We start from the raw sequence: 115,343 nt of genomic DNA, 5'->3' as shown, positions 1-115,343 counted from the left end.
ATCTTTCCAGTTTCTTTAAATTTTTTATTAATTGTATTTACAAATCTTTTAGCAATGGTTTCAGCAAGCTTATCAAAGCCATAATTTCTTAAACCTATAACAGCTTCAAAATGTAGTGACGCCCAGCCATTTAGAGAATCTCATTGTTGAGAAGAAGTATTTAAAGTTGTAGTATAAGTCCATGGTCTGTTAAAAATTGATTTTCTATAATCTTGGCTACCTTTTGAGCTTGTTCTTGAGTAGCTATATTTAAGAATAGTGGCGTCACCCCTGCTAAGCTTGTAATGTTAGTCATTATATTTGTCTTACTATTTAAATCATAAAAAAATCTTTTCCATTATCCCAAAAAGTATTTTGAATAAGTTTTTTCTTTTTTCAGCTAACTCTAAATATTTAGATGCTTTTTCTTGTTCTAAAACTTCAGCAAACCATTTACCTAATAAACTCTTTAATCCATATAGATAGCTATTTAAATCAATAGGTAGAGTATCTATTGTTTGAATAGTACTAAAATTATTTGTAATAGCGAACCAACGACTAGAAAAATCCCATCCAGACTCACAAGCTGCACGGATGTTACGATAGAAGTCTGGTTTGTTTGTTATATTTTGCGCGTGCTCAATATCTTCGCGATATGATTCTGATCTAGGGGTAGCAGGCTCATCCCAATATCTATTTAAACCATTTACATTTCTTTGTGTATTCATCCAAAATGAATATTCTTTTTCTAAGGTTGGTAAATATTTTTCAATAGTAGAAATACCTAGTTCTTGATATAAGATATCTACAGTTAAGTAAAATAGAGGTGGTTGAGAGCGAGTTAGATAGTATTTTCTATTTGCATTTGGTACAAAGCCAACAGTATCTATCAAATATGCAAAGTTATCTGCAATATCTTTAATCATCTGTATTTCACCATCAACTCGTAAACCTTCACAAGTAAAATAGTAGTCCCAATAATAAACTTCTCTAAACCTACCGCCTGGAATTATATAAGACTTTGGTAATGGTATAAGAGAACTTAGAGAATTTTGTTTGTTAGATGATTGATGTAAAAAATGCCACATTTGCTTAATATACAATGATAGAGATAATTCTTTACTGTTATCAAAAGTTTTTTCTGATACTGGAGGGTAAAAGTTACTTTCAACAAAAGCTTTAAGATTAAAATCATCAGAATTTTGAGCTTTTTGTAATCATTTAAAATATCTTGAGAAGATCTTTTAGGAGTCATATCAACAAAGTACTTTGAGTCATTAAAACATGGTTTTAATTGAACTGCTTCAAAAAGTTCACCAGATAGTTGTATTAGTTGTTCTTGATTATTAGACATAATTATTTATTCCGATGAAGTTTGGCATAAGGAGGTATTAATAGTACTAAAAGTGCTATAGGTATAAGTACGTAGTAAAATGCAGTTACACCGCCAAAGTGAGCAAATATTTCACTGATTATTCTAGAACCAATAGTACCCACCTAAAGCAGAGAATATGATTATCAAACCAGCCATAGCACTTTGTAAGTTTTCAGGTTGGCTACTAAGAATACTTGAACATAATGTTGGATATATTGGGGCCATGAAAAAACCAATCATAGGAAACAGTAATGCTATAATTATAGCCATAGAAGAATCTGTTTGATTAGGGTTTATTAGTTTAGATAATTGTAAAGTTGATACTATTAATATTCCACAGCATATAAGACCTATGATAATAATTTTTTCCAGTCAACTTTCTTCATAATAAAATCAAAAGTGATCCTTCCAGCAGCAATACTTAAGGCAAAAACACTGGCCATAAAAACACTAGTGGAAGCTGATAAGTTAAGAACTTTAGTATTAAAAGTAGGTAGCCAAGATTGTACACCTTGCTCTATAAATACATAAAAAATACACTAATTATAAATAACATCACAATAGGTAGTTTTATGAGCTTTAGCATACTTAGAGTATCTGTTAAAAAATTTGAACTTTTAGATGTTTGTACTGCTGATTCATCAAATTTAGTGAATAAAAGTAGTAAAAATGCAACCAAGCATAAGCCAGCTAATAACCAGTATGTGTCAAGCCAGTTACCAAAGTGAATAAATATGCTAAATACAAAAAAGCATAGTACAACACCTATCTGAAAGACCCCTTCTAATAAACTCATTAAACTAGCATGTGCTTTTGAGTCATCTGTGATTAGACCAACAGTTGAATATACAGAAACTTTTATTAGAGCGAAAGCGACACCTATTAGAATAAATAGTATTTTAGCTGTTAAAAAGCTATCTAAAGTAGCCATAGCAATATATCCTGTAGCAATAATTGCTAGTCCTAAAAGCATAGCATTCTTATAACTAAATCTTGGAATAAATGAGCAAATGGCAAATGAAACTATTGCTATAGTAAGATCTTTATATGCCTCAAGAATACTTGCTTGGACTTCTGTGACTTGATAGTGAGTAACTGATTGTAGAATCACAATACCAACACTATTAAGTAAAATAGCGCTAATAAAGAAAATGAGAAATAGCGAAAGTTTAAGTTGAAAATATCTCATACGATTAACAAAAAATTGTTTCTAACTTTAGGATAAACAAAGTTATATGTGTAAACAAGTCTAAGAAAGAGTAATTCTAAAAAGAACTAGGACTTCAAAAATTGAAATAATCAGTGTTTGTTAATTAGCTAGTGGGTTATAATAAAATTAATATTTTACTATTGGGCTAGCAGAGATGGATGAGTATAAATACTGTATTGGGATTATGTCTGGAACTTCGCTAGATGGAATTGATGTGGCTTTATGCAAGATTCGAGGATATGGATTAGCTACGGATATTAAATTAGTTAATTTTGAAACATATCCATATTCAGAAGGTTTATTAAATGATATTAAGCAGTCTTTAGATTTAACAAGAAGTAATGCTCAGTTATTATGTAATCTTAATTTTAAGCTTGGAATTGAATATGCTAATGCAGTAAAAAAATTAGTAACTGTAAGTAACCTAGAATTAGAAGATATCGCGTTCATAGCTAGTCATGGGCAGACTATATATCACCAAGCAAAAAATGAGGATGGTTTTATTAAATCATCATTACAGTTAGGAGATGCTGCGACGATAGCTTACGAATGTCGAACAACAGTTGTGTCAAATTTCAGAGCCGGAGATATCGCAGCTGGAGGAGATGGAGCACCTTTGGTACCTTATGTGGATTATATCCTTTATAGTGATAAAAATAAGTCGCGTGCTCTACATAATATTGGTGGAATAGCTAATACTACAATTATCCCTAAAAATCCAAATATTAATGATATATATGCATTTGATACTGGCCCAGGGAATATGATGATAAATAGAGCAATGGAAGTTTTGTTTAATCGAGATTATGATAAAGATGGTGAAATAGCAGCCTCTAGTATAGTTATTGTAGATATGTTGCAAGAGCTTTTACAAAATCCATATTTAGCTCTCAAGCCACCAAAGTCAACAGGTAGAGAGCTTTTTGGTATTGAATATACGGATTATATTCTTGATAAATATAAGCAAAGCAATCCTAAAGATATAGTTCATACGCTAACTATATTTACAGCAGAGAGTATAATAAAGGCTTATAGAGATTTTGTATTTGATAAAGTTAAGCTTGATCAAATAATTTTCACTGGGGGTGGTGCGTATAATAAGTTTCTGATAAAAACTATTAAAAAATTAGTCAAAACTGAAGTCTTAACATTTGAATATATTGGGCATAATAGTGACGCAAAAGAAGCCATAGCCTTTGCTGTACTAGGAAATGAAACTCTTAACCATAGCTATAATAATCTCCCATCGGCAACAGGTGCAAAAGATAGAGTGATATTGGGGCAGGTTAACATCTATTAGAAGTGCTGTAAAATAATTTGATTAGTATCAAGGTTCATGTAAGAATGACAAAAATAGATGTTTTGTTGTTTGGGGTTTACATGGCTGAAGATATTAACGATATATTATATGATACTGATGATCTAAAGAAGGAAAAGGTTGATGGAGGTTTTTTTGATTTTATAAAAGCATGGTTTTATAATGACATTGAAAGGCATATGTTTTTTGAGGATGAGATTATTGTTGCTCAAAAATTAAAAACAATAGATGTAATGGCTAACACTTATGCTGTAGAAAGAAAAAAATATTTTGAAAAATTTTTGAAGGACTCGCATAAACAAAAAGGAATTTTTGCAAGAATTAAAGATAGAGATTTTGCTTTTTATAAAGATCCTACTAGAGTTAAACTGTGGAGTAGTATTACTGATACGGAAGTTTACAATTTTTTTATAAAATCAAGTGTAAACCAGATGCTTGGTGGTGGAAATGTAGCGCAATTAACTTCTCTACCAAAATTTAAGTTTAATGCCAAATTAACAGCATCTATTAATAGTAAAAATGCTTCGGCTGCTGCGAGTCTTGTTGCTGCTGGTGAAAAAAGCTTTATGGGTAGTTCTTGTATAAATATCTGGTCTAATTTACCTATATTCGATAGTGAAAGAGGAAATGTTAAATCGTTTATACCTCTATATCTTAGAATGAGTGGTAAAGCATCATCAGCAATGTTTAGCTACAATGTTGATATTGATGCAAATACAAGTAAGTTGAACTTTACAGATTCGAAATCTCTGGAATTGCTAGACAATTTTAAAGGGAATGTAAATCTTAAACTAGTAACAGCAAAAGGCTCAAAAGAAGCTAAGAGCTTTGTTTATATACCTAAATTTAAAGAAGACTATAAACTTTTGAATGAATTGGGCTTTATTTTGAATACCCCTGATGGTTCATATAGATACTTAGTTCCTAAAATTAGAGATGGTCTTGATTTAATTAGAGAGTATACATATCCTGAGATTGAGCAGATTTATTTTGGTAGAAGTGCACTCTCTGGTTATTCAAAAAGTAATTATGAAAAGCAGAGCCTATGTATTGAGAAAAATGGTGAAGGGCTCATGACTCTTGCGGTAAGCTCTAAAGATTATGAAAATCCATTAATTCAAGTAAAGACTTCTACTAACACTGCGAGCTTTGATCTTTTATCTGGCGAAATAAAAGGTAAGATTTTAGCAGATAATTTAATAGGTTTTGCAAATGTTAAAGGTTCTGTAAATAAGTTTAGAAATCAGGTTGATTCAATTATCAAAAAGAATATAGGTGAAAGTTATGAGTCACCTTTTAAGATACCAAACTTGTCTGAGTTTAGTGATATGGAGATTAAGGTAAGATTTGGACTATATTCTAAACAGTCAGCATCTAAGCTTAGAACGCTAAGAATTTCTATACCTATGACTACCAAGATGTTGGATTTCAATCAAACATCTGAATCATATGATATGAAATCGGGGATGGGATATTCGATGGCTCAAAGAAATGATTTGAAAGGAGCTATTGCATATAAGCAAGGGTTATTAGAAAGCTCAGCACAGAGACTATTAACAGGTGAGAATTTAGATTTAAAGAATCAGTTGACATCAACAGCTAAAGATTTGACAAAAGACTACGTTGATTTTGGTAATTATGCAAAGAACAAGGTTGGCTCGATGATGGAGAGTGTTTCAACCGCGGCCCAACAAGACTTTAATCTTGCTAAAACAACAGGAGTAAGGTCATATGGAAGCGCTCAAAGTATATTGTCTAGCATATATGATAAAGGGGGTACTTTTGATTCGGTAATAGGGTCTCTAAGTGAAATATATAAGCTTAAAGGAAGTCAGTTAACTAATATTGATTTTAATGAAATTCTTGATGTATTGTCAAAAAATTCCTCTTTAGCTAATTTATCTGGGAAAGCTGGCGTAGATTTTAATGAACTTAAATCAAAATTTAAAGATATTACATCTTTAGATATAAAGAAAAAAGCTTCTGAGGCAATATTATCAACTAGTCAACAACAATATAATCCTAGTTTTAATAAAGCCAAAACATTTAGTAGCCCGGATTCATTTTATGTCCAAGATACTCTGATTAACTACTCGCAGACTCTAAAAAAAGAAGAGTTTAAAGATCAGATGTCTGTAATAAATGTAGTAGAGTTCGATGATAGTAGTGACTTACCTATATTATTCAATCTTTGTGAAATGATGACTAGTGAGTCAGGAAAGGAAGAAGCTAAAAATTTTCTTAGTAAAAAAGAAAATGCGGAAAAAACAAAACAATTTGTTGAATCTTTAGAAAATAGAGCAACCGTAATAAGTCGAGAATCAAATATTAGTTATGCTTCAATAAATGTGTTGTGTAATAAAGGAGCTGGCTCTGTTATTACGGAAAATAATAAAGCATCCTCAGTTTCTTTGGGTTCTACTGTGAGTTTGGCAGAATTTAATAGAATATACGCTCTTGATTCTAGAGTATCAAGGGTTGGTGCTTCTCCCCTTGAAGAATTATCAAGCTTCTCAACTAGAAAAAATAAGCATAAAGTAACATTTGAAGAGTACTTTGCAAAGCTTACAGTTCAGCGATATATTGAAGTTATGGGTGTGGATGATGAAGCTGATTTTATCAGGTCACTTGTATCACCAATGATGGAGTGTCAAAAGAAATTGCTAGATAATCTAGTGATTTTGAATAAAGAAGCTAAATGGAAGAGTAGCTCGTCTTTTAAAAATGTATTCTCAAGTAGTGATAACTTCAGTTTTACTGGATGGTTGAAAGATAGACTTCCTGGTTTTGATTTCGAATTATCTCAGGAGTATGCATATTTTACAGGTTTGGTAATCAATTTCTCTATTGAAGAAGATAGTTCATCATCTGAAACAGTAATTAAACTTTGTAGTATTACCAGATCTTTAGATAAGCTTACAAGAGGGTTCTATTTGCTATTGAGAAGAATGGCAAAAAACAGAAACTCAAGAGTTGGATCTCATGATGTTTCTGAAAGTCATCTTAATATGGTTAAGCAGATATTAACATCGTTATGTGAACCGTATAAAAACTTTACACAAAAGGTCGAAGATACAGAACTCTTGTCTGCATTAGTTAATATGTTGAATTTTATGGATAGTTTTGTTGAGGTACAAAGACTATGTGCTTCAATATGTGTACCTAGTGATTCTTTCTTTGCTTTAGTCAATGATAATAAAGACCTATTGAGAGATATTTGTTATACAGTTGAAAAAAGTGGAGTTACAGGAATTGTATTTGAATCAACTTTTAGCTATTCCTCAGAGCTTTTTGGCTCAAATAATCAAGATATGAAACTTAACATTAAGAGTTCTTCTATTAAATCTAGTGATGGTAAAGTAAATGAGTTTACTAGCATTGATAGAGATGCTAATACTGAAGCAGTATTACAGAATATTTACGATAACATCGCTAAGCTTGATGAACAAGATTTAGACAGATTATTTAGAGGTTTTAGGATATTAAAACAGGAAAATTCAACAAATACTGATAAAACTGGTTTTAATATAGGATTAACATATGACCCAATAACTAATGATGTATCTGTTGATGTTAATAAAGACAATGAAAACTTGTACTCGTATAGCAATATGAGTAAAGATGAATACGTTAAGAAAATTAAAAATATCGTAGAGGCAAAAGTGGCGCTTAATCTTGGCTTTGAACATGAAGAAGTGAGAAGTTCGCAAGGATTTAGTGTTTTAGCAACAATACCTGCTAAAGGATATTCTATTGATGATTTAAATAGAGTTTATAGACCAATGATTTGGGTTTAATTTTAGCTGTAGAAAGTATTGTTTTACAGCAGATCATAATGTAATTTTTAAATAGGAGATAGTGATAATGGCAAAAAATAAGATTCCAAATTCAAGATTGATGATAAATTATGAAACTAATGTGGATGGAGTTCTAAAGAAAAAAGAATTACCTTACAGAGCTTTAGTAGTTGGTGATTTGTCGAAAGGAAGATCGGTAGATGCTAAAAAAGAGTTTACTGATAGAGCTGTTAGACGAGTAAATAATGGTGTTGATAGAGCCTTAGAAGATATGAATATATCTTTTGATTTTGAAGCACCAAATTTCGTCTCTAAAGACCCTGGCAATTTAAAAGTTAATTATAGAATTCAAAGTGTAAAAGATTTTAGGCCTGATGCTGTTGCTAAGAAAGTTCCTGAGATTAGAGCCTTGCTTGAAATGAAAGAAATATTAGCATCTTTTGCTAAGGATATTGAAAATAATCGTAATCTTAAAAAGACTATAGATATGATTTTTTCAGATAATAATGAGCTAGAAGCTTTAAAGAGTAAGATTCCTGCTTTAACAAACTATACGATTAAAGATTCTGATAATGCAGAAGTTGCAGAGTCGCAAGAGTCAAATAATTAAAAGACAATAGAAGGTAAATAGGAGGATTTTAGAATGTTAGAAAATAGTTTAAGTCTTACAGATGAACTTTTAAATAATTTCGGTGGTTCAGCTGAGGTTGATAGCGTACTTAAAAATATAGATTTTGATGTTTCGGGCGATGCATCTAAAGTTCTTTCTTTATCTTCAGATTATAATGCTAGAAACCTTATGGCATTATCTCTTGTGTTAGCAAATAATGAAAGTATAAATAATTATAACCAAAAGTATATCCAGAAAGTTATTACTGTAATTGATAAACTTATTGATTTACAAGTTAACGCTATTATATCAAATGATGAGTTTAGATCTCTTGAGCAAGAATGGTTGAAGGTACAAGAGGTTTGTCAAGATGATTATGATAATGTAGAAGTAAGTATATTAGACGTTAAGAAAGAAGAGTTACAGTATGACTTTGAGAGAAATCTATATGACATATCTAGTAGCGATTTCTTTAAGAAAGTATATGTCTCAGAATTTGATCAATATGGTGGTGAACCATATGGTGCAATACTAGGACTCTATAGTTTTGAGAACACTACAAATGATATAATTTGGTTAACCGGGATGGGCATGGTGGCAAAAAACTCTCATGCATCTTTTATAGCATCAATTGACAAGTCATTTTTTGGTGTTAAAGATTTATCAGAAATAACTCATATAAAGAGTTTCGAGTCTTTATTAGAACACCCTAGATATAAAGAATGGAATGATTTTAGGAATCTTGATGTTGCCGCATATATCGGTTTGACTGTCGGAGATTTTATGTTACGTCAGCCATATAATCCTGAAAATAATCCAGTTCAGTATAAGCTCATGGAAGGCTTTAATGAATTTGTTGATTATGAGAGTAATGATAGTTATTTGTGGGGCCCTTCATCTATTCAGCTAGTTAAAAATATGATGAGATCGTATGATAAAACTAGATGGTTTCAATACATAAGAGGTGTTGAAAGTGGTGGTTATGTAAGAAACTTAGTGTCATGTGTTTATGATAATAAAGGTGTCTTAGAAACAAAGTCGCCACTGAATGTTTTATTTGCAGATTATATGGAGCTATCACTTGCAAATATTGGTTTAATACCATTTGTGAGTGAAAAAGGTACAAGTAATGCTTGTTTCTTTAGTGTGAACTCAGCTAAGAAAGTCGAAGAGTTTGTAGATAATTTTGATTCTGCTAACTCAATGCTAATTGCTAATCTTTCTTATACTATGTGTATATCCAGAATTTCACATTATATTAAGTGTGTTATCAGAGATAAAATAGGAAGTGTTGTTGGTGCTGAGCAAATTCAAAATATTCTTTCAGATTGGATATCAGAGTTTGTTACTACGGTATATCAACCAACACCCTTAGAGATGGCGAGATACCCTTTTAGGAATGTTTCTATTGATGTTAAAACTATACCAGGTAAACCAGGGTGGTATTCATGCAAAATAAATGTGATCCCTCACATTCAATTTGAAGGTATGGGTACTACAATGACTATTGATACTAGGTTAGAACCAAAATTATTCGGTGCGAATAATAACTAAAAACAAGGAGAATGATTATGAATGAAATGATAACAAGACAGCAAGTAACAAGTGGTGAAACTATTAATGTTAGGACTGATCCTACAGCATGTATAGGATCTCATCCAAACCGTAGATTATTTGTAGACTCGTTTACTATAGGAGGAGTTAATCTTGATAAGAATATTGTTGCTATAGAAGGAGGAGAGGATGTTACAAAAGCTGATTCTGCAACTGCTGCAGCCAGTGTTATACGTCTATCTATAACTCCAGGTTCTATAAATCCAACAATAAGTATTACACTTGGAGCTTTAATTAAATCAAGTGTTAGGACCTTGCTTGAAGGAGCTGTTTCTAATATATTACAAGCGGGTGCAACAGATATGAAAATTAAGCTTGGGAACTCTAATAAAAAGCAAGAGTATAAAACTGATGAAGCTTGGGGTATCATGATTGATATATCTAATCTAGAGTTATATCCTATCAGTTCTGACGCATTTAGTATAAAAATAGAACCAACAGAGCTTATGGGCGTATCTAAGGATGGTATGAGATATCATATAATATCTATTGATGGGCTCACAACTTCACAAGGTAGCTTGCCTGTATGCTGTGCTGCAAGTACTGATAAAGGAGTTGCTAAAATAGGGTACATAGCATCTGCATAGTAAATAGGAATTATATTATTAAAATGTTTCTCGAAAGGATATATTGGGAAGATGGTCTAAGATTAGACAGAGATATTTTAGATCAATCAAATTTGTCTATTTTAGAAAGGTCAAAGTCTGCAAGTTATTTGCCAGCAAATCTTAATAAAGGTATTCTTAGTTTCGATTTAGATATAGAGAGTTTGCAGACGGGACTTATTATAATAAAAGATCTTGTATTGTACTTAGATGAAAAAACATTTATTTTTTATGATAAATGCTATCCTCTATCTTTGCAGATAGTGACAGATGAGTTAACTAATGATATCCCTCTATTCTTGAATGTTAATGAGAAGATAGTTGAAAAAGAAGGTGTTAAGTACATACATAATCAACTATCACTTTCATTAGAGCATGATTATAGTGTTAAGTATAGTACGCAAATTGCATTATTTAAGTTAGATAGAGGTAAGTTAGTATCAGATACATATGATTTTCCTTTACTAACTCTTAATCACTATTCGATGCATGATATTTTTATAAAGCTCAATAGAATAGTTTCTGAATTAAAATCTTTCAATCGTTTTGTTTTCTCAACCTCAAGATCATATGCTGCAATTTTACTTGTATTCTTAATTAATAAATTAGAAAGAGAACTTAAATTTGCTGAATCTAATAAGTTAAATGGTTCTCCTAAACAAATATTTGATCTAGTTCATGATATTTATAGTTTAATCCAGCTTAACTTAGATAAGGTTGAGGATGTTGATAATATTGAGTTTGATTTTTATAAACCTATAAGGAAGATAAACTTATTGGCTCATAGATTATTGACTCTTTGTGAATATAGAAAAATTAATAACTTTATTAAATTTGAACTGCAAGGAAAAAAATATTTATGTGAAAACTTCCCCGAAGAATTTTTCGTTGCTACTAGATATTATATTTTCATTAAAAGAAAGGCAACAGTTCCAGCTAATGTAAAATTTGAAAATAAAAAAGCTATGAGAATAACAAGTATAAGTAGAAATAAAAACGTTGTAACTCTCTCTCTTTCTGGAGTGAAACTCGTTGAAGTTGAGCACTCTATGATGAATTTTACAACACGGGTTGATAATATTGATGCAATATATGAAATTCAAAAAGGCTCGGAATGGGACTTTATACTTGCAGATAGTAGTGCGGTTTTTACAGCTTTTGAAGGTAGTGAAAACTTTGGTTTCTTTATAGCATTTACCTAATAGGAGTTTTTGTTATAGGTATGTGTCACCAATATATTTGTTATTGGGCTTATTATTTTCTACAGTTATGTTTAGTTTTATTCTTATTGAGTTATTTCTAATATTTTTTTTAATTATCTTAATTCTAGTCTTTATTCGCTTTACATCCTTATGATTTTTATTTAAAAGAATTATATTTACTTTAATTAAATATATAAAAGAAGTTATATATCCACCAATATAGATATTGCCAATATTTTTTTGCCCAACAAGAGAAGGAGATCTTTTGATTTTAACTAGTTCCTTTTCATAGTTTATGATAGTACAGTAATCTTCACTTAAGACTTTATATAAAGCATTTATTGTATTATCAATAGTAAACTTAGGAGCTGCTTTAATATAAGAGTTGTTTTGAGTTAACCTATGTAATTCTTTAGTTCTTATAATATATCTATACAATAAGGATCTAATACTATACTCTAATACTTCAAGAGCTAAATCGTTATTATCATGGATGTACTCCTGATATCTTACCTCTAATCTCGCAAAAGGTTTGAGTTTGAAAACATTTATATCAATATATATATGTTCTTGTTTTCTCGAGATTCTAAGGATAGTAGCTGCTGCCGTGCTATCCATTAAGATTGGTTCAAATCTCATATTTTTGGTTTGAATATTGTAGACTAAAAAAATTCTAAGAAGATGATTAAGAGAAAGTTTATGACATATTCTATTTAAATTTTCTATATTCATAAATTATTTATATACTTTTAAAAGTCAAATAGCTTATTTAAATCATCATCACTAATATTATCATTATTAGTATTTTGAATATCATCCTCCGAATCCATAATATTTTGAGGATCATTCGTAGTTTTCTTAATCTTTGTTTTTATATTTATATTCGACTTATGGGCCTCACTATCTTCTAATATTTTATTATTTTCTCTATATTGCTTTTTTGCTTCAGAGTTTGTTTCATAAAAATGATCTTGAGCTAGTGATGATGCGCTATTGAGAAAATTATTTTCGGGCATTCTTTCAAGATTATCTAAAAACTGGTTATAGTCAATTTCATACATTTTTTTTGCTACGCTCCATTGGATACTAGATGAGTAATAGTCTATATTCTTATGTATATCGCCAATGATTGGAGCGATCTTTTTGTATAATGGGAAAAAAACTTCAGGGAAATATTCTTTAGGATCAAAGTTGGCTAATAAATTTTGGATATCATCATAAACTATGGATGTCTCAAATATTCTTTGACTATCTACTAGGCTTTTTAGTACTTCTATTTTCTCAACTAGAGACAGCCACTTCTCAGAACCTTGAGTATTTGCCATTGTAGCTGGTTCGGCTTGTTTACTATTCGTTGTTACCTTTTTAGTTGTTTGAATTGGTTCTTGTTCCTCATTCTGATTTTTTTGTTCCTCAAGAGTAAGTGTGTTTTTGAGCTTATTTAATGTTTTACTAAGTTGTATTTTTAAATCAGAATCATAACTTAGATTATTCTCATCAAAAAAGGCTATCAGCTTATTTATTAGGTCCATAATATTATCTGTATTGGCAGAAGATATAATTTCTAAATTTTTAATTTCACTAAGGTTAGCATCAATTATAATTAAGAACTTATTTATACCTTTTTCCGCAAGTTCATTTTTTTGTTTAGAGTCTGAGGGACTAATATTAGAAAATCTGCTTTCTAAAATTGAAAAATAACTCTCAATAATCTCAGAAATTTTGTCAATTTGATCTAAAGTTAAACATATTTCTGAATTTAAGCAAAGGAATAAACTGTATATATCTATGCTTTTTGTGTCATTAGTATTAGTAACTACTTTCTCTATAAATTGATCGTACTCTGCGTTTTCATATTTTGCATGAATTTGCATATTACTGATAAGATTTATTCTATCTTGAGTTTCTAGCTCTATGTTATTTAAAACTGATATTAACTTACTCACAATAGTCTCCTATATTACCAACTTAAAAAAATTAATAAACTTATAAGGAATAGGGCAATAGGAACACCAAATCTTAATAAGAATTTTGCAATTTTGTGATGTTTTTTGGGAGGAGTTGGGCTATTGGAAGTATCAATAAAACTAATTGAGTCAACTACAGATCTATCTATATGCTTAATAACTTCTTTTTTATATGCAAGGAAATTATGGTTATAAATATTTTCATAGTATTTACCATAAAAATCATTATTGAGAATCAGTGACACTGTTTGATAACATAATTGTGGATAAATATTATCTGATAATAGGTTATCAATTATTTTAAAAACATATTCGCCACCATCTTTTCTATCGTAGTATTCTAATTGTAATAATCCCCAAGAAATACCACTTCCTGATTCCTCTTTTAGAATCATTAATTTTTCATCGACATACGCAATTATTGGAAATGTTATGTATTTACATATTGTTTCACTATATTTTTCTAATAGCTCTTCTTGAAGAAAAAATATACTTTTTCTAATATTGTTACGATAGTATGCAATTTGTTCATTATCAACATACTTTTCTTTAGTGATCTCTCTTGTACTTTTTATAATGTCTAGAATAATTTCTATTTCTACAAAATCTGCCATTTTTATATCCTTTATCAAGAGTTATTCAAAACAATTTTTTTTATAAAGCTAAAGGTATTTTGGTTTATGAACTTACATATAATACCTATAAAAAAATCTAAGAAATATTTATATTTCTCATTATATCTATTGCTTGTGGTTAGAATTAGTTCGTTAATTACCGAGTCTAATTCCACTTTATCCAATAGACTTGATAGTAATGATATATTATTATCATCAGTCTTTAAAAGTTTTGCTATAGCTAGAAATGTTGTTTTTGAGTACATATTCTTAGATATAATCATATCTACCATATTAAACATATCTCTAGAGTTGCTGTTGTAGTTTTCTATAGCTTTATTTATAAATATTGGAGAGATACTTGAGTTTATAGATGTTATTGTATTTGAATTAATTTCAATAAGATCAGAAACCTCAGCTAATTGTGTCCATGTTGTATAAGTATGGATTTTTGTTTCTAGTATTTTATTATTAAGTTCAGGAAAAACTATGCTGTAATTTAGTGATTGAGTATTTCTATTGAGGTAATATTCATTTTGACCCGAAAAAAGAAAACCATCGAAGGAGCAGGGTTTATTATTTTCATATATAGATAATACTTCTATTGCTTGGGCATTGTCTGTTTGATGATGTTTAAGTTTACTATCTGATAAGTTCAATGTAGTAAATGTAGCACTTGAATAATCATCAAAACTATTAAATATGGGTACTAAGTTTGCTCTAAACAGTGAGGATAGTTTTTCTTCACTAAAATTATCGGTTTTAATATTGAAGCTAAGATCTATTTTTTTTAAGTTGTTGTGCTTATATTTAAACAGATCTTTAATTCTTATATTGAATCCATACATCAAACTAGGTGAGTGAATATTGAGCACTAACTTTTCTGTAGGTTTAAGTTGTAGGTTAATAGGCTCTGTTGTTATATCTTTAGTCGTATAGGAATAATCAGAAAATTTAATTTTGACGAAGCTATTACTTACTAATATTTGATTAAAAATATACGTTGCAAAAAAAGGATCTTCTTCACATAATCTAGGATCTAGCCAAATAGTAATATAGTCATATTCAAAATTATTCTCAAACTCTAAAGATACGTTTATTAAAGTATCGCTTTGTTTGATTGTAGTTATATTTTTTAATGGTAAGATAAGACTTTCTGATCTAGTTGTATATGTTAAAGATCTATTAGTTCTCTTATCTTCAATAAAAAAATATTCTTGAGGACGAATATAGTAACCATTATGACCTTTATCTTTTATTTCTAATAAACACGATTTGGGGAGAAAATAATATAAATTACTATAGTATTTGAATAAGAGGCTGTTGCTATAGTCAGAAATTCTTTTATCAAAGTCAGCTTTTATATCGATACTTAATTTATCAAAAGTTTTCTTTAAAATAGCAGCATCATTTCTACTTAGATTATTTTTTATTTCACTCATGTTTATACCTTTTAAGATGTTTTTACATTAATTTGTCCACTACTTATGAAGTTAACAATGCCTCCAGGGGCAAAAGTACACATTGCTTTGCTATTCATAGTAGTTATTGGTGCTCCTTCTAATAGAGTGGTTGGATTTGTTGGTATAAAAGGAGAAAGATTAGGTATGCAAACCCAAGGGAAAACAAAAGGGTTCATCGTTGGATTTGCTGGGTTGGTACATCCTGCAAAAGGAAGTATATTAGCACCAAGTTTAGAATCAGTAATATTTGAAGCTGGTAAATTACCTGCTAGTGTTTTTACTCTAGTACTTAAATAGACTCCAGGTGCGAGACTAAATGAGCATTTGATTTGCGCAGTCATCGAAGGTGTCAACGTAGAAGCACTACTGGACAGATTAAGTTCTGTTGGACTTAGTAATATTTTTATATTATTGAGTTCTGATACCAGATTAGATATTGAGCCTTTAATATTTTCATCATTGTTAGATATTGTTTCCAATCGTTTTAGTGAGTCATTTATAATATCTAGCATTACACACTCCAGTAAGCTTCTTGCTTATTTTTTAATTTATCTATAATTGGACTATCTGTAATCTCTTTGAGTGCTAAGAAGTAATTATTCGAAAAAGGGGGTAAATCATATACTCCGATGAGAGAAGGACATTTATAGTATGCTTGATTTAAAAGAAAGATAGTTAACTCCTTAGCTTTTTCTGTAGCAGTTGCATAATTTGAGTTAGAAATATTTTTATTTATTTTTACTAAGTGCTTATCTATGTTTACTCCTTTATTGTTGGGTATAGATGTTTTGATTTGCTTATATGTTAAAAAGTTTTTTTTATCAATAAAAAGACTAAGTTTTTCTATTCCATTTTTTTCTTTAATTATTTTTTGCTCTCTAGCCTCCAATAAGGAGTAATTAGATTTTAGTAGGTGATATGTTTTATGAACCTCTTTTATAGATTTCTCTATCTTTTGTCGATTAAAATTGGATTTGTTTGCTATTTCCATAGCAATTATTTTTAGATGTTTTTCAAATTCGACAAAAGGGTATATCAGTTCAAAATCTTTATCAAATAATGCAAGGTTTATCGATGTAGCTATTTCTAATAAAGCTTGGAAATATTTGTTAAATATTCTAGTCAGTAAATTTGCAGGTGATTCTTCTATGATTTTTTCTATGGGATTATTGTGATTGTCATTTACGAATAACTTTTTATAAAGCTCACTCTCTTGATTAATCATTTTGTACAAAGATTCTTCATCAAAAATAATGTTTGGGATATTTTTTAGATTTAATACTAGTTGTTCAAATGATTCTGGTTTGGGAGTCTTTTTTATAGTTTTGTAAAAAAAAATATCATCTAGGTCAAAATCATCAAAATATCGAGATATGCTAAAAATTTGTAAATCTATAAAATCGATAATTTTTTCTAAATTTTCTGAAGGTTGTTCTTCTTTTATAGATGCTAATGAAGTAATAAGGTTTATATTTGTTTTGTCATTAATGATATTTAATTTTGTAGTATCCTGTATTGTCGAATAAAAAGCTCTTAAAAGTATAAGATCACTAGCTAAGAGGGTATCTGTTTTGTAAATTCCATTTTTAATTACATAAGCTAAGTTTAATAAGCTTAGTAGAGGATTTTCTTTAAAAGGAAGAAGACAATTTATACCTTGATAATTTTTTATAAAATTCTTGAGTGAATAAAAATATTCTTTATATCTCTCTATAAGATTTTCAGATTGACGATTATTAATGGTTCTAGTATATAGTTGTATAAGCATGTCACTATAACTTTCCAAATCATCAGCTTCTAAAATATTAAAAAGTATAGACTCTAATTCATTAATTTTTTTAGTTTTTGTAAGCTCTGTTCTGTACAATATATCTTTATTAATTACGGATTTGTAGTCATTAAGTAATTTTTTTAAATCATTAAAGTGACTTATAAATAATTTAGTATCAGTACAATCTAAAATATTATCTGTAACCTTCAGTATTTGCTTGCAAAGTCTTTTTGATGTATCAGATAATATAAGATTTGTTGAATATTTAATATCTTCAATAAGATATTTAAGATTATACAAATCAAATTTTGTATAACTAGTTTTATCTTGAACTTTGATAATATTGTCGATACATTCGTCAATTTTGTTTATTCTAAAAGATCTTTCTTGATCATAGTATATACTGATATTTTCAAATAAATTTCTAAACTCTTTATCGACAGTATTATCCATAAGTATTATCCCACCATTGTTGCTGCTGATCCTTTTATGCTTGCTGTTGCACTTCCTTTGATGTTTACGTTTACACCTTCAGCATTCAGGCTCACATCGGCTTTTATACTATTGTTTAGACCTTTTATTCCAATATTTTGTGATGCTTGGATATTTGTATTAGCAGAGCTTTTTATATTAATAGTTCCAGACTCTATAGAAATACTTGAGTCATCAAGCACAATAGTCGAGTTACCTATTTTGATCACGATTTTACTATCGTTGAGCATAATACTTGATTTTTTAGTAGCCAATAATATTTCTTTTTCAGTTATAGAAATTTTTGAATCTTTGACATTTTCAGTTATTTGTTTTTCAGCTGTTGACTCTATAGATTCTGTCGCATTATGAGAAATTTTTCCTGAGGATTCTAATTTAGTAGTACAGCCTTTTGACTCATCTTTTATATCTATAAGTAAACCTTGTTCTTCTAGGTTAAAAATATGGTCTGCTTTTGACATAACGCTATCCTCTTAGTCTTTTTCTATGCTACTATCATTTTTTATAGTAAATTCATTTACAGAGTCTGAGCTTATTATATATTTCCAGTTCTCAATGCTCTTATTATCAGGTAATATGAAATACAAAGCGTAGTCTTTACTATCTTTATTAAGTGGGAACTCATTGTCTCCAGTTTTTAGATTTAATACTTTTACATTATCATCATATATTCTTTGAGAAATTGATTGATAATTATCAGAGTAGAAAGTATTTTTATTGGGCTTTGACTCTAGGACTATTTTTGTTTTAGGCACATTATTGTTGATATACAAACCATTACTTGCACAACTACTAAGCCCTAGAGCTATAACTAATATTAATGAAACTTTTTTAAATAAGTTATTGTACATCAGTATCTCCTTGTTTTTGCCAACCTAATACTTGTAAAAATTTTGATTTGACTTTAAAGCTTACGGGGTATGTTTTACCATTATGTTTAACCTCCCAAGTACAAATATTATTTCCATCACAATTTGCATCTTTAATTGCTTTTAATATAGACCATTTACCATGGTAGCTTATTCGATCAGTGCTGCCATCTTCAAATTTTATAGTTATAGTCGTTGATACAAGTGAGTTCCAATTGTAATTAATTTCCATACTATTTGAGTATGCTATATTCAGAGAATTTACATAATTTTGCTTATCGAGGATTATACTAAAGAAGGTATAATCATTATCCTTATTTGGTATAGGAGTTATCTCAAACTTGATAGATTGAGGATTTCTTTTTTCATCCCATAATAGTTTGTTTAATAAGTAAGCTTTATTAAATTTATTTAAGTAATTTATTTGCTCAGAAGTTGAAAAATCTTCACTATGCCACTTATCATCGGTCTTATCATAAGATAGTAGTGGAGATAATTGCTCTACAAATGCTGAATATATATAACCATTACTATCAAAATCTTTAGTTATCATTTCATTTGTGGCTATAGTATTACTATCTTTATTAAATGGGAATTGACTATTTATAAATTCATACTCAATATTGACAGTATTATCGAGTTTAGTTATCGCATCTTGTATAGCTATGGTTTTGATAGTGTCAATAGTAACATCAAGATGCTTTTTCAGTAATTTATACAAGTTATTATTGTTTGGATTATTTATTTCTGAAAGGTCAGAATAAACTTTTTGTAGAGGTTTATATCCTTGCTTAATTTCTTTATAAGTGGCTGAATAGCCTTGCTTTCTTATTAAATTGTTTAACTGTTTATAGACTTCTCTATAGTCAATATAATTTTTTGATTTAAGGTATTCGTCATTCTCTTTAAAATAATTATCTACAGGTGTCCAAAGTGAAACATCATTCTGTTCTTTATAATCATTTTGTTTACCTAATTTAACTATTTTTCCATAGAATTGTTGAAGCTTATTGATTTTTTTAGTTGGATTTGTTTCAGATTCATCGCTTACTAAATCTGTATTTGAGCTATAGAACTCCATTAAACTATTGAAAGAAGAGTCTTTCGATGACATAGCTAGCAAATAAAGATTTAGAGCATTTTTATTCGAGATGTTTTTACTAAATTCAGTATCATTGTTGAGTCGATCTATCATTCTATTATAAGAATTTATATATTTTGAATTGTAATTGTTTATAGAGCTCTTATAAATAGCAATTATAAAGTCAGGCTCTATGTTAAAGTTACTTTTAAGATTATTAAGAAGTCTATCGAATTTTTTGTTGATAGGCTCTATGTTATCTTTAATATATTCTTTTGAATAAATAGGCGATATTAATATTTTTTTACTGTAGAAATTAGGTGCAAATTCCATATACAGTTTCTTACTTACAGGATTTATTAATGGATGTCCATCTTTATTATATGTAGAATTGACGACACTATTTAGAACATAATTTACTAGAGAAACGGTTATCAATCCTGTTTGCTCTTTGCCTTCATCGGTAACGTCATTAGCATTTTTTTCTAAAGACTCTACTAAATAATAAATGCGATCTAGCATATCTCTAAAGCTTTCAAATTTTCTTTCACTTTCCTCTTGATTAAATATTAAAGAGACACTTTTTGTGACTGAGCTTATGTATGATGAATTACATAATTTTTTTGATGATATGTCAAATTGTTCTTGATACATTGAGAAAATGTTGTTTACTTCAATTGGTATTATGTAATTATTTTTTAAGTCTAGTATGGAGTTGTCGATGGTACATTTATACAGGTATTTTATATATATATCATTGATGAATTTAGCTCTTTTAGTATTTGATATTCCTAGATACTCAGCATTGAAGCCCTGTGTACTTAAATAACTCTCAGAATCTTCTCCTAAAACTAACAGGGGATTTGTATATAACTTATTAGCTCTACTAATAACAGTTTTAATTGTTCCAACTTTCAAATCGCGATTTGTATACTTGATTACAACCTCTAGCTGCTTTTCGGACAGGTTTGTGAAACGGCTTATTATTCTAAGCATACCGTCAGTTTCTTGATTTACATCCTTATTATTTAAATATTCAAAAAATATTAAGAATGATGTGATCATTGATAAGTCATATGAGTCATTATATTTTGGTAAAATTACATTTTTTAGTAGAGCATTAGCATATTGCTCGTAAATAAAATGATATTTTATTGATTTTGGATACAAAATATCAAGAAGCAAAGTATCTTCAATTTCTTTTCTAGCCTCTTTTAAAATTTGATGAGCATTAATTTTAGATGAAGGATCTAAGTTTTTTATAGAGATCTTATCTTTCAATCCAATCTGTTGAAAAATATTAATAATAAATATACAGCTAAATAGTAGAGATATTAAATTAATGATAATGCCTTTGGGAGAACTACTAAAAAAGATTGTATCTCTTTTAGCTATTATGTTATCTGGTATATTTAGACTAAAGTTAATAAATACATCCTTGTCAATTGATTTTAACTGAGGGTAGATGTTTTTTAACGTTTTTCTTATTTGATTTAATATTTTAATATTATGATATTTATCATCAACATCATCTTTATTGCTAAGGATTTTTAAGAGTATAGCCTCACCAACATTATTTGAATTTTCATTTGAAGTTAATTCGAATATTGACTTCTTACCAATAGCATTATTATAGCGTTGGTAATGTTCAGATGATGTATAGAAAGATATAATAAAATTTTTTAATCTTAGTTTTGATAGTTCTTTATAAATCTCGTTTATATTGTTATTTTCGTGAGTATTAGAGATATCAATACAAAAATTAAGCTTATAAAATTGCAAGTTTAATTTGTTTTTAAATTTGTATAGATTCGAAAGATCATCGTTTGCGAATACGAATGAAGGGTTGTTTTTATCAATAACTATTAGAGGTAATTCATCATTATCAATGATTTGAGCATTAGGCTTTATTTTCATTATATACTGTTTTGCTGCTAAATGGTCTCCATAGAATATATAGAGCTCACCCAAGTTGTTTTTTATCTTATTTGTTTTAATAACAGATTTTGCCCGTTTTACAATTTTTGAAATAGGTTTTCTATTAGAAGATTTTGATGCTTTTAGCCATCTTCTTATAAAGAAAATACCTATAACTGACAATATAATTACTATTATTGCTAGAGAAATTATTAATATTTGATGATTTTTTATAAAAGTCATATTTTAATTCCCTTTTGATTTGTATCTAAGAAAGATCCCTTTTTTATTGTTTATTAAAAAAGAATTCTCACAAGCTTCATTAAGTTGAGTTAGTGAGAATGTCTCGCCATCACTTGTTTGTGTATATGCCATTTCACAGTTTTCTTTAGCTCCAAGAAGCTGCCTTTGTAAAAGCTGTTGCTGTGCTTTTTCTGTTGAAATAGCTGAATTTGAGATTAGTTGGATTATCTCGGCACTTTCGAATGATTGAACCTCAATTAAGATAATATCATCATTTCTAAGAGGCATAAATTGGTTGTTAGCAGAATTTATGTTTACCTTCATAGGTAGGTATATAATTGGCTTTTCAGAGGATTTATCAGGCAATATCTCTTTAGCGATTTCTACTGCATAGAAAATACTGGTCTTACTGTTTTGTATAACAGATGTTCCTTTTTCTCCACTTTCTTGAAATTCTGAGAGTGAGCTTTCTTCAGGTTTATAGTTTTTAAAGAATTTATAAGCTTTTTTTGAATCATTATTAACGTTTTCTCCGATTGTTATTTTGCCGTTAATATAAAATCTATCAAATGTTTTATAGTTGGGATACTCTGGAGCTATATTGCTATAGCTTTTAATTCTATATGTCAAAGAGTTATCGTGAGTTCGATTAAGAATTTTTGTAAAAGCTATTTTCTCATATACATCTGATTCAGAATCAGTTTTGTAATGTAATCTATCTAGATTCTTATATAACTCTCTAGTGGTATATTTACTTCTTGAAAATGATAATTTTCTTTCATATATAAGTAGATTTTTTATAGCTATCGTTCCTAAAAGAAAACTATTATCATTTTCTAGCTTGGATAAACTAATCTCGCTATCCATAAATGGAAGGGTGTTTTTTGAAGTTAATAATATTTGAAACTCTGAAGAGCTAACTTCTTCATTTTTATTGTTACTATTTTGTAGGTATTGTACGGCTTGGAAATTATCTTTATATATTGATGAGAAGGGTTTTGCTGAGGCATTAGAAGTTTTTCGTTCTTCTTTTCTTTTGTTATTAATAGTTACATCAGGAGATATATCATTTTCTTTAATATAAAGATTTGGCTTATTAGCTATTAGAGATTGTTTCTTGATACAGCTTATATCATAAGGAGACAGCTTAGTTTTTAAATTCTCATCAGAGTTTGAAATGTTATTTTGTAAGGAGCTATCTACCTCATCAACAACATAGTACGTTACCTTGCCATTTTTTTTGTTACAGAAATATTTTAAGTAGGTTTTGTTTTGCTCAAGCTGATCAATAAAAAAATCATAAAAGCTTCTATTCACCGTTGAAATAAATACTTGTGGTATTCGGCTTCTCAATTTATCGCTTTTGTTTGCATCTAAAGAAAACAAACTATTAAAGAAAAAGTTGTCTTTAAAGATATCATCCAAACTTTTATTAATATCGATATAAGAAGGCTTATGTTTTGACCAAAACGCTTTCAAAGGATCGTGAAATTTTATTTTAAATTCTTTCACGCCCGAAGAAGTATTTTTAGAGTAAGAGTAAATACTGTACTCAAAATCTTCATTAACATCTATATTGTTTGAATTAAATCCTACGACAACAAAACGACTTGATCTAACGTGATGCTCTTTCTTAGAATCTTTTTTATAGAAATTGAAGCTATCATTAATTTGAATATCTATCAATATAGGTTGATTTGGAGTTAACAAAAAATCAAAATCTTTATGGTTATTTACATATGCTAAGTTAAAAGTTAAATCTCCGCTTATTCCATAGATATTTTCACATATTTTTAGATTTTTAATATGTGAGTTTTTGAGTGTAAGAGAATTTTGTTTAAAGTATTGTTTGTTATTTGTAGATATGAAGTTAATATTTTGAGCTTCAAAACTTTCATTAATAGGTTTTATATTTATTACAAATTCTTGTTTTTGTATTACTGAGCTGTAGGCAATATATTTTGAAAGAGTATTTTTTAGTTTATTAAAATGTTTTAGAAGAGTTTTATTCAAAGAGCTAGATCTTTGAATTGCATTGTCAATAATGTTTAGGAGGTTGTCTATTTTTTTGATGTAATCATAAGGTAATTTAAGAATCAAATCCGACTGACATGACTTCTTTAATTCTAAAATGGCTAACTCTAGGCTTTTGGAATCTTTATTGTTTGATGAAAAATATAATGTAAATTGATCTATGCTGTCTTTTAGTTGAGTAAGTTTACAGTATTGTTGATATTTCCTATATTCAAGTATGGATATGAATTTTTTTTTATAAAGTGTCTTAGTTGTTTTAAGTTGTAGATTAATAACATCAATGTTTTTTAACTCATGAGTAGTTATATAGTCATTAACTTCACAGGCAAGTTGAGCAGACGAAGGGGTGATACTATCACTTGTAACATCGGAAGCTAATTGACTGATTATATTGAGTATATTTAAGTTGGTTATATTACTAATAGTTATCATTGCCTAATTATGTAATTAAAATACTTAGTTGAAAACATTTTACATAAGCACATTGATAATACTATATGTTTTACAGCTCAAATTTTATTATGTTATAAAACAGGGTAAATATGTTATGAAGTGGCAAAAAGGCTATATGAAAAGGTGCTTTTGTGATTGAAATAGTGTGTAATATAAAAAAGTTGTAAAAAGTTTAATTTTTTTGAAAAAAGTAGTTGCATTTTGGATGAGTGATGCGTATTATATGTCTTCACCGGCTGACGGGTGATGTCAACGGTAGGAAGCTAAGGCTTCTAAGATATTTAAGAGATATATTATATACAAACACTTTGTTAAAGAATTTGAGTATCAGTAGTTAGAGTCAGAATTTGAGAATTAAACTGAAGAGTTTGATCCTGGCTCAGATTGAACGCTGGTGGCATGCTTAACACATGCAAGTCGAACGGTAACAGGTCTTCGGATGCTGACGAGTGGCGGACGGGTGAGTAACGCGTAGGAATCTGCCCATCTGTGGGGGATACCAGTTGGAAACGACTGTTAATACCGCATAATATCTGCGGATTAAAGGTGGCCTTTGCGCTGCCGCAGATGGATGAGCCTGCGTTGGATTAGCTAGTTGGTGGGGTAAGGGCCTACCAAGGCTACGATCCATAGCTGATTTGAGAGGATGATCAGCCACATTGGGACTGAGACACGGCCCAAACTCCTACGGGAGGCAGCAGTGGGGAATATTGGACAATGGGGGAAACCCTGATCCAGCAATGCCATGTGTGTGAAGAAGGCTCTAGGGTTGTAAAGCACTTTAGTTGGGGAGGAAAGCCTGTGAGTTAATAGCTTGCAGGAAGGACGTTGCCCAAAGAATAAGGACCGGCTAACTCCGTGCCAGCAGCCGCGGTAATACGGGGGGTCCGAGCGTTAATCGGAATTACTGGGCGTAAAGGGTCTGTAGGTGGTTTGTTAAGTCAGATGTGAAAGCCCAGGGCTCAACCTTGGAACTGCATTTGATACTGACAAACTAGAGTATGGTAGAGGAATAGGGAACTTCTGGTGTAGCGGTGAAATGCGTAGAGATCAGAAGGAACACCAATGGCGAAGGCAACATTCTGGACCAATACTGACACTGAGGGACGAAAGCGTGGGGATCAAACAGGATTAGATACCCTGGTAGTCCACGCTGTAAACGATGAGTACTAGCTGTTGGATTCGGTGTAAAGGATCTAGTGGCGCAGCTAACGCGTTAAGTACTCCGCCTGGGGACTACGGCCGCAAGGCTAAAACTCAAAGGAATTGACGGGGACCCGCACAAGCGGTGGAGCATGTGGTTTAATTCGATGCAACGCGAAGAACCTTACCTGGTCTTGACATCCTGCGAACTTTCTAGAGATAGATTGGTGCCTTCGGGAACGCAGTGACAGGTGCTGCACGGCTGTCGTCAGCTCGTGTTGTGAAATGTTGGGTTAAGTCCCGCAACGAGCGCAACCCCTATTGATAGTTACCATCATTAAGTTGGGTACTCTATTGAGACTGCCGCTGACAAGGCGGAGGAAGGTGGGGACGACGTCAAGTCATCATGGCCCTTACGACCAGGGCTACACACGTGCTACAATGGGTATTACAGAGGGCTGCGAAGGTGCGAGCTGGAGCGAAACTCAGAAAGGTACTCTTAGTCCGGATTGCAGTCTGCAACTCGACTGCATGAAGTCGGAATCGCTAGTAATCGCAGGTCAGAATACTGCGGTGAATACGTTCCCGGGTCTTGTACACACCGCCCGTCACACCATGGGAGTGGGTTGCTCCAGAAGTAGATAGCTTAACGAATGGGCGTTTACCACGGAGTGATTCATAACTGGGGTGAAGTCGTAACAAGGTAGCCGTAGGGGAACCTGCGGCTGGATCACCTCCTTAACGAAAATACGAAAAAATAGAAATAAGCTCTAATTACATATTCAAGTGATTTAGCATAGTGTTTGTAGGTAATATATTTTAGTGTAAATAGAATATGGGTCTGTAGCTCAGTTGGTTAGAGCGCACCCCTGATAAGGGTGAGGTCGGTAGTTCGAGTCTACTCAGACCCACCAGTAATTTTGGGGCCATAGCTCAGCTGGGAGAGCACCTGCTTTGCACGCAGGGGGTCAGCGGTTCGATCCCGCTTGGCTCCACCATACTTATTTACGCGAAGATAGAGATATTTAACAATTTAGTATAGAAATAGACTTAAGAAAATAAGTGCAAGCGGTGGATGCCTTGGCATTCAGAGGCGATGAAGGACGTGTTAATCTGCGATAAGCTTCGGGGAGCTGGTAAATAAGCTTTGATCCGGAGATTTCCGAATGGGGGAACCCACCTGGCATAAGCTGGGTACTCACTCGATATGGAGTGTAGAGCGAACGAGGGGAACTGAAACATCTAAGTACCCTTAGGAAGAGAAATCAATTGAGATTCCCATAGTAGTGGCGAGCGAAGTGGGAAGAGCCTGGTATGATTTAGCTGTAATTATAGTAGAACAAGTTGGGAAGCTTGACGATAGAGGGTGATAGTCCCGTATACGAAATAATCACAGTGGAACTAAGCATGCGAACAAGTAGGACGGGGCACGTGGAACCTTGTCTGAATATGGGGGGACCATCCTCCAAGGCTAAATACTCCTGAATGACCGATAGTGAACTAGTACCGTGAGGGAAAGGTGAAAAGAACCCTTATAAAGGGAGTGAAATAGAATCTGAAACCGCTTGCATACAAGCAGTAGGAGCATGATTTAGTCATGTGACTGCGTACCTTTTGTATAATGGGTCAGCGAGTTACTTTTAGTGGCGAGGATAACTGAATAAGGGATCCGTAGCGAAAGCGAGTTTTAATAGGGCGATAAGTCGCTAGGAGTAGACCCGAAACCGGCGCGATCTATCCATGGCCAGGTTGAAGGTTGGGTAATACCAACTGGAGGACCGAACCCAATACTGTTGCAAAAGTATGGGATGAGCTGTGGATCGGAGTGAAAGGCTAATCAAGCACGGAGATAGCTGGTTCTCCCCGAAAACTATTTAGGTAGTGCCTCGTGTATAACTCATTGGGGTAAAGCACTGTTTCGACAATGGGGGTTTTACGACCTTACTGACTCGATGCAAACTCAGAATACGATGAAGTTTAATCACGGGAGACACACTGCGGGTGCTAAGGTCCGCAGTGGAAAGGGAAACAGCCCAGACCGCCAACTAAGGTCCCTAAGTCATAACTAAGTGGGAAACGAAGTGGGAAGGCCCAGACAGCCAGGAGGTTGGCTTAGAAGCAGCCACCCTTTAAAGAAAGCGTAATAGCTCACTGGTCGAGTCGGCCTGCACGTAAGATTTAACGGGGCTAAGTTATGCACCGAAGTTGCGGAATATATTTAGTATATTGGTAGGGGAGCGTTCTGTAAGCTGATGAAGGTATGTTGAGAAGCATGCTGGAGGTATCAGAAGTGCGAATGCTGACATGAGTAACGTAAAATAAGTGAGATTCTTATTGGCCGAAAACCCAAGGATTCCTACGCAATGTTAATCAACGTAGGGTAAGCCGGCCCCTAAGGCGTAGCTGAAGAGTGAAGTCGATGGGAAACAGGTTAATATTCCTGTGCCGCTTATATGAACGAAGGAGGGACGGAGAAGGTTAGGTAGGCCTGGCGAATGGTTGTCCAGGTGAAAGTATGTAGGTAGGAATGCTAGGCAAATCCGGTGTTCTGTTGATCTGAGATACGAGACGAAGTCAAACTTGTTTGACGAAGCTATTGATACCATGCTTCCAGGAAAAGCTTCTAAGTATATTGTATAAGCGACCGTACTGTAAACCGACACTGGTGGGTAGGTAGAGAATACTAAGGCTATGAGATAACTCTGGTGAAGGAACTAGGCAAAATGACACCGTAACTTTGGAAGAAGGTGTGCCCTTGATGGTGATGAGACTTGCTCTCTAAGCTGTTGGGGGTTGCAAATACCAGGTGGCTGCGACTGTTTATCAAAAACACAGCACTCTGCTAAATCGTAAGATGAAGTATAGGGTGTGACGCCTGCCCGGTGCTGGAAGGTTAATTGAAGGGGTTAGCGCAAGCGAAGCTCTGGATCGAAGCCCCAGTAAACGGCGGCCGTAACTATAACGGTCCTAAGGTAGCGAAATTCCTTGTCGGGTAAGTTCCGACCTGCACGAATGGCGTAACGACGGCCACACTGTCTCCACCAGAGACTCAGTGAAATTGAAATCGCTGTGAAGATGCAGTGTACCCGCGGTTAGACGGAAAGACCCCGTGAACCTTTACTATAGCTTTGCACTGGACTTTGAATATTTATGTGTAGGATAGGTGGGAGACTTTGAAGCAGTTACGCTAGTAGCTGTGGAGTCATCCTTGAAATACCACCCTTGAGTATTTGAAGTTCTAACTCAGGAGAGATTCGAGGACAGTGTATGGTGGGTAGTTTGACTGGGGCGGTCTCCTCCTAAAGAGTAACGGAGGAGTACGAAGGTGCACTCGGTACGGTCGGAAATCGTACCAAGAGTATAAAGGCAAAAGTGCGCTTGACTGCGAGAGTGACGGCTCGAGCAGGTACGAAAGTAGGTCTTAGTGATCCGGTGGTCCCGTATGGAAGGGCCATCGCTCAACGGATAAAAGGTACTCCGGGGATAACAGGCTGATTCCTCCCAAGAGTTCATATCGACGGAGGAGTTTGGCACCTCGATGTCGGCTCATCACATCCTGGGGCTGAAGCAGGTCCCAAGGGTATGGCTGTTCGCCATTTAAAGTGGTACGCGAGCTGGGTTCAGAACGTCGTGAGACAGTTCGGTCCCTATCTGCCGTGGGCGTTAGAGATTTGAGAAGAGTTGCTCCTAGTACGAGAGGACCGGAGTGAACGAACCACTGGTGTTCCGGTTGTTTCGCCAGAAGCATTGCCGGGTAGCTATGTTCGGAAGGGATAACCGCTGAAAGCATCTAAGCGGGAAGCCTCCTTCAAGATTAGATCTCTCTGATGAAAATCAGTAAGGAACGTTGGAGACTACGACGTTGATAGGCTGGGTGTGGAAGTACAGCAATGTATGAAGCTTACCAGTACTAATGATCCGAGAGACTTAAGTCTATTTCTATGCTGAATTGTTAAATATCTTTATAAGATATATTATCCAAAACACAGTTTTGGCGATAATAGCTTGTAGGAACCACCTGATCCCATTCCGAACTCAGAAGTGAAACTACAAAACGCCGATGATAGTCTGGCAATGCCCAGGTGAAAGTAGGTAATCGCCATCTTATTACATTAAAGACTTATCGTGATAAGCATTTTAAAAGCCTCATAGAAATATGGGGCTTTTTGCATTTATAGACATCATGATTTTTAAAACTATTACTGCTATATTAAACAGCAACTTTCATCTATAATCTCCTGATATTTATATTTATCACTTATATAACTATGATTCTATCAAAAGTGTTTTAAGTAAATTCGTTAATTACCATGTCTAACAACTATATTATTATACATAACAAATGAATCTTGACTGTTTTGATTATCTTGCTTTTTTTGATTAATTAATCCTTGTGTTTCAGTTTCTACTGCTGTCAGCTCTTTTGTATAGACTGTAGAATACTTGCGTTTGTATTTTTATCTAAATTAATATCTGTTGTTACATATATAAATGTACAAGAGAATAATAAAAAAATAAAAGTAATAATCTTTTTTTAAGTCATTTCACTTCCTCAAATTGCTCTAGTAAATAAATTATAACTCAAAAGTGTATAAATAGTTCTTCTTAAAAAAATAAATCGAATACTGTATATGATTTTTTAATTTTGATTATTTAAAATATAATAATTTAAGAAAATCCATAATTAGTTAGTAATTTGATGTTATTAAATGTTTTACTAATTTTTAAAATCTAGATTTGCTTTTATTTTGTTAAGAGATATTATTGGTATTAAATACCATAAAAATGAGAGGATTCTTATAGTGTATTATTATTTTTGATAAAATATAAATTTAATTAGGAGTAATCTTAAGAAACGAAAAGCATGTTTCTATTCAGATAGTAATAAAATAAGTGCAGAAATTATTTTCCTAATAATATATCTAAAGAAGGTGCTCCAGCTATAGTCATGTGTCATGGTTTTACTGATATAAAGGAACATAAACTACCTCCTATTGCAGAATTTTTTTCCTCCAATGGCTATGTTGTAGCTACATTTGATCATGGTGGCTCTGGTAAGAGAGAAGGCATTATAAGTTATCTTGTTCCACAAGAACAGGTTAATGATATTAGAAATATGATCACATACTTACAAACCTTACCAGAAGTGAATTATGAAAGAATTGGACTTTTGGGCTCATCTTTTGGAGGTGCTAATTCTATTGTAACAACAGGAATAGATAAACGAGTTAAATGTTTATGTGCCCAAGTAACATTTGGAAATGGTGAGTGAGTTTTTTTAAAAAGTAAAAGATGAAAAAAATTACAGATGTTTAATGAAATGGTTTCTAAAGCTTCGAGACTTGCTGTATTGGAAAATAATCTATTGCGTATATCAGCAATAGTAGATAAGCAATCTATTAATTTTTATAATTCTGAAGTTTTTAATTTCCCCCATTTTGATGTTGATATCCCTTTGCTTTCTATTGAAATAATTACAGAATATTTTCCTGAAGACTATATATCAAAGATAAAAATTCCTATATTTATAGTATCTGCTAAAAATGATACAGTCGTTCCTGTACAAGAGTCAGAAATTTTATTTGAAAAGGCAAATGAGCCAAAACAGTATCATTGTGATGGTACTGGACATTATGATGTTTATGTTGGAGATCGTCTTAAAGAGATATCAAATAAACAATTAGAATGGTTTAACAAATATTTATAATTTAAAAAAAGAGAAATTAATTGTGAAATTACAAAAAGTTAGTGATAGTTGTTATGCAATATTAAATGAAAAAATAGGATGTGTGATGCAAATTCAGGTTTTATAAATCTAGGAGATGGAATATTAATAGATACTCAGTCTGATGTTAAGCATGCTCAGATGATGATAGATTTACTATCTACTATTTCAGAAGGACATCCTAAGTTCATTATAAATATACATGAAGACTGTGATCATGTTTTTGGTAATCAATTATTTAGAAACTCTGAAATTATTGCTCATAAATCGGTACCTGAAAGAATAAAATTAGTAGCAAACCTAGAACATATGAAAGAATCTTCAACAAATGATGATAATCATCTACGTTTGAAAGCAGTTGAGAAACAACTTGCTGAAGATTATAATTTGAGTGATGTAGAGCTTGTCTTACCGACAAAATTATTTGATGAAAAATATACTTTAAAAATTGAAGATTACAATATTGAGCTTATTTATGTAGGTCCATGTCATTAAGTTGGCGATACTATTGTTTATTTTTCATAAGAAAAAGTTGTTTTCGCTGGAGGTGTAGTTTTTCAAAATAGTATACCAGTTGGTTGGGTAGGTTCTTATAAAAATTGGTTTAAGGCTTTAGATTATATTATCTCTTTAAATCCAGATGTTGTAGTACCAGGCCATGGGCCTATTTGTGATAAAAAGGGTGTTTTACATTTTAAAAATTTATTAAAACATATTTTATCAGAATCAAAAAAATATTATGATTAAGGAATCTCATCAATTGAAGCAGCTAAGATTATAGATCTTAAAGAATATAAAGAATGGAAGGGTGTAAATAGAGTATATATGTGTATAGAAAGGGCTTATAGAGAGTTTAAAGAAATGCCAGAAGATACCCCCTTGGAGTGTTACAGATTTATTCGATATTTTTTATGATACGGCTAAATGTAGAAATATTGATATAGAGTTTTAATAAATATAATAGAATATTATTGCTTTAAATATCTTCACAGTAGTTTATAACTCGTTGATTTGTTTTAATATTTATATTATGATTATTTTATTAGAAGTAGATAACTAGTAGGATCATCTGGGCATTCATGTGCACCACACTCAATAAATGTTGAAGTGACGTTAGTGAAAATAGCTATTAAGAATATTACAAATACAATATGAGTTAATGCAAGAACCTTATTATTTTTAGCCTATTTTATTTCATTTGGATCTTTATTTATTTTGTATTGATCTGGATATGACATGGTAATGGCTACATAAACTATTGCAACCGTTGATATTACAAATACCCATTATACATGGGTAGTCCAAAGACAGTTGATCCAAAACCAACAGGATCTGAAACATGAAGAGCAATTTGTCTTAATGAAATGAATGATGTTAATACTGCAGCCAATAATGATAAAGCATAATGACTAGGCCTAACGTTATAGGCATATTTAATAGAAATCCAAATCCTATTGCTAGTAGTCCTAATCTTTGTAAAAGACATAGTGGACAAGGAATTTCTCCCATTATAAATTGAAAGTAAAATGCAGAAATAATGGTAATCGTTATACCTGTAAGTTCTATAGCACTTAGAAATTTAATTAAATCATCTTTAAAATATTTCTTCATATATAAAAACCTCTAAGTTATAAATATATTGTTAAGTGATCAGTTACATGATGGAGAAAAACAAGTCCAGCTACAATAAGGAATATGCTGAACATTATAATACCTAAGCGCTAACTAAACCAAGCAAAAGAAACAGAAATAAAAAGCAATATGAAACTTATTAATATACCGGGCATTTGAAATACTCCTATATATTGATACACAAATTTAATAATAACAGTAATTCAATATCATTTCATTTTATATTTTCCTAAGACTAGTCAAAATTATATTTCATACCGTTATCTAAAATCATAATTAAGATATTGTAGTTCTTATCTTTAGGTAGTTTTTCAATTAGCTTCTTCGCTATAAAATAATTTGCACCACTACTATGACCAGCGTAAATTCCTTGTTCTTTTGCCAACTCATGACATCCTAGTATAGCTTCATCATCAGTAAACTGAATTATTTTATCTATGTATGACATGTCCATAGATTTACATAATATGGGATTACCAGGACCTTCAACCTTATAGCTATAAATATTTTCTTGTATTGATCTACCATGATAAAAAATATCATAATAAATAGATCCTTTGGGATCTGGCATGACAACTTTGGTTTTCGGATATATTTCTTTTATTTTTTTTGCACAACCAGTAATAGTTCCACCAGATCCTCCGACTGTTATAAAATAATCAATATTTTGAGAGTGAGTTAAAAAATAATTAACTATTTCTTGCCCTGTGGTTTTGTAATGACACTCTGTATTTAGTAGATTATCATATTGATTAATTAATATGCCATTTAAATTTTTTGCTAATTCTTTAGCTTTATTGACATAAAAATCGACATCTGTGTGATCAGCAGTATTTTTACATATTGTTAGGTTAGCACCAAAACTCTTGATCATTTTTCTTTTTACTTTTCCAGTTTTTTCTGGGCATGTAATATATACAGGATGATCATATAATTTTCCAATTGCAGCGAGAGAAGTTCCCATATTACCAGAGCTTGCTTCAGTGATTACTTGTTTAGGATTTATTTTTTTGTTTTTAATTAAGTTATCTAACATATATTTTGCAACTCGATCTTTTATACTCCCTGTAGGATTAAGCCATTCGCATTTGGCATACAAGTTATGAGTGTTGTTGGTTTTTAGTTTAATAATAGGAGTTTTGCCTATTAGAGATATCATGATATTTTCGAGTATATTTTAAATTAGATAATTTTAACAAAATATTTGCTGTAGAACTGTTTTATTAGTTATGATGAGTATAGTCGGGAGTTGCCTTTTAGATATTATCTGATTGGGTTAGCAGTGTGTGATAGCGTTTAACTCCAATTGAATATGATCTTAATTTTGTTGGGTTTGCATTAACAATAGATGTAGTACCAGCTAAAATCAAAACTAATATGAGTATTTTCTCATTATTCATTCCTCATTTTTTACTATATATTTTATTTATTTCTAGTATATATCTGGTGAAATACTAAGTCTGTACCATAATTTACATACCAGCTATGCATAAACGAAATATAAAGGTAAATTAGATATTTAGATGAATTTTTTATTTACTTTTGAGGTTCTAGTTTGCTAGTTACATCACCAGTTAAAGTTTTATCCATAACTGATACGCTTCTAATTGGTTGTCCTTCTTTTAAATTAGCTTCATTTAAGTTTACATAAATTCTATTCCCTAAAGAGTATCCGATATGTAAAGTTTTTTATCTTTCATAGATATTACATTTTTCCATTGTGTTGGCCATTTGTCTTGAATATCAGAAGCTGTAAAATCAACTTCTTTATATCCTTTTACAAAAGGTACCGATACAGAATCAGCCGCGGCGAACATGTAATTAACAGCATCGTCAGCAGTATTTGCACTAGCTATATTTTTGCTGATAAAGTTTGCTCTTATAAATCTATTTTCTGATTTGGCACCTCCCGGAATCATATCTATGTTATATAAATCAGTTTTTTGATATCTTTTAGTTTTTTTACCTGTTCATCATAACTTGGCTCATTTGTCATAGCTTTAGTATGTCTATGAATTTTTAACTTACCATCCACATATTCAATCATTGCACTATCTCCACTAGCATCTTCTATTGAATAATTGTATAGGTAAATTTCCTTTTTTGCCTTTAAGTTCAATCTGAGGAGTATAAATTTGATAGTTATTTAAGTTGTCAATAACTTCCTGTACGGATGCGTAATTGCCAAGTACATATCTTACCCATACCAGTCCGTTGACTCCCTTTATGCTAGTGCCTCTTTCTGGTTGCTGCATTGTTCCAAAATATAATAAGTGTACGGCTAATCATTTTCATTAATACCTTCAGCAGTTAAATTCTCTAGATTAGTTTCATCAACAGAAACATAGCCGTATTTGTCAGTCCAATCAAGAGAATTTTTTTCAAGAGAGCCATACCTCTTGGGTATACTGTTAAATTTGGTTTTAGATCTATAAATACATCCATGGTTCTAGTAGAGTATTTACCTATATTTCCACTAAAATTATGATTAAGTTCAGAACACGCCATAGCAGGCACTGAAGTAGCTAATACTGTACTAGTTAGTAGAATGTTTGATAATATTTTTTTCATTTTTTACTCTCCTATTGATTATTTAAAAAAGCTAAAGTTAATTTGTTAACTTACACAGCTATTATATTTGTAGTAGTATTAATATGTCTGTAGCAAATAATGCATAAGAGCTATGCATAAATGAGGGTAATGATAAATTTTGATGATATTTTTATAAAGCTTATTGATATAGGTACTTTTACAGAGTTAGCAAAGCATTTAAATGTTTCGCAAAGTACTGTTTCTCGTAGAATTCAAAACTTAGAAGAGTCTGTGAATATGAAACTAATAAAGCGGAACTCAAGAGGCCTAATAGAAATGACTGAGGATGGAGAGTCATTTTATATGAGCTTTAAAGATATTGAGAGACAAGCTAATACGACACTCCAGCAGATAGTGAATAAATCAAAAGAAATTAGTGGTACTTTAAAGGTAGGTATACCAAAACTTTTTCTCGATAATATACTTGCTGATAAGCTAGGTATTTTTTATGCGCGTTATCCTAATGTTAAATTAGTATTTAGTTACACAGCAGGAATTATAGATTTGGTTAAAGATGATATTGATATCGCAATTACTATAAAAAAACCTATAACTAGCAGTTGTACTATAAAAACTCTCGTAAGAGCAAAAAATAAACTATACGCTAGTCAAGATTATATTCAAACATATGGACAGCCAAGTTTACTAGAAGATCTTGAAAGTTATGATGTAGTTGGATTTTTGCATAATGATAAATTTCAGACCACATTGATAGCTTTCTCTGAGAAAGATGATTCTAAAAAAGAGGTCAGTATTAATCCGAATATGTTTCTTAATAACACTATATGTGATATTAATATAGCGACTAAATGCAATAAGATTATTAACACCTTAGATATTTTTGCTAATAGTAAACTAAATGTGTTACCAGTACTTGATGATTATTATTTTGGTAGAACTGATTTTTATTTGGTAAGAGCAACACGAGTTAGAAATAATTTAGAACAAGAGTTTGTTAAATTTATTGATGTATGTTTACAGGAATATTAGATGAAGAAGATATTAACAACTTTTATTATGCTAGCTATTAATATTAATCTATATGCGATTGTAGCTGGTAATTCGCTCAATGTAACGAGTAGTAGGGTTAAAACAGTCACGACTAATAAACATATTGATGAACCTATTACTAGAGATCAGTTTGAAGATAGCATTACTATGGCTAAGAGTAATAGTATGCGATAAAAAAGTTTTTTATTTACCAATACAGAAACTTGAGAAGATTTCTCCTAATAAATCATCGGAACTAAATTCTCCTGTAATAGAGTTAAGATACTCTTGAACTATTAATAACTCTTCAGCTAAAAGCTCGCCATTACCAAGCTCTAATTGTTCCTTAGCAAGCTTGATATGATCAAATGCATTATCTATGGCTGTGACGTGCCTTTCACGAGCTGTATAAATACTCTCATTCTGAGTAGTATATCCAACTTTAGCAAGTATGTGATCTTTTAGTTTATCAATACCAATATTACTTTCAGCTGATATGTAGATATGATTATCATGATTTAGAGGTATTTCTTTAAGAAGATCTATTTTATTATGGACATAAGTAATATCTATATCTTTGGGTATTTGATGGTAAAATTCAGGAATTATATATTTTATATCACTAAATTTAATCTGACTATTTGTATAGTCATCAGTTACAAATAATATTTGATCTACCTCTTGAATTTTTTTGATAGCTCTTTTAATCCCTTCGCTTTCGATAATATCGTCGCTGCTACGTAATCCAGCAGTATCGATAATATGCATTGGAACACCATTTATTTGGATATGCTCTTTAACGATATCACGAGTTGTACCTGCTATGGATGTCACAATAGCAGACTCTTTACCAGCTAAGGCATTTAAAAGACTGGATTTACCAGCATTGGGTTTACCCACTAGTATTAGTGTTATACCTTCAACAAGAATTGCTCCTTGTTTGCAGCTATTTTTTACATCGAGAATTGTCTTATATATATCTTGTAAGCTATTGTGGATTTTTTGATCTTCTAAAAAGTTAATTTCTTCTTCTGGAAAATTAATAGATGCTTCTACGTACATTCGTAGATAAATAAGTTTTTCTAGAAGATTATTAATTTCTTTAGAAAAATCTCCTTGAAGAGATTTTGCTGCTGATTTTGCTGCTGTTTCTGAAGATGCATTAATAATATCTGCTACAGCTTCAGCCTGAGTCAAATCAAGTTTATTGTTTAGAAAGGCTCTTTCAGTAAATTCACCGGCATTAGCTATTCTAGCACCATATTCTAATGTAGCTTTAATTATTAAATTAAGTATAAAAGGATTGCCATGTGCTTGTATTTCAACGACATTTTCACCTGTATATGAGTTAGGGGAGTTAAAGAATATTACAATACCATGATCTATAATCTCATTAGTGCTATAAATATTACAAAATGTGGCATACCTAGGTTTGAGTCGCTTTTTTGTGAGCTTTTTGGCTATTGACAAAGCATCAACGCCAGAAATACGTATTATACCTATGCCACCATTACCTTGAGGAGTTGCAATTGCAACTATAGTATCTTTTGTGTACATTTTTATTTTAATTTGTGATTTGAGTTATTTTCGTTATCTTCTTCTTGATCTATTACTCGCCCTTTTTTGCTAGTGTATTGTCTAAAAAAATCAGGATTTTCTTTAATTATTTTTCTACGTACAAAAAATGAAAAAATCATCAGGAAAATAATCAGAAAAACAAATAAAGGCGCAAAAATAATAAACGATATAAACGCTATTACAATAAGACTTATAGAGGCTAAAATTTGTTTTACATTATTGTTCATTGCTTTGCTTTATAGTATTTAGCTTGTATAATATGAGTACAAGTATATCACTTAGGTGGTTATTAAAATAGGGCTCTACAAAATTCTGTGGGCGTGGTATTCAAAATCCGGAGGTTTATATGAATATTCAAATTACTGGTAGACATGTTGAAGTTACTGATGCAATCAAAAACTATGTAAATGAGAAAGTTGGAAAGGTAGGGCATTATTTTGACAATATTACTTCAACAAAAGTGATCTTAGATGTTGAAAAAGATCATCAAGTTGCAGAAGCTATAGTTACGGTTCCTGGTAGCGAATTTGTTGCAAAAGCTGAAGATAAGGATTTGTATGCAGCTATAGACATGCTTGAAGATAAATTAGCTCGTCAAATTAAGAAGCATAAAAACAAATTAAGAGATAACCACGCTACCAGCCATTCTGAATAACTATTCTACTTATAACCTTTCTATCTAGTTCATGAACTTAAAAGCTCTAATAAACAAAAAAGATATAATTTTAAATCTTAATATTGAATCAAAAAAACGTTTGATTGAATTTTTTGCAAATAGAATATCTGATTATCCTGATATAGATGAGGATCTTGTTCTAAAAAATATCTATAAACGTGAAAGAATGGGTAATACATATATAGGTAAGAATATTTATATTCCTCATTGTCGAGTTGAAAATCTTATGACTACTAGATTGATAATAGTCACATTAAAAAATAGTTATTATGATGACTCCATTGATGATGATATTAAAATAGCAGTTGGTGTTTTTTTTCCTGATAAAATATCTGCTATTCATATGGAGCTTTTAAAGCAATTAGCACTATACTTGAAAGAAGATCGTACCCAGCAATATTTCCAACAAGCTGAAAGTTCTGAGGATTTATATAATTTAATTATTAATACGAACAATGACTGATTTATTTGATAATATACGCATAGTTCTAGTTGAGCCATCTCATAGTGGCAATGTAGGTTCTACAGCTAGAGCAATGCTGAATATGGGATTAACAAATTTATGGCTAGTTAACCCTAAAAAAGGTATAGATGATGAAGCTATAGCGTTATCATGTCATGCTACAGAAGTAGTCAAAAGTGCTAGGATTGTGACTAATCTTCAAGAAGCGCTTGACGGTATAGATTATGTAGTAGGTACTAGTGCAAGAGTGCGTAGAGTATCTCTGCCTATAGAACCTATATCCAAAGTAGCTACAAACATACTTAATAAAATCCAAAAATCTGATGAAAAAATAGCAATATTATTTGGTAGAGAAAGAAAGGGACTTTTAAACGAAGAGCTTTTGATGAGTAATGTGCATGCGTATATTCCGTCAAATGAAGGATATACTTCACTTAATCTAGCTCAAGCAGTACAACTAGTAGCTTATGAGATTTATAAGCAAGCTGTTGAGATTAGTGATTTAAAAGAAGTGCCTGAATATAATCATCTGCATAAGAAAGCTTCTGTCAAAGAGTTACAAGGGTTATATCAACATTTTGAAAATAGTATGCTTCGATCTAGATTTTTGGATAAAGAGAAACCTGGCCATGTGATGGATAAAGTACGCAGACTTTTTCAAAGATCTAAATTAGAGAGTCAAGAGGTTAATATTTTGAGGGGGTTTTTGACATCATTGGATAATTTGGATAAGTTAAAATGATTATACTTGGTATAGATGAAGCAGGGTGTGGACCATTATCAGGACCTGTAGTTGCAGCTGGAGTAATATTAGATCCTGAAAAAATTATTGATGGTCTTACAGACTCTAAAAAATTAACAGAAAAAAAACGTCAATCACTATATAAACAAATAATTGCTCATGCAAAAGCATATACAATAGTTGAAGTTTCACCTCAGCAAATTGATGAATTAAATATTCTTCAAGCAACGCTCAAAGCTATGAATCAAGTTGCAGATAATTTAAAAAAACAATTTGATAAAGTGCTGGTTGATGGTAATAAATTACCAGACTGGGATTATAATTCAGAAGCTATTGTGAAAGGTGATTCAAAAATTCAAGAAATATCAGCAGCTTCGATATTAGCAAAAGTACATAGAGATAATATTTGTCTTGAGCATGATAGATTATATCCGCAATATGGTTTTGCCAAGCATAAAGGTTATCCAACAAAAGAGCATCTTAAAAATATAAGAAAATATGGTGTATTAGATATCCATAGAAAAAGCTATAAACCAATTCAACTATTGTTATAAATGAATAACTCTGAAAATTACTATACAGCAGGAAAGAGTTTAGGACTTTTTGCACTTACAGCTACTCTTGTAATGACGGAGCTAAATGTATCAACTCTGATAGGTTTCTCGAGCTTGGGATATGTATATGGATTCTCAGCACTATCTCTAGGAATTGTGTTTTTAGTTGGATTATTATTTTATTCTTTTAGTGTCGCTAAAAAGTGGAAAAACTTTGATGCAATCAGTGTTTCTGAATTTTTTTCTCAACGTTATAATCCAGTATTTGGATTGGTAGTAGCATTATGTTTATTAACTGCAATGACAGGATTTGGAGCTAATTTTATATATTCTACTACAATTTATCTACAAGAGGTTTTTCCTGCTTATAATCATTGGTTAATAAGTGGGGTAGCTTGTAGTGTAATGTTGTTATTTACCATAAGAGATGGACTACTAGTGATAGTGAAAATAGATAAATTGAGCTTTTTATTATCTATAGTTCTACTTATATATTTAGGGTATTCAGTATATAATGCTGATGCTTCTGCATTTGGATGTATTAATAATGCACAAATACTAACCTTACCATTTTCTTTTTCTATATCTCTAGCAATTCTTACAGCATTTACATACATACTTTCACCATGGTATGGACAAAAAATATTTGCTGCTAAATCTAAGAAAGTAGCATTTTATGCAGTGCTGATTACATCATTTATTGTGAGTTTGATTTATCTGATAGCTGTCTATACTACGGCTAAATATGCAGGTGTGATTAGTTCCACCAATCCTGACGAAGCCTTTTCATATATTGTACGAAATCTCTTTAGTAAACCTATGTTAGTGATATTTTATCTTATGATGTTTATGATAGCTTTAACAACTATAGCAGCATTATGGAATACTATGGCATCGATGTGTTCTGTACATTTTCAAGATAATAAAAGCGAGCAGAAAAATATCCTTACCGTAATTATTATTGCAATTTTTAGCTATATACTTGCCAATACTTTTATAGATCAGGTTCTTGATAAAATGTTACTTTTCAATATTCCTATAGCTGCCTTAGCATTTAGTTTACTATATGGCTTTTATGGTAGTAAGACTAATTTATTAGGAGCTATTCTAAGTACTGTTATAGGTGTAATAAGTGCTTTATGTTGTTATTTTGTTTTTAATCAAGATGATTTTGTTTTCTATTGGGCAACTGTGTGTATACCTTTGAGTTTTATGATTGGGTATTTACCTGTGGTATTAGGATATTTAAAAAAAATTATAGTTTATCGTTTCTGAGTTTCTTAAGTAGTATGAATTCAGCAAATATTCTAAGACCTATACCTATTAGAGTGTCAAAAATTTGTGCTATAGTAAACCTGATTACTGTCATATCTGATTTGAGAAAATAAAATACTGCAATTAACCAAATTGTTGCAAAAACAATGCCAACTCCATAATTATGATTAATCATAAAATATGTAAGAAAAATGAAAATGAAGCAAAAGTATATTGCTAACGGATACTTATCAAAAATAAAGTGTGATAATACAATGCCTATAGCAGCTCCAATGAGAGTGCCAATTAATCGATGCAGAGATGTTCTTATCGATATTATATAATTTCCTGTAGATACTATAACTATAGAATAGCAAATCCAAGCAGGATTGGTTATATGTATAAATCTAGCAGTTATATAAACAGAGACTATAAGGACAGTAATAATAGCTTGTTTAAAAACAAATGAGCCCTTATTAATAGTAGTAGTTTTGATATCAACACTTGGCATAATTATTGTAAATAATGAAGTTGATATGAAGCCTATTAGTAGTCCAGTTAGGCAGGAATTAAGAGAAGGTAATAGGGTATTCTCATATAGAATTGGATCAAGATAGAAAAAAAGTAGTATATATACTATCAAGAATATGATTAAAATACGTCCACCATTGAAATATCGTTGTGAACATAGACAACAAAAAACTAAAATTCCACGAGCTAGTTCTTGCAATATTGGTGAATTTATCAAACTAACAAAAGATGCTAGAAGCATCATTATTAGAGCTAGAATTGTATTTGTAGTTAGGCTTTTGATTTGTTCAAGCTTAGTATTTCCAAAGCGATAAAAAGGTAGAAATATTCCAAAAACAAAAGCCCAAATCATAAGTAGAGTTTTATGATTGTAAAGGTAAGATGCGCTTAAGCTAGAAAAAAATATAGAAGCTGTAATTGTCGAAGCAAAATATAGCTTCTTTTATCTGTGAAAATATTTTTTGTCATATAAGCTAAATTTTGATTGCTACAATCTTATCTATGAAGTTAGTTATGTCAGCTCTAATTCCAGATACTCCGATAACTTTATCCTTATTATAGATAGGTTGTCTTAATATGAAATATGCTCTTGTAACACCTTTTTTATCAGTGAAAATATTAATAGGATTAACATCTTTACCAGCAATAATATCTTGATCTTTTTTTCGATATATAGCCCCAATTTCAGCCCCAAAAATTTCTGAGTCATCAAAATCAATAAAATCTTCTAGAGTTAAGTCTGCTAATGCGGCTGCTTGATGATTTATATAAATATATTTGCCATCAATATTTTTTATAAAAAAGGTGATTTCTGTTGCATGATAGCTTTGTCAAGTAAGATTTGTTTTTGATTTAATGTGATCTTATTTTAAGACTAGTTAGATAATTACGAAAGACATATTATCATTGGTTGAAATATAACGCGATGCTCCATATAATTGTAAGTAAAAAATATATTCTTTTATGTCATTATATAAATTTACAAGTTTAAATTAGCAATGGAGAAGAATTAATGCCCTATGGTATAAAATATTCATGAACTATTTAGAAAAAACAAATTTTACTTACACTGAGGCTATTGTTTTATTAGCTGCTTTGGGACTAAATGGACCTTCGAAATCTGATATTTCTAATTATATGAGATGTGAGCCTCAGAGTATTACTAGAGCTATTAACAGTTTAGTATCTAAAAAATTATTGCAACGCTAAATTGACTCACAAGATAAGAGAGTTGTACGTTTTACTTTAACACGGTTAGGAAAGGAGTTTTCAGTTAGGACTCAAGATTTTATAAATATAAATTGGCAAAAATCTTTAGGACATATCGATAATAAAGATTTAGATATTTTCACTAAGCAACTTAGATGAGATAATTAGTAATCTAGAGCGTATAGTAGATAATGATAAAAGAAAAGATTAATCTAGAGAAAGAACATTGTCTGAGTTTGCTTCGCCTAATTTTTTAGGATTAACGGCTTCATCATCTTCACCTTCATTAATATTGATTCCGTAACCGAATTCACGAGCATACATTCCTTGTTCAGTTTCTTTAGAGAAAACTTCTAAAACAGATTCTATAGGAATATTAATGGATATTGGTTCACCATCAAAAGTAGCATCGAAGCTAATATAGTTATCATCAATATCTAAGTTCTGTATAGCTTGAGGAGACAAGTCTAGTAGTATTTTGTTATCTTCATCAATATAGTTGTTAGGTACGACTACACCTTCATACTCAGTATCAACCAAAATATATGGTGTAAATCCGTGATCAACTAGCCAGTTGTATGTAGCTTTGACTACATATGCTCTAAGCATAGCCATATCAAGCTCCTTGTGCTTTAATCGTTTTTATAAAATTAGCTTCACTCAAAAGTTCTTTGATTTCTTTGATAATGTTCTTATCTTTCGTAGGAATTGAAATCTTAAGCTTAATAAAGTAATAAAAAACAAAAGTTATAATAAGAGTTAAAACATTAATGTTTTGTGCATCTGGATTGCTTTCTGCATTTACCTCTCTTTCACTGACAATAGTCTTATAAGTGCTAATAATATCTTTTTGCATTTTCACTTTTATCTCAGATGCTTCTTCTTCTGTTAAATTTGAGTCTTGCAATTTTATGATATTTTGTAGAAATGTTTTATTAACATATTCTAATAATATTCTTGCATTAGCTCTTTGCTTTGGAAAAACTGGGAACATTGGAGGAAAAGGATACAAATCTTCTATAGCTTCTATAATAACACTTAGTCTATAAACAGCAAAATCATCAGTACTAAGCGTAGGAATATTGCCATTAGGTGTTATTATATTTAGTTCTTCTAAGTGTTTTGAGTTTTCTTCTTTAGAAACATCTATAATCTTCGCATTAGCTCCTTTGATAAGAAGAATCATACAAACTATGTCGCTATAGATATCATCCTTTTTTATATATAATAACAAGATTTTATCCTCCTGGTGATAAAAATAAAAAGAATAATAGAAAGGTAATAAAAACGTATTAACGCTTAGAGAACTGTCTTCTTCTACGAGCTTTTCTAAGACCAAACTTCTTACGCTCAACTTTACGTGAATCACGAGTCACGAAGCCTGCTTCACGAAGAGCAGGTTTTAAATCTTCATCAAACTCGATAAGAGCTCTAGTAACACCTAAACGTATCGCACCAGCTTGACCAGTAGTACCACCACCTTTTACTGTTACTTTGAAGTTAAAGTTTTCAGTGTTGTTAGTTAATTCTAAAGGCTGTTTTACAACCATACAATCTGTTTCACGACATAAATACTGCTCTAATGGAAGACCATTAACGATAAATTGACCAGTACCTTTTTTCATAAATACACGAGCTACAGAGCTTTTACGACGACCTGTACCATAATTATATTCTGACATTTTTACCATCCTTTATTAAATATTGTGAGCTTGAGGTTGTTGAGCTGTATGTGGGTGATTTTCACCAGCATAAACTTTTAACTTTTTGTACATAGCACGCCCTAGTGGAGTTCTAGGAAGCATACCTTTAACAGCTTTTTCAATAGCTCTTTCTGGATGAGTTGCAATTAGCTTCTCAAAAGAGATTGATTTGATACCGCCAATATATCCAGTGTGGTGGTGGTAAATTTTGTCTTTTCTTTTGTTACCAGTTACAGCTATTTTTTCAGCATTAATGATAACAACATAATCACCAGTGTCCATAGAAGGAGTATATTCTGGTTTGTTTTTACCTCTTAGGATCATTGCTACTTCAGTAGCTAGACGACCTAAAGTTTTATCTGTAGCATCAATCAAAAGCCATTGTCTTTTGATATCTGATGGTTTTGCAGTAAACGTTTTCATCTTTTTTCCTTTATTTATTGTTGTCAATTACTCAGTTTTTGCAAAAAATTCTTAATCATGCAAACCTATACAGCTCGCCGTACTTTAAAAATTTAAGCAGTCTACATAGTACACTGTCTATGTAAGATAAGCAAATAAAAATTAATGAAGAAAATTTATAGTATGAGCTATTTTGTATCTGGTCACCCCCAATTTTGAGTATTTAGAAGATTTTGACCAATAACTTTTGTTTGTCTTAGCTCTTTTTCTATCTCAATTAGGTTGTGGTTTGGTAGTTGTTGTAGACATTTTATCAGTTCTTTAGAGTGTGAGATAACCCAAATTTGAGTTTTAGTAGATGCTTTAGCAATCAATCTTGCAAGCGGTGTTATCAAGTCAGAATGTAGGCTTGTCTTAGGCTCGTTTAGAACCATAAGTTCAGGAGGTCTTGGGGTAAATAGAGCAGCTGCTAACAATAAGTATCGCAACGTTCCATCAGAGAATTCACGAGCTGATAATGGGCGTAATAGCCCATGTTGACTTAGTTCTGTGATGAATTGCCAATCAGAATGTTTTTTGATATTTAGACTACTACCTGGGAAAGCATCTTCAATAGCTTCATTTAAGGCTTGGCGGTCACCAATATCAATAATTGTCTGTAATGCTGAAGCAAGATCGTGGCCATCATGACTTAGTACTGTTGTAAGAGTACCTAATTGATTAGCTCGTGCTGGAGCGTCAATATCTGTGCGAAAATGATCATAAAAACGCCATTGTTTGATTTTCTCACGCAGGCCTACAATTTCGGATGTTTTATCTATATACGAAGCTTGAGTAAAAATACTTTCATAGTTAGGACAGTGTTGCTCGATGACCTGCCATTGTCTTTGCTCTCGGACTTTTATAATATGACTATCTCTATCAACTAGAGCGCTTGGATGTTTATAGGCTTCGCCCGCCCAAATTGTTTCACGCTTGATTTCAGCATCTAGAGAAAAAGAAGTTGTAGTTAGCGGGCCGGGATAGCCGAGAGAAATCGTATAGCCAAATGTTTCATCACTAAATCCTAGGCGTAGACGAGGCTCTTTTTGTTTAGATCCTCCTTGTATTGGAGCTTTACCCTCACGCATTTCTTTGGAAATTTTTTCAGGGCCTGCCCAGAATGTTGTGGTTAGCCCACTTTCTTTAGCAAGTGAGTTTACCCCACCACCTTGAGTTGTTTCTGCTAGTAGTCTCAAAGCTTTATAAAGATTTGACTTACCGCTTGCATTAGCACCTGTTATAATATTTAGTTGCGATAGAGGTATTACTAGATTTAGTAATGAGGGTAGTTATTAACTGCAATAGTTTTTATCATTGAATTATGCTCTTAGAATTAAGTATATTTGAGCCAGTTTATTTAGAGAGATTTGATTAGTCTACTGGCTTCTTTGCTTGATCTTCTAATACAGTTTTCAATTGCTAATCTATCAAAAAAATTACCAGTAATATATAAGTTAGGTATTTCTAAAAGCTCTTTTTCTAAATCTTGTAGGAAAATATGATGATTACGATGATAGCAGGGTAATGTGTTTTGTTTTATATAGGTATGAAGAATATCCTCCTCAGTTATACTCAAAAGCTTTGTTATTTTATGCATTAACTCTTTTTGAGAATAATTATCTTTACAATGAAATGCTATAGCTCTATAGCTTGGATTATCAACAACATCACGAGAGACAGCTGAGTAAAAGAACTGGTCTTTACCAATTAATCCAGCTAAGTTTTTAATATGTTTCAAGCTTTTTTTACTAGTAACAATTCCTATACTTATTAGATTTGACATCGCAGGTCTATATTGATGTTTTGCTATATTTGGTAGTATATCTTCTAGCAAAGACTCCGTTATATTCCATGGTGTTGCAATACATAAACTCTCACAGTGATAATTGGCATGGTCTGTTTCAATTATCCATTTGTCTTGCTTTGAAATATTGATAACTTTTTCTTTGATAACACTTTGTTTTCGATTGGTAAATAGTTTAGACAAACCATCTTTGAATGTAAAACTTCGAGGTAGAGAGGTATCTCTATCATATTTTTTAAATAAGTATTCCATGGGGAAGCTTTGGCTATTTTGAGATAGCACAGCATCAAAACAAAATTTTAATGTTCGGTCGTAATTTTTTTTGCCAAATAGCTTTGTTGCATATTCGCTAACTGTTTTATCTTTTTTTGAGATATTTCTATTCTTTAAGAAACTAAAAGCAGCTGTAAAAGGATTTATATTAGTAAAAATACTTTGAATTTTGTTGTTAGGTTGTACAAATAGGAATGGGGCTTTTCTTCTTGGTTGGATGTTTTGCTCGAGAGAGTTGTTGCGGATATAGTCTATAGTTTCGTTGTAAGAGTTATATATCGTATGCGCACCCATTTCAAACCAAAAATCTTTATATTTTGGGGAGTTTATACATCCTCCGATTTTATTTGGTTCAAATAGACAGTAGTCTATATTTGTTTGAGATAGTTTTTGTGCTAGGGATATGCCAGAGATTCCCGCACCAATAATAATAGTGTTAAAATGTTTATGGTTATTCATTTGGTAACAGAATCCATAGTTTACCTTGATTATTCATATGTCCAGCGTTGAATTCAGCTTGTTGGCCATGTCCCCAGAATACATCACCTCGAATAGGTCCTCGAATCGCACCTCCCGTATCTTGAGCTATCATTAATCGATCAAGTGGTTTAGTGTCATGATGATTATCTTCGTAGTAATCGGTTTCTAGCCAAAGAGGAACTCCATATAGATAGTATCTGTCATCAATAGCCAAGGAATAACTAGGGGTTAATTCAACATCTTGAGCGCCAACTGCATTTTTGCGATCTACATATCTAAAGAATACAAAAGAGGGATCATAATTCAGAACATCATCTATTTTGTCTTTATTTTTGTTTAACCAAGCTTTAATTGCTTGCATTGACATTTGATCTCTGCTCATATAGCCATTATCAAGTAGATATCTTCCTATGGGTTTATACTCATGTCCATTTTGACTATCGTAACCAACTAAAATATCACCACTATCAGTTTCGATCCTTCCTGAGCCTTGTATTTGCAAGAATGTTCTATCAACTTTTGATTTAACCCATACCAATACGTCTTTTTTTGTTAGCAGGTTACCATTTGATATTTCTGCACGCGTATAATATGGAACTAATCTACCATCTTTATATCTACCAAAAGAAAAATTATCATCGCCCTTAGGTTGTTTGACCAAGTCGTTGGGAGTTCTATAAATAGGCACAGTGTATTGTAGAGTTTTGACTAGATTGCCTTTTATAGTAGGTTCGTAGTATCCTGTGAATGTTCCTGTATCCTTATTCTTATATATTACCTGGTATGGAGTTAAATTTTGCTCAAAAAAAGTCTTTGCTTGATCTTTTGATTCTATTTTAGCTGCTATTACCTTATGGCAAATATTTATCCAATTTGCATATTCAGGTTTATTTTCATCAACTATTTTTATACACGATTTTTTAAAGGTATCAAAAGATGTAAGTTGATCACTAGTATCCCAATTATTTAGATCTTTGAAACTAGCTTTTTTATAATCAACTTTATCTGAATATTTTTTTGATAAATAGCGTTGAGCAGTTACATTTGTGCAGCTACTTATAAGAATAAAAAGTGCTATAAAGCTTATTTTTTTTAAATTCTCTTTTATTTCTCTAATATTCATATAAAAAAATGCCAATAATTTCTTGAAAATACAAAAACAATCACTATGTATAAAACATCTAATAAATTGTAGTATTAACAAGATTAAAATAAAAGGTTGTTTTATGGGTAAAGAAGAAAAAAATAATATTGAAGATCAAGCCTTAGATAATGAACAAGAGATAGGTCAAGAGTCTATTAGTAAAGCTATAGAAGAATTATCTATAAAAGAACAATTAGAAAGAGCAAAAGATGCAATCAAAGAATTAGAAGAAACTTGTGACTCTTTTAAAGATGAAGCTCTAAGAGCTAGGGCAGAGATGGAGAATATTCGTAAAAGAGCAGAAAGGGATGTTTCTAATGCGCGCAAGTTTGGTGTAGAAAAATTTGCCAAAGAGCTTTTGCCGATAATTGATAGTATTGAGCAAGCATTAAAGCATGAAGTAAAGCTTGAAGAAGCTATCGCTATGAAGGAAGGTATAGAATTAACTTCTAAAATGCTTGTAGATACACTTAAGAAAAATGGTCTAGAAGAGTTAGATCCAAAAGGTGAGAAGTTTGATCCAAATATTCATGAAGCAATGGCTATGATCCCTAACCCAGAACTTGAAGATAATATTATTTTTGATGTATTTCAGAAAGGTTATATGCTAAATGGTCGTGTGGTTAGAGCCGCTAAAGTAGTTATAGTAAAAAATTAAAAAAATACTTGAAAAGCTAATAGAGATACCCATCTATAAGTCGAGATTGAAAGGAAAAGTTTAAAATTAAAATAATACAGGAGAATTTCATGGGAAAAATTATAGGAATAGATTTAGGTACTACTAACTCTTGTCTTGCTATCATGGATGGTAAGAGTGCTAAAGTTATAGAAAATGCTGAAGGTCATAGAACTACACCTTCAGTTGTTGCATATACTGATAGTGGTGAAATATTAGTAGGTCAGGCAGCTAAAAGACAGGCGGTAACTAACTCTGATAATACATTCTTTGCTGTCAAGAGACTGATAGGTCGCAAGTATGATGATAAAGCTGTTCAAGATGACATTAAAAAGAAAGTGCCTTATGCGGTAGTTAAAGCTGATAATGGTGATGCTTGGGTTGCTACTAAGGATGGTAAGAAAATGGCTCCACCACAAGTATCTGCTGAAATCTTAAGAAAAATGAAAAAGACAGCAGAAGAGTTCTTGGGTGAACCAGTTACAGAAGCTGTAATTACAGTTCCTGCTTATTTTAATGATAGTCAAAGACAAGCAACAAAAGATGCCGGTAAGATTGCAGGTCTTGATGTTAAAAGAATCATCAACGAGCCTACAGCTGCAGCATTAGCTTACGGTGTTGACTCTAAAAAAGGTGAGCAAACAGTAGCAGTATATGACTTGGGTGGTGGTACTTTTGATATCTCCATTATTGAAATTGCTGATGTCGACGGTGATAGCCAAATCGAAGTGTTATCTACAAATGGTGATACATTCTTGGGAGGTGAAGATTTTGACTTAGCTTTAATGGACTACTTAATAGATGAGTTCAAAAAAGAGCAAGGCATAGATCTTCATAATGATAAGTTAGCTCTGCAAAGAGTTAGAGAAGCAGCTGAAAAAGCTAAAGTAGAGTTATCTTCAGCTCAGCAAACTGATGTGAACTTACCATATATTACGGCTGATGCTACAGGACCTAAGCATTTAAATATTAAAATCACTAGAGCTAAATTTGAATCTTTAGTTGGTGATTTAGTAGCTAGATCTTTAGAGCCTTGTAAAAAAGCTCTTGAAGATGCCGGTTTAAGCAAGTCTGATATTACGGAAGTACTGTTAGTAGGTGGACAAACGCGTATGCCTCTAGTACAAGAAAAAGTAAAAGAGTTCTTTGGTAAAGAGCCACGTAAAGATGTAAACCCTGATGAAGCCGTAGCAGTTGGAGCAGCTATTCAAGGTGGTGTATTAGCAGGTGATGTAAAAGATGTACTTTTACTAGATGTGACACCACTTTCTTTAGGTATTGAGACTATGGGTGGTGTTATGACTAAGCTTATCGAGAGAAATACTACGATTCCTACTAAAAAATCACAAGTATTCTCAACAGCGGAAGATAACCAACCAGCAGTTACTATTCATGTACTTCAAGGTGAACGTGAAATGGTTTCCGCAAATAAATCTTTAGGTAGATTTGATTTGGCGGATATTCCACCATCACCGCGTGGTATGCCACAAATTGAGGTTACATTTGATATAGATGCTAATGGTATCTTAAATGTATCTGCTAAAGATAAAGCTACTGGCAAAGAGCAAAATATTGTGATTAAGTCATCTAGCGGTATATCTGAAGAAGATATCGAAAAAATGGTACAAGATGCGGAAGCTAATGCTGAGTCAGATAAAAAGTTCCATGAGTTAGTATCTGCAAGAAATACAGCGGATAACTTAATACATAGCTCTAGAAAGGCTATAGCTGAGTTAGGCGATAAAGTAACCGCAGAAGAAAAAGAGAAAGTAGAAGAAGCTTGTAAAGATCTAGAATCTGTAGTGAAAGGTGATGATAAAGAAGCAATTGATGCTAAAACAAAAGCTCTAGAAGAAGTGTTCTCGCCAATTGCTCAAAAGGCATATGCTGAACAAGCTCAAGCTGCAGGTGCTCAAGGTGGTGCTCAAGCTGAAGAGCCAAAAAAAGATGATGACGTTGTCGATGCAGACTTTGAAGATGTTGAAGATGATAAAAAATAAATAAAATCTGAATAAGTCAACAAAGTGTGGTTTATCCACACTTTTCTTTTTGTTATAATAGTCAGTCCAAAATTTTTAGGTTAGGTAAAATGCAACAGAAATGCTATTATGAAATTTTAAATGTATCTAAAACAGCCTCAGGTGTTGAGATTAAAAGGGCTTATAGAAAGCTTGCGATGAAATACCATCCAGATCGTAATCCTGATGATAAAGAAGTAGAAATAAAATTCAAAGAGATCTCCGAAGCTTATGAAATACTAAGTGATGATACTAAAAGATCTAGGTATGATCAGTTTGGTCATGCAGGAGTTAATCAGCAAGGCGGGGCTGGTGGTGCAGGTGGCTTTGGAGGTTTTGAAGATATTTTTGATACATTCTTTGGAGGTGCTTCACGTGGATCTGGTAGGTCTAGAGCATCTAGAGGTAGTGATCTAGAATATACTATCGAGATTTCTTTAGAAGAGGCTTTTTTTGGTGTTGAAAAAGAGATAAATATACCAAGAATGGAATCTTGTGATAGTTGTGATGGTACAGGCTCTAAGTCAAAAACTAAAACAACATGTCATGCTTGTCATGGACAAGGAACAATTAGAAGACAGCAAGGTTTCTTCGCTTTTGAGCAAACTTGCCCTGTATGTAATGGTACAGGTTCAAGTATTGCTGATCCTTGCGATGATTGTTATGGCGGTGGTAAAGTTAAGAAACAAAAAACTATCAAGGTTAAGATACCTGAAGGTGTTGATAACGGTGATAGAATTAGGTTACAGGGTGAAGGTGATTCAGGATCTAACGGTTCAATGAATGGCGACTTGTATGTCCAAATTTTAGTCAAGGATCATAAAATCTTTGAAAGAAGAGATATAAACCTATATTGTGAAATGCCAATTAGTTTCACAAAAGCTTGTCTAGGTGGTGAAATAAAGGTTCCAACTCTTGATGGTGGGGTGGTACTTAAAGTTGTACCAGAAACTCAGACTGGTAAAGTATTTCGCTTAAGAGAAAGAGGAATGAAATCTCTCAGAGTTCAAAGAAGAGGGGATCTACTTTGTAAAGTAGTTGTTGAAACTCCTATTAATCTAAACTCTGAACAGAAGGAGCTATTAGAAAAGTTCGCAGATAGTTTAGGTGAGGATTATCAAAGTAAACATTCACCTAAGAGTAAAACTTGGTTTGATAATGTTAAAGATTATGCCAAGAAATTTTTTGAGTAAATATTTATAATTATTTAAATGAATCTATCTCTTTTATAGGTATGCAGTCTACTTCTAATGTTAGTTTGTTTCTAGCTATCCATAGATGACTAGGTAATTGATCATCATCTGAAATAATTTCCCCTATTGTAGTTATAATGGTAATGCTTTTTTTATTAAAATGATGTTCTGATGAAATCATCTGTATTGAGTCTGGAGAGATTTCTTTTTTAGAGGAGCTTGGAAAAGCATATTCATTTTGGCATTTAAATATAATTCCTTTTGAATTTGTTTCCCATGAGATATGTGTTAATTTGGCTGTTCCTGTACGAGCTATTTGCGAATAATTTTCTCCAAGAAATGTTATTGTTATTGTATAATCTTTTCGTTCTAACTGAGATTGATGTTCTAGGAAGCTAAAAGGAGTTACGCCTATTACTGATACAACTATAGTTATAATAAAAAGCCATTGTTTAAAGGATTTCATAAGAGAATTATTTAAGAATATTAGCCATGTACAACTTCTGTTGAAGCATAGTATGTAGTACCATCTGCAAACACTTTAATTTCTAGGTTATATTTCTCGCCAGTTTTACCTTCGCCATGATTTTTGCGACAATTAATTTTAACAATGTCCCAATCGCATGCATCACCTATAAATATTTGATTTTTTCCTGGTTCATCAATTTTTTTACTACCATAGTCAAAAACACTACAATTAGTTATTGCAGAGAGAAGTTATAATGTTGTGATAACTTTGATTTTCTACATTTGCTGGAAGAGTACCTGATTTATTGAAATTTATATCTTGAATATCAGGAGCTTTCTTATCAATATAGAGCTCTGTCATTTTGTCACTATTGCCTAAGTGAGCACAAGCAACAAGCAACAGTAAAAAAGGAGATATTATAAATAGCTTTTTCATTATGATTTCTAGTTGATTCTTTTTAGTTATGATATATTGGATTTTTAATTATAGTCAAATATAATTTTGAGAGTTTTATCAAAAGTCTGGGGTAAAAGCTATAGATCTTTTGTGATGACTACGATTATGCCAGAAGTTTATTCTTTCAAGTGCTTTCTCTGAGACTTCTTTACCATCTAGGAAATCATCAATTTCTTTGTATGAGACCCCCATTTCATCTTCATCAGTCTGGCCTTGCCATAGACCTGCAGATGGAGCTTTATCTATAATATTTTGTGGAACTTTGAGATATTTGCCTAACTCGAAGACTTGTGATTTTTTAAGATTAACAAGAGGTAGTATATCTGCTGCACCATCACCAAATTTTGTAAAGTAACCCATATACCATTCGCAGGCATTATCTGTGCCTATGACAATTCTGTTATTTTGTTGAGCATATGCATATAAATACATCATTCTAAGACGAGCTTGAGCATTACCTTTGATGACATGTTGGCGGTTATTTTGTGCGTTTGTGAAGTTAAAAGTGGACTCTATAAATGTATCATAAGCAGGTTGTATTGGAACAATATGATGTTCTATATCAAGATTTTTAATGAGCTCTAGTCCATCTTTCATATCTTGATCTTGATTATTTTTTGATGGTAGTATTAGTGCTGTTGTAGGTAATCCAGTTTTAACTGCTAAAGATGCTGCTACTGCTGAATCTATGCCACCACTAATGCCAATCACAAAACCTTCAGCAGGATAGTTTATACAAATTTTTTTTAACCATTCTATTAATTTTTTAGAATACTCTTTTGCAATGAAATTTTTTATTATTTTCATATTAGATTGCCTTTAACTAAGATTTTAATTTTGAGAGATTTTATCATAACAACAAATTATTTATTACTAAGATAATGTGTTTAGGTTATTGAAAGGTCACTACTTATCAAAAGCAGGGTTATCATAATGAGGATCTATGTAGTTATCAACATTGTAACCAGCACCTAGAGCTTGGTATAGATTGACAATACTTATCAAAGATTTTAGCTTTGCTTGATTTACCTGCATTTGTTGATAAAGTACATTAAGAGTAATATCTGTATACTGTGCTTTGCTAATAGCGCCAGAACTATACTTTTTAGAGAATATACTTTCTTGTCTTTCTGTTGATTTCAGAGAAACTGTTTGTTTCGTATAATTTTTTTCATTTGCAGATCTTTCAGATAGAGTATCATCAACATCTTGGAATGCTTTTTGTAGAGTACTAATATAGTCATAATATGCTTGGTAGAATTGTGCTTTAGCTTTATCACTATCTGCAAGAATGCTCAAATTAAATATTGGTACAGCTGTTACAGCTTCAGCTGCCCATGCCCAAGCATTCATGGTTGCAAGCTCTCCAAGAGCAAGGGTTGCGTTTCCAAAAGTTCCTGTTAGATCTATGCTCGGGAAGAATTGAGATCGAGCTAAACCTATATTTGCATTAGCTGTTTGTAACTTATATTCAGCAATAGCTACATCGGGTCTATTTTCTAATACTTGGGAAGGCATATTAACAGGCACCTTAACATCAGCATCTATATCATTTAGCATTCTTGATGTTACTATCTTACCGGGATTTCTTCCCATTAATATTTTGAGAGTGTTTTGGAAATGGACTATATTATTCTTGATCATATCCACTTTCCCTTTTTGAGCTTCAAGCTGTTGTCTGATAACCTCTTCTAACATTGGAGATGTTGCCCCAAGTTTATGTTGATTTTTAGCATAATAGAAAAGTAACTCAAGTTGATTAACCATTTGAGTTTGTAATTTTAATTGTTCTTGAGCTGCAATTAATGAGAAATATGCTGCACTAACCTGACTTATGATTGATAGTCTAGTAGTGTTTTTAAGGTTGACTTGCATCTTTTTGCTTAATCTAGAAATTTCTCCTAATTTAAACTGTCTAGCAATATTTATTGTATAACTAGGGATTATACCTACTAAAGAGCCATCAGCAGTTTGGGTGCCAACATTGTTAAGTTGAGGTATGCTTGAATTTGAATTAATATCAAAAGCTTGAGCTACAAATCCACCACCTCCAACACTTGTTGTAGGTAACCAACCATAGTTAGCTTTATTTATTTCTGCATTAGCTTGGAGGATATTTCCTATAGAAACTTGTAATTTATTGTTATCTTTTAGTGCTGTGGTTATAAGGTTATTTAATATTGGATCGTGAAACTCTCTCCACCATGCAATTTTTGTAAGATTCCAGTTTTTCGTTATTTCGACATTCTTATCTTGGCTATTCCATAGAGCTGGTGCTTTAACTTCAGGTCTTTCATATTTCGGATCGAAAAAGCTACAACTAGATATTAAGAATGTCGTTGTAATCAATACTGATGAAATAATTTTATTTTTAATCATAGTAGTCACCTATAAAGTATCTACTTTTACTATTGTACTGGCACCAACCCTCAAAGGATATTTAGTGTCATTTTTTAGTACTATTTTTACTGGAAAGCGTTGCGTAACTTTAACCCAGTTACCAGAGGCATTTTCAGGTGGCAGCAGTGAAAATACCGAACCAGTTGCGTAGCTAATACTATTCACCGTACCTGTATAAGTATGACTATACATATCTAGTTCAATTTTTACTGATTGTCCAGGTTTGATTCTATCAAGATCAGTTTCTTTAAAGTTGGCATCTATCCACCACGTTTTGTTATCAATGAAACCAAATAATGGTTGTCCAGTAGAAACAAGTTGCCCTTTATATATTTTTAGGTTTGAAACATAACCATCGTCTGGAGCAATAAGAGTTGTATAGCTTAGATTTAGACTAGCATTATCGTATCCAACTTTTGCAGCACCAACTTGAGCTTTTGCTATTTCTACTTGTACAAGAGCTTGTTTCAGAGATGAATATGCTTCATCCTTAGCTTTTTCTGCTTGTATTTTTTGATTTATGTATTTTTGAGCATCTTGTAGAGATCCTGCATCTTCTTTATAGAGTTTTATATATCTATCAGCCATACTTGTAGCTGTATCAAGCGATGATTGAGCTTTGGTGAGATTTGATTTTGCAACACTTACTTGCTCCTGGGCTACAGCTAATTGCCCTTTAGCTTGAATAATTTTTGCGTTTGCATTTGCAACTTGTAGTTGATAGTCTTTAGGATCTATTTGTACTAGCTTATCGCCTTCATGTACATACTGGTTGTTTTGTACATAAACTTTTTCAATATATCCACCAACCTTAGGTGATATGTTAATTACATCAGCATTTACATATGCATTATCAGTATTTGGAAAAACTTTATTATATTTATAGTATCCATAGATACTAAGTGTTGTTAAAGTAATTATACCAAGTCCAATAGCTATTTTCTTAGGTGAAAATTTTGATTCTTTTTTCACATTCTGTTCTTGCTTTTTTTCCGGTATCTGAGTATCAAGTATTTTTTCTTCTGTCATTTTAAATTATTCCTATAATAAAATTAATGCATTGCTTGAACAGCAGCGTCTTTAGGAGGTTCTTTTAATAAAAATGGTACTATAGCTAATAAGAGGCTAAGAATACCTACAACATAAAAAGAGTTAACGTAGCTTAATAAACTGCTTTGATGCAGTACTTGTTGTTTTGCTATAGCTATGGCCTCTGTATTATTTGCGATCGGTAATGTATTTGTCCAAGCTTGAAAGCTATTATTCATATATGAAATATTTTGTGATAATTCTTGATATGTAGTTTGTTGATTTCTTGATATAAAAGTCGCCACAAAAGCAGTACCCACGGAACTACCAAAATTCCTGAAAAAGTTAAAAGAACCAGACATATCTCCCATATCTTCATCAGCTACTCCAACTACAAGTACGCTCATAAATGGAACAAAAAACATCATTATTCCAGGTCCTTGAATAGCGGTAGTTAAGACTATGCCAAACTCACTTGCTGTCGGTGAGAAGCTTGCTTGCATTAGACAAGATGCTCCAAATGTAAGCATTCCTAAGCTGATAGTAGTTCTAATACCTAGTTTTTTTACTAAGAAGTTTTGAGTTATTACAGCGCCAAAAATTGCAGCAACTCCTCTAGGAGCAGTAATATAACCTGCTAAATCAACAGGATAACCATATACTTGTTGTAGCATTGTTGGTAAGTATGCCATAGCAGCAGAAAACAATAATACAAACATAAAACATAAAAAACATGCTAGGATAAAGTTGAAATTTTTAAATATTCTAAATTTTACTACGGAAGAATATATTAAACCTCTCCAAATAAAAAATCCTAGTGAAACAATAGATATACTCAAAAGTATAATCATTTCTATAGAAGAGAACCAATCATTAGTATTTCCATTATCAATAAAAAGTTCTAGACATCCAACACCAATAGCCATAAAGCCAAAACTGATATAGTCTATTTTGATTTTTTTAATTTTAGTTGCATCCATCATGAAGAAAATGATCACAAAAGCAACTATACAAAGAGGTACGTTTACATAGAAAATCCATTCCCATGACATGTTTTCACAAATAGCACCACCAAGTACAGGCCCAATAATCGGACCCATAACGATAACCATGCTATATACAGTCATCATTTTATTGTATTCTTCATTTCTAAAATTTGTAGAGATGTATGTTTGAGCTATTGATGGTAAAAATGCTCCTCCCATACCTTGAAAGGCTCTAAATACAATCATTTCTGCTAGAGATGTTGATAAACCACACATAATAGATGATATACCAAAAATTACAGATGAAACTAAAGCAACTCTTTTAATGCCATATTTTTCTATAATTAAACCCGATAATAGTATAAAAATTGCAGCGGTAACAATATATACCGTAGTTACATCGGCAATAGTTTCAACATTTGCTCCTATTGCCCCCATGATTTGAGGAATAGCAACTACCACGATTGTTAAGTCAACAATTTCAGCTAATGCTAGCAAGCTTATTGCTAACGCAACTATTGTTCTTTTTTGACTCCAAAAGCCAATTTTTGTTGTGTTATCAGTCTGCATAATTTATATATTTTATAATCAAAGCACAGCTAATATACTATAGTTTTTAGCTATGTTATTAAGAAAATTAATTTTACAGTTTATTTTATTGTAGAATTATTGCAGACTTCTACCAATGTATTATAGCATTATATGGACAATAAATAGTGAAAAACGGCCGAAATGTTATTGATGTTGAAATATCAAATTATGGCCAGTGGCTTGATGGGCCCTCAATAATAGCTATAAAAGGTGGAAATACTTCTGATAGTGAAAACAAAATAAGTAATCAAGAAACTGACTGGCACGACCACTCACTAGGTAAAATATTTTGTATTGAGTCCGGTGTACATGTAAGTACTCCTGATGGATCATGGGTACTTCCGTCTAATAGAGTAGGATAGATCCCTCCAAATACATCTCATAAAATTCGCATAAGTGGATTAGTAACTGGTTGGGTTATTTTTATATTGCCATGCTTATGTGATGAAATGCCTAAAAGTTCGAGAGTAATTCCGATGAGTGAGGTGCTTAGAGCTCTTGCTCTTAGAGCAACAGAATGGGATAAACAACAAATGCTAACATCAGATCAAGAGAATATTGCGAAAATTATATGTAATGAAATTAGCTCAGCTCCAGAAGAAGCTCTTCATTTACCTATGCCAAAAACTGATAGTGCTTTAAAAGTAGCTAATGCAATTATTGATAATCTATCAATAACAACAAGTCTAGAGCAATGGGCCTCATTTGGAGCGATGTCGGCTAGAACATTAAGAAGAATCTTTTTGTCTGAAACTGGTCTTAGTTTTTCTCATTGGCGTCAGCAGGCTCAGTTAGCACGTGGGCTTGATATGCTAGCAAAAGATATATCTGTTACTGAAGTCTCTGATTCGCTTGGGTACGCATCTCCAAGTAATTTTATAGTGATGTTTCGCAAAGCTTTTGGTAAAACACCAAAACAATATTTTTTCAGCAAGAATTAATGAGAATTTTATAAAAAATCTTTTTTTAACTTTTTAATATCTATTTTACCTGTATTATTTTTAGGTAAAGTTTCGACAAAAATACAAGATTTAGGAACTTTATAGCCAGCTAACTTTTCCTTACAGTGCTTTATAATATCATCTTCAGTTGCTTTGGAACCTTTTTCTAAGGATATAAAAGCAATAGCTCTCTCCCCAGAAGTTTTAGACTCAACTCCTGTAACCGCTACTTCTTTCACATAGTCTAGTTTAAGTATACATATTTCAACTTCACGAGGGTAAACATTAAATCCTGACACAATAATCATATTCTTGAGTCTATCAGATATAGTTAGGCGTCCTTTTTTATCGATGTATCCTATATCACCAGTTTTTAACCAACCATTATCAGTAAAGTATAGTTCATTATTTTGTTTATCATTCCAGAAACCACGACATTTTTGAGGGCCTTTAAGCCAAATTTCTCCCTCTTTATAACACTCATTAATTTCTTGTTGTGTTTCAATATCTCTAATACTAAGGCCTGTACCTGGAATAGGGTAGCCACAAGTGCCGAAGTAATCATCTTCTGACTCATTAAACTTGTTTAAAGTAATAGCTGGTGACATTTCCGTCATACCATATCCTTCTTTAAGTTCGACACCTGTTCTATCTAGCCAGTGTAAATATATTTTACGAGAAATAGGCATACCACCACTTAAAGAGTATTGATATCTAGTTTTATTTATCTTTTCAAAATCAGGATGCTCTAACATGATCATATAAAAAGTATTAAGACCATTGAATATAGTAAACTCATTTTTTGACATAGTTTTTATTAGATCTTTAATATCTCTAGCATTAGGAATCAAAACATTTTTTGCTCCAGCAAAGAAAAAACATAATAAGTTCGCACTCAAAGAGAATATGTGATAAAGAGGTAGAGCTGTTATTATGACCTGATTAGACATATCCATATCATGCTTTACCCATGCCCATATCTGCTGAATATTTGAGGCAAGATTATTATGCGTTAATATAGCTCCTTTGGGTTTGCCAGTAGTACCACTTGAATATTGTAAACATAATATATCTTCTCTATCTATTTCAGGTTTTTTATATAGTTTTTTATCAGCTTTAATAGCTTTACTAAAAGGTATAAAAATATTTTTATTGTATTTAGGTTTATCTTTTATTAAGTTTTTTGATACAAAGCCGATAATCTGCTTTTTGGGGAATGGATATAAATCAGCAATATTTGTAACAATAACATTTTCTAATGAGTTAATATTTACTTTAGCTTTTTGTATATGATGAGCGAACATATCCAATACAATTGCTGCTTTAATATCACAGTTGTTAAAGATTGATTCAAGTTCATCAGCCGTATATAAAGGATTGGTATTGACAAAAATAGCGCTAATCTTAATACAGGCAAATAAGCAGACAGTAAATTGTAAGCAGTTAGGCAGCACAATAGCTATTCTATCACCTTTTTGAATATTCAGATCATTCTGTAAGAAACTCGCGACACTAGTAGCTAAGTCATCAAGTTCACAGAATGTTAAATTTACATCATGACATGAAACAGCATCTCTATATGGAAATTGTATAATTGTATTTTCGTATAGATCTAAAATTGTATATTGATTTTCTTGAATATCTGCTGGAGCATATTCTGGATAGTTTGATATCCAAGTTTTATTAGAAAATGTACTCATAGTAAATAAGATTTTTCATCATTAGTAGTTATTCTAGCAAAAATACAACGTATTAAAATAATTTTAGGATATTAAATTCATTAAGGAGTAATAGGTTTCAGTATTTATGGCTACGTAACTTTAATTACCACGCTAGGAGCATCTGCTCTATGATCATCAGTAACTTCTATTCTTTTTATGTATCTATTAAGAATAGGTGTCATAATAATCATTATGATAGTAACTATTAGTATGGATATTGCAACATATCCAAATACAGATGTGTAAGTATCTAAACTTTGTTGACTAGTTATAGTATTGTCAAATAGAGGAAGTGCTATAAATGATCCTATATATGATGCTAGGTAAGAAGCAACCATTGTCGCAAGGAACCAGAATCCCATCACAAAGCCTGATATGGCAGCCGGACATAGTTCAGCAACCATTGCTAATCCTAATCCAGATATTAATAATTCTCCTAAAGATGAGCTAGCATAAGTTAGAATTAACCAGTATCCTGAAATAATTCCATCTGTAGCAAAATATTTTGTGCAATAAAGAATAGCATATGAGACAAACATAAGGGCAATACCTATACTAAACTTAGTCGCATGTGTCATCTTACTTTTTTTATACAAAATCGCAAGCACAGGAGATAGTATCATTAACCATAGAGGATTTAGAAGTTGGTATTGCGCAGCAGGGACATGCCATCCAAATATAGATAAATCAACATTATGTAGGGCAAAAAATGTTAGAGTTGTTGGCATCTGGAAATACAATGCATAGAAGAAGATTGCTTCAATAATTAGTACTAAAGCGACTAACATTCTATTTCTTTCATATGGCTTAAGTTTTAGAGCTATTTCTAAGAAATAGATTGTAGCTAATATAACTACAATAGCAGTAATTGAAATACATAGTCCGGTATTCGGAAGTATATTTGCTATCAGTAATATTAAGATAATACTCGCAACTATTACGTATGCCAAATTTGCAATATTTAAGGGCTTTTTACTTGCTTCTGAACCTAAGTTTTCTAGCTGTCGGTAAAACATTATAAAACCAACTATACCGATAAATAAACCGATACCACAAATCACAAAGGCTTCAACATATCCATAAGTTTGAGATATTACAGGAGTTAAAGCCATACATAATAACCCTCCCATATTAATAGCAAGGTAGTAAAGAGTCATTGCGCTATTTAGACGACCATCTCCTTTATCAAACATTTTAGATATTAAGGAAGAAGGATTTGCTTTGAATAGTGAATTACCGACTATGATACCTGCAAATATGTAATATATTGATTTTTCATTAGCAAAGATAAAACTTAGGTATGATAGACAAAGAATTATTGCGCCAATTAATATTGTGCGCTTGGTTCCGAGGACTTTGTCGCCAATAATTCCGCCTACCCATATAAATCCATAGGTAAAAGCAAAGAAAGAGCCCATTAGATAAATGGTTTCTAGTTCGCTAAGATGTAATTGCTGTGTGAAATACAAAGCAATAATTGCCTGGAAGCCATAAAATCCAAATCTTTCCCAGAATTCAATGGCCCAAACTATCCAAAAAGGACGAGATAGGGTGCGATAATTTTTGTCCATGAATATTCTTCCTGAAAATTAACAGTATTAAGATACTTAATTAAAGCATTACAATAGGCGTTTTGCAATAATTATATGTTGAGTAAATTTACTATTTAATAAAGTTAATTATTGAAAGAATATTTATAGGAGCAGTCTCTGCTTTGAGTATTCTTTTACCTAAATTAATAGTATTGAAACCGTTAATTTTAAATAGTTCCTTTTCTTTTTTGCTAAAACCACCTTCTGGACCTATGAAAATATTAAAATTATTGTGAGTTTTGATAAGATTTTCAAAATTATTAGGAGTATTAGAATATGGGCAAAGAGTTATATTCATATCACTATCTAATAGCTGTACAGTATTAGTTTCAACGGGATTATGAATTTTAGGTATAAATACTCTTTCGCATTGTTCTGCGGCAGAGATAGCTATTTTATTCCAGCGTTCTAATTTTTTATCAAATCCTTTTTTATCAAATTTGTGGTTTGTGTACTCGGTTATGGTAGGATAAATATTATTTACTCCAAGCTCTGTGGCTTTTTGTATGATAAGTTCAAAATTTTCATTTTTGATAATAGCTTGATAGATATTTACAATATAACTATTTTCATTATGTATTTCTTTTTTTTCTATTACGTCCAACAATATATTTTTATTGTTTATGTCGATAATTTGTGTCTTATATTGTAGGCCATCATCATTATTGAATAACTCTATGAAATCAGATTTTTTAAGTCTAAGCACATTTTTAAAGTAGTTATAATATTCACCAGTAATAGATAGTTTCGTTGTTTGTATCGAAATATCTGCAAAAAAACCTCGAATAGTTCTCATAAAATTAAAATTTGATAAAATATTGTTTCTTATTATAAATTCAGAATCATTTAAAAAGTAGGGTATATTTATGAGTATTTTTAATAAAAGTTTTTTGACTAATCTTGTTGCCGCAGTATTGGCGATATTAGGATGGTATTTTGCTGAGGAACACGTTAAGAATATTGGGTTTTACGCGCTATCAGGGGCTTTAACTAATTGGATAGCGATATATATGCTTTTTGAAAAAATTCCTTTTCTCTATGGCTCTGGAATAATTCCTAACAAGTTTGAAAGCTTTAAGAAAGCGATAAAAAAAATGATTATGGAACAATTTTTCTCTCAAGCTAACCTTAACAAATTTCTTAGTAATGATGAGATAAAAAGGTATATCGCAAATAATATAGCTACAAAAATAGATTATAACAAAATCTTTGATAGTTTTGTTGAGATATTAATGGATAGTAAATATGGCTCAATGATTGAAATGTTTTTAGGTGGTAAAAATGGGTTAGAAGGATTGCGTAAACCTTTTATTAGTAAGCTTGATGCAAAAGTTATTGAGCTTTTGGGTAATTTAAACATAGATACTAATAGTGTTTCCCAAAAAGCATTAGAAAAAATAGAAAGACTTATAGATGCAAGATTAGATGAGCTGACACCACAGATGGTTAAAGAGATTATTCAAAAAATAATTCGTGAGCACCTTGATTGGCTTGTTGTGTGGGGAGGTGTATTTGGAGGTATAATAGGATTGGTTGCCAGTTTTATTGCTTAACTGCCAATAATGATTGAATACTATTTGTGGGTATAGTTTTTTCTCTTTGCTCTATTTGTTTATTTTTATGTTTTTCCTTTTGGAGATTTTCTAATAACCATGGTTTTAATTGAGAAAATATATGCACTAAAGCATCATTTGTCATTTTAGCATACTCATCAGAAGTTACATTATCATTATCAAATTTATGGTGATACTTTATGGTTTTTATTTTTGTATATCCTGTTCTTTCATTCTTTAAGTAAAAAGTAATATAGAAAAAGAATTGTTTGTTATCTAAGTCTAATATAGGTCCGTAAGTAGTGGTTCCGGATAATGTAAACTCTTGTCTAATATTAATATCTTGGAACGCAAGATTATTAACAATATTATTATCAAGAATGTATTCAAATACTGCTACAGTCAGCATCTTTGATACAGGTAAAGCCCACTCACTATTTTTAAAAGTATATAGTCTATTACCTTTAACATAAAACATTTGTGTAGATTTAGAAGCTTGAGTTTGAATATTGTATATAAGTAAGGTTGTACTAATATCCGCATCTTTAGTATCAGGAAGCTTATTAGCTTCTATCTGTTGATTGTATATTACATACGGCTTTTTTGTAGGTACCTCTAGAGGATCTCCAAATATAGAAAAAGCTAATAATTGAAAAGGTATAAGTATTATAGTAAATAAAATTATATATTTTTTCATTATTCTAGTCCTCGTCGTTATGAGTCACGCCTCTAACAATTGTTGATGGATCATAATCAAGTATGCTTATCACTCTGTTAAGTCGACTAAATGTTTCCTGACCCTCTAACATAGTGTCATTAAAATTCATAAGAGTTCTGTTAAAGTATATTGATGAATTACTTAAATTATACAATAGAATATTTAAGCTATCAGCAAACTCATTAAATCTTTGAATGTTTTCTTGAGACATCATTTTATTAAATTTACTAGAAATTTCTTCGAGAGAGCCTGCAATCCCATTTACTTTATTCAAAATAGTTTCAAGTTGTGAAGGTTTTGATTTTATTTCTGGTATTTTGCCTTTTTTTAAATCTATTAAGTCTAAGCTAGTATTTTTTTCTGAAATATCTAAAGAGAGCTCAACTTTAGATTGACCTGTAATACCTACGCTTTGTAAAGTTGCTACTGTCTGTTTATATATTGGAATTTGACTGTTTATTTTCATATAAACACTAACAAGTTTGGGATTTTCCTTATTTATTGAAATATCGGATACTTTACCAATATTAAAACCTTTATATGAGACATCAGAGCCTACATTTAGACCAGAAATGCTCTTGAAATTCGTAACGAATGTTGTGGTGTCTTGGTTTTTAAATCCTCCTGATAGGAAGAAACCTATAAATACCATTACAAATACCATAAAAATTACGAATAGTCCTGCAATTAGGTTTTTTATACTATTTTCATTCATTTATAAGCGCCTAATACTTACTATCATTATGTGAGTCAAAAAACTTTCTAATACTTTCATACTGAGTTTGTTGTGATACAAATTCGACAGTATCATGTAGCATTATTTTCTTTTCATCCATGTATATAATATCATCAACAATATGCCAAATAGTGCTTAAATCATGAGTAATCATAACTACTGACATTTTAAGCTCTTCTTTTAGATATAAAATAAGATCATCCATAGCTCTAGCAGAGTAAGGGTCTAATCCTGCATTCGGTTCATCTAGAAATACAACTTTAGGATCTAAAACAATAGTTCTGGCTAGAGCAACTCTTTTGAGCATACCACCACTTATTTCTGAAGGATATTTGTTAAATGCTTCTTCTTTTAATCCAACTATCTTTAGTTTGATAATAGCTATATCCGTCAAAACATCTAAAGGAAGGTTTGTGTGTTGCTTTAGTGAGAATATTACATTTTGTAAGTTTGTTAAAGATGAAAAAAGAGCACAATGTTGAAACATCATACTCATTGTGCTAGATATCTCTTTACGTTTGATCGGATTATCTGCTAGTTTTGAGATTTCTTGACCTAATAAGAAAATTTTACCAGAATATATTGGTTGTAACATTAAAATTTCTCGCATCAAAGTCGTTTTACCACAACCACTAGCGCCGATAATACAGCTGATTTTTTCAAAAGGTATGTCTAAGTTCAGATCTTTATGAATCCACTCTTTACCAAATTTTGTACTTAAATCTCTTACTTGAATTAGGCTTTCACGCATCTTTTTCTCCTAAGATCCATTTAGACCTACTGCGAAGATAGCATCAACCAGTATTATCAAAAATATTGAGTAAACAACACTTGTAGTAGTTGCTTTACCAACACTTTGGGAGTCTCTTTTAACAGATAGTCCTTGATGACAACCTATTCCAGCAATTACTAATGCAAAAAAAGGTGTCTTTAGAAGACCTATATAGAAGTGATTTACATTTACATTGGAAAATAGTCTTCCTATAAACTGTAGAGGCGTGATTCCTGCGATTAGGTCCGCAATAATGATACCACCAGTAATATTTGCAATCATTGCTATAACTGTAAGTACAGGTAAGCTAATGACCAATGCCGTTATTCTTGGCAAAACAAGACGCTGCATGGGATCTTCACCTATTGTCTGTAGAGCATCAATTTCTTCATTGACCTTCATTATTCCTATTTCAGATGTAAATGCAGAACCACTTCTACCAGCAATGATTATGGCAGTGAATAACGGAGCAAATTCTCTAAATGATGAAATTCCAAGCATATCAACTACAAATATTTGAGTTCCATACTGCATTAGTAAATTAAGAGGAAGGTATGTCAATACTAAGCCTATAATTAATGACAATAGTATTACTATACTCAATGCTCTGATTATAGAGTCGTAGCAAATATTTAGAACAATTGAGAAAAAAGCTTTATAAGGTCTACGAATTAACGTTATGTAACATAAAAAGATAGCGCCAAGAAAGCTTATACTTGTTTTAACTTCTGATAATAAGTTATTTGTGTTTTTACCAAGAGTATAGATACTATTAAAAACAACGTTTGATTTATTTGATAACTCTTCCTCGGCCGTAGTTGGAAAATTTTTGAATACAATATCTACAAGATTTTTATCTTTCTCATTAGCAAAAATAATATCTTCTTTTGATAGGTTCAGATCATTTACTGTTTTGATAACTATATATGCGCCAGCAGTGTCTAATGATACAATCTTAGTCAAATCAATTTGTTTTATTTTATCTTTGTTCCGACTTATTTTTTTATCAATAAGCTTAGAGTCTATTTGTTTTAGAGTTAATATACCTTCAAAATAAATAGTATCTTGTTTTATTATTATTTCCATTTATTTTCTATATGGCGCTATCTTATTATTCAAATATACTAAAAAATAATAGTAATACCAACTAGAAGCATATTATTTACAATATTTAATAGAGTCATATTGAGTTAAATTGTTATACTCAATAACTGAAATAAGTCTGTTTTTATATTCATCACTATCGAGAGCAGAGTAATTTTCCAGAGTATTCAGCAGATCTTGTTCAGGGAGTTGATTATTATTTATTTTATCCCTAATTATTCTAAAATCTTTGAATTTTGAGCCTGTATTTAGCCTATGGTAATAGCCAAGAACGCTTTCCGCAGCACTATTGAATGTTTCAAGATAGACATTTGCTGATTTAGCCTTTACACCACAACCTTCATAAAAACAGTGTAGTCCAAAGTAATTGTTATAATCTTTGGAGAATCTGGATGTTCCCCAGCCACTTTCAAGAGCTGCTTGAGCCAATACAAAGCTCGTTGGAATTCTCTCAGCTTTAATATCGAGGTAGTCTAATTCATCAGCAGGATTATGTATAGAATCAATTTTATAATACTTTAAGTATAGATTTAGCTTGTTAAGCTGTCGGTTACTAAGTGTATCGTTCTTAGATAAATCTTTTTGCAAATTATGTATTTGCTCTCTTTGTAGGCATATTTCATTATTGGCTTTTTGGACAGCTGAAAGCATATACGCTATGAATATTTTTTTTCTTTCTTTAAAGTCTTTAATTTCAGAGAAATTAGGTTTTTTGACTATAAAAGGAGCTCGGGATTCCAAAAAATAGTTCATTTTCTCATGTTTAGAGTTACCGATAGGTGATAATATTGCCGCAGATATGAGTACAATAAATACACCAACAAAATACTTGAAGCTTAACTTCTTATCAACTTTATTCATAATCGTAATAATCTTCTTCATAATCGTCGTAGCTTTCGATAGTTTGTTGCAACTTTAGTTTTAAATTTAACATATCTTCAGGTAGTTTGCTTTTAAATCTAACAATCTTTTGAGAGGTAGGGTGTATAAAAGATAGCTTATATGCATGTAAAGCCTGTCTGTTTATATTTTCTATTCCAATTTTATCTAATTTAGTTGATGACTTATTATAAGTTTGATCGCCAACCAAAGGGTGTTTGATACTCTTCATATGAACTCTTATTTGGTGAGTCCTTCCTGTTTCTAGCTGACATTCAATTAGCGTGAAACCATCATATACCTCTATAGGCTTATAATGTGTAATGGCTTCTTTCCCTTTATAATTAATGGCCATTTTTGTACGATTATTAAGGTCTCTTCCTATCGGCTGATTAATGGTGCCTTCTTCATAAATTTCACCTTCTACAATTGCAAGATATTTACGAGATACTTTCCTTTCAGAAAGTTGCTGAACTAAATTATAGTAAGCAATGCTACTCTTAGCCGCAACCATCAAACCGGATGTATCTTTATCTAGACGGTGAACAATACCTGCTCTTGGTAATTTGTCTTGATTAGGATATTTGTGAAGTAAGGCATTTGATATAGTACCTGTCATGTTACCAGCACCGGGATGAACAACCATATCAATTGGTTTATCAATTACTATAATATCATCATCTTCAAAAATAACATTTAGATCAATATTTTCAGCTAACCATTCATTTGTAGGTAGAAGCTCTATATTAATTTCAATCTCTTCATCTCCTAACAGAATATGTTTTGGTTTAGTAGTCTTTCCATTGATTGTAATTAAACCGTCTTTTATCCATTTCTGTATTTGAGAGCGAGAGAACTGCTCAAATAATTCATTGATCGAGCTGTCAATTCTCTTTCCTGCATGATCAGGATGCATCATAATTTTTTGATGAAATTTATTAGATAGTGTATCATTTGCCATGTTGTATGCTTAATATAAGTATTTTTTACTAAAAAGTAATTTTTATATAGAATTATATAAGAAAATTCTAAGGATAGTTAAATTAAATGAAAAGGTTTTTATATTTAATAATTACTGCGCTTGTGGTAATGATGCTAGCGTCTTGTGGACCTAAGAAAGATAGTGAACTTCCTCAGGTTTATACTAGTTATACAGCAAGTTTTATTTATGCAAAAGCCCATGAACAAATGCAAAATGAAAAGTATTTTGATGCTATTAGATCTTATAAGTCATTAGTAGCACAGTATCCATTTACTCCATTAGCTGAGAAAGGTATGGTAGATTTGATCTATGTTTACTATATGGATGATGAGTCAACTATGGCTTTAGCACTAGGTCAACAATTTATTAAAATGTATCCATATAGTTCATATAAAGGGTATGTGTATTATATGATTGGTGTCGTTGGGTTTGAGGATGGTAGGGGAATGTTACAAACGTATGCCCCTTATGACATGAATTATCATGATCCCACTGGTTACCAAGAGGCTTATGTTAACTTTGAAAAGGCTATAAAGCTTGATCCTAATGACAGTTTTGTTCCTGATGCAAAACGTAGAATGATATATATAAACAATATTATTGCAGAACATTATTATGATATTGCAAAATTTTATTATAAGCGAGGAGCATATAATGCAGCTTTGGATAGGGCTTCTCAAATTATAAGAAATTATCCTCAGAGTACAGCAACTCAAGATGCTTTAGTATTGACAATTAGAGCATATAATAAGTTAGGTTTGTATGATCAGGCTAAAGATAATATAATAGTGCTTAAGAAGAACTATCCTAAAAATAAGTTTGTAAATAACTTACGTCCAGATGGTACGGAAAATCCTACTTGGTTTGATAGATGGTTTGGCTGGTTGTAGAAATTGCTATTTAAAAATATCTTTTGAAATACATAACAACTTTTCTTTAAAATATTAATACTTTAGTATATTTCTTATCAAAGAATAATTTCTTGGTAAAATGTACAAAAAAAATTATTACAAGCTGTATTTTAACCTCAATAGTTGGTTTAACATATAGTCAAACGCTTTCAAATACTTCAAATGAAACTTCAAAGTTTAGCTGTCGTTGCTTACCTTCAGAAATGTGCTAGCCTGATCATAAACAATGGGATGCATTGGCAAAATCACTTAAAGGCAAGCTTATAAAACCAATTTCTATTTTTTTTACATGTAAAAAGATTCAGAAAATAATAGTTGTAAATCAATTTTACAAAATATGAAAAATCCTTTTTATATGCGGTCAGATTCTAGTAGAAATGAATCTCAAGGATGGTATGGAGCATGGCATACTCAGCCAAGTAGCTATGCTGTTGAAGCAGAGGATAGACAAGATGTTGTGAATGCTATTAACTTTGCAAGGGAGCATAACTTACGTATTGTTATTAAAGGTGCAGGACATGACTATTTAGGGCGCTCTAGCTCTCCTAATGCATTGTTGATATGGACTCATAATATGAGAAATATTAACTATGATAAACACTTTCATCCTAAGAATTGTCCAAAAGATAAAGAGTATTCAGCTATTATCGTTGGAGCTGGAACAAGATGGCTTGAGGCTTATGATGTTGTTACTAATAAACATCATGAATATGTGCAAGGGGGAGGCTGTACAACGGTTGGTGCAGCTGGAGGTTTTCCTCAAGGTGGAGGTTTCGGTAGTTGGTCTAAGAAATATGGTACAGGCGCAGGTGGAATAGTGCAGGCTGAGGTTGTTACCACAGCTGGTAAGACACTTATTGCCAATGAGTTCCAAAATTAAGATTTGTTTTGGGCAATTAAAGGAGGTGCGGTGGAACCTATGGAGTTGTTACAAATTTAACATTAAGAACACATCAGCTTCCTATTCATTTTGGTCTGATTAGTGGTGGAATATTAGCGAACTTTGATGAGGCATATAAGGCTTTGATAAAAGAGTTTCTTTCATTTTACTACTTAAACTTAAATAATGAGCACTGGGGTGAGCAATTTGCTTTTTGTCCAAATAATAAGATAACTATAGCAATGGTAACTCAGGGGTTAAGTGAGAAAAAGGCTTTAAAAATTTGGCAACCATTTAAAAAATGGGTAGAAAATCAATCGGATCTTTATTATCAAGCTAAATATATAGATTATTCCACCAACTCAGATTTGGAACTATGATTATTGGCATAAAAATTATCCTGATATGGTTGTTAAAAATACTGGTCCAGATGCGCGTAATGGAGAGTTTTGGTGGGCTTCAAATACTGGAGAGGTTTCTGCATATTGGTATACTTATCAGTCATGGTATTTGCCGGAGAAGCTGTTTGATCCTAAAAATATTGACACAACAGCAGATACTTTCTATAAAGTATCTCGATTGGCCCCTGTATCTATACAGATCAACAAGGAGTTAGCAGGAGCATCTAAAAAAGCTTTACATTTAACTAAGAAAACATCAATGCACCCAAAAGTATATAATGCTGGAGCTTTGGCTATTATGAGTTATAGTACTGATGAACCTCAGATTGGCAAATCAAAAATAACTCCAGAAACACAACAAAAAATAGATAATATTTATAAAGCCATGAGGATAATTATGTCTTTAGCTCCTAATGCAGGAACCTATGCAAATGAAGCAGATTATTTCCAAAAAAATTGGCAACAAGTTTTTTGGGGAGATAACTATAGTAAACCTCTCAAAATTAAAAACAAATATGATCCAAATGGTCTGTTCTATTGTCATCACTGTGTAGGCAGTGAGTACTGGCAAGAAGGAGGCATGTGTAGAAAATAATTAATATCTAGTAAGTTCGCACCAAACATTTTACTATTGGAAAATTAGTTATGAAAATCTAAATAAGAATTTGTATAAGAGTATAGAGGATTATAATTAGTTAGGAATAACTTTGTTTAAGTTTTCGAACATAGTTGCTTGAAGAGCTACATAAACTTGTTCTTTGAAAGCGGCATCGATAGTTTGCCCTTTAGCTATTTGTCCTGCTATTTGCTTAGTAGCCGCGACCATTGCTTTAGCGACAGGATTTTCGCTATTTTGAGCAGCAGTGAAGTTACAAGCATTTTGGCCAAATAGTATGCTATCAGCATCACTTACTTGCTTATATATACTATTTTCAGCGATAGCATTAGCTACAGGAGCTGCTACTGCACTTGCAGGTCTTAACATTAAAGTATGATCTTTAACATATATAACACCTTCAGAACCTATAGCAACAGCGATAGCATTAACAGCCCAATTATTTCCAAGCTTATCTAAACCATATACTTTTAATATCACCAACATTAATGATATCTAAGAATTGAGTAAGAATAGATTCTACAGCTTTTTCATCAGATAAGTCACTTAAAATATTTCTTGCTGTAGCAATATTACTATTAGCTCTGATATCAAGTAAATCAGCTTCACATATTGATTGAGCAGTTCTAGGAGAAGCTATTTTCTCTTGAATTCCACTCTCTAAATCCCCTAGTGTAGTTACTGTATATGCAAGTGTATTTACATTTGCATATGTAGCGATAGCTTTATCACTGTTACCACCTTGAATAAGTTGGATAGCCTGAATAGTTAAATAGTTAGTTATATTATTGAACTCTATTGCAGTTTCAGCATCTTTACTATTGATGTTATATTGACCATTCCAAAGAGCAACTCTTGCACTCCAGAATTTATCTATATTATTTCTATAACCGATGTAATCAAGAGCACTAGCTGAATTCCATACGGTAGTCAACTCAGATGAAACAGGTTTAGCAATATCATTATAGTATGCTGTAGGACCATTTACAGTTATGTTTTTAACAATATTAAACTGAGCAATTTTTTCTTCAGCATAAGCTTTATCACCATTCTCAATACCTTTTAAGATATCAATTTTAGTGTTTATAGCTTTTAACACAGCTTTCTTTTGAGCTATTTTATGATCATAATTTAATTGTTTAACTTTTTTACCGACTCCTGAAACATTGTTTCTTTTTTCAGTTCATCTTTCGATAGTTTCGTTAATTTCATCTCTTTCAGCTCTATATTTTTCAAGACCTTGAGCAGCAGAAGCTTCGTCTTTCATATATATGTCTTTAGGTTTAACAGCATTAGGTATTTTAACTTTACCATTATTTGTTAAAACTAGACCTCTAGCTATTTTTCACCATTTGCTTGTATGTTAGCGGCGTCAGCAGCTATGCTTTTAACAGTATAAATTGGAGAATTAGGATCAGTATCAGCAGCTGTTTCAACTTTATTTGAATAATCAATGATAGAGTTGTTTACAATGTTAGCATTTAAATCATCTGCATAAACAGAAGTAGCTGCAATTGAACCTAAAAGAGCGATAGTGATAGTTTTTTTCATTCTAATCCTCATAATTAATAAAATATTAAATTAGTGTTACTAAAGTATTTAAAATGGCCAATAATTATATTTTATATTAATTTTATTTAAATATTAAAATTAAAATAAAATTCAAATAATTTATTTATAATTAAAAATACGGCCGAATATGTATGAATATTAGTACATAGGTGTAGTTAAATAGGCGATTTGGTAGTAAAATTAAAACTAATTTCAGAATTGTGAGAGTAATCAATAATATTTAAAATAAAATTAAGATATCTATTTGTAAACAGGGAATCTGTCACAAAGCTCTAAAACTTTTGTTGCAGTTTCATTTTCAACTTTCTCATCTCCGCAGTTGTATACAACATCTGCTAGCCAATTTGCGACTTGTTCACACTCAGCTTCTTTAAATCTTCTAGTTGTGATAGCAGGACTTCCTATTCTCAAGCCACTTGTGACAAATGGAGAGCGAGGGTCATTAGGTATAGAATTCTTATTTACAGTGATATTCGCTCTACCTAAAGCAGCTTCAGCTTCTTTGCCTGAAAACCCTGTATTTGTTATATCTAGTAGTAATAAGTGATTATTGGTACCGCCTGAAATAATATTAATGTCACGTTCTTTTAGAACTTTTTCCATAGCCTTAGCATTTTTCAATACCTGCTTTTGGTAGTCAATAAAGCTAGGTTCTAATGCTTCTTTAAAGGCAACTGCTTTAGCTGCAATTACATGCATCAAAGGTCCACCTTGAATACCTGGGAAAATAGCTGATTGAAATTTTTTAGCTAGTTCAGGGTTATCATTACAAAGTATTAACCCGCCTCTTGGACCTCTTAGAGTTTTGTGAGTAGTTGTAGTTGCAACATCAACATATGGGAATGGGTTAGGATATAGTCCAGCTGCAACAAGTCCTGCAACGTGAGCAATATCAGCCATAAGTACAGCATCTACTGAATCTGCAATTTCTCTGAACTTTTTCCAATTAATAATTCCAGAAAATGCCGAGAATCCAGCAATTATCATTTTTGGCTTATGTTCTTTAGCAAGTTCAGCTACCTGTTTGTAGTCTATATCACCATTTTCATCTAGACCATATTGGATAGAATTATAAATTTTACCCGAAAAATTTACTTTACTACCATGGGTTAAATGTCCACCAGCACCAAGATCCATGCCAAGCACTGTATCACCTGGTTTAAGTACCGCATTATATACAGCAGCATTTGCTTGTGATCCTGAATGAGGTTGAACATTTGCGTAATCAATACCAAATAGTTTTTGAGCTCTTTCGATAGCTAACTTCTCTGCTATATCAACAAATTCGCAGCCACCATAATATCTTTTTCCATGATAGCCTTCAGCATATTTATTAGTGAGTTGAGAACCCTGAGCCTCCATTACAGCAGGGCTTGCATAGTTTTCTGATGCAATAAGTTCAACATGTTCATGTTGTCTTTTAACCTCAAGTTCTATAGCGTCAAAAATTTCTTTATCAGTGTTTTTTAAGCTATTTTTTTCAAAGCTAAACATATTGGTAGTCTCCTGGTATCTTTTAGGTGGATAAAATAAATTAAACGTTTAGAATTATATTCTATTATATATATATATGTAAGCAAATTAAAATAAGCCATGAGCAAAGTAATTGATCTAGATGAAATAGAGCGTTTAGAACGCGAAGAGGAAAACTTTCACTACAAAACTGTAAAAAGTAAAACATCTGTAAAAAAAGATGCCCTAGAAATAACTGATTTTGGTAGATCTTTAACTGAGTTAAGTAAAGAACAGTTAGGTAAGCTACCAATAGATGAAAATCTCAAAAATAATATTATTAGTGCTAAAAGTTTGCAAAAGATAGCCTTGAAAAGACAAGCACAGTTTATAGGTAAATTGCTGCGCAAAACGCATAATTTAGAAGAGATTTATAAGGCTTATGACGTTCTGGTTAACGAAGATAAAGATGCAAATCTTATGATACAGCGCTTGGAGAATCTTAGAAGTAATCTTTTAGATCCTATAAAGGCTAATGAGACATTAGAAAAACTAATACAAGAGCATCCATATCTGGATGTGCAAAAATTGCGCCAACTAATTAGAAATCATCATAAAGAGGCTGAGAAAAAAAAGCCTAATAAGTCATTTAAGGAAATATTTAAACTTTTTAAAAGTTTAGTTTAATTGATTGAATCATTTTATTAATTAAAACAAGAGCTGCTATACTATAAGATGTAGTATGTAAGAATTTTATTTTATGTTAGGAGAAAAGTTTTGAGATCTGAAATATATACCAAGATAGTATTTGTACTTATGTTGGTAATGTTTGTAAGTATATTCTTTTTTGCTAGATTTTTTATTTCAATAGGCTTTATATTAATTATTCTTTTTTCTTTCTTAAATAAGGAAGTTTTTAAAGTCTTTAAAAATAATAAGTCGCTTCAGTTTTTACTGCTATCAGCAATAATGATAAATATTAGCATAATTTATGCATCTTTCGCTAGTGGTAATTTAAATATTAAATCAATACTTGGGTTCTCAAATCCTGTATTTATATTTCTATATATGTGTTCTGCTAGTTATTTTTTGTCTAAAAATATTAAATATGCTAATTATCTCTTAAATTTTTATTTATCCATTGTAGTTATATTCTCTCTGTATGTGCTAATTAGATACGTATTGCACATGGACTTTGTAGTTAGTCAAATATATTTTGGTATACACGGAGGTAGTGTTATCCAATCAATAGTTGCATTGACTTTTCCTTTTTCAGCTGTAGTAATTATCGGTAAAGCTATTAGAATACCAAATATGATGCCAAAGATTTTAATGTTTGCTGCTGGTTTGTTGGTCATTTTTATAGACCTTTTTGTAAACCGTAGTAAGGCTGGTTATGTTATTGAATTTGTGGTATTTATTTATTATTCATTTATAGCTTTGAAGTATTTTAGTTTTAAAAATAATAAACTATGTATAAAACGACTTATAACGATTGTAACTTGCTGTATTGTCATAATTAATATTATCTTTGGAGTTGTTTATAAATTCTCGGGTATTTTTCATTATAGATTACAAACATCTGTAGAAGAATCGCGAGTATTCTTTAATCAAGATTACAATAAAACTGATGCAAGAAAACAGTATGAGACATCGACAGGACTTAGATTGCTATACTATAGTTCTTCATTCAAAGTTTTAAGAGAATATCCTAAACTTTATATAATGGGATGTCCTTATCTTACCAATACAACAGATGTTATTGAATGTACTAAGATTTTAATAAACAAGAATCAAAGACTAAGAGATGATCCTCGCGTAGTTAATGATGGTATTATGGCTCATGATGAGTTTGTCAACTATATTTTTAGAGCAGGTATTATTGCTGGAGTTTCTCTTTTATTGTGTTTTGTAGCATTTTTTGTTGAGGCGCGGTGGTTAGATTATCGTAATCGTGTGTATTTTAGAGTATTGATATTAGCAATGTTTATTGGTTGTTTATTTGATTATTTTTTTACTACACAAATAATGATAATTTTATTTGCAAACTTAACGGCAATATTCTTGTCTCAAAGGAAATATGATAACAAAAAAGACCGTAATGCTATAAAAAACAGTTAGTTATTTCTACTTCATTATCATATTGGCAAGAGTTATATTTTAAGTTAGTATTTATTAAAGTTCTACTATGCAATAACCTAGCTTGTAAACATTAAACTATTAGGACTTTTATTTATGTCAACTTCTATTAAAAAAATTTCGGCTTTTATTCACTCCAGAGCTAAATCATCAAATTCTATAGAATATCAGTACATTCCTAAAAAGATTTTTAAAACTTGGAGAACAAGTGAAGTAAGTCAAGAGATGTATAATGCAGTTTATACATGGATTGATAAAAACCCTGATTGGGAGTTTCATTTTTTTGATGATGAAGCATGTCGCGAGTTTCTAAAAGAGAACTTTGAAAAAGATGTGCTTGATGCATATGATAATATAATACCGGGAGCATATAAATGTGACTTATGGCGCTATTGTGTGCTATACGTACATGGTGGCGTGTATAGTGATATTAAGCAAGAGTTATTAGTTAGTCTTGATGATACACTATGCTTTGATATTGAGTTTGCTTCAGTTAAAGATAAATATAAATCAGACTATGAGTTTGATGGCTACATTTATCAGGCATTTATATGCTCAAAGCCAAAGCATCTATTTCTAAAAAAAGCTATTGATATGATAGTGGAGAACTCAAAGAATGGCTTTTATGGTAATGATCCTTTGAGTATTACAGGACCTGGATTATTGGGTAAGGCCATTAATCTAACAGTTGGTCAACAAGAAAAGACTCCTTTAAATTCAGGTGTTAATAATATAGATAATTTTAGATTTGAACTCTTCCCATACATAAAAGATACAATTTATACGCATCAAAATACTATGTTTATAAAGCCTGAGTATAATCGTTCATATAAAAAAGACCTTCATGTAAATCTAAAGAAAAGTTTTGCCGGTAACTATTCGCTATGCTGGTTTACTGGCAAATGTTTTGCTTCTGGAAAAATTGATAGAATTAAGTCAAAATTCTTTAACAAGAGAAAAGGGCGCTATATTAGTGATTCACTATATCTTGAAGGCAAATTTAATAAGGCTAGATTGACAGGTATCAAGTATATCCTATTACAACCAACTCGTAGTTTATTTCTTATTAGAAAAATAATTAAGAACGAAAAGCAATTCAAGAATTAATGTCTATTTTTAATTTCGCATTGTAAATTTTTCAGTGATTGGCAATATAGTTGATCTGAGTATTCTTTGAGGTTTTCGCGCATTTGCAAATAATCGTGCTGAGATAACTCTATTGCTTTAGTCATAGCTTCTGCATAATTATCATCTTGTTTATAGAGTATAACATTATCATTATTAAAACCATTTATTGGAGCAAAACTTTCTCTGATAATAATTGGCTTTAGAAAACCATAGACAAGTTGAAATGTACCACTAGTCTTACAAGTAATATATTTGATATGGTCAGGATTATCTTCGTATGCTGATAGGATAAAGTCAGCTTTTTCAATTTCAGTATACATTTCTTTGAAATCAAGACGTCCTTTGATATCAAAATACTTTTGCAGGTGTGTAGGTAAATCTTTGATATTTCCTTTACCAATAACAACAACTTTGAAGTTAGTAACACCCGTATTTACTAGTTCTTCTACAGCATTTACAAGCAGTTTAGTGCTTTTTCTTTTTTCTGAAATTGCACCAATAGTAACAAAAGTTGTTAGAGAGTTTTTGTTATTTAGTTTGAATTGTCCAAAATAGTGGGGGTTAACAGCTATAGTAGTCGCATTTTTGTAGTCCATTGTTCTAAGTGTGATAATATCTTTACGTGTTTCAGGATTGTTATCAAAGTAGCTATCAATTTCATGCTCGACAAAGAAAAGTTTATTTCTATCCGCTTTTTTATTAAAAAAGTTATATGCTTGGTCTAGATCTTTACCATCATACAGTTTACCAATGGTAGTGATTAGTGCTCCTTGGACATTAGCTAGAGTACTTTTTTTGAAAAACTTGCGAATTTGTCTTTTAGACATTTTATTATACGAGATATTTTCATTATCAAATCTACAGAATAATCCTTCTTTGTATCTTTTAGGATTAATTAGGATAGAAACATGATAACCTAAATCAAGTAAATACTTTGCAAATCCAGGAACTATTTCAGCATGACTATGTGTACAAGGTTCCCATAGCAAAAATGTATTGTCTTTTATGATGGGTTTTTTGTAAGAAAAAATATTACAAATTTTTTTAAAAAAGAACATCTATTACTTTAAACAATTAATTAATATATGAAAACATTATAACACTTTAAGCCAGTAATTCTTACATTACAATTATTAGATATCAGTAAATATTAATAATTACATTTCTTGGATTTTATGACTCTTGTAAATAATCAGATATTGCTTTAGTATGTCTGATATAACCTATTATTATAATTAAATTAGTGGAAACTAAAGATATAAAAGATATTGAAGTTATTGCCTTGTCATTAGGTCGTAGATTTTCTGGGATTAATGCTAGTATGTTAGCTGTGATTCCAGAGCAGGCTAAGCTAGTAAATATTGTAGGTATGGGTTTTAATATTGATTCAAACGGTATTAAAACGATTAGATTTAGAGACTTTTTATTTAAGTGTTGGCGTGATAAATGGCGTATTTGGCATGCACGTAGAAACATCGATATGCTTGTGGGGATTATCTTAAAATACGTTTTTAGATATAAAATATTACTCGTTTTTACCTCTGTAGCACAAAGGCATCATAAAAAACTGACAAAATTTTATATAAACAGAATGGAAGCAGTTATATGTCCATCTGAAATATCTGCAAAATATCTTGAAAGACCACCCTATATAGTACCGCATGGAATTAATACTGAAATTTTTTATCCGGCTGGTAATAAGGCTCAAGAGTGGCAAAGTAGAAAATTACCAGGTAAATATGGTATAGGAATATTTGGCAGAATCAGAAAGTCTAAAGGAACTCATGAGTTTGTTGAAGCAGTAATAGCTATGCTAATAAAATATCCTGATTGGATAGCAGTAGTTATTGGTGAAGCAACACCCAAAGATTTAGAATTCAAAAAACAACTAGAACAGATAGTTAAGCAGGCAGATTTGTCAGATCGGATAATATTTACAGGGTTTATCAAAAATAGTAAAGAGATTCCAAGTTGGTATAGAGCATTAGATATAGTGGTTTGTGCTAGTCATAAAGAAGGTTTTGGCTTGCCAGCTCTTGAGGCTATGGTATCTAAATGTGCTGTGATTGCTACTAAAGCTGGTGCTTGGCCTGAGATTATTACTGACGCTCAAAATGCCTATTTGATTGAACCAAAATCAAGTCAACAAATTGCTGAGAAATTAGATATCTTAATGTCTGATGATAAATTAAGATATGAAATAGCTCAAAATGGTTATGATTTGGTATCATCAAAATATAAAATCCAAAATGAAGCTGAAGGAATTCAGAAGGTTTATGACAAACTTTTGAAAAGAAAGTAATTAGAATATACTGTTTAGTTTTTATTCATCGTAACTAATTTATTTGTAATATAATTATTTGGGAAAGGTAGTTTTTCTAAAATAATATCAAAGCTTTTTGTATTATCTTTATCTAAAGTATTTAAGTCTATCATAACAGGATTAATGGGTTTGTTATATGTTGTTATGTATAGTTTATTATTATTATTTAAATCTTTAATTACTACGTATGCTGTATGATCAAACATTTTTTTATTTTGAATTTCATCAGCTACAACACCTTTTGGAATATCAACATTATGTAATATATGGGTTACTTTTGATACAAGGCTGTCATCATCTTTAGGACTTTTATTGTTTGCATAATAAGCAATTACAGCTATTCTAACAAATCTTGATGGAGGAGAATAATCTCCAGGAATTCCAAGTAATCCACCACCTAAGAAACCACTGATATCTTGAATAGTTCTTTCATGTTTTTCAGTATTAATGATATCACTGATTTTAAGATTCGTAGGTGTTCTATTATCTAATGATAAATAATTTTTTAGATTAAGTAGCTACCAATCATAAGTTGGCGCATTAGTCATTACTTTAACATTTGAGTTTATATTGTAGAACTTAACTTTACCATCTATGTATTAACAACTAAACCAGCACCATTTTTATCTGTTATTAAAAAATGAACTTCTGGAGATACTCCATCAATTTCTATATTCGTATCAGACCAAACTTTATATTCTTTTAAAGCTTGCTTGACTTCATTAACATTAGTAAATTGACTCAAAATAAATGTTGTAGATTCAATTATTGATGCGTATTTAGTATCATCTTTATCTACAGTTTGATATTTTGTAAAACCTGGTAAATAATTTGCACTTAGACTTAATCCTTGACTATTTTGTCCGTCAATTACAAGAATTTGTTCATCTTTTGACAAACCAGTAGCTAGTACTGAATATTTAGATTTGTATTCCTGTTTCGGTAAATTAGTATTACTAGGAGCTGTTAAATAATGAGAAGTATTTTTAGGAATATAGAGAAGTTATCAGTTCCAATCAAGAGCCCATTCCATAGTTCTTCCCGATACTACGTCACCTTTTTTATCTACTAGGGTTACAGCTGTGCATGCTATAGATTACGAAAATAACAAAAGTAATAGAGAAATATAGGTAAAAGTTTTTCTGAGTAGAGATTCCATTGATAACTATTCTTTATTTATCTTTATTTATAATTAGCTGTTTTGATATTAGCATAACTTTAATAGATTGGTACCATTCATATTTTGATGTCAATGTATAATTTTTAATAGGTGAAATTAAACTTTCACTGACTAATTTGTTTATTTATAATCTATTTATATATAAATAAATTTTGTTAATTAATGGTAGAAATAACTCATCGGTCAGATAAACACCCTAAAGCATTATGGTATATTATAGCAATATATATGTGGGAATATTTTAGCTTCTATGGTATGAGAGCTCTTTTAATCTTATATTTAGTAGAGCACCTTAAATTTAATGATACAACCTCTTATGCAATTGCTGGGGCATATGTGACCTTAGTATATCTTTCACCGATTGTTGGTGGAGTAGTTGCAGATAGAGTATTGGGGTATAAGAAAGCTGTTATTTATGGAGCGGCACTTATATCTATTGGACATATTATTTTAGGTTTTGGTGGAGATGCTAAACTATATCTAGGAATGGCCTTTATAGTTTGTGGTTATGGTTTTTTCAAGAGTAACGTTTCATGCCTATTGGGGCAGCAGTATAGTTCTCATGATCCTAAAAAAGATTCAGCATTTACATTACTATACTTAGGAGGGAATTTCGGAGGTATATTCGCTCCTATGATATGTGGCTTGATAGTCCATTACTATGGTTGGCACTATGGTTTTGGAGTTGCTGGTATTGGTATGATATTTGGTTTAATTTTATTTATACTAGGTTCTAAATATATTCCAGATATTTTTCCTGAGAAACCTTTACCTAAATATTTTAATGGTTTTATAGTTGTTTTGAGTATAGTTGTTATGGTTGTGCTTGCTTATTTTGCTTTAGAGTATCTTTTTGATGGTTATCTTTTAGCCGTAGCTGCTTGCATAACAACATTATTTTTTATAATTATTTTCATCAAAACAGATTTTTCTACACGTAAATCATTAGTTACTTTATTGCCTTTTTATATTTTTGGCATAGTTTTTTGGGTTTTTGATGAGCAGTTATATACTTCTGTAGAAATATTTATACATAGAAATGTGGATACTTATTTATTCGGGATTGATATACCAGCTAGTACATTCACTTCTATGAACTCTCTGTCAATATTATTTGGAGGTTTAATTCTTGCTTGGATTTGGAAAAGAGTAAAGTCTTTAGATGATGATTTCGGTAGGATGATAAAATTTTCATTTGGATTTATTTTCCAACTGACATGTTTTGTTTTATTCTTTATAGCTGCTAAAAATGCTAGTTTGGATGGTACAACATCAGCATTATTAGTAATTATTGCTTTGGCATTCTTAGGAGTATCTGAATTATTTATAGATCCTATTGCACTTTCTGAGATTACCTCTATTGAAGATAAAAAATATTCAGGTTTTTTAGCAGCATCATATATGCTTTTTACAGGAAGTGTTGCAGGATTTATAGGGGCAAAAGTTGCTGACTTAGCTGCATTTAAAGGAGTAAGTGAAAATATTGATTTAGTTAAGCAGGCCCATTTGTTTGAAGGATTATTTACTCATATTATGATTATCTTAGGCGTGACTATTTTACTATGGTTTGTGGTCGCATTTTTTATAAAAAAACTAAGATAATAATTTTAGTTGCAGATAAAGAAAGGATAAACTGCGATTATTTTATCATTTAGTAATATAACTTTTGTTATGGAGCGTTCTGATGCTGGTATTTTTAGCTCTTGGAATAGTACTTTCAATTTATTTGCTTTGTTTCTGCCTTGATATCCGCATTTATCAGAAGCTTGTCTTTCTCGGACTATAATTTCTTCAGCATTAAAGTCCTTATTCCATTTCTTTTTGAGCCATTCAATTATATCTTTATTATCTGAGCTTAAATCTATTAGGTTATTATTTTTGATTATTAGCTGATTATATTCTACAGATATTTGATATTGTTGATTGATATCAAGCTGCCAGCCAGTATGGATATCACCATTAAGAGCTTTATGTATCTCTTTGATTTGCTTACTTTTTAGACTTTGATTTGTTGCTTCTTTAAACCAATGATGAATTAAACTTTTTTGTATATCATTATCTAAGGTAAGTAACTCAGAGACAACTAGATTATTATCTTTAGAAATTTTCTGTAATTTTTCCTTAAGTAGCTTTTGTAATATGTTACTACTTTCTGCACAGATCTTAGCACTTCGAGAAAGAGTTCTGCTAATATTTGGATTAATTTGCTCTAATATTGGCATTATTTTATTACGAATAAGATTTCGGAGATATTTTATATCCTCATTACTATCATCATAGATATAATTAATATTATGCTGTTTTGCAAATTGTTGGATATCTTTCTTTGTATAGTCTAAAAGAGGGCGTAGCACATCCCCATGATTTAATTCTTTATAGAATGGCATACTCGCTAGTCCAGCTAATCCCGATCCTCTTATTGCTTGAATTAGGAATGTTTCAGCTTGATCATCTAGATGATGACCTAGTAGAAGAATCGGACTAGAATACTGACGCATGATCTTAATAAAGAAATCCATCCTTTGTTTACTTGCCCAAGCTTCAAAACTTTCTCCTTTAGGTGCATGACTTAGAGAATGAGCAATGAATTTTATGTTTGCATTACGGCATGTTGTTTGACAGTGCAATTGCCATTCTAGTGCATCAGGATGGATATTATGGTTAACATAAATAGCAATAGTTGGGATGTCTAAATCTTTTGTTATGTCTAACAAAACACTAGAGTCTATACCACCACTATAACCGATAATTATGTGAGAAGGAGAGTGTTTTAAAATTTGGGAGATAATTCGGATTTTATCTAGAGACATTTATACAAGAAAACGAGCTTTTATTGTTGTTTTGATTTTTTTGAATTCATCAACAAGATCTTTTGCTTCATCAGAAGTTGATTTAATATCCATTACAACATAACCAATATTTTCTAGAGTTCTAAGATATTGACCTTCAACGTTAATATTTTTTGCAGCTAATATCTTGTTTAGCTCATTCATAGTGCCAGGTATATTTTGGTGTATGTGTAATATTCTATGTGTCTCTGTATGACTAGGTAGTGATAATTCTGCGAAGTTTACAGCATTTAGAGTAGAACCATTATCAGAATATTTAATAAGTTTAGCAGCGACTTCATTAGCAATATTCTCCTGCGCTTCAATAGTGCTACCACCAATATAAGGCGTTAAGAAAACATTATCAAAGCCTCTTAGAGGACTTTCAAATATTTCTCCTTTAGCAGATGGTTCTTTAGGGAAAACATCTATAGCAGCACCTTTTAGTTTGCCATTTTTCAAAACTTCAACTAAAGCATCAATATCAACAACATTTCCTCTAGAAGCATTAATTAGTACAGAGTTTTCTTTCATGAAGCTAAGCTCTTTAGCAGAAATCATATTTGCAGTTGTAGGTAGTTGAGGTACATGTAGTGAGACAACATCAGAATTTTTAAGTAGAGTCTCTAAACTTTCTACAGCACTAGCATTTCCTAAAGGAAGCTTTTCTTCTATATCGTAAAATATGACATTTAAGCCTATACTTTCTGCTAAAATACCAAGTTGCATACCAATATGGCCATAGCCAATAATTCCAAGATTTTTACCTCTCACTTCATTAGCATTATCAGCTGATTTATGCCATTCACCACGATGAGTTTTAGCATTTTTATCAATTACATTACGTATTAACAAAATTGCTTCAGCTAACACAAGTTCAGCAACACTACGAGTATTTGAAAATGGAGCGTTAAATACAGGTATTCCAAGATTTTGAGCTGTTTTAAGATCAACTTGGTTTGTGCCAATACAGAAGCAGCCTATAGCAGTCAAATGAGAAGACTGTTCTAGCACTTCTTTAGTAAGCTGTGTACGTGATCGCAAGCCAACGATTTTAAAATCTTTAAGCTTATCTACAAGCTCTTGACCTTCTAGTGCTGTATTCAATAGTTCAATATTTTCGTATCCAGCAGCTTTAAATGATTCAAGAGCATTTAAATGAATACCTTCTAAAAGTAGAATAGGGATTTTCTTTTTGTTAAGAGATAATTGATTCATTTTATATAATATCCTTATATAGAAATTTTTGCTTTTATAGCTGGGTGATATTTATGATTTTCAAATTCAAAGTCTTCATATTTGTAATCAAATATAGAACTTGGTTTTTTTAAAAATTTAAGTGTTGGTAAGTCTAAAGGCTCTCTACTAAGCTGTTCATTAACTTGCTCTATATGATTGTTATAAATATGACAATCACCACCAGACCAAATAAATTCACCAACATCAAGGTCACATTGCTGAGCAATCATGTGCGTTAGTAAAGAGTAGCTTGCAATGTTAAATGGAACACCTAGGAAAGCATCCGCACTTCGTTGATTAAGCATGCACGATAATTTGTTTTCAGCAACATAAAATTGGAACATGGCATGACATGGAGGTAGAGCAGAGTTACCTTGTAGAACATTTTCTTGTGGAGAGATTTTTTCTGATGGAACTACACAAGGGTTCCACGCTGATACCAATATTCTACGAGAATTTGGGTTGGTCTTTAGTAATTGAATTACTTCAGCAATTTGATCTACACCTTCGTCATTGAAGTTACGCCATTGCTTACCATATATAGGTCCAAGCTCACCATCTTCTGTAGCCCATTCGTTCCAAATTCTGACTTTGTTATCATTTAGATATTTTACATTTGTGCTCCCACTTAAAAACCATAATAGTTCGTGAATCACACTTGGGATATGAATTTTTTTTGTGGTAACTAGTGGAAAACCTTCCTGTAAATCAAAGCGCATTTGATAGCCAAAAATACTTCTTGTACCAGTGCCTGTTCTATCACCTTTTTCAGTCCCATTGTCTTTGATATATTTTAGAAAGTTTAGATATTCTCGCATTTATTCTTCCTTGTTTTTATAAACACCATGATAAGAATTATTGCCCCTAACACGATCATAGGAATAGATAGTATCTGTCCCATAGTCATCCAGTTAAAGAATATATAACCATATTGAGGGTCTGGCTGTCTGAAAAACTCGCAGATAAATCTAGCACTACCATATAAGAACATAAATAACCCTAATATTAAGTAACGTGGTCTTTTTTTGATACTAACTAGCCATAAGACTGTAAATAATACAACTCCCTCTAAAAAGAATTCAAACAGTTGAGAAGGGTATCTAGGTAATGGTCCTCCTGTAGGAAAAATCATCCCTATTGGAGAATTTGTGACCTTCCCCCATAGTTCGCCGTTTATGAAGTTACCAATTCTACCAGCACCTAAGCCTATGGGCACAACTGGAGCTACAAATTCACCAAGGTCAAAGAAGTTGACTCCAAGTTTGCGTGCATATAATGCAAATGCTACTAAAACGCCAATAAATCCTCCATGGAATGACATACCACCATCCCATAAGAAAAACATTTGTAGCGGATTATGAAAATAGTAAGGTAGATTGTAAAAGATTATATAGCCAATTCTACCGCCTAATATAACACCTAATGCAATATAAAAGGTTAAATCGCCAGCTTGTTCAGGTTTGATTGGAGCCCATGATTTAACTTTTGCTCGATATCTTAATAAATACCAGCCAGCAAAAATACCAAATAAATACATTAAGCCATACCAGTGGACTTTTATTGGCCCTAGATGTAGAGCAACTGGATCAATTTGAGGATAGTGTAACATTAGATAGCCTTGCTATTCAGATTATTGACTGAGATTCAAAATCAAGAGCAGCAGAATAGCTTATATATTCTAGTTCAGGTTGATTTTGTTTAGTTACCTTTTCTACTGTCTTTTCTTTCTTGTTATTTTTAACAGTTTTAGCCTTGTCTTTTTTAGCATTATTTTGTTTAGATGCTTTATCATCTTTATCTAATTTAGCTTTTTTAGGTTGTTGTTCTTTAACAACAGCTTCATCTACTATTTCAATGGTTTCTTTTATTTCTTCATGAGTACTATTGCTTTCTGCTTCTATATTTTCAAGTTTTGCAGTTTCTTCAGCTTGTCTAGCAGCTTCTTTAAGAATATTTATTTCTTTATCTACTGAAACAGTATCAAATTTTAAGTATTTATTAGTTTTTGCTTTCTCTTGGGTAGCAACTTTTGTAGCTCCATCATCTTTCAAGCTATCATAGTTTTCTAAAACATCTTTAACCATAAGAGAGACAAACTCTTCAGGGTTTTTAGATATTACCTTCTTAATGTTATCTGTTTTTTCTGCTATTTGATTCTGGTATTTAAGCTGAGTAATATCTACAACCTCTTCAGCATTATTAAGATTTAGATTATTACTTCTGCTGTTGTTACGATTGTTTGATTTTTTATCAAATTTATCATTACCTGATTTATTTTTGTTACGATCATTTCTGTTATCATTATTTCTACGATCGTTACGTTGGCCATTATCTCTTTCTTCTCTATTGTCTTGAGACTTTTGGACTGGAGGTTTTTGACCTTTATTATTATTTTTGTTATCGTTACGATCATTATTATTGTTATTGCCTTTACGATCGTCACGCTGATTATTTCCTTTTTGAGGTCCTTTATCTTGAGACTTTTGAGGTTTTTGAGCATTGTCTTTATTGTAGTTCTGCTTATTTTGAGGTTTCTCATTCTCAGCAGCGATATCTTCAGTACTACCTGTAAGCTTAGTTAATAATTTGCTAAAGAAGCCTTTCTTCTTTGATTCTTGTTTTGTATTACTTTCTCTTTTATTGTCTTGAGTAGTATTAGCATCAATGATCTTATTTTCTTGAGGCTTGTCTTCTTTAGCATCTAAGTTTTGATCGTTAGACGTTGGTTTGGTTAGCTCAACTGCAGCAATTTTCTTTTTTCCTGCTTTAGGGATTTCAACGTTAAATACATCTTCTATTAAGTCAGAGCTAGTACGATTTGATTTGTAGCCTGTACCCCAAATTCTTTGCATTTGAAACTTTGGAGATTCCATGTTGAAGTTAGGAATTAGCATAACTTTGACTTCAGAAATTCTTTCGATTTCAACGATACTATCTCTTTTCTCATTTAGTATATATGCAGCTATATCAACTGGTACTTGAACACGTATCTCATTTGTATCTTCTTTGATAGCTTCTGCTCTGATTTTGCGTAAAATAGTAAGCGCAGTAGCTTGAGTAGTTTTAATGAATCCATGACCATCACAACGAGGGCACTTTTGCATTACACTTTCATTAATTGATGAACTTAAACGTTGTCTAGATATTTCGACAAGTCCAAGTTTGGATATACGTGACATCTGGATGCGTGCTCTATCTTGTTGAAGCGCTTCCATTAGCTTTTCTTCAACCTGCTTTCTATTTGGATAGAATGCCATATCAATAAAATCAACAATAATAAGACCACCAAGATCTCTAATTCTAAGTTGACGAGCAACTTCTTCAGCAGCTTCTAAGTTTGTTTTAAAAGCTGTTGTTTCAACATCTTCAGCTTTGTTAGCGCGAGATGAGTTAACATCAATGGCAACTAAAGCTTCTGTTGTGTCAATTACTATAGATCCACCAGAAGGTAATCTAATTTTTCTTTTGTAAGCATTTTCTATCTGTTGGTCTATGCCAAATTGAGCAAATATTGGTAGTTCTTCGTTGTATAACTTTACTTTGTTTATATCAAAACTTTGTCTAAGTAGACCTAGTTGTCTTTTAACATCTTCAAAGCATTCTTTAGAGTCTACAATAATTTCTTTGACGTCTTCTTTTAGATGATCTCTAACTGTTCTGACAATTATGTCACTCTCTTTGTGAAGTAGGGCAGGCTTTTTAATTCTATGGTAAGCCTTGAATATTGAATCCCATAACTCAACTAGAGTGTCGAAATCATGTTTTAACTCTTCAAAAGAGCACTCAACACAAGCTGTTCTAGCAATTACGCTCATGTTTTTAGGAATATTTAGATCCTTTAAATACTTTTTCAGTCTTTCTCTATCTTCACCTTCTACACGACGTGAAATACCACCACCATCTGCATTGTTTGGTAGTAAAACCATATATGAGCCAGCAAGTGTAATAAATGTAGTTAAAGCAGCACCTTTATCACCACGCTCCTCTTTGTCGATTTGAACTATTAACTCTTGACCCTCAGAAAGAAGATGCGCAATATTCTCACCATTTGGTACGTCTTTTAGATAATATTCAGAAACTTCTTTGAACGGTAGAAAGCCGTTCTTTTCTTCACCATAATTGACAAATATCGCATTTAAACTAGGTTCGATTCTAGAAATGTAGCCTTTATAAATATTAGCTTTTTTTTGTTCTCTATCAACATTCTCGATATCTAAGTCAATAAGTTTTCCGTTATCTAAAGTAGCAATTCTTGTTTCTTCACTACTTTTACTATTTATTAGTATTTTTTTCATTTCTTAGTTAATTCCTTTAATAATATAATGTTCACAACTAACTGTTTAATGAGCTAGCTCGTTAAGTTCAGACCTTTTTGGTCTTTTTAATAAATCGCTTTCATAGACTATTTCATATATGAAACTGACTAAATTTACCATCTTTAATCATAAGCCTATTTTGTTAACGATTTTGTTAAAGTACTATGTACACAATTATTTGATATAATATCAATATTAGCTAATAATTAAAAGAATTATTGATTTTTAATGAGTCTTATTTATCTAGATTATGCAGCGACTACTCCACTTAGTCAAAATGTCAAAAAAACAATGCTAAAGTCGATTAGTGATGACTCTGATTTTTTTAATTCTGGATCATCAACTTATGAGCAGGGTTTATTAGTTCGAGATAAAATTGAGCAAGCAAGGGTATCTATAGCAGATAGTTTGTCTGTTTTGCCTAGAGAGATTATTTTTACGTCAGGGGCTACTGAGTCAAATAATCTTGCAATAAAAGGAGTTGCTCGCGCTTATCAAAATAAAGGTAAGCATATAGTTACATCAAAAGTTGAACATAAAGCGGTACTTGATGTTTGTAAGTTTTTAGAGGCCAAAGGATTTGAAGTTACATACTTAGATGTAGATGGATTTGGACAGATTGATTTAGAGCAACTTAAAAAAGCTATTAAACAAGAGACTATACTTGTAAGCTTAATGGCTGTGAATAATGAACTAGGAACCTTAAATAATCTCCGTGAGATCGGCAAGCTAACTAAGCAAAGAGGTATAGTTTTTCATGTTGATGCTGCTCAAGGATATGGCAAGATTGATATTGATACAAATGATATGAATATTGATTTGTTATCGGTATCTGGACATAAAATTTATGCTCCAAAAGGTGTGGGATTTTTATATGTGAGATCTAAAAGGCCGAAGATTAAACTAGAAAAACAGATACATGGTGGGGCGCAGGAATTTAATCTAAGAGCAGGAACATTAGCAAATTATCAGATATTTGCATTAGCTGAGGCTGTAAAAGAGATGTTTGCTAATAGACAGAATAATCTACAGTACATAAAGGATTTGCGAGATGCTTTTTTGAACGTTATTAGAGAAGTTAATAATATAAAGATAAATACAAAGCTAGATAATAGCTATCCTGGGATTTTGAGTATTACTTTTGTAGGTGTAAAAGGTGAAGCTTTGTTAGCAATGTTAGATGGCATTTGTACGTCTATGGGTTCTGCATGTAATTCTCAAGCTGTTGAACCATCTCATGTTTTAGTTGCTATCGGTCTGAGTGCTGATCAGGCAGAATCTACAATTAGAGTTTCATTTGGTTTGCATACTTCAAGAGAGCAGGTTGTATTAGCAGCTAAAAGACTAACAGGAAAAGTTAAGCTTTTGAGAGCTATATCTCCACAAGGAGAGGAAAATGTATAACGATTTAGTAAAGAAACTCCTTGCTGAGATTAATTTTGAAGACGCTGTTATTTTGCCTGAGCAAGTCAAATATTGTGTGATTGATAATTTTTCGGTTATAGAGATGTATATTTCTGAAGAAAAAATCTCATTTAGAGTTTATAGTGATGCTTATATGCTAGCAATGATAAAATGGTTGCAAAAAAAATTACAACATAAAACTGATATTAAAAAAATAACACTACAAGAGCTTGTCAAGGAGTTTGATCTGCCTGAGTTTAAATATAGAAATGCTTCGCAAATAATCGAACTTATTGAGAAAATAAATGCAGCAGTTGTATGACTTTTATATATTGCATCAGTGTAAATATAAAGAAAACTCTCTACTTGTAAGTATATTCACTCGAGAGTTTGGCAAGATTTCGGGGTTAATAAGGGTTAATAAAAAAACAATAAACCTATATCAACCTTTAGTTAAGTTAAGAGGGCAAATTAGTCTTGCCAAAAAATCAGATGGATTATCTAAAATCTATAATGTAGAGTTTGTTGAGTCATTTTATCAAAACACATATATCAATCTATTATCATTGCAGTACATGAATGAGTTGATATATCTGCTGTTGAATTACTCCCATGAAGAAGAATTTTTATTTGAGAAATATGCTTTTATTCTAAAAAATATAAATGAAATTAATTATAAATATTTGTTGAGAATGTTTGAGCTTGAGTTGCTAGATAGTCTTGGGCAGAGAGTTTATGTCGATTGTGATATTGATGGTATGCTTATTGATGAGAGTTTAAGTTATTCGATATTTGCCACGGGTTTTAAAAAAAATCTATCAACTATTCCAAATAGTATTGCTGGGAAAAATCTTTTGAAAATCAATCAATCAGTGAGCTCATGGACAACTAAAGATTTAAAAGCCATTTCTAAAGTTACTCGTGCCTATATTGATTATGCTTTAGCAGGTAAGCAGTTAAAAAGTCGTAAACTTTTAATAGATTATTTGAATTTGGGTAAAAAATAGTCTTTGTAATTATATTTTGTTAGATAACTTGTTCTTAAACGCTTTGATGAAAGATATTGTAGGCGGTATTAAAGATACAATAATAATTAAAATGACAAATAAACCGAAATATTTTTTGACAAAAGCATTATTACTAAAGAAAAATGCTAAGTAGACAATAGAATAAACCCATACAAAAGCACCGATAATACCCATTAATACAAATTTAAGATATCTCATACGTGCCATACCGGCTGTGAAAGGCATAAATGTTCTTGCAAGTGGTGTAAATCTTGCCAATATGATTGCAGCAGCACCATATTTATTAAAAAAATCTTGTGCCTTAAGTAGGAGAGCTGTTTTGAGGATTTTTGCATCATCTTTAAAAATCCGTTTACCGACCATTCTGCCAAGGAAATAGTTGCATGAGTCACCACATACAGCTGCAGCCACAAGTATTGGAGCTAATATATGAACATTTAAACTAGTCGCTACTCCAGTAAGTCCTAGTGCAAAAAGTAAAGAGTCTCCAGGTAAAAAGGGTGTTACCACAAGCCCAGTTTCACAAAAAATTACTAAAAAAAGTAATAGATAAGTCCAGTCACCAAGTATGTTTATATAGGTACTAATAAATTGATCTAGATGTAGGATAATATGAAATAATGCTGAAATCGTATCCATAAATTATTCATTTTGAATGTTTTGTCGTTAGATTATAAAAAAATAATATCTAAAGGTTAAGTTCTTTTTACTTTTATTTTATTTATAATCCCTTTTAGAATAATTTGAATCACTACTACAGCTACAATAATGGCAATAATTAAGCTTAGATACTGTTTTACAAAATAATTATCACTAAAGAAATATACTGTATATGTAATTGAAAAAGACCAAATAACAGCTGATATAGCTCCTAATGTAACGAATTTTGCATAGTTCATGTTGCTAACTCCAGCAACAAAAGGAGTAATTGTTCTAACAAAAGCGATGAAACGTGAAAAAATTATTGCTTTTGTGCCATATTTGTCCAAAAGCTCTTTGGTTTTGATCAAATATGCCTTTTTGAGAATTCTAGCATGTGTGCTAAATAACTTCTCACCAATAAATTTACCAGTAATGTAATTGCATGAGTCTCCGACAATAGCTCCTAAACAAATCGATAAAACTGCTAAATGAATGTTGATGCTTGTAGCTGCGGCTGTTATGCCGATTGTAAATAGTAAAGAGTCACCTGGAAAAAATATTCCAAGAACAATTCCTGTTTCACAAAAAATTATAAAAAATAGTAGTATATAAAACCAAATACCTAAAATATCTATGAAGTAATTTATATACTCATTGAAATGGATAATAAAATCAAACATTGCTTTACTCCGGTTTGATTTTTATTGATAAAGCATGGATTTGTGACATAAGTGATTGTGTACATCTGAATATTTCTTTATGTGCTTTAATTTTTGCCATATCACTTAATTTCTTAGATGAAATATTGATTACATAGTAGCATTTGCCTTCTATAAATCCTCTATGTTTTGCGTGTTTGTGTGTTTCATCTATTATTTCAATTGTTGCTAGGGGATCAAGTTCTGATAGTATTTTGTTTTTAATTTCATTAGCTACAGTAGTACTATCCATATTATACTAATATCCTCGTAGGTGTAATAATTAAATCAAGCTTAATATCATATATATCTATGATGATATCATCATTTTGCTGTTCATCAAAGGCTATACCTATAGTTAAAGGGGAATTACTGTTTTTTTTGAAGCTTAAAGTATAGTCGTAAAAACCTCCTCCCATACCCATTCTAAATTTATCTTTATTGAAACCAACAATTGGTATGATAATAATATCAAGCTCCCAAGCAGTGATAATATCAGGTGCTGAATATATAGGTTCTTTAATCTTATATTTATTTAGATAATACTCTTTTGAATCTTTTGCAAACCATAAACCATGTTTTATAAAAGGATGAACTATAGGTAAATAAATATTTTCGAAGTAGCTATTGATTGAAAAGGTATTAACTTCATTTTTAAGAGAAACAAAGCTAGCTATTTTTGGATTTGAGAAGTTGTTTTTAATATAATCTATGACTTTAAAGTTGATTTCAGATGACAGTTCATCTTTACCATTTAGATTGTTCCTAATATTTAAAAGTTCTCGGCGTATATGCTCTTTAATCATGACTAAAACAATAAAATAATTAGTTGTCCAGATTACCGTTTTAGTTCAATGTTCTTGATCTCTATGGCATCAAGTTTGGGTGCCATAGTCTCAACGTTGGGCTTCTTTGTGAATGCATTGCATCAAAGCTTGCTCTCTAGTTCAAACACCAAGCTCCCTATTCTAAGTATCGGTACAAGATTGCAACTAAATCACCAATAGTCCAGACAACTAAACTTTTGAATACGTATGTATTATAAATGACTATATGTTTTCTTTGAATAATTTATGGTAAAAAGTTTGTAGATATATTACTTGACTTTGTTTGATTTGACTTATCTACTTTTAGTGCGTGCCGAGAAGTTATTTTATTAAGCTAATACTTTTAAAAAAATACCTATAACTAATTATCTATATACAGTAAAATATCAGTTAATTAAATATATAAAATAAATTCTATCTATGAAAAATGAAAAACCTAATTTTGAAGATGTCGCGGAAGCTCTAAAAGTAATGCAAGCTTTAACTACAGCTTCAGAAGCACATGGGCTACTTTGTGCATTGTTTAGCTTCGGAGCAGAAGTCAAATTCACTGCGTGGTCAGATTCTTTGATGACAAAGCCAATCGAAGAAGGTGATTTGATAGCGGCTTCGGCTTTACAGACTATGAAAAAACTTTATGACTACACTCAGTCGCAGTTTGATGAAAAAGGGTTAAGTTTTGATCTATTCTTACCAGAAGATGATGAGCCTTTAAACTATAAAGCTGAAGCATTAACTTATTGGATTAGAGGTTTTTTGTCTGGTGTGGGTTTATTTGGTTTAGACTACGAAAATTCTAAAGATAGAGAGACTAAAGAAGCAATAAGTGATTTGATGAAAATATCTTATATGGATTATGAAGCTCTTGAAGATAATGATGACTGTGAACAAGACTTCATTGAATTGCTTGAGTATACAAAAGTTGCAGTATTACTAATTGATAGTGAAAAAGTTTAGGTATTTATATGAATACTAAATATGATATAGCGATTGTTGGTGGAGGTATTGTTGGCTTATTAACTTCATTAGCGCTTGCTAGAACGGGATGTTCAATTATTCATATTGAAAAAGATGAACTAGAAGTCAAAAATGATAATCGCAGTATCGCTGTGTCTTATTCATCTATAGCATTTTTGAATACTCTTGGCTTGTGGGATAAAGTCGCTAGTAAAACTCAATCCATAAAAAAGGTTCATGTCTCTGATAAAGGACGATATGGTAGAGCTGAGATTTTTGCTGAGGATGAGAATCTGCCATTTCTTGGGGCCATTGCTCCAATGCAGGAGTTATTGTCAGTTGCTTTACAAAGTGTTACAGAAAATCAAAACATTGAAAAAGCTTTTGAGACTAATGTGATTAGTTTGCAAAAAGATATTGATAGTTACTCATTAATTGTTGAGCAGGAGCAACAAAATAAAATAATACAAGCTTCTCTGATAATCGCTTGTGATGGTGCGAACTCAAGTATGCGTAAAATGCTAAATGTAGGTGCTAAAACTACTGATTATAAACAAGATGCGATGGTTTTTGATATTCAGACGGATCAAGACAATCAAAATACAGCATATGAAAGGTTTATGACTGATGGTGTGCTTGCAATGCTTCCTAAATCAAAAACTACAATGGGTTGTGTTTGGACTGTTGATAGAGATAATTCAAAAGAAAAACTAAATTTAGACAAAAATGAATTTCAAGAGATGATTCAAGATAGATTTGGTTACAGATTAGGTGAAATTAGGGTTGCAACAAAACCTGCTATTTTCCCTTTATATCTTGTTCAATCAAATGAAGTATATAAAAATAATGTACTATTTTTTGGTAATGCCTTACATTTTTTACATCCAGTATTTGGTCAAGGAATGAATTTGAGTATTCGAGATATCGGCTTTTTATATGATTTAATCGTTGAAAGTGATTTTTCACAAAATTCTATAGCAGAAGTTCTAGAAGAGTTTACTAAAGTTAGAAAGCCGGATCATGATAGAACAATTAATATTACACATGGATTTGTGAAATGGTTTGTTTCAAATGATTTTAAATTTGTTGTAAGTAGAAATATTGGATTACATTTGTTACAAAGAAGCAAACTGGCCAAAAAAGTTCTATCTCGAGTGATGATGGGTAAGCTAACAAGAGGTTCAACACTAATGAGAAAGGTGGTTGAAGATGAACATTAGAAATATCCAGAAAGATGTAGTGATTGTTGGTGGTGGTATGGTTGGGCTTAGTTTAGCTTTATCTTTGCATCAAAATGGTCTACAAGTCGCTGTAATAGAAGCAAGAGAAATAAATCATAAGCATCACAATTCAGATAGAGTAGAAACTAGGGTGAGTGCGGTTAATCATACATCAAAGAGACTGCTACAAGATTTGGGTGTTTGGAAAGCCATTAAAAGCAATCGTATATCACCATATTATCAAATGCGTGTTTGGGATGATGTTCATAGTGAAAGTATTACTATTTCAGCAGAAGAAATATCTGAGCATAGTTTGGGTAATATTGTAGAAAATGATGTTATAACACAAGCTCTTATTGCTGAAATTAGTAATACAGGTATTGAAATTTATGCGAATCAGATGATTGAAAAGATCCAAAAGAATGGTAACACGGAATTAGTTGTTTTAGCTGATAAAATTATCGAAACTAGCTTGATCGTCGGCGCAGATGGAGCTAACTCTTTTGTTAGAGATTATTTTAATTTTGAAACTAAAGTTAAACCATATAAACATACTGCGATAGTAGCAACTCTTGAGCTTGAAAAACAACATAATCAAACTGCATATCAAAGGTTTTATGATAAGGGAGTTTTAGCATTTTTACCGTTAGAAAATCCTAATAAAGCTTCGATCGTTTGGTCTGTAAAAACTGATTATGTTAATTTCTTGATGAGTTTAGCTGATGAGAAGTTTGAATTAGAGTTAGCAAAAGCAATTAATAATACTCTTGGGAGTGTAAAACTTTTATCAAAAAGATTTAGCTTTGAACTAGCTCAACGTCACGCTAAGAGCTATATTAAAAGTAATGTTGTACTAGTCGGTGACGCCGCTCATACAATCCATCCACTAGCTGGTCAGGGTGTAAATATTGGCTTTAAGGATGTTATAGCTTTGAGTAAGGTTGTAAGAGAAGCTTTTGCCAAAGGTAGATTGATTGGGCATATCTCAACGTTAGATAAATACCAACGCGAAAGAAAGCTTGATAATACTAAGATGATAGCTCTTATGAAAGCTTTCAAAGAAGTCTTTGGTAGTGAGAATGATTATATTAAAAAAGCTCGCAGAGCTGGATTTGAGTTTGTTGATAAGTATAGTATTGTTAAAAGTTTAGTAGTAAAACAGGCTTTGTAAACTTATTGATTAATTTCTTGTCGAGCTTTTTCTAAATCTTTTAGAAAATCTTGGTTTCCATTTAAAATTGTAAAGTTTGCTAAAGCTACAGTTCTAGCAGCTTGGATATCACTTTTCCAATGTACTCCGCAAATAACTCGACTTTGCGATTTTCTATCAGCTAACTCAAAAAGCTGCTTAGCTGTTTGTGGTTTCAGTTCTGCTAGAATCATAGCGTAATTCCAAGCTCTAGATGAGTGTCCAGAAGGGTATGAGTAGCTACTAGGATCTTCATCAGGGTCGCAAGGTCTTCTATCAAAAAACACAAAAGGTCTTACTCTCTTGTATTTTTCTTTTGCTGATTGTTTTATATTTGATACATCAGTTGTTGATCTATTTAATAAAGTGTATATTTCAGGAGTTTTGTTTTTAGTGATTTCTTGGCCAAAAGCTTTGCTAAAATCAGCGATATGAACATCTTGGTCATTGGATGCGTCATGAATTGCTATTTTATAGTCAGTAGTATTTTTATTTTGGCTAAATACTGCTTCTGATATAGCTTTGTCACTAGAAAATGCTTGTGAGTCTGTACTTGGAGGAGCCCCGATAATGTCATCTATATTTATGATTTTATTTTTGGGTATATATCCACTAGGCCAGTTGCTAGCGAAAGATGCTGATAATGTTACAAAAATAATAATTGTAGTGCATAGAAATTTTTTCATAGTTAGTTTTTGGGTATTAAATTAGTTTTGGAAAATTATATTAACATATTCAGATGTATAGGAAATATTAGTTAAGAGTAAATCTTCATAAATTTATCCTTTAGTTATCACTTCTAACAGAAACTCTATATTGCTATAAATATAAAAAACAGATGATTTTAATTATAAATTAGATTTCTAAATAGGTGAATTTACAAATATTAAAACTTCTTAATATCAATTCCTAACTTCTTTTGTAGTTTTTCAATATAGGAGAATTCAGATTCTTTAATTAGCAAAATGCTATTACCAGATTTACCCATACGACCTGTTCTACCTGCTCGATGTTGGTAATCTTCTGCTTTTGATGGGATATCATAATTTATTACAAAATCAACATCATTAATATCAAGTCCTCTAGCTGCAACATCAGAGGCAACTAAAACTTTGATTTGTCCAATTTTGAATTTTTTGATGGTATTAGCTCTATCAATTTTATTTTGTTCACCATGAATAGAGCCAACCCCACATTCTAGTTTATCTATTTTTTTTGTAACGAAATCAACGTCATTGTTTCTATGTAGAAATACTATAGATTTGGAAGGAGATATTTTGTTTAGTAACTTTCGTAATGAATCGGTTTTACGATTACCATCAGCTATGATATAGCTATGTTCTATAGTTTCTTTTTCTTTGGAGTCATCAATAAGCTCTAAATTTTCAATAAAACCACTCGCAATATCAAAGGCGTGGTTTTTGATAGTAGCAGAGCCTAATATATATTGTAGATTTGTGGTTTTAGAGATGATTTGTTTTAAAAGCTTTAAGCTGTCATCTTCAAGCATACGATCTGCCTCATCAATAATACAGTATTGTAGATGAGCAGCCTTTAGTTTTTTTTGATCGATAAGTTCTAGAATTCTGCCAACAGAGCCAACTACAATATTTGGTTTTTTCTTTAATTTTTCTTTTTGTCTGTCTATCGATGCTTTACCAATTAGTGCTAGTGATTTAATGCCTATGCTTGAGAATGTCTCATTTATAAAATTACTAATTTGAATGGCTAACTCATGAGTGGGTGTGAAAAAAACAACTTGAGTAAGAGGTTTTTTATCTATTAATAGTTTATTTATAATTGGCAAAATATAAGCAAGTGTTTTACCACTACCAGTTGGTGACTTTAGCCAGATATTTTCTCCATTTGAGATTTTTTCAAAGCTTAAAATTTGTGAATTTGTAGGTGTTTTGATGTTTTTATTTTCTAATATTTCTATAATGTCTTGGCTTATATGTAAGTCTGAAAATAGCATATATATTTATAATTAAATTATTATACCTATGGATAATAACACAATAGAGAGATAATGGCCTAAATTGTTATATCTATTAACTAAGATATGGTAATATTTTGCTCAAAAGCTTTTTTTAAAAAATAATTTTATTTAAATGAAAACTGATGATTTTGATTATAAATTGCCTGAAGAGCTAATTGCTTGCTACCCACTAGACAAGCGCGATGAAAGTAGGCTTTTAAAGTTAAATAAAGATACTGGAGAGATACGGGATTTTATATTTAAAGATTTTTTTGAATTTATAACACCAAAAGATTTATTGGTATTTAATAATAGTAAGGTTATGTTAGCACGACTTTATGGTGAAAAAACTACTGGAGGAAAGCTTGAGTTTTTGATCGAGAAAATAAAATCGCCTAAAGTTTTTGAAACTCATATCAAGGCAAATCGTTCTCCTGTGGCAGGCATGGAAATATATGTGCAAGACACTTTAGCTAAAGTGCTAGAAAAAGATGGTGGAATGTATCTTCTTGAATTACAGGGTGAAAAAGACATTTATCAGCTTATGGAAGAGTTCGGACATATTCCATTACCACCATATATGAAACGTGATGAAGAGGCTTTTGATGCAGAGAGATATCAAACAGTATATGCTAAAGACTTAGGCTCTGTTGCTGCTCCAACAGCTGGTTTGCACTTTTCAGAAGAACTAATGCAACAAATAAAAGCTAAAGGTGTTGATATAGCTTATATCACTTTGCATGTTGGATCAGGAACTTTCAAGCCTGTTCAAGTCGATGATGTTAATAATCATAAGATGCATGCCGAGGTAATATCTGTATCTGAAGATGTTTGTGAGAAAATTCGCCAAACTAAAGCTAATGGTGGTAGAGTAATAGCTATTGGTACAACTTCTGTACGCTCACTTGAAACAGCAGGTCAAAGTGGAGAAATTCAACCTTACCAAGGTCAGACTGATATTTTCTTATATCCAGGGAAAAAGTTTAATATCGTTGATGCAATGATTACTAATTTTCACTTGCCAAAGTCTACTCTAATTATGCTAGTTAGTGCATTTTCGGATAAAGAAAAAGTTATGAAAGCATACGAACATGCTATAGCTGAAAAATATAGATTTTTTAGTTATGGTGATGCGATGTTTATTTTTTAAAATAAATTTAAGGAGTGTTTCATGAAGTACTTAAAAATAATAGTTTGTATAATGTCAGTTGTTTTGCTAGGTGCGTGCTCAAATGAGCAAGATACTTCAAGTGCTAGCAGCAATGCATCAATTAAAAGTAACTTTAAAGATATGGGTGATTCTATTGGAGATTCAGCTAAAGATGTAACTAAAAGTATAGGACATGATTCGAGAAATATAGTTGATGGTAATTAATCATTTTTTTACACCTTTAAGATAATTAAAATCTTTTCTTGATGATAGCTATATCCTTTTAGCTTTTAGTAAGTTATCATTATCAATATTAATGAAAATCAAGTTAGTTAAATAATGAACAAAGCATTTTTTTTTTGATATTGATGGTACTTTAGTATACGAAAATAAGGGTGAACTTTTTGTTTCAGATAAAAATATCCAAGCAATCAAAAAATTAAGAAAGTAAGGTTATAAAACTTTTATAGCTACAGGTAGATCGCCGAGTTTCATTCCTTCAGCAGTTCTTGATTTGCCTATGGATGGTTATGTTACGGCAAATGGTTCTGTAGTCAGTGTTGGTGATAAACTTGTTTATGAGAAGCTATTTCCACAAAGTGCGATTGATAATGTTTTAGAGTTTTGTGAAAAACACAATCATGACTGGCTTTTCGAGGGTGAATTTGCGTATGTGAACAACCTTGAATCAGAAGATCTTAATTATTTTTATGATAACGTTATAGTAAGTAAGAATAAGATCATTACAACACATAACTTATATAATGTAACAATTTATAATGCTTTAGTTTTGGGTAGGAATGTTGATACTGTAGCTTTAGAACATACGTTAGGAGATGAGTGTGTGATAGCTCCGCATAATGAAAATGGTTATGTTGATTGTTATTTAGCAGGACATACCAAAGCAGATGGTATTGATAAGGTTGTAGAATATCTAGATCTTGAAGGATATGAGACCTATGCATTTGGTGATGGTAATAATGATCTAGAAATGTTTGATCGAATCGATGTTGCTGTTGCTATGGATAGTGCTTCACCTCAATTAAAAGAAAAAGCAAGTCTAATAACTAAGGCAAACTATAATGATGGTGTATATTATGGTTTATTAAAGTTAGGCTTGATTTAGACTTTATTCTTCTGTAGTTTGTTTAGTGGTGAGAGCTAAAATTAACAAACAAAGGAAGATAAATGAAGAAGCCTCTTATATTAACTTTAAGTTTTACCTCTACTGGCATTAGCTACAGATCAAAATCAAACATCTTTAAAAGGCTCTGATTTAATATCAACTAATGTAGGAGCTACTTATACTTATGTTTACAATCATTTAGATAAGCCTGCTAAACTTACTCCAGCATTTGATCTGACTGTTAAAAGCTGTAATGAAGACAAAACAAAATGCGTCTATGAGACAAAAACATCATTAGGTCGAGATAAATCATATATTTCAAATGAGTCTGTTTATGAAATTAAAGATGGTGCAGTATTCTTTGGCAGCAGTAAGGCAGCAGATAAAGATGGCAAGCTACGAAGTTTAGATCTCAAATTACAGCAACTTTTTCCTAGAAATATTGTTCTCAATAAAATCGATAAAATAGATAATACCGATGAAATGTCACATAGTACAGGAACTTCGATTATTACAGATATAATTCCAGAAATAGTAATAAATGGTAATGCATATAAAAACTGCATTCGTATGGATAATAATGTTAAGCAATGCAATAGCAAAAACTTAGGAGGAGAATGCTATCACTTTATAGACTATGAAATCTACTGCAAAGGAGTAGGTTTAGTTACAGAAAATGTTAATGGAGATACGATATTGCTTGAGAAAATTACGGAAAAGTAATTTGACCAGTCTAATTTTTTCTAAATAGTCTCTTGATATAGATCTTGTTTAATAGATCAGTTTTGGGTGTTGAATATGTTTGTTATAGTTTTGAGTTTTGTATTAATTGGTATTTTGGTAGGTGTGCTAGCAGGTGTGTTTGGCTTTGGAGGAGGCTTAATTGTTGTTCCTGCAATCGTAATATTTATCTCTATTTATGAACCATTATTTGTATCTAATTCTATGCACATTGCTGTTACAACATCTTTATTTGTTATGTTTTTTACATCTATAAAAACAACATATGCTCACTATAAAGCTAACAATATAATTTGGAGTATTGCCCTAAAGCTAAAGATGGGATTAATAGTAGGTACAGTTTTAGGAGCGGCTATCGCCTGTTATCTTAGAATCTTTGTTTATAATATTTTTGATATATACAGTTATTAAACTAGTCTTAAAAATGTTGAATAGTGCGAAATCCGAAGCTGATGAATATTGTAATAATATAGATAAACCTCTACCGATATTATTGTATATTTATGGGCTTTTTACAGGTTTTGTTTCCGTTGTATTAGGTATTGGAGGGAGTATAATTATCATTCTTTTTTTAAGAGGTTGTAATTATAGGCTTACAACAGCGGCAGCAATCGCATCATCAATAGTACCTTTTTTAGCACTTTTTGGAGCCATCTCATATATTATTGCTGGTTACGGATTATCAAACCTACCTGATTATTGCTTGGGATTTGTATATCTACCTGTAGCGATTAGTTTGATAATTGGATCATAGGGGTATCAATAGGAGTTAATTTATCAGGTAAAATCTCTCAGAAGTTACAAAATTGGGCGTATTTAGTAATTATGCTTATTATCCTTACAGTTATGATTCTCTAGGCTTTGTAAACGCTAAAATATAGAAAAGAGGAGCATTTATAAGCGCAATTATATATTTAATAACCAATGTTGAAATTATGACTTCAAAAACATATTCCATCGGGATAATCCCAGCAAATGCAAATCCATAAGTTATAAGTGTTGTATCAAGAATTTGTGATATCAAAGTTGAACCAGTATTTCTTAGCCATAACCATTTTATATCAGAACTAAAGCTTTTTATCTTAGAGTATATAAGTACATCAAATAGTTGAGATACAAGATAAACTAGGTTTCCAATAATTACTGCTTTTAAAGCACCACCATTTATTGAGAAAAATAGATTTAAAGAGTTATTTACATCATTATAGAAATCATCATTTAAGCTTGTAAATAGCGTTGAGATAAGCATCAAAAGCACGAATGATAGACCAAAAAATATTGATTTTAGAACTGCTTTGCGAGCCTCCTGTCTACCATACTTTTCATTTAGTATATCATTGGCAGTAAATATACCACCAAACATTACATTGCCAAGTGTTGCAATAATATGAAAACCAGCAATATCGTAAGCAACGCCTTTGTTAACTTGGATATTTGCGGCAATCACACTAACAACTATAAATACATGTAATCCTTTTTTGCCAAAAAGTTTATATGCTAAAAACAAGACAAAGAAGTCTACAAAAGTAAATAATATTAAAATATCGAAGTTTGTCATTATATTCCTTTAGTTTTGTTAACCCTGGATATTTACGAACAGGAGATTAAAAAATCTGCTATAATATAGCAAAATAGTTTATCAATAACAAATAAACTTTCTAAAGGAGAATTAAAATGCGTTTTGCTCATGTAATGTTGCGAGTTAAAGATTTAGATAAGTCCATAGATTTTTATACAAATATATTGGGTATGACCGTTCAAAAGAAAATGGATAATTCAGAGTATAAATATACTTTAGCATTTCTTGGTTATGGTGATATTTTAGATCATACTGTGTTGGAGTTGACATATAACTGGGGCGATCATGTGTATGATCATGGCAATGCTTTTGGTCATCTATGCATGCAGGTAGATGATGTCTATAAGGCATGTGAAGATGTCAAAGCAAAAGGCGGTATCATAACTCGTGAAGCTGGTCCTGTAAAAGGTGGTACTCAAGTTATAGCATTTATAAAAGATCCGGATGGTTATCAAATAGAGCTTATCGAATGAATAAAGACAAGTTAAATATACTAGTAATTAAGGGCTACTATAGTAAAGGTGATAGTGTTGAGCATATTGATATTGATGGTATCAAAGCTAAGATAACAACAGTGGCTCTAGGTCGACCAGTATTTGTAAAGCGTAAGCTTAAAAGAATTATCAATAAGTATAAAGTTGGTGCTGATAATTATGATCTTATCTATGCAATATCAATGTCTGCGGGTATTTCATCTTTAATTGATGAGGCCTTGTATCAAAGACTTCATTTGATTACGCCATTTTTTATTCATCATAAAACAATGAGAGTTCTTGGTAAGATTAGGATTAGAAAGATGTTGGGAGCGTACTTACTATTATTGTTTAATGGCAAGCTTGGGAAATTCCATGAAGCAATAAAGGTTACTTTAGCTGAGAACGATAACGTTGTTGATAATAAATTCTTTGAGAGTACTTGGGGAAATGTCAATTTAATTAAAGGAATAGATCATACCCTGACTAAAGAAGTAGTCGAATATATTATTAGAAAAGATATTGAGAATTTAAGAAAAGAAGTTTTTGGTGGAGAAGAAGTCTGTTAGCTATTGTGTCTTATAGGCAATAACTCTTAATCGGACATAATCTGCATACCACTTATTATTTTTATACAGATATGGTTTAGCAATTTTTTTAGCATATTTTAAGAATTCATCAGTATTAGTTACTTTATCTAATAAATTCTTTCTAAAAGTCATAACCCAGTTTCTAAAGCCATTAGAGTCTTCTAATAGCGTAGGTCTTTCAAATAAGATGGCATATTTGACTAAAAAGCCATTATTTTCAAGTAGAGAAGTTACTCCGAAATACTTGGGTAAAAATTCTCAAGGCTATAGTCTTGGATAGCATATTTTTGAGATGCTTTATCTAAACTTGCTAATAGATTTTTTATATTTCCTTTACCGCCCATCTCCAAAACAAATCTGCCATTTTTCTTCAAAACTTTATTTAAATTTTTTATGACAGCTGTTAGATTCAGCATCTAGTGTAAAGCAGCATTTGAAAAAACAGCATCAAAATTCTTTAAGTCGAATGGTAAGTCCTGTTGAGCATCTGCTTTTATAAATTCTATATCTGGATAGTTTTTCTTGGCTTGATTTAACATCTGATTTGATACATCAATACCGACTATGCTAGATCATTCTAGTTTTATTTTATTAGTGAGTTCACCCGCACCACATCCAATATCTAAAATTTTCTCATCTTTTAAAGGGCTTAGAAGCTCAACAATTTCATTGCCATATTCTGTGACAAACTTACCTATTGATTTATATGATTTTGGTTCCTATAAATTATTATTACTCATGGTTTGTTAACCTTTTGATATAGTTGAATGATGACATAACCAGTATATAAGTAATCCCCATATACCAAATACTAATCCAACAAGTATCCAAATATTTTTTGGTAGAATTATCGTAGTAAGTCTTCTGTCTAAGACTTTAGGAATGTCTTTTGCTATACCTAAACCACAAAAAATGTGAATTAGAACTGTAAAAGCTGTAATAATAGGAAGTGAATTATTAATCAAAGTTACTGAAATAGTATTTATATCCATGTACAAAAACCTTTAAAATACCATTTTTGAATGTGCTTTTGAACTGTAGGTATTCATATAATGTTCGGCTACTATTTCTAAGACCTCATCAATACTGTCAACAAGAGTTAGAAGATTCACGTCTTCTTTACTAACTACGCCTTTTTGTACTAAGGTAGTTTTTATCCACTCCATTAATCCCCCCCAGAAATCTTTACCATAGAGGATAATTGGCATTTTGACTTTTTTACCTGTTTGTATCAGAGTTGTAATATCAAAAAGCTCATCTAAAGTACCAAAGCCACCGGGCATGACTATATACGACATAGAATGTTTGATAAACATTGCTTTACGCGTAAAGAAGTATCTGTAAATCAAAAAGACATCTTGATAGCTATTAGGTTTTTGCTCGTGAGGTAGTGCTATATTCAAGCCTATACTTGAGCAAGATCCTTGTTGAGCGCCTTTGTTTCCCGCTTCCATAATACCAGGACCACCACCTGTGATAACAGCAAAGCCATGATTTGACAAAGATTTAGCTAGTTCAACAGTATCTTTGTAGTACTTATCATCTTCGGAAATCCTTGCTGAACCAAATATACTAATAGCTGGAGATATTTTATCTAATCTTTCATACCCTTCGACAAGTTCGGATGATATTTTCATAATATCCCAACTTGCCTTAGCTTTATCAAAACCTATTTCGCTAGATGGTGCAGAGACTATTTTTTTTTCTTTCCAATGCATAGGCAATCACCTTAAAATTAAGCTAGTGTTTTATATTACTATTAATTATAATTATATCTATTAGCTTGGGATATTGCTATACTAGTGTTTTATATTACTATTAATTATAATTATATCATTATTAGCTTGGGATATTGCTATACAGCTTATGTTGGTTGTAATTATTTAAGCAAAGTTTTAATTTAATCTACTAAAGGAGATATTAAATGGGTTTTTTAGCAGGAAAGAAGATACTAGTTACTGGTCTGTTAAGCAATAAATCAATCGCTTACGGTATTGCAAAAGCTCTTCATAGAGAAGGTGCAGAACTTGCGTTTACTTATGTTGGTCAATTCAAAGAAAGAGTAGAGAAGCTAAGTGAAGAGTTCAATCCAGCTGCAATTTTACCTTGTGATGTAACTTCTGATCAAGAGATGCAAGACTTGTTTGTTGAGCTAGGTAAAGTTTGGGATGGTCTAGATGGTCTTATTCACTCTATCGCTTTTGCTCCTCGTGATCAGTTAGGTGGTGATTTTATAGATACAGTTACTCGTGAAGGTTTCGCTATTGCTCATGATATCAGTGCTTACTCTTTTGCTGCTTTAGCTAGAGAATGTCGTGCGATGATGAAAGGAAGAAATGCTTCTATCGTAGGTCTTACATATATTGGTGCTGAAAAAGCTATGCCTAGTTATAATACTATGGGTGTTGCTAAGGCATCTTTAGAAGCTACTATGAGATATACAGCTCTTGCATTAGGTCCAGATGGAATCAATGTGAACTGTGTTTCAGCTGGTCCAATCAAAACTTTGGCAGCGTCAGGTATTGCTAATTTCAAAAAGATGTTGGACTATAATGCTACAGTATCACCACTTAAGAAAAACGTTGATATTATGGAGGTTGGTAATACAGTTGCATTCTTATGTTCTGATATGGCTTCTGGTATTACAGGCGAAAATATTCACGTTGATGCTGGTTATCATGGCGTTTTAATGGGTAATGTTCTTTAATTATTCTAAATTAGCCTAATCCAATTTTTCTGATTTAATTTCATATATCTTATATAATTAAAATTGATATTTTTTATAAAAAATTATTAGTTATAACTATTTGTCTTAACCATTGATAATGACCTTACAAAATTAAATTTATAAGGTTATTTATGAAAAAAAGGGCTTTTAACTTTGTGTTTACTTCAATGTGTGCTTTTGGAGTATCTCAAGGTGTTGCACAAACAAATCCACAGTGTTTAGATAAGTCTTTCACCTTACAGCTTCTTGGTTCTGGTGGACCAATTAGAGATGATGCTAGAGCATCTGCAGGTGAGTTGATATGGATTGATGGTAAATCTAAAGTTTTGATTGATGCTGGTGGTGGTACATATCTTAGATTTGGTCAATCAGGAGCTAGATTAGAAGATTTAGACTCAATCAATATGACTCATTTCCATGCTGATCATTCAGCAGATATTCTAGCGATATTAAAAGGAGCATATTTCTCCAAAAGAACAGAGAATCTTCCATTCTCAGGTCCTACACATTCAGGTCTTTTCCCAAGTGCGACGGATTTTCTTCAGAGAGTATTTGGAAAAGATCATGGTGCTTTTGCATATTTACATGGAATACTTACGGGTACAGATGGTTTCCCTTTTAAGCTTGATCCTGTAACAAATATTGATTATACAAAATTAGAACCAACGAAGGTCTTTTCAAATGATGAGTTTACTGTTTAGGCGTTAGGTATTTCTAAAGGTGATGTTCCAACTTTGGCATATAAGATTGTGTCTAAGAAAGGCACTATCATTGTAACTGGTGCTGGTGGTAGTAATGAACATGATAAATTTAGAGATACGTTTATTAAATTTGCAAAAAATGCAGATATTCTAATGATGCCTATGCCAATTGACGAAAGCGCTGATGCGGCAAGTAGTTTCTTACATGCTAAGCCGTCAGTCATTGGACAAGTTGCTACAACAGTTAATCCTAAAGCATTAGTTTTAAGTCATTTCTTAGGTAAAGGTTTGGTACTTAAAGACGAGTCAACAAAAATAGTTAAGAATATTATAAAGGGTCTGTTTATGAAGGTCGAGATTTAGCATGTTTCCCAGTTAATGGAGTTAAATAGGAGAATTTAATATGAAAGAAATACTTTTAACAATTGCTTTAACAGCTTCTATGTCATTTGGTATTGCTTTAGCAGAAGAAGCAAAAGCACCAGTTACACAGGTTCAGGATTCATCTGAGAGTAGTCCAATAGCTCAAGGCGAAGGTAAATATGGCTCACTTAAAAAATTTGGTGTGGTTGATGTTGATGCTGATGAGCAAGATAGAAAACTTGTCAGAGCAAGAGATGGTAATTGTGGTACTAAAGTCTGTAAAGCTTATGGTAAGCAAGATAAAAAAGAGATAGCACAGTTGGGTAAATGCTCTAATGGAGTTTGTGGACAATGATCGGTAAATGTCAAGGTATAGGTCTAAGGTCTGAACATCAGTCAATATTATCAGCACAAAAAGTTGATGGGATTGATTTTCTTGAACTTTCTCCTGAAAATGGGATGGGCTTAGGCGGATTTAAGCAAGATTATCTTGACAAGGTTGCAAATATTTATCCTATCATAGCTCATGGTTTGAGCCTATCAATAGGAGGATTTCAGCCACTTAATAAGAAATTTCTGAATGAAGTTAGAGCATTCTTAGATGATTATAATATTGATATATATAGTGATCATTTATGTTTTTCTAATGATGAGAAAGGGTACTTATATGATCTTTTACCAGTCCCTAGAGAGAAAGAAAATATTTCTTATATTTGCAATCGTATAGAGCAGGTTCAAGAGATTATAAAAAGACCACTTACATTAGAAAATATCTCATATTACTACCAATATGATAATGATATGAATGAGCTAGATTTTATCAATGATATTCTGCAGAGAAGTGGTGCGAAAATGCTTCTTGATATAAATAATGTTTATGTCAATGGACATAAACATAGCTATGATGCTTATGAATTTATAAAAGGTATAAATAAAGGTAGCGTCAATTATTACCATATAGCAGGACATTATAAAAAAGATGATTTCATTTTAGATACTCATGGCAAAGATGTAATACAGGAAGTAAAGGAGCTAGCTAAGTTTGTTGTAGAGCAACATGGTTTGCACTCAATGTTACTTGAACGCGATCATTTTGTACCAAAGCTTGATGATCTGGTAAATGAGCTAAATAGCATAATAAATGTTATAGAGGGAAAAATATGAATATATCAGAATCTATAAAAACTAAAATGCAAAACTTTACTCATACTATTCGTTATGATAATTCAAGTGATGAAAAGATACAGATGTATCGCGAATTTATCGTCGGGAATGTCTTAAGTGTCTTAGAAAATACTTTTCCTTACTTTAATAAACATGCTTCTCAAGAATTAAAAGATAAGGTTTTAAAAGTTTTTTTGAGGACAATATATCATCTGAGCCGGCATTTCATCAAATAGCCACAGAGATACTGAAATCTTCAAAGTTGGTAGAAATAGATGAAAAATTATTTAAGTTAATAGAGTTTGAGTGGCTACTTTTCTCTATAGAAATAGATGAATCTAAAGTTGTTGAAAATATAGAAATCACTAGAAATATAAGTTTTAAAGATATCCGAAATATAAAAGAAAATCCGACACTAACTTTTATACTACTTCCTTTTGATATAAATAATTTGGATGAAGAAATAAGTACAGAGCAAAATATTATGTATGCGCTTTATTGCAATATAAATCATAGAACCTCATACCAAAGAATATCTACAGTTGAGTGCGCTGTGTTAAGTTCAGCATTAGAAAAAGGAATAGATATTTTTGAATCAGAAGATTTTAAGCAAATAAAAAATGGGCAACAAGAGTACTTAATTAATCGTTTAGTCTCTTGGCATAACCAAAATATGATTACTTTATCAGCATAAGGAGCAAATTATGATAAATAGAATATATGATATATATTACAAGATTATTCAAAAGTTTTAGTCTATCGACTTTTTACTTTTGTTAGGTATAAGACTTTATTTAGTACCGACTATGTTTGTAGGAGCTAGATCAAAAATAGAAGGTTTTAGTACAACTGTGGCATGATTTGGTGCTCCAGCTTCTCAAGGTGGTTTAGGTATGCCTATGCCAGAAGTTATCGGCTGTGTTGGTATAGCATTAGGTTTGTTTACTAGACTTGTTTTTATTCCAATGATGTTTGTAATAGGTGTTGCTGGTGCCGCGGTTCACTGAGCTCATGGATGGCCTGCGATTGCAGACAAAACTGCAGAATCTACACAGAGACTAAATGATCTATTTGAATGGTTATCACAAAACTTCCCAGATAGATATAACTATGTTACTGCGTTAGGTAATCCTGTAATGCTTAATGGTGGTATGGAATTTTCTGTTACATACTTCATTATGTTATTTACATTATTCTTATACGGTGGCGGAAGATATGTAAGTGCTGACCACTGGCTGAAGAAAATTTTTATAAGAAACTAGTGTTTATCTAAGCCCTAACTTAACTAGGTCATGCATGGTTATTATACCTTCTACATTATTTTTACCATCAACTACAGCTAAACTGGTAATTTCAAATCTCTCCATTTCCTCGAGAGCTGATATAGCCATTTCATCACTTGATACAGTTTTAGGGTTTTTGCTCATGACTTCACTGATTGTTTTCTGAGAATTGAAGCTCTCGGCTTCAAACATTCTTCTTAAGTCACCATCAGTAAATATACCTAAGAGTTTGTTATCTTCAACAACTAATGTACTACCTATTCCTTTGTCACTTATTTCTAGAATTGCTTTGCGTAGATTATCTGTTGATTTGACTTCAGGTATTTCATTGCCTTTACGCATAATATTTTCTACTTTTAATATCAGCTTTCTACCAAGAGCGCCACTAGGATGAGAAAATGCAAAATCTCTAGCAGAGAAATTCTTAGCTTTAAGTAAAGCGATGGCTAAAGCATCTCCTAAGACTAGTGTAGCAGTTGTACTAGATGTTGGAGCAAGATTAAGAGGGCAGGCTTCTTTATTAACACCTAAATCAAGAGTTAGATCACTGTTTTTTGCCATTAATGAGTTTTTGTTACTTGTAATAGAGATTACTGGTATACCGAGGTATTTAATCATTGGCATGATTCCCATAATCTCACTTGAATTACCAGAATTAGATATAGCAACTACAACATCTTTATCTGTAATCATACCAAAATCACCATGACCAGCTTCACCAGGATGAACAAAGAAAGCAGGAGTTCCAGTACTAGCAAGAGTTGCTGCAATCTTTTTGCCAATTTGACCAGACTTACCCATACCAGTTATAATTACTCTACCTTGTTTGTTGTTTAGAATAATGTCGCAAGCCCTCTTAAAGTCATCACCTATAGAGTCTTTTAAGTTCTCTAAAGCTTGTATTTCAAGTTCAAATGTTAGTTTAGCATTTTGAATATGATCCATTTGATTCTCTTTCCTTATCTATTATAAAAAGCATTTATTAGCATTAGATATTATAGTTTTTGAGATTTATTAGCTCAAATATTTTTTATTGTTATGTTAAAATTATTTCTAATTTTTATATATTTAGACAAATAGCAATGAGAAAATTCCAGATTAATCCATCGATATTATCTGCAGATTTAGCAAGATTAGGAGATGATGTTCAAGCAGTTTTAGAAGCAGGAGCTGATAACGTTCACTTTGATGTGATGGATAATCACTATGTGCCTAATCTTACATTTGGTCCTATGGTTCTCAAGGCTTTGAGAGATTATGGTATTTCAGCTGGTACGGATGTTCATCTTATGGTTAAGCCTGTAGATGCATTGATCGAGAGTTTCGCCAAAGCTGGTGCTAGTAGTATAGTATTTCATCCCGAAGCTAGTAAGCATATTGATAGAAGCTTACAACTAATCAAATCTTTTGGTATAGATGCTGGTCTTGCTTTGAGTCCAGCGACAGGGATAGATTGTCTAAAGTATGTTGAAAGTCATATTGACAGAGTGCTTATTATGTCTGTAAATCCAGGCTTTGGTGGACAAAAATTCATACCAGCAATGCTAGATAAAGCTAAAGAAGTTTCGGAGTGGATTAAATCAACTGGTAGAGATATTTTACTAGAGATAGATGGCGGCGTTAACCCTAATAATATCGCAGAGATTGCAGCTTGCGGAGTTGATGCTTTTGTAGCTGGGTCGGCTATTTTAAACTCAAATAGCTACAAACAAACTATTGATAAGATGAGAGATGAACTCAAGAAAATCTAGTTTATTAGTATTTATGCTCAAAATGATAGAGCTGATATTGTCAGTAATAGTTGTTTTACTGAGTTATTTTATACCATGACATATTTTTGATTACAATATTACCAATTTTAGTAGCTTTAATTTTTTAGCCTCGTTTATAGCTATTACAGCATTATTAATTTTTCTTGTTGCAGAATATACCAATGGTGAGAAGACTTCAAAATCGAGAAATATACTAAAAGTATTATTATGCTCATTTATGCTAGCAATAGTAATTACTTCTTTAGCATTTTTTCTAAGAGGTTTTGCTTTTCCTCGTAGTGTAATTATTTTAGGTTTTGCCATACAGATTATAGTGTTGTCATGTTTGTGTATTTACTTTAGATCTCTTATGAGAAGAACTATCTATAATAAAGTGCT

At 31.6% G+C, this 115,343-nt stretch carries 105 protein-coding genes, 2 tRNA genes, 3 rRNA genes, 1 other RNA gene and 12 pseudogenes (2 of these 123 cut by a window edge); 54 read left to right on the top strand and 69 right to left on the bottom strand.

What is annotated here, in order from left to right; translation table 11 throughout:
- From FNO12_RS11600 to FNO12_RS10960, 3 genes and pseudogenes are all read right to left on the bottom strand, one after another.
- Positions 1-1,333: pseudogene (locus FNO12_RS11600) on the bottom strand (trehalase family glycosidase) (it extends 79 nt beyond the left edge of the window).
- A gap of 123 nt (positions 1,334-1,456) precedes the next feature.
- Positions 1,457-1,624: a hypothetical protein gene (locus FNO12_RS10965; protein ID WP_014714926.1), complete on the bottom strand. Its 168-nt coding sequence runs from the start codon at positions 1,622-1,624 to the stop codon at positions 1,457-1,459.
- A gap of 247 nt (positions 1,625-1,871) precedes the next feature.
- Positions 1,872-2,543 carry an MFS transporter gene (locus tag FNO12_RS10960; protein ID WP_014714927.1) on the bottom strand — a complete coding sequence of 224 codons (672 nt, stop codon included), beginning with the start codon at positions 2,541-2,543 and terminating at the stop codon, positions 1,872-1,874.
- Positions 2,544-2,718: 175 nt separating this feature from the next.
- Here FNO12_RS10960 and anmK point away from each other — a divergent pair, with 175 nt between their 5' ends.
- The 6 genes from anmK (at position 2,719) to tssK (ending at position 11,710) form a co-directional block, all read left to right on the top strand.
- A complete protein-coding gene (gene anmK / locus FNO12_RS06835; protein WP_014714928.1) occupies positions 2,719-3,864 on the top strand; it encodes an anhydro-N-acetylmuramic acid kinase AnmK in 1,146 nt (381 codons plus the stop codon).
- A gap of 80 nt (positions 3,865-3,944) precedes the next feature.
- Complete coding sequence (locus FNO12_RS06830) at positions 3,945-7,679, top strand: hypothetical protein (RefSeq protein WP_041257493.1); 3,735 nt, start codon at positions 3,945-3,947, stop codon at positions 7,677-7,679.
- Positions 7,680-7,746: 67 nt separating this feature from the next.
- Entirely contained in the window at positions 7,747-8,289 is a 543-nt protein-coding gene (gene tssB / locus FNO12_RS06825) for a type VI secretion system contractile sheath small subunit (protein ID WP_014714930.1), read from the top strand.
- Positions 8,290-8,322: 33 nt separating this feature from the next.
- On the top strand, positions 8,323-9,843 hold the full coding sequence (gene tssC / locus FNO12_RS06820) for a type VI secretion system contractile sheath large subunit (RefSeq protein WP_014714931.1): 1,521 nt from the start codon (positions 8,323-8,325) through the stop codon (positions 9,841-9,843).
- Positions 9,844-9,860: 17 nt separating this feature from the next.
- A complete protein-coding gene (gene iglC / locus FNO12_RS06815) occupies positions 9,861-10,490 on the top strand; it encodes a type VI secretion system tube protein IglC (protein ID WP_014714932.1) in 630 nt (209 codons plus the stop codon).
- Between the two features lie 23 nt (positions 10,491-10,513).
- Positions 10,514-11,710 (top strand): type VI secretion system baseplate subunit TssK, encoded by a 1,197-nt coding sequence (gene tssK / locus FNO12_RS06810; RefSeq protein WP_014714933.1) that lies wholly within the window; start codon positions 10,514-10,516, stop codon positions 11,708-11,710.
- Positions 11,711-11,722: 12 nt separating this feature from the next.
- Here tssK and iglJ read toward each other — a convergent pair whose 3' ends face one another.
- The 10 genes from iglJ to FNO12_RS06760 are packed head-to-tail and all read right to left on the bottom strand — an operon-like array spanning position 11,723 to position 24,593.
- Positions 11,723-12,442 (bottom strand): type VI secretion system baseplate protein IglJ, encoded by a 720-nt coding sequence (iglJ, locus tag FNO12_RS06805; RefSeq protein WP_048349217.1) that lies wholly within the window; start codon positions 12,440-12,442, stop codon positions 11,723-11,725.
- 17 nt (positions 12,443-12,459) lie between these two features.
- Positions 12,460-13,656 carry a type VI secretion system protein IglI family protein gene (locus tag FNO12_RS06800; RefSeq protein ID WP_014714935.1) on the bottom strand — a complete coding sequence of 399 codons (1,197 nt, stop codon included), beginning with the start codon at positions 13,654-13,656 and terminating at the stop codon, positions 12,460-12,462.
- A gap of 14 nt (positions 13,657-13,670) precedes the next feature.
- The gene (locus FNO12_RS06795; protein ID WP_014714936.1) at positions 13,671-14,291 is read right to left on the bottom strand and encodes a DotU family type IV/VI secretion system protein; all 621 of its coding nucleotides are present in this window, start codon (positions 14,289-14,291) and stop codon (positions 13,671-13,673) included.
- A gap of 14 nt (positions 14,292-14,305) precedes the next feature.
- Positions 14,306-15,733 (bottom strand): type VI secretion system baseplate subunit TssF/IglH, encoded by a 1,428-nt coding sequence (iglH, locus tag FNO12_RS06790; protein WP_014714937.1) that lies wholly within the window; start codon positions 15,731-15,733, stop codon positions 14,306-14,308.
- Positions 15,734-15,744: 11 nt separating this feature from the next.
- Complete coding sequence (gene iglG / locus FNO12_RS06785; RefSeq protein WP_030005703.1) at positions 15,745-16,266, bottom strand: type VI secretion system PAAR-like protein IglG; 522 nt, start codon at positions 16,264-16,266, stop codon at positions 15,745-15,747.
- Positions 16,266-17,978, bottom strand: a complete 1,713-nt coding sequence (locus FNO12_RS06780; protein WP_030005702.1) for a hypothetical protein — start codon at positions 17,976-17,978, stop codon at positions 16,266-16,268. The genes iglG and FNO12_RS06780 overlap by 1 nt, the downstream gene beginning before the upstream one ends.
- A 5-nt stretch (positions 17,979-17,983) precedes the next feature.
- A complete protein-coding gene (gene tssI, locus FNO12_RS06775) occupies positions 17,984-18,478 on the bottom strand; it encodes a type VI secretion system tip protein TssI/VgrG (RefSeq protein WP_012280729.1) in 495 nt (164 codons plus the stop codon).
- Positions 18,479-18,490: 12 nt separating this feature from the next.
- Positions 18,491-18,868, bottom strand: a complete 378-nt coding sequence (iglE, locus tag FNO12_RS06770; protein WP_014714940.1) for a type VI secretion system lipoprotein IglE — start codon at positions 18,866-18,868, stop codon at positions 18,491-18,493.
- On the bottom strand, positions 18,858-22,127 hold the full coding sequence (locus FNO12_RS06765) for a hypothetical protein (RefSeq protein WP_048349216.1): 3,270 nt from the start codon (positions 22,125-22,127) through the stop codon (positions 18,858-18,860). Before FNO12_RS06765 ends, iglE begins: the two co-directional genes overlap by 11 nt.
- Positions 22,128-22,130: 3 nt before the next feature.
- The gene (locus FNO12_RS06760) at positions 22,131-24,593 is read right to left on the bottom strand and encodes a hypothetical protein (protein ID WP_014714942.1); all 2,463 of its coding nucleotides are present in this window, start codon (positions 24,591-24,593) and stop codon (positions 22,131-22,133) included.
- Positions 24,594-24,970: 377 nt separating this feature from the next.
- On the opposite strand from FNO12_RS06760, the gene FNO12_RS06755 reads away from it, so the two are divergent.
- The 8 genes from FNO12_RS06755 (at position 24,971) to FNO12_RS06720 (ending at position 31,977) form a co-directional block, all read left to right on the top strand.
- Positions 24,971-26,498: ribosomal RNA gene (locus FNO12_RS06755) — 16S ribosomal RNA — on the top strand.
- Positions 26,499-26,594: 96 nt separating this feature from the next.
- Positions 26,595-26,671, top strand: a tRNA-Ile gene (locus FNO12_RS06750).
- An 8-nt stretch (positions 26,672-26,679) separates the two neighbouring features.
- A tRNA-Ala gene (locus tag FNO12_RS06745) sits at positions 26,680-26,755 on the top strand.
- A gap of 50 nt (positions 26,756-26,805) precedes the next feature.
- Positions 26,806-29,692, top strand: a 23S ribosomal RNA gene (locus tag FNO12_RS06740).
- A gap of 55 nt (positions 29,693-29,747) precedes the next feature.
- Positions 29,748-29,862, top strand: a 5S ribosomal RNA gene (gene rrf, locus FNO12_RS06735).
- The 16S, 23S and 5S rRNA genes sit together here with 2 tRNA genes alongside, the layout of an rRNA operon.
- A gap of 843 nt (positions 29,863-30,705) precedes the next feature.
- Positions 30,706-31,029 carry an alpha/beta hydrolase gene (locus FNO12_RS06730; RefSeq protein WP_014714528.1) on the top strand — a complete coding sequence of 108 codons (324 nt, stop codon included), beginning with the start codon at positions 30,706-30,708 and terminating at the stop codon, positions 31,027-31,029.
- Positions 31,030-31,065: 36 nt separating this feature from the next.
- Positions 31,066-31,464: an alpha/beta hydrolase family protein gene (locus tag FNO12_RS06725; RefSeq protein ID WP_050346498.1), complete on the top strand. Its 399-nt coding sequence runs from the start codon at positions 31,066-31,068 to the stop codon at positions 31,462-31,464.
- A 78-nt stretch (positions 31,465-31,542) separates the two neighbouring features.
- Positions 31,543-31,977 carry an MBL fold metallo-hydrolase gene (locus FNO12_RS06720; protein ID WP_014714530.1) on the top strand — a complete coding sequence of 145 codons (435 nt, stop codon included), beginning with the start codon at positions 31,543-31,545 and terminating at the stop codon, positions 31,975-31,977.
- A 539-nt stretch (positions 31,978-32,516) separates the two neighbouring features.
- On the opposite strand, the pseudogene FNO12_RS06715 reads toward FNO12_RS06720, so the two are convergent.
- The 7 genes and pseudogenes from FNO12_RS06715 to FNO12_RS10940 all read right to left on the bottom strand — a co-directional run bounded on the left by FNO12_RS06715 (position 32,517) and on the right by FNO12_RS10940 (position 35,685).
- Positions 32,517-33,093, bottom strand: a pseudogene (locus FNO12_RS06715) (disulfide bond formation protein B).
- 17 nt (positions 33,094-33,110) lie between these two features.
- The gene (locus FNO12_RS11860) at positions 33,111-33,188 is read right to left on the bottom strand and encodes a hypothetical protein (protein ID WP_472335588.1); all 78 of its coding nucleotides are present in this window, start codon (positions 33,186-33,188) and stop codon (positions 33,111-33,113) included.
- Positions 33,189-33,349: 161 nt separating this feature from the next.
- Entirely contained in the window at positions 33,350-34,273 is a 924-nt protein-coding gene (locus tag FNO12_RS06710) for a PLP-dependent cysteine synthase family protein (protein WP_014714532.1), read from the bottom strand.
- 502 nt (positions 34,274-34,775) lie between these two features.
- Positions 34,776-35,033, bottom strand: a complete 258-nt coding sequence (locus tag FNO12_RS10955; RefSeq protein WP_030005699.1) for a linear amide C-N hydrolase — start codon at positions 35,031-35,033, stop codon at positions 34,776-34,778.
- 2 nt (positions 35,034-35,035) lie between these two features.
- Positions 35,036-35,161 carry a hypothetical protein gene (locus tag FNO12_RS10950; RefSeq protein ID WP_030005698.1) on the bottom strand — a complete coding sequence of 42 codons (126 nt, stop codon included), beginning with the start codon at positions 35,159-35,161 and terminating at the stop codon, positions 35,036-35,038.
- Between the two features lie 13 nt (positions 35,162-35,174).
- A complete protein-coding gene (locus FNO12_RS10945; RefSeq protein ID WP_030005697.1) occupies positions 35,175-35,369 on the bottom strand; it encodes a linear amide C-N hydrolase in 195 nt (64 codons plus the stop codon).
- A 64-nt stretch (positions 35,370-35,433) separates the two neighbouring features.
- Positions 35,434-35,685, bottom strand: coding sequence for a hypothetical protein (locus tag FNO12_RS10940; RefSeq protein ID WP_030005696.1), 252 nt, complete (start codon positions 35,683-35,685; stop codon positions 35,434-35,436).
- 132 nt (positions 35,686-35,817) lie between these two features.
- Between FNO12_RS10940 and FNO12_RS06700 the strand changes: the two genes are divergently transcribed.
- Positions 35,818-36,696, top strand: a complete 879-nt coding sequence (locus tag FNO12_RS06700; protein ID WP_041257451.1) for a LysR family transcriptional regulator — start codon at positions 35,818-35,820, stop codon at positions 36,694-36,696.
- Entirely contained in the window at positions 36,697-36,891 is a 195-nt protein-coding gene (locus tag FNO12_RS06695; RefSeq protein ID WP_014714535.1) for a hypothetical protein, read from the top strand.
- Positions 36,892-36,900: 9 nt separating this feature from the next.
- On the opposite strand, the gene mnmE is transcribed toward FNO12_RS06695, so the two are convergent.
- Positions 36,901-38,253 (bottom strand): tRNA uridine-5-carboxymethylaminomethyl(34) synthesis GTPase MnmE, encoded by a 1,353-nt coding sequence (gene mnmE, locus FNO12_RS06690; RefSeq protein WP_014714536.1) that lies wholly within the window; start codon positions 38,251-38,253, stop codon positions 36,901-36,903.
- Positions 38,254-38,255: 2 nt separating this feature from the next.
- The gene (locus FNO12_RS06685; RefSeq protein ID WP_030005695.1) at positions 38,256-38,501 is read right to left on the bottom strand and encodes a VirB3 family type IV secretion system protein; all 246 of its coding nucleotides are present in this window, start codon (positions 38,499-38,501) and stop codon (positions 38,256-38,258) included.
- A 119-nt stretch (positions 38,502-38,620) separates the two neighbouring features.
- Between FNO12_RS06685 and hpf the strand changes: the two genes are divergently transcribed.
- The 5 genes from hpf to FNO12_RS06660 are packed head-to-tail and all read left to right on the top strand — an operon-like array spanning position 38,621 to position 41,984.
- Positions 38,621-38,929 carry a ribosome hibernation-promoting factor, HPF/YfiA family gene (gene hpf / locus FNO12_RS06680; RefSeq protein WP_014714538.1) on the top strand — a complete coding sequence of 103 codons (309 nt, stop codon included), beginning with the start codon at positions 38,621-38,623 and terminating at the stop codon, positions 38,927-38,929.
- 31 nt (positions 38,930-38,960) lie between these two features.
- Positions 38,961-39,413: a PTS sugar transporter subunit IIA gene (locus FNO12_RS06675; protein WP_014714539.1), complete on the top strand. Its 453-nt coding sequence runs from the start codon at positions 38,961-38,963 to the stop codon at positions 39,411-39,413.
- Positions 39,406-40,155 carry an RNA methyltransferase gene (locus tag FNO12_RS06670; RefSeq protein WP_014714540.1) on the top strand — a complete coding sequence of 250 codons (750 nt, stop codon included), beginning with the start codon at positions 39,406-39,408 and terminating at the stop codon, positions 40,153-40,155. The genes FNO12_RS06675 and FNO12_RS06670 overlap by 8 nt, the downstream gene beginning before the upstream one ends.
- A complete protein-coding gene (gene rnhB, locus FNO12_RS06665; RefSeq protein ID WP_030005694.1) occupies positions 40,152-40,709 on the top strand; it encodes a ribonuclease HII in 558 nt (185 codons plus the stop codon). The genes FNO12_RS06670 and rnhB overlap by 4 nt, the downstream gene beginning before the upstream one ends.
- A complete protein-coding gene (locus FNO12_RS06660; protein ID WP_030005693.1) occupies positions 40,710-41,984 on the top strand; it encodes a sodium:solute symporter family protein in 1,275 nt (424 codons plus the stop codon). It abuts the gene before it with no gap.
- Here the strand turns inward: FNO12_RS06660 and FNO12_RS06655 are convergent.
- From FNO12_RS06655 to mltA, 9 genes are all read right to left on the bottom strand, one after another.
- Complete coding sequence (locus FNO12_RS06655) at positions 41,965-42,846, bottom strand: FUSC family protein (RefSeq protein ID WP_014714542.1); 882 nt, start codon at positions 42,844-42,846, stop codon at positions 41,965-41,967. The two genes, FNO12_RS06660 and FNO12_RS06655, sit on opposite strands and share 20 nt — an antisense overlap.
- Positions 42,847-42,967: 121 nt before the next feature.
- Positions 42,968-43,261, bottom strand: coding sequence for a diguanylate cyclase (locus tag FNO12_RS06650; RefSeq protein ID WP_231138634.1), 294 nt, complete (start codon positions 43,259-43,261; stop codon positions 42,968-42,970).
- Between the two features lie 649 nt (positions 43,262-43,910).
- The gene (mglB, locus tag FNO12_RS06640) at positions 43,911-44,318 is read right to left on the bottom strand and encodes a transcriptional regulator MglB (RefSeq protein ID WP_014714544.1); all 408 of its coding nucleotides are present in this window, start codon (positions 44,316-44,318) and stop codon (positions 43,911-43,913) included.
- Position 44,319: 1 nt separating this feature from the next.
- Complete coding sequence (gene mglA / locus FNO12_RS06635; protein WP_030005692.1) at positions 44,320-44,937, bottom strand: transcriptional regulator MglA; 618 nt, start codon at positions 44,935-44,937, stop codon at positions 44,320-44,322.
- A 58-nt stretch (positions 44,938-44,995) separates the two neighbouring features.
- A complete protein-coding gene (gene rpsI, locus FNO12_RS06630; RefSeq protein WP_041257283.1) occupies positions 44,996-45,385 on the bottom strand; it encodes a 30S ribosomal protein S9 in 390 nt (129 codons plus the stop codon).
- Between the two features lie 15 nt (positions 45,386-45,400).
- Positions 45,401-45,829, bottom strand: coding sequence for a 50S ribosomal protein L13 (gene rplM, locus FNO12_RS06625; RefSeq protein ID WP_014714547.1), 429 nt, complete (start codon positions 45,827-45,829; stop codon positions 45,401-45,403).
- A gap of 182 nt (positions 45,830-46,011) precedes the next feature.
- Positions 46,012-47,046, bottom strand: a complete 1,035-nt coding sequence (locus FNO12_RS06620) for an AAA family ATPase (protein ID WP_014714548.1) — start codon at positions 47,044-47,046, stop codon at positions 46,012-46,014.
- 161 nt (positions 47,047-47,207) lie between these two features.
- Positions 47,208-48,386 (bottom strand): NAD(P)-binding protein, encoded by a 1,179-nt coding sequence (locus FNO12_RS06615; RefSeq protein WP_030005691.1) that lies wholly within the window; start codon positions 48,384-48,386, stop codon positions 47,208-47,210.
- Positions 48,379-49,530, bottom strand: coding sequence for a murein transglycosylase A (gene mltA, locus FNO12_RS06610; RefSeq protein ID WP_014714550.1), 1,152 nt, complete (start codon positions 49,528-49,530; stop codon positions 48,379-48,381). Before mltA ends, FNO12_RS06615 begins: the two co-directional genes overlap by 8 nt.
- 103 nt (positions 49,531-49,633) lie before the next feature.
- Here mltA and grpE point away from each other — a divergent pair, with 103 nt between their 5' ends.
- From grpE to dnaJ, 3 genes are all read left to right on the top strand, one after another.
- Positions 49,634-50,209, top strand: a complete 576-nt coding sequence (grpE, locus tag FNO12_RS06605) for a nucleotide exchange factor GrpE (protein ID WP_014714551.1) — start codon at positions 49,634-49,636, stop codon at positions 50,207-50,209.
- A gap of 89 nt (positions 50,210-50,298) precedes the next feature.
- Entirely contained in the window at positions 50,299-52,227 is a 1,929-nt protein-coding gene (gene dnaK, locus FNO12_RS06600) for a molecular chaperone DnaK (protein ID WP_014714552.1), read from the top strand.
- An 89-nt stretch (positions 52,228-52,316) separates the two neighbouring features.
- On the top strand, positions 52,317-53,438 hold the full coding sequence (gene dnaJ / locus FNO12_RS06595; protein ID WP_014714553.1) for a molecular chaperone DnaJ: 1,122 nt from the start codon (positions 52,317-52,319) through the stop codon (positions 53,436-53,438).
- A gap of 10 nt (positions 53,439-53,448) precedes the next feature.
- On the opposite strand, the gene FNO12_RS06590 is transcribed toward dnaJ, so the two are convergent.
- The 6 genes from FNO12_RS06590 to FNO12_RS06565 form a co-directional block, all read right to left on the bottom strand.
- Positions 53,449-53,904, bottom strand: coding sequence for a hypothetical protein (locus FNO12_RS06590; RefSeq protein WP_030005690.1), 456 nt, complete (start codon positions 53,902-53,904; stop codon positions 53,449-53,451).
- Positions 53,905-54,135: 231 nt separating this feature from the next.
- Positions 54,136-54,342 carry a hypothetical protein gene (locus tag FNO12_RS10935; RefSeq protein WP_014714555.1) on the bottom strand — a complete coding sequence of 69 codons (207 nt, stop codon included), beginning with the start codon at positions 54,340-54,342 and terminating at the stop codon, positions 54,136-54,138.
- A gap of 78 nt (positions 54,343-54,420) precedes the next feature.
- Positions 54,421-55,170: an NAD(+) synthase gene (gene nadE / locus FNO12_RS06580; protein ID WP_014714556.1), complete on the bottom strand. Its 750-nt coding sequence runs from the start codon at positions 55,168-55,170 to the stop codon at positions 54,421-54,423.
- A 99-nt stretch (positions 55,171-55,269) separates the two neighbouring features.
- Positions 55,270-56,742 (bottom strand): efflux transporter outer membrane subunit, encoded by a 1,473-nt coding sequence (locus FNO12_RS06575; protein ID WP_030005689.1) that lies wholly within the window; start codon positions 56,740-56,742, stop codon positions 55,270-55,272.
- A gap of 9 nt (positions 56,743-56,751) precedes the next feature.
- On the bottom strand, positions 56,752-57,792 hold the full coding sequence (locus tag FNO12_RS06570) for an HlyD family secretion protein (RefSeq protein ID WP_014714557.1): 1,041 nt from the start codon (positions 57,790-57,792) through the stop codon (positions 56,752-56,754).
- Between the two features lie 23 nt (positions 57,793-57,815).
- Positions 57,816-59,348 carry an MDR family MFS transporter gene (locus tag FNO12_RS06565; RefSeq protein ID WP_014714558.1) on the bottom strand — a complete coding sequence of 511 codons (1,533 nt, stop codon included), beginning with the start codon at positions 59,346-59,348 and terminating at the stop codon, positions 57,816-57,818.
- Between the two features lie 146 nt (positions 59,349-59,494).
- Between FNO12_RS06565 and FNO12_RS06560 the strand changes: the two are divergent.
- Positions 59,495-60,310 (top strand): annotated as a pseudogene (locus tag FNO12_RS06560) (AraC family transcriptional regulator).
- 8 nt (positions 60,311-60,318) lie between these two features.
- Here FNO12_RS06560 and FNO12_RS06555 read toward each other — a convergent pair.
- From FNO12_RS06555 to FNO12_RS06545, 3 genes are all read right to left on the bottom strand, one after another.
- Positions 60,319-62,010, bottom strand: a complete 1,692-nt coding sequence (locus FNO12_RS06555) for a long-chain-fatty-acid--CoA ligase (RefSeq protein WP_014714559.1) — start codon at positions 62,008-62,010, stop codon at positions 60,319-60,321.
- 110 nt (positions 62,011-62,120) lie between these two features.
- Positions 62,121-63,602: an oligopeptide:H+ symporter gene (locus FNO12_RS06550; RefSeq protein WP_014714560.1), complete on the bottom strand. Its 1,482-nt coding sequence runs from the start codon at positions 63,600-63,602 to the stop codon at positions 62,121-62,123.
- Between the two features lie 91 nt (positions 63,603-63,693).
- The gene (locus FNO12_RS06545) at positions 63,694-64,419 is read right to left on the bottom strand and encodes a 16S rRNA (uracil(1498)-N(3))-methyltransferase (RefSeq protein WP_014714561.1); all 726 of its coding nucleotides are present in this window, start codon (positions 64,417-64,419) and stop codon (positions 63,694-63,696) included.
- 70 nt (positions 64,420-64,489) lie between these two features.
- On the opposite strand from FNO12_RS06545, the gene FNO12_RS06540 reads away from it, so the two are divergent.
- Positions 64,490-65,176: a DUF445 domain-containing protein gene (locus FNO12_RS06540; RefSeq protein ID WP_014714562.1), complete on the top strand. Its 687-nt coding sequence runs from the start codon at positions 64,490-64,492 to the stop codon at positions 65,174-65,176.
- Here FNO12_RS06540 and FNO12_RS06535 read toward each other — a convergent pair.
- From FNO12_RS06535 to FNO12_RS06510, 6 genes are all read right to left on the bottom strand, one after another.
- Positions 65,166-65,873 (bottom strand): hypothetical protein, encoded by a 708-nt coding sequence (locus FNO12_RS06535; RefSeq protein ID WP_014714563.1) that lies wholly within the window; start codon positions 65,871-65,873, stop codon positions 65,166-65,168. The two genes, FNO12_RS06540 and FNO12_RS06535, sit on opposite strands and share 11 nt — an antisense overlap.
- 4 nt (positions 65,874-65,877) lie before the next feature.
- Positions 65,878-66,609 (bottom strand): MlaD family protein, encoded by a 732-nt coding sequence (locus tag FNO12_RS06530; RefSeq protein ID WP_014714564.1) that lies wholly within the window; start codon positions 66,607-66,609, stop codon positions 65,878-65,880.
- 10 nt (positions 66,610-66,619) lie between these two features.
- Complete coding sequence (locus tag FNO12_RS06525; protein ID WP_014714565.1) at positions 66,620-67,381, bottom strand: ABC transporter ATP-binding protein; 762 nt, start codon at positions 67,379-67,381, stop codon at positions 66,620-66,622.
- A gap of 9 nt (positions 67,382-67,390) precedes the next feature.
- Positions 67,391-68,488: an MlaE family ABC transporter permease gene (locus FNO12_RS06520; protein WP_014714566.1), complete on the bottom strand. Its 1,098-nt coding sequence runs from the start codon at positions 68,486-68,488 to the stop codon at positions 67,391-67,393.
- Between the two features lie 72 nt (positions 68,489-68,560).
- Entirely contained in the window at positions 68,561-69,388 is an 828-nt protein-coding gene (locus tag FNO12_RS06515) for a glucosaminidase domain-containing protein (RefSeq protein ID WP_030005688.1), read from the bottom strand.
- Entirely contained in the window at positions 69,360-70,346 is a 987-nt protein-coding gene (locus FNO12_RS06510; protein ID WP_014714568.1) for an RluA family pseudouridine synthase, read from the bottom strand. The genes FNO12_RS06515 and FNO12_RS06510 overlap by 29 nt, the downstream gene beginning before the upstream one ends.
- Positions 70,347-70,432: 86 nt before the next feature.
- Here FNO12_RS06510 and FNO12_RS06505 point away from each other — a divergent pair, with 86 nt between their 5' ends.
- On the top strand, positions 70,433-71,257 hold the full coding sequence (locus FNO12_RS06505) for an outer membrane protein assembly factor BamD (protein WP_030005687.1): 825 nt from the start codon (positions 70,433-70,435) through the stop codon (positions 71,255-71,257).
- A gap of 92 nt (positions 71,258-71,349) precedes the next feature.
- Positions 71,350-73,154: pseudogene (locus FNO12_RS06500) on the top strand (FAD-binding protein).
- A 96-nt stretch (positions 73,155-73,250) separates the two neighbouring features.
- On the opposite strand, the pseudogene FNO12_RS06495 reads toward FNO12_RS06500, so the two are convergent.
- Together FNO12_RS06495 and glyA are read right to left on the bottom strand one after the other, a co-directional pair.
- Positions 73,251-74,726 (bottom strand): annotated as a pseudogene (locus FNO12_RS06495) (hypothetical protein).
- Positions 74,727-74,987: 261 nt separating this feature from the next.
- Complete coding sequence (gene glyA / locus FNO12_RS06490) at positions 74,988-76,241, bottom strand: serine hydroxymethyltransferase (RefSeq protein ID WP_048349215.1); 1,254 nt, start codon at positions 76,239-76,241, stop codon at positions 74,988-74,990.
- A 99-nt stretch (positions 76,242-76,340) separates the two neighbouring features.
- Between glyA and yjgA the strand changes: the two genes are divergently transcribed.
- From yjgA to FNO12_RS06475, 3 genes are all read left to right on the top strand, one after another.
- Positions 76,341-76,886, top strand: coding sequence for a ribosome biogenesis factor YjgA (gene yjgA / locus FNO12_RS06485; protein ID WP_014715474.1), 546 nt, complete (start codon positions 76,341-76,343; stop codon positions 76,884-76,886).
- Between the two features lie 90 nt (positions 76,887-76,976).
- Entirely contained in the window at positions 76,977-78,320 is a 1,344-nt protein-coding gene (locus FNO12_RS06480; protein ID WP_014715475.1) for an O-antigen ligase family protein, read from the top strand.
- Between the two features lie 114 nt (positions 78,321-78,434).
- The gene (locus FNO12_RS06475; protein ID WP_014715476.1) at positions 78,435-79,445 is read left to right on the top strand and encodes a glycosyltransferase family 32 protein; all 1,011 of its coding nucleotides are present in this window, start codon (positions 78,435-78,437) and stop codon (positions 79,443-79,445) included.
- Here FNO12_RS06475 and FNO12_RS06470 read toward each other — a convergent pair.
- The gene (locus FNO12_RS06470) at positions 79,442-80,524 is read right to left on the bottom strand and encodes a hypothetical protein (RefSeq protein ID WP_014715477.1); all 1,083 of its coding nucleotides are present in this window, start codon (positions 80,522-80,524) and stop codon (positions 79,442-79,444) included. The genes FNO12_RS06475 and FNO12_RS06470 overlap by 4 nt on opposite strands.
- 185 nt (positions 80,525-80,709) lie before the next feature.
- On the opposite strand from FNO12_RS06470, the gene FNO12_RS06465 reads away from it, so the two are divergent.
- Positions 80,710-81,768, top strand: a complete 1,059-nt coding sequence (locus FNO12_RS06465) for a glycosyltransferase family 4 protein (protein WP_014715478.1) — start codon at positions 80,710-80,712, stop codon at positions 81,766-81,768.
- Positions 81,769-81,782: 14 nt separating this feature from the next.
- On the opposite strand, the pseudogene FNO12_RS06460 reads toward FNO12_RS06465, so the two are convergent.
- A pseudogene (locus FNO12_RS06460) lies at positions 81,783-82,882 on the bottom strand (linear amide C-N hydrolase).
- A 249-nt stretch (positions 82,883-83,131) separates the two neighbouring features.
- Between FNO12_RS06460 and FNO12_RS06455 the strand changes: the two are divergent.
- Positions 83,132-84,571: a peptide MFS transporter gene (locus FNO12_RS06455; RefSeq protein ID WP_030005682.1), complete on the top strand. Its 1,440-nt coding sequence runs from the start codon at positions 83,132-83,134 to the stop codon at positions 84,569-84,571.
- Between the two features lie 5 nt (positions 84,572-84,576).
- Here the strand turns inward: FNO12_RS06455 and tilS are convergent, their stop codons facing one another.
- The 5 genes from tilS to FNO12_RS06430 are packed head-to-tail and all read right to left on the bottom strand — an operon-like array spanning position 84,577 to position 91,331.
- A complete protein-coding gene (gene tilS / locus FNO12_RS06450; RefSeq protein WP_014715480.1) occupies positions 84,577-85,779 on the bottom strand; it encodes a tRNA lysidine(34) synthetase TilS in 1,203 nt (400 codons plus the stop codon).
- A complete protein-coding gene (serA, locus tag FNO12_RS06445) occupies positions 85,780-87,015 on the bottom strand; it encodes a phosphoglycerate dehydrogenase (protein ID WP_014715481.1) in 1,236 nt (411 codons plus the stop codon).
- A gap of 14 nt (positions 87,016-87,029) precedes the next feature.
- Positions 87,030-87,854: a thymidylate synthase gene (locus FNO12_RS06440; protein ID WP_014715482.1), complete on the bottom strand. Its 825-nt coding sequence runs from the start codon at positions 87,852-87,854 to the stop codon at positions 87,030-87,032.
- Entirely contained in the window at positions 87,839-88,645 is an 807-nt protein-coding gene (lgt, locus tag FNO12_RS06435) for a prolipoprotein diacylglyceryl transferase (RefSeq protein WP_014715483.1), read from the bottom strand. Before lgt ends, FNO12_RS06440 begins: the two co-directional genes overlap by 16 nt.
- Positions 88,646-88,661: 16 nt before the next feature.
- Positions 88,662-91,331, bottom strand: a complete 2,670-nt coding sequence (locus FNO12_RS06430) for an Rne/Rng family ribonuclease (protein ID WP_014715484.1) — start codon at positions 91,329-91,331, stop codon at positions 88,662-88,664.
- Between the two features lie 249 nt (positions 91,332-91,580).
- On the opposite strand from FNO12_RS06430, the gene FNO12_RS06425 reads away from it, so the two are divergent.
- From FNO12_RS06425 to recO, 3 genes are read left to right on the top strand one after another with little or no spacing between them, the layout of a single operon-like run.
- Positions 91,581-92,756 (top strand): cysteine desulfurase family protein, encoded by a 1,176-nt coding sequence (locus FNO12_RS06425; RefSeq protein ID WP_014715485.1) that lies wholly within the window; start codon positions 91,581-91,583, stop codon positions 92,754-92,756.
- Positions 92,749-93,078 (top strand): hypothetical protein, encoded by a 330-nt coding sequence (locus tag FNO12_RS06420; RefSeq protein WP_014715486.1) that lies wholly within the window; start codon positions 92,749-92,751, stop codon positions 93,076-93,078. The genes FNO12_RS06425 and FNO12_RS06420 overlap by 8 nt, the downstream gene beginning before the upstream one ends.
- On the top strand, positions 93,062-93,763 hold the full coding sequence (gene recO / locus FNO12_RS06415; RefSeq protein WP_014715487.1) for a DNA repair protein RecO: 702 nt from the start codon (positions 93,062-93,064) through the stop codon (positions 93,761-93,763). Before FNO12_RS06420 ends, recO begins: the two co-directional genes overlap by 17 nt.
- A gap of 9 nt (positions 93,764-93,772) precedes the next feature.
- Here recO and FNO12_RS06410 read toward each other — a convergent pair whose 3' ends face one another.
- From FNO12_RS06410 to ssrS, 5 genes are all read right to left on the bottom strand, one after another.
- The gene (locus tag FNO12_RS06410) at positions 93,773-94,423 is read right to left on the bottom strand and encodes a VTT domain-containing protein (protein ID WP_014715488.1); all 651 of its coding nucleotides are present in this window, start codon (positions 94,421-94,423) and stop codon (positions 93,773-93,775) included.
- Between the two features lie 56 nt (positions 94,424-94,479).
- Entirely contained in the window at positions 94,480-95,106 is a 627-nt protein-coding gene (locus FNO12_RS06405; protein ID WP_014715489.1) for a VTT domain-containing protein, read from the bottom strand.
- Positions 95,107-95,110: 4 nt separating this feature from the next.
- On the bottom strand, positions 95,111-95,377 hold the full coding sequence (locus FNO12_RS06400; RefSeq protein WP_014715490.1) for a BolA/IbaG family iron-sulfur metabolism protein: 267 nt from the start codon (positions 95,375-95,377) through the stop codon (positions 95,111-95,113).
- A 1-nt stretch (position 95,378) separates the two neighbouring features.
- Complete coding sequence (locus tag FNO12_RS06395) at positions 95,379-95,930, bottom strand: 5-formyltetrahydrofolate cyclo-ligase (protein WP_014715491.1); 552 nt, start codon at positions 95,928-95,930, stop codon at positions 95,379-95,381.
- A gap of 20 nt (positions 95,931-95,950) precedes the next feature.
- Positions 95,951-96,142, bottom strand: a non-coding RNA gene (ssrS, locus tag FNO12_RS06390) — 6S RNA.
- A 229-nt stretch (positions 96,143-96,371) separates the two neighbouring features.
- Between ssrS and FNO12_RS06385 the strand changes: the two genes are divergently transcribed.
- Genes FNO12_RS06385 through FNO12_RS06375 form a run of 3 tightly spaced genes read left to right on the top strand, consistent with a single transcriptional unit; the run spans position 96,372 to position 99,299 of the window.
- Complete coding sequence (locus tag FNO12_RS06385) at positions 96,372-96,908, top strand: UPF0149 family protein (protein ID WP_014715492.1); 537 nt, start codon at positions 96,372-96,374, stop codon at positions 96,906-96,908.
- Between the two features lie 8 nt (positions 96,909-96,916).
- Complete coding sequence (locus FNO12_RS06380) at positions 96,917-98,128, top strand: FAD-dependent monooxygenase (protein WP_014715493.1); 1,212 nt, start codon at positions 96,917-96,919, stop codon at positions 98,126-98,128.
- Positions 98,118-99,299, top strand: coding sequence for a UbiH/UbiF/VisC/COQ6 family ubiquinone biosynthesis hydroxylase (locus tag FNO12_RS06375; RefSeq protein ID WP_014715494.1), 1,182 nt, complete (start codon positions 98,118-98,120; stop codon positions 99,297-99,299). The genes FNO12_RS06380 and FNO12_RS06375 overlap by 11 nt, the downstream gene beginning before the upstream one ends.
- A 2-nt stretch (positions 99,300-99,301) precedes the next feature.
- On the opposite strand, the gene FNO12_RS06370 is transcribed toward FNO12_RS06375, so the two are convergent.
- Positions 99,302-100,003: an acid phosphatase gene (locus tag FNO12_RS06370; protein ID WP_014715495.1), complete on the bottom strand. Its 702-nt coding sequence runs from the start codon at positions 100,001-100,003 to the stop codon at positions 99,302-99,304.
- A 200-nt stretch (positions 100,004-100,203) separates the two neighbouring features.
- The gene (locus tag FNO12_RS06365) at positions 100,204-101,292 is read right to left on the bottom strand and encodes a DEAD/DEAH box helicase (protein ID WP_014715496.1); all 1,089 of its coding nucleotides are present in this window, start codon (positions 101,290-101,292) and stop codon (positions 100,204-100,206) included.
- Between the two features lie 136 nt (positions 101,293-101,428).
- Here FNO12_RS06365 and queA point away from each other — a divergent pair, with 136 nt between their 5' ends.
- From queA to FNO12_RS11780, 5 genes and pseudogenes are all read left to right on the top strand, one after another.
- Entirely contained in the window at positions 101,429-102,445 is a 1,017-nt protein-coding gene (gene queA / locus FNO12_RS06360; protein WP_014715497.1) for a tRNA preQ1(34) S-adenosylmethionine ribosyltransferase-isomerase QueA, read from the top strand.
- 21 nt (positions 102,446-102,466) lie between these two features.
- Positions 102,467-102,670, top strand: a complete 204-nt coding sequence (locus FNO12_RS06355) for a hypothetical protein (RefSeq protein ID WP_014715498.1) — start codon at positions 102,467-102,469, stop codon at positions 102,668-102,670.
- Between the two features lie 139 nt (positions 102,671-102,809).
- Positions 102,810-103,571, top strand: a pseudogene (locus tag FNO12_RS06350) (Cof-type HAD-IIB family hydrolase).
- Positions 103,572-104,054: 483 nt separating this feature from the next.
- Positions 104,055-104,294 carry a hypothetical protein gene (locus FNO12_RS10930; protein WP_014715500.1) on the top strand — a complete coding sequence of 80 codons (240 nt, stop codon included), beginning with the start codon at positions 104,055-104,057 and terminating at the stop codon, positions 104,292-104,294.
- A gap of 75 nt (positions 104,295-104,369) precedes the next feature.
- Positions 104,370-105,066 (top strand): annotated as a pseudogene (locus tag FNO12_RS11780) (sulfite exporter TauE/SafE family protein).
- A 90-nt stretch (positions 105,067-105,156) separates the two neighbouring features.
- On the opposite strand, the gene FNO12_RS06335 reads toward FNO12_RS11780, so the two are convergent.
- Positions 105,157-105,870 (bottom strand): queuosine precursor transporter, encoded by a 714-nt coding sequence (locus FNO12_RS06335; protein ID WP_014715501.1) that lies wholly within the window; start codon positions 105,868-105,870, stop codon positions 105,157-105,159.
- Between the two features lie 116 nt (positions 105,871-105,986).
- Between FNO12_RS06335 and gloA the strand changes: the two genes are divergently transcribed.
- Together gloA and FNO12_RS06325 are read left to right on the top strand one after the other, a co-directional pair.
- Entirely contained in the window at positions 105,987-106,364 is a 378-nt protein-coding gene (gene gloA, locus FNO12_RS06330; protein ID WP_014715502.1) for a lactoylglutathione lyase, read from the top strand.
- A complete protein-coding gene (locus FNO12_RS06325; protein WP_014715503.1) occupies positions 106,361-106,933 on the top strand; it encodes a hypothetical protein in 573 nt (190 codons plus the stop codon). The genes gloA and FNO12_RS06325 overlap by 4 nt, the downstream gene beginning before the upstream one ends.
- Here the strand turns inward: FNO12_RS06325 and FNO12_RS10925 are convergent, their stop codons facing one another.
- The 5 genes from FNO12_RS10925 to FNO12_RS06310 all read right to left on the bottom strand — a co-directional run bounded on the left by FNO12_RS10925 (position 106,934) and on the right by FNO12_RS06310 (position 108,672).
- Positions 106,934-107,086: a hypothetical protein gene (locus FNO12_RS10925; RefSeq protein WP_030005680.1), complete on the bottom strand. Its 153-nt coding sequence runs from the start codon at positions 107,084-107,086 to the stop codon at positions 106,934-106,936.
- 98 nt (positions 107,087-107,184) lie between these two features.
- A complete protein-coding gene (locus tag FNO12_RS10920) occupies positions 107,185-107,370 on the bottom strand; it encodes a hypothetical protein (RefSeq protein WP_030005679.1) in 186 nt (61 codons plus the stop codon).
- Positions 107,371-107,493 carry a class I SAM-dependent methyltransferase gene (locus FNO12_RS10915; RefSeq protein WP_030005678.1) on the bottom strand — a complete coding sequence of 41 codons (123 nt, stop codon included), beginning with the start codon at positions 107,491-107,493 and terminating at the stop codon, positions 107,371-107,373. It abuts the gene before it with no gap.
- Positions 107,494-107,700: 207 nt separating this feature from the next.
- Complete coding sequence (locus tag FNO12_RS06315; protein ID WP_014715504.1) at positions 107,701-107,946, bottom strand: hypothetical protein; 246 nt, start codon at positions 107,944-107,946, stop codon at positions 107,701-107,703.
- Positions 107,947-107,958: 12 nt separating this feature from the next.
- Complete coding sequence (locus FNO12_RS06310) at positions 107,959-108,672, bottom strand: LOG family protein (RefSeq protein WP_014715505.1); 714 nt, start codon at positions 108,670-108,672, stop codon at positions 107,959-107,961.
- A 206-nt stretch (positions 108,673-108,878) separates the two neighbouring features.
- Here FNO12_RS06310 and FNO12_RS06305 point away from each other — a divergent pair, with 206 nt between their 5' ends.
- The 6 genes and pseudogenes from FNO12_RS06305 to FNO12_RS06280 all read left to right on the top strand — a co-directional run bounded on the left by FNO12_RS06305 (position 108,879) and on the right by FNO12_RS06280 (position 113,172).
- A complete protein-coding gene (locus FNO12_RS06305) occupies positions 108,879-109,661 on the top strand; it encodes an enoyl-ACP reductase FabI (RefSeq protein ID WP_014715506.1) in 783 nt (260 codons plus the stop codon).
- Between the two features lie 152 nt (positions 109,662-109,813).
- Positions 109,814-110,775 (top strand): annotated as a pseudogene (locus tag FNO12_RS06300) (MBL fold metallo-hydrolase).
- An 11-nt stretch (positions 110,776-110,786) separates the two neighbouring features.
- A complete protein-coding gene (locus FNO12_RS06295; RefSeq protein ID WP_014715507.1) occupies positions 110,787-111,101 on the top strand; it encodes a hypothetical protein in 315 nt (104 codons plus the stop codon).
- The gene (locus tag FNO12_RS06290) at positions 111,098-111,910 is read left to right on the top strand and encodes an MbnB/TglH/ChrH family RiPP precursor modification enzyme (RefSeq protein WP_014715508.1); all 813 of its coding nucleotides are present in this window, start codon (positions 111,098-111,100) and stop codon (positions 111,908-111,910) included. The genes FNO12_RS06295 and FNO12_RS06290 overlap by 4 nt, the downstream gene beginning before the upstream one ends.
- A pseudogene (locus FNO12_RS06285) lies at positions 111,907-112,604 on the top strand (HvfC/BufC family peptide modification chaperone). Before FNO12_RS06290 ends, FNO12_RS06285 begins: the two are co-directional and overlap by 4 nt.
- 64 nt (positions 112,605-112,668) lie before the next feature.
- Positions 112,669-113,172: pseudogene (locus tag FNO12_RS06280) on the top strand (HvfX family Cu-binding RiPP maturation protein).
- A gap of 3 nt (positions 113,173-113,175) precedes the next feature.
- Here FNO12_RS06280 and FNO12_RS06275 read toward each other — a convergent pair.
- On the bottom strand, positions 113,176-114,138 hold the full coding sequence (locus FNO12_RS06275) for a KpsF/GutQ family sugar-phosphate isomerase (protein ID WP_014715510.1): 963 nt from the start codon (positions 114,136-114,138) through the stop codon (positions 113,176-113,178).
- A gap of 137 nt (positions 114,139-114,275) precedes the next feature.
- Between FNO12_RS06275 and rpe the strand changes: the two genes are divergently transcribed.
- Together rpe and FNO12_RS06265 are read left to right on the top strand one after the other, a co-directional pair.
- A complete protein-coding gene (gene rpe / locus FNO12_RS06270) occupies positions 114,276-114,944 on the top strand; it encodes a ribulose-phosphate 3-epimerase (RefSeq protein WP_041257519.1) in 669 nt (222 codons plus the stop codon).
- A 97-nt stretch (positions 114,945-115,041) separates the two neighbouring features.
- Positions 115,042-115,343: pseudogene (locus tag FNO12_RS06265) on the top strand (sugar transferase); it runs 980 nt beyond the window's last position.

This window comes from Francisella orientalis FNO12, from assembly GCF_001042525.2.
Taxonomy (GTDB): Bacteria; Pseudomonadota; Gammaproteobacteria; order Francisellales; family Francisellaceae; genus Francisella; species Francisella orientalis.
The sequence above is the reverse complement of the archived record's forward strand: the minus strand, read 5'-3'. Positions and strand labels throughout refer to the sequence as shown.

Bases quoted from the DNA above. Each gene is read 5' to 3' on its own strand.
- FNO12_RS06830 (WP_041257493.1), top strand. From the start codon at position 3,945: ATGGCTGAAGATATTAACGATATATTATATGATACTGATGATCTAAAG.
- FNO12_RS06720 (WP_014714530.1), top strand. From the start codon at position 31,543: ATGTGTGATGCAAATTCAGGTTTTATAAATCTAGGAGATGGAATATTA.
- FNO12_RS06795 (WP_014714936.1), bottom strand. From the start codon at position 14,291: ATGGCAGATTTTGTAGAAATAGAAATTATTCTAGACATTATAAAAAGT.
- tssB (WP_014714930.1), top strand. From the start codon at position 7,747: ATGGCAAAAAATAAGATTCCAAATTCAAGATTGATGATAAATTATGAA.
- FNO12_RS06380 (WP_014715493.1), top strand. From the start codon at position 96,917: ATGAATACTAAATATGATATAGCGATTGTTGGTGGAGGTATTGTTGGC.
- rpe (WP_041257519.1), top strand. From the start codon at position 114,276: ATGAGAAAATTCCAGATTAATCCATCGATATTATCTGCAGATTTAGCA.
- FNO12_RS06385 (WP_014715492.1), top strand. From the start codon at position 96,372: ATGAAAAATGAAAAACCTAATTTTGAAGATGTCGCGGAAGCTCTAAAA.
- FNO12_RS06565 (WP_014714558.1), bottom strand. From the start codon at position 59,348: ATGCAGACTGATAACACAACAAAAATTGGCTTTTGGAGTCAAAAAAGA.
- FNO12_RS06325 (WP_014715503.1), top strand. From the start codon at position 106,361: ATGAATAAAGACAAGTTAAATATACTAGTAATTAAGGGCTACTATAGT.
- FNO12_RS10920 (WP_030005679.1), bottom strand. From the start codon at position 107,370: ATGCTGAATCTAACAGCTGTCATAAAAAATTTAAATAAAGTTTTGAAG.
- FNO12_RS06725 (WP_050346498.1), top strand. From the start codon at position 31,066: ATGTTTAATGAAATGGTTTCTAAAGCTTCGAGACTTGCTGTATTGGAA.
- glyA (WP_048349215.1), bottom strand. From the start codon at position 76,241: ATGTTTAGCTTTGAAAAAAATAGCTTAAAAAACACTGATAAAGAAATT.
- FNO12_RS06395 (WP_014715491.1), bottom strand. From the start codon at position 95,930: ATGATTAAAGAGCATATACGCCGAGAACTTTTAAATATTAGGAACAAT.
- FNO12_RS10935 (WP_014714555.1), bottom strand. From the start codon at position 54,342: ATGAAAAAGCTATTTATAATATCTCCTTTTTTACTGTTGCTTGTTGCT.
- FNO12_RS06570 (WP_014714557.1), bottom strand. From the start codon at position 57,792: ATGACAGAAGAAAAAATACTTGATACTCAGATACCGGAAAAAAAGCAA.
- FNO12_RS06535 (WP_014714563.1), bottom strand. From the start codon at position 65,873: ATGAAAAAATATATAATTTTATTTACTATAATACTTATACCTTTTCAA.
- recO (WP_014715487.1), top strand. From the start codon at position 93,062: ATGCAGCAGTTGTATGACTTTTATATATTGCATCAGTGTAAATATAAA.
- FNO12_RS06410 (WP_014715488.1), bottom strand. From the start codon at position 94,423: ATGGATACGATTTCAGCATTATTTCATATTATCCTACATCTAGATCAA.
- FNO12_RS06550 (WP_014714560.1), bottom strand. From the start codon at position 63,602: ATGGACAAAAATTATCGCACCCTATCTCGTCCTTTTTGGATAGTTTGG.
- FNO12_RS06400 (WP_014715490.1), bottom strand. From the start codon at position 95,377: ATGGATAGTACTACTGTAGCTAATGAAATTAAAAACAAAATACTATCA.
- rpsI (WP_041257283.1), bottom strand. From the start codon at position 45,385: ATGTCAGAATATAATTATGGTACAGGTCGTCGTAAAAGCTCTGTAGCT.
- FNO12_RS10950 (WP_030005698.1), bottom strand. From the start codon at position 35,161: ATGATTGAATATGTGGATGGTAAGTTAAAAATTCATAGACATACTAAA.
- FNO12_RS11860 (WP_472335588.1), bottom strand. From the start codon at position 33,188: ATGTTCAGCATATTCCTTATTGTAGCTGGACTTGTTTTTCTCCATCAT.
- FNO12_RS06765 (WP_048349216.1), bottom strand. From the start codon at position 22,127: ATGACTTTTATAAAAAATCATCAAATATTAATAATTTCTCTAGCAATA.
- FNO12_RS06710 (WP_014714532.1), bottom strand. From the start codon at position 34,273: ATGATATCTCTAATAGGCAAAACTCCTATTATTAAACTAAAAACCAAC.
- FNO12_RS06520 (WP_014714566.1), bottom strand. From the start codon at position 68,488: ATGGAAATAATAATAAAACAAGATACTATTTATTTTGAAGGTATATTA.
- FNO12_RS06590 (WP_030005690.1), bottom strand. From the start codon at position 53,904: ATGAAATCCTTTAAACAATGGCTTTTTATTATAACTATAGTTGTATCA.
- FNO12_RS06575 (WP_030005689.1), bottom strand. From the start codon at position 56,742: ATGATTAAAAATAAAATTATTTCATCAGTATTGATTACAACGACATTC.
- queA (WP_014715497.1), top strand. From the start codon at position 101,429: ATGAAAACTGATGATTTTGATTATAAATTGCCTGAAGAGCTAATTGCT.
- dnaJ (WP_014714553.1), top strand. From the start codon at position 52,317: ATGCAACAGAAATGCTATTATGAAATTTTAAATGTATCTAAAACAGCC.
- iglH (WP_014714937.1), bottom strand. From the start codon at position 15,733: ATGAGTGAAATAAAAAATAATCTAAGTAGAAATGATGCTGCTATTTTA.
- FNO12_RS06375 (WP_014715494.1), top strand. From the start codon at position 98,118: ATGAACATTAGAAATATCCAGAAAGATGTAGTGATTGTTGGTGGTGGT.
- iglE (WP_014714940.1), bottom strand. From the start codon at position 18,868: ATGTACAATAACTTATTTAAAAAAGTTTCATTAATATTAGTTATAGCT.
- tssC (WP_014714931.1), top strand. From the start codon at position 8,323: ATGTTAGAAAATAGTTTAAGTCTTACAGATGAACTTTTAAATAATTTC.
- FNO12_RS06730 (WP_014714528.1), top strand. From the start codon at position 30,706: ATGTGTCATGGTTTTACTGATATAAAGGAACATAAACTACCTCCTATT.
- FNO12_RS10930 (WP_014715500.1), top strand. From the start codon at position 104,055: ATGTCACATAGTACAGGAACTTCGATTATTACAGATATAATTCCAGAA.
- iglG (WP_030005703.1), bottom strand. From the start codon at position 16,266: ATGCTAGATATTATAAATGACTCACTAAAACGATTGGAAACAATATCT.
- gloA (WP_014715502.1), top strand. From the start codon at position 105,987: ATGCGTTTTGCTCATGTAATGTTGCGAGTTAAAGATTTAGATAAGTCC.
- dnaK (WP_014714552.1), top strand. From the start codon at position 50,299: ATGGGAAAAATTATAGGAATAGATTTAGGTACTACTAACTCTTGTCTT.
- FNO12_RS06780 (WP_030005702.1), bottom strand. From the start codon at position 17,978: ATGGATAATACTGTCGATAAAGAGTTTAGAAATTTATTTGAAAATATC.
- FNO12_RS06515 (WP_030005688.1), bottom strand. From the start codon at position 69,388: ATGAAGAAGATTATTACGATTATGAATAAAGTTGATAAGAAGTTAAGC.
- FNO12_RS06295 (WP_014715507.1), top strand. From the start codon at position 110,787: ATGAAAGAAATACTTTTAACAATTGCTTTAACAGCTTCTATGTCATTT.
- FNO12_RS06305 (WP_014715506.1), top strand. From the start codon at position 108,879: ATGGGTTTTTTAGCAGGAAAGAAGATACTAGTTACTGGTCTGTTAAGC.
- FNO12_RS06290 (WP_014715508.1), top strand. From the start codon at position 111,098: ATGATCGGTAAATGTCAAGGTATAGGTCTAAGGTCTGAACATCAGTCA.
- FNO12_RS06470 (WP_014715477.1), bottom strand. From the start codon at position 80,524: ATGTTCTTTTTTAAAAAAATTTGTAATATTTTTTCTTACAAAAAACCC.
- FNO12_RS06275 (WP_014715510.1), bottom strand. From the start codon at position 114,138: ATGGATCATATTCAAAATGCTAAACTAACATTTGAACTTGAAATACAA.
- rplM (WP_014714547.1), bottom strand. From the start codon at position 45,829: ATGAAAACGTTTACTGCAAAACCATCAGATATCAAAAGACAATGGCTT.
- nadE (WP_014714556.1), bottom strand. From the start codon at position 55,170: ATGAAAATAATAAAAAATTTCATTGCAAAAGAGTATTCTAAAAAATTA.
- FNO12_RS06685 (WP_030005695.1), bottom strand. From the start codon at position 38,501: ATGAACAATAATGTAAAACAAATTTTAGCCTCTATAAGTCTTATTGTA.
- FNO12_RS06555 (WP_014714559.1), bottom strand. From the start codon at position 62,010: ATGAGTACATTTTCTAATAAAACTTGGATATCAAACTATCCAGAATAT.
- FNO12_RS10955 (WP_030005699.1), bottom strand. From the start codon at position 35,033: ATGATTCCGGGAGGTGCCAAATCAGAAAATAGATTTATAAGAGCAAAC.
- FNO12_RS06655 (WP_014714542.1), bottom strand. From the start codon at position 42,846: ATGATTTGGGCTTTTGTTTTTGGAATATTTCTACCTTTTTATCGCTTT.
- FNO12_RS06670 (WP_014714540.1), top strand. From the start codon at position 39,406: ATGACTGATTTATTTGATAATATACGCATAGTTCTAGTTGAGCCATCT.
- FNO12_RS06355 (WP_014715498.1), top strand. From the start codon at position 102,467: ATGAAGTACTTAAAAATAATAGTTTGTATAATGTCAGTTGTTTTGCTA.
- mltA (WP_014714550.1), bottom strand. From the start codon at position 49,530: ATGAATATTAGAGAAATAAAAGAGAATTTAAAAAAAATAAGCTTTATA.
- FNO12_RS06510 (WP_014714568.1), bottom strand. From the start codon at position 70,346: ATGGCAAATGATACACTATCTAATAAATTTCATCAAAAAATTATGATG.
- FNO12_RS06660 (WP_030005693.1), top strand. From the start codon at position 40,710: ATGAATAACTCTGAAAATTACTATACAGCAGGAAAGAGTTTAGGACTT.
- FNO12_RS10940 (WP_030005696.1), bottom strand. From the start codon at position 35,685: ATGAAAAAAATATTATCAAACATTCTACTAACTAGTACAGTATTAGCT.
- serA (WP_014715481.1), bottom strand. From the start codon at position 87,015: ATGAATCAATTATCTCTTAACAAAAAGAAAATCCCTATTCTACTTTTA.
- FNO12_RS06530 (WP_014714564.1), bottom strand. From the start codon at position 66,609: ATGAATGAAAATAGTATAAAAAACCTAATTGCAGGACTATTCGTAATT.
- anmK (WP_014714928.1), top strand. From the start codon at position 2,719: ATGGATGAGTATAAATACTGTATTGGGATTATGTCTGGAACTTCGCTA.
- FNO12_RS06370 (WP_014715495.1), bottom strand. From the start codon at position 100,003: ATGAAAAAATTTCTATGCACTACAATTATTATTTTTGTAACATTATCA.
- FNO12_RS06695 (WP_014714535.1), top strand. From the start codon at position 36,697: ATGAAGAAGATATTAACAACTTTTATTATGCTAGCTATTAATATTAAT.
- FNO12_RS06365 (WP_014715496.1), bottom strand. From the start codon at position 101,292: ATGCTATTTTCAGACTTACATATAAGCCAAGACATTATAGAAATATTA.
- FNO12_RS06475 (WP_014715476.1), top strand. From the start codon at position 78,435: ATGTCAACTTCTATTAAAAAAATTTCGGCTTTTATTCACTCCAGAGCT.
- FNO12_RS10925 (WP_030005680.1), bottom strand. From the start codon at position 107,086: ATGACTTTTAGAAAGAATTTATTAGATAAAGTAACTAATACTGATGAA.
- iglJ (WP_048349217.1), bottom strand. From the start codon at position 12,442: ATGAATATAGAAAATTTAAATAGAATATGTCATAAACTTTCTCTTAAT.
- mnmE (WP_014714536.1), bottom strand. From the start codon at position 38,253: ATGTACACAAAAGATACTATAGTTGCAATTGCAACTCCTCAAGGTAAT.
- FNO12_RS06525 (WP_014714565.1), bottom strand. From the start codon at position 67,381: ATGCGTGAAAGCCTAATTCAAGTAAGAGATTTAAGTACAAAATTTGGT.
- grpE (WP_014714551.1), top strand. From the start codon at position 49,634: ATGGGTAAAGAAGAAAAAAATAATATTGAAGATCAAGCCTTAGATAAT.
- iglC (WP_014714932.1), top strand. From the start codon at position 9,861: ATGAATGAAATGATAACAAGACAGCAAGTAACAAGTGGTGAAACTATT.
- FNO12_RS06315 (WP_014715504.1), bottom strand. From the start codon at position 107,946: ATGGATATAAATACTATTTCAGTAACTTTGATTAATAATTCACTTCCT.
- FNO12_RS06505 (WP_030005687.1), top strand. From the start codon at position 70,433: ATGAAAAGGTTTTTATATTTAATAATTACTGCGCTTGTGGTAATGATG.
- yjgA (WP_014715474.1), top strand. From the start codon at position 76,341: ATGAGCAAAGTAATTGATCTAGATGAAATAGAGCGTTTAGAACGCGAA.
- FNO12_RS10915 (WP_030005678.1), bottom strand. From the start codon at position 107,493: ATGTTAAATCAAGCCAAGAAAAACTATCCAGATATAGAATTTATAAAA.
- rnhB (WP_030005694.1), top strand. From the start codon at position 40,152: ATGATTATACTTGGTATAGATGAAGCAGGGTGTGGACCATTATCAGGA.
- FNO12_RS06425 (WP_014715485.1), top strand. From the start codon at position 91,581: ATGAGTCTTATTTATCTAGATTATGCAGCGACTACTCCACTTAGTCAA.
- FNO12_RS06335 (WP_014715501.1), bottom strand. From the start codon at position 105,870: ATGACAAACTTCGATATTTTAATATTATTTACTTTTGTAGACTTCTTT.
- FNO12_RS06540 (WP_014714562.1), top strand. From the start codon at position 64,490: ATGAGTATTTTTAATAAAAGTTTTTTGACTAATCTTGTTGCCGCAGTA.
- FNO12_RS06615 (WP_030005691.1), bottom strand. From the start codon at position 48,386: ATGAATAACCATAAACATTTTAACACTATTATTATTGGTGCGGGAATC.
- tilS (WP_014715480.1), bottom strand. From the start codon at position 85,779: ATGTCTCTAGATAAAATCCGAATTATCTCCCAAATTTTAAAACACTCT.
- FNO12_RS10945 (WP_030005697.1), bottom strand. From the start codon at position 35,369: ATGCAGCAACCAGAAAGAGGCACTAGCATAAAGGGAGTCAACGGACTG.
- hpf (WP_014714538.1), top strand. From the start codon at position 38,621: ATGAATATTCAAATTACTGGTAGACATGTTGAAGTTACTGATGCAATC.
- FNO12_RS06455 (WP_030005682.1), top strand. From the start codon at position 83,132: ATGGTAGAAATAACTCATCGGTCAGATAAACACCCTAAAGCATTATGG.
- FNO12_RS10965 (WP_014714926.1), bottom strand. From the start codon at position 1,624: ATGGCTATAATTATAGCATTACTGTTTCCTATGATTGGTTTTTTCATG.
- FNO12_RS06760 (WP_014714942.1), bottom strand. From the start codon at position 24,593: ATGATAACTATTAGTAATATAACCAACTTAAATATACTCAATATAATC.
- FNO12_RS06675 (WP_014714539.1), top strand. From the start codon at position 38,961: ATGAACTTAAAAGCTCTAATAAACAAAAAAGATATAATTTTAAATCTT.
- mglB (WP_014714544.1), bottom strand. From the start codon at position 44,318: ATGGCTATGCTTAGAGCATATGTAGTCAAAGCTACATACAACTGGCTA.
- FNO12_RS06430 (WP_014715484.1), bottom strand. From the start codon at position 91,331: ATGAAAAAAATACTAATAAATAGTAAAAGTAGTGAAGAAACAAGAATT.
- FNO12_RS06405 (WP_014715489.1), bottom strand. From the start codon at position 95,106: ATGTTTGATTTTATTATCCATTTCAATGAGTATATAAATTACTTCATA.
- FNO12_RS06310 (WP_014715505.1), bottom strand. From the start codon at position 108,672: ATGCATTGGAAAGAAAAAAAAATAGTCTCTGCACCATCTAGCGAAATA.
- FNO12_RS06440 (WP_014715482.1), bottom strand. From the start codon at position 87,854: ATGCGAGAATATCTAAACTTTCTAAAATATATCAAAGACAATGGGACT.
- FNO12_RS06545 (WP_014714561.1), bottom strand. From the start codon at position 64,419: ATGAGAACTATTCGAGGTTTTTTTGCAGATATTTCGATACAAACAACG.
- tssK (WP_014714933.1), top strand. From the start codon at position 10,514: ATGTTTCTCGAAAGGATATATTGGGAAGATGGTCTAAGATTAGACAGA.
- FNO12_RS10960 (WP_014714927.1), bottom strand. From the start codon at position 2,543: ATGAGATATTTTCAACTTAAACTTTCGCTATTTCTCATTTTCTTTATT.
- tssI (WP_012280729.1), bottom strand. From the start codon at position 18,478: ATGTCAAAAGCAGACCATATTTTTAACCTAGAAGAACAAGGTTTACTT.
- FNO12_RS06420 (WP_014715486.1), top strand. From the start codon at position 92,749: ATGTATAACGATTTAGTAAAGAAACTCCTTGCTGAGATTAATTTTGAA.
- lgt (WP_014715483.1), bottom strand. From the start codon at position 88,645: ATGTTACACTATCCTCAAATTGATCCAGTTGCTCTACATCTAGGGCCA.